Origin of the sequence: Kitasatospora sp. NPDC094028 (assembly GCF_049543595.1) — a bacterium.
In the GTDB taxonomy this organism is placed as follows: domain Bacteria; phylum Actinomycetota; class Actinomycetes; order Streptomycetales; family Streptomycetaceae; genus Kitasatospora.
The window spans coordinates 1-111,653 of sequence record NZ_JBMVFA010000008.1 but is presented as its reverse complement, the minus strand read 5'-3'; the positions used below and the strand labels follow the sequence as shown (position 1 = coordinate 111,653).

Sequence of the window (111,653 nt, the reverse complement as noted above, 5' to 3'; positions counted from 1 at the left end):
TGAACTGGCGCACGCCCTGCCCGGCCACGAACTCGACGGCGCGGCCGAGGAACTGGCGGTTGGTGCGGGCGAGCAGCGGCAGCGCCGGGTAGGCGGCGATGGCGGCCTGGGCGGCGGTGCGGTCGGCCTCGAAGTTGTCCTTGCCCCCGAGGTAGTAGTCGTACATCCGGGCGGTGTGCGGGGTGCCGGTGTCGAGTTCGCTGGGCGGCTGCCAGTCGTCGGCTCTCGCCCATTCCCAGTCGGTGCCGGTGTCCTGGTCGACGGCCGCGGTGTCCTCGTACATCTCGTTCCGCCCCCTGTGCTCAACGCCGGAAGTGTCGGCACCGCCGCTCTACGCGCGGTGCGCCGCGATCGTATCCAAGGACTTTCCTTGGAAACAGCGGGAGTTCAGGTTCCTGCAACCCTCACAGCACCGAATGTGTGCACGTCAAAGATGGTGCGCGGACGCCGCCACGCCCACCTCGCCCCGGATCGCTCCACCCGCCGGCCGTCTCTATGCTGGCTGCCGATGACTGCCGACCGACGCACCGTACTGCGCACCGCCGCCAAGCTCGCCGCCCTGTCCGCCGCCGGCGGCCTCCTCACCTCCTGCGGCAGCGGCGACCGCCGCCGCTCCGACACCGGGGCGCTCGCCGCGCACCCCGGCAGCGTCGATCCGACGCACACCACCGACCCGGCCTGGGGCGGCGGCGAGGGCCCGGCCTCCGCCGCGCCGGCCGCCTCGCCCGAGGCACAGTCCACGGAGGCGGCCGCGTCCGCCCAGCCGTCCGGGCCGCCGACCCCGCCGGTGCTGCCGCCGCTCGCCGCCGGCACGCCGTTCGAGGTGGTGTCCGGCCCGCGCACCGGCAAGAACGTGGCACTCACCTTCCACGGCGCCGGCGACCCGAAGCTGGCCACCGCCCTGCTGGAGGCCGCGGAGCAGCGCGGCGCCAAGGTGACCGTGATGGTCGTCGGCAGCTGGCTGGACCAGCAGCCACAGATGGCCCGCCGGATCCTGGACGGCGGCCACGAGCTGGGCAACCACACCCAGAACCACCTCAACATCTCCGCGATGACCCCGGACCAGGCGCGGGCCGAGATCGCCCAGTGCGCGGACCGGCTGAAGCGGCTCACCGGCTCGATCGGCCGCTGGTTCCGGCCGTCCGCCGCCCAGTACGCCACCGCGACGGTGCGCGACCAGGCCAAGGCGGTGGGCTACGAGCACGTGCTGTCCTTCGACGTCGACCCGCGCGACTACAACGACCCGACCGCCGCCGAGCTGCAGCGCCGGGTGCTGGACTCGGTGCGCGGCGGCTCGGTGGTGGCGCTGCACATGGGGCACCAGTGCACGATCGACGCGCTGCCGGGCATCCTGGACGGGCTCGGCAAGGCGGGGCTGAAGCCGGTGACCGCGAGCCAGCTCTGCATGTAGCGCCGGGCCGTCGCGCGCTGGACGGCGCGGCGCCGGGCCGGCCGGTCAGACCATCGGGTCGTCGTCCTTGTACGGCCGCAGCCGCAGCGTCCGGGCGTCGGCCTCGCGGATCTCGTCGGCCCGGGCGACCAGCTCCGCCAGGTCGTCCCGCCCGGCGTGGATGAACCGCCCGTGCAGGCCGTCGAAGCGGCCGCGGGCGGCGTCCACCGTGACGGCGACCATGTACGGGATGGACCCCCAGGTCTTCATGCCCTCGAACATCGGCATCCCGGCGGTCATGTCGGTGGCCACCGCGCCGGGGCTGATGTCGAGGACGACGACGCCGTGCCCGGCCAGCGAGTCCGCCATGTTGTCGGACAGCTGCAGCAGCGCGCCCTTGGAGGTGGCGTACGCGGTGTAGTGGCCGTCCGGGCGCAGCGCGAAGCCGGAATTGAGGTTGACCACCCGGCCGCGCCCCCGTTCCACCATGCCGGGCAGCACGCAGCGCAGCAGGTTGTAGGGGCCGCGCAGGTTGGTCTCGACGACCTGCCACCACTGGTTGGCGTCGGTCTCCCAGATCGGCACCTCGGCGCGGTCGACCTGGCCGGCGTTGTTGACCAGCAGGTCGATCGGGCCGAGGTCGCGCTCGACGACGCGGACGGCCTCGCGCACCGCGCCGGGGCGGGTGACGTCGGCGGTGACGGCGACACCGCGGGCGCCGTGCTTGACGCACTCCTTGAGCGTCTCGGTCAGCGTCCCGTGGGTGCGGCCGACCAGGCCGACCGCCATGCCCTCGGCCGCCAGGCCGATGGCGATCTCCCGGCCGATGCCCCGGCCCGCGCCGGTGACCACGGCGACCTGTCCTGTCAGCGATCCCGTCGGCACCGCGTGCTCCCTTCCCGTCCCCGGCCCCCGTCTGCGGCATTCTGGCGGCCGCCGGGCGGCCGCGGCCCCGGGCACACCCGCCGGGCTGCCCGCCTCACTCCTTCGGGGGATACCCGCGACCTGGCACTCCTCCGGGGAGGGGGTGACCTACTGGCCGGTACGGAGTAGTAACGTCGTCGGGGCGGTGACCGGTGCACCCATACCGGTACACCGGCCCGGAGACCAGCGAGCCTGCTGGGCCACGAGTCGCTGGGCGACCCCCAGCACCATCGAAGGGCAACTGAGTGAGTGACATCGCGCGCGTGGGAGTAGTGGGCTGCGGCCTCATGGGGTCGGGCATCGCCGAGGTGTTCGCCCGGGCGGGGCTGGACGTCCTGGTGTCGGAGGCCAGCGGCGAGGCCCTGGAGCTCGGCCGGACCCGGCTGACCAACTCGCTGGACACGGCCGTCAAGCGCGGCAAGCTGACCCCCGAGGCGCGGGACGAGGCGCTGTCCCGGCTGTCCTTCACCGTCGACCTGTCCGACTTCGCCGACCGCGACCTGGTGGTCGAGGCGGTCGCCGAGCGCGAGGACATCAAGGTCCGGATCTTCCAGACCCTGGACCAGGTGATCGAGCGCCGCGACGCGATCCTGGCGTCCAACACCTCCTCGATCCCGATCGTGAAGCTGGCCGCCGCCACCTCCCGCCCGGAGCAGGTCATCGGCCTGCACTTCTTCAACCCGGCGCCGGTGCAGAAGCTGGTCGAGGTCATCCCGACCCTGACCACCTCCGCCACCACCACCGAGCGGGTCGAGGCCTTCGCCTCCGAGGTGCTCGCCAAGGAGCCGATCCGCGCCCGCGACCGGGCCGGCTTCGTGGTCAACGCGCTACTCGTGCCCTACCTGCTGTCCGCGGTGCGGATGTTCGAGTCGGGCGTGGCCACCGCCTCCGACATCGACAAGGGCATGGAGGCCGGCTGCGCCCACCCGATGGGCCCGCTGCGGCTGTGCGACCTGATCGGCCTGGACACCATCGTCTCGATCGCCGAGTCGATGTACGACGAGTACAAGGAGCCGCTGTACGCCGCTCCCCCGCTGCTGTCCCGGATGGTCGACGCCGGCCTGCTGGGCCGCAAGTCCGGCCGCGGCTTCTACGACTACACCGCGACGGTCTGACGGAGGCCGGAGGAACGTGACGGGGCCCGGGAGCGGTATCCAGCTACCCGGGCCCCTGAGGTGCCACCCAATTGCTCTGCACCGGCACGTTTAAGGGTGTGGGTCAGTTTCACAGCGTCGCGCTTTGCCATTGAAGCTACCGTGCCGCGGAGAGGCACAGGCGGGAGTCGAACCCGCATCCGACGCTTTCAGCACACACCCGGTCGATCCGGCGCTCGGCGGCGAATGCTGAGACTAGAGCGAGAGTCTGAGATTCACAGGGCGCCTCTGCCATTTGGGCTACCCCGGCGGGAGTTGGTGCCGGGGGGAGGAATCGAACCTCCACTGTCTCCCTGATGTCAGCTTCAACTTCAGTGTCAGCTTTTGCGCTCTTCGCGCCGCCCCCGCGCTCAAACGGGGGCGATCATGGGGCTACCCGAACAGGTAGCCGAACACCGCGTCGCCGACCCTGCGGTCGTCGACCTCGGCGCTGTTGGCCTCCTCGCGGGCGAACTGGACGGCCTGCTGGAGCTTCTCGACCCGCTCCAGCAGCTCGTTCACCCGCCGCGCCGGGAGGGCGCCGGAGAACTTGACGGTCGTCCAGTAGCCGACGGCGATGTCCTCGTAGTACACCTCGACCTGCGCCGGGTGCTTCTCCGTGGCCTCGGCCTTCACGTGGTTGCGCGGGACCTTCTTGGTGCGGATGGTGCGCACCGCCTCGGTCTTCCAGGAGTCCGTGGAGGCGTCGTGGCTCCAGGACTCGGCGGCGTCCAGGACGGGCAGCTTGCGCACGAACGTCCGCAGGTCCGTCAACTGCTTCTCCAGGAAGAGCAGGTAGGAGACCGGCACGTCGGCGACCAGCGTCCGCCCGTCGACCACGACGTCCGCCCGGGCGGAGGTGTTCGCCCAGTCCTTGGTCGCGGTGACGTCGAACAGCCTGGTCAGGGTGGCCGCGGTGGTGCGGAGCACGTCCTCCGCCTTGACCTGGACCCGGGTGGACTCGGGCGGGAGCTGCTCGCCCTCCTCGTCCTTGGGCTGGTACGTCCGGGAGATGCCGGCCAGCAGGGCGGGCTTCTGCAAGTCCTGGTGGGACTGGGTGAGCTCCTGGAAGGACTTGGACTTGACGCCCTTCTCGACCGCGATGATCTGATTCAGCTTTGCCACGTCCGGGACGCTACCAGCGCGCACGTTCGAACGTCACGCGAAATAGCCGGGGCGCCGGGCGGCCGCCCGGCGCCCCCATGGCCCGACGTCAGCTGTTGATGCTGTAACTGTCGCCGTAGACCTTCCACTTGAGCGGCGGATTGAGGTCGAAGTTCCCGGCGTTGAGGAAGACCAGCTGCTCGGTGTCCACCCGGCTGGTGTCGGAGTGCGCCTCCTCCTTCTTCATGACGACCTTGCGGGCCTCCAGGAAGGCCTTGAGGTAGGTGGCCTCGTCGCCGCCCTGGGCGGGCGTCCTGGCCTTCTTCATGGCGGCGGCGCGGATGCCGCCGAAGCTGTCGGAGCTGTTGCCCGGGCCGTGCATGACGATGGCGTCGTAGTAGGCGAACTGGCCGAGCGCGCGCAGGCCGTCGGCCTTGGCCTGGCTGACGGCGGGGTTGAAGTAGACCCGGTCGCGCTCGTCGTTCTGGGCCTGCTGGAAGACCGGGTCCTTGGCGGCGGTGGCCCAGTCCTTGACGAACGGGGTGCCGAGGCCGGCGTGCGAGGCGCTGCCGTTGACCTTCGTCAGCGCCGGCAGGTACTTGGCGAGGACGTTGCCGGGCTTGAGGTCGGTGTAGTGCCGGACCAGGTCCAGCATGTCCCCGGTACCGGAGCAGAAGCCGATGATGCCGGCGGTGTAGCCGCGGCCGTCGCCGATGTCCTCGATGTACTTGTACTGGGCCTTCCAGTCCAGCGAGGAGTTCTCCGCGCTGGACACCAGCTGCATCGCGATGTCCTTCTTGTGCGGGTCGTCGAGGCCGACTCCCTTGAGCTGCACGGACGTTGCGGCGGCGGGCGCGGACTGGGCGGCGGCCGCGGTGGCCGCGGCCGTGAGGGGCGCGGCCACCAGGGCGGCGGCGAGGGCTATGCGGAGGGCACGGCGGGACTGAGAGCGCATGGGTGCTCCGGTTCCTCGGTGGGTTAGGAAACCTTCCTAACGAGAAGGAAAACGCCCATCACCCGGCCCCCGCAAGGGTTTTGACAGAACTGCTTCAAGTCGGTCGGATCCGCGCAGGTCAGGCCGCCCGGCGCCGCACCCACCAGACCGCCGCCGCGCACAGCGCCGCGGCGAGCAGCAGCATCCAGCCGGCCTCGATGAACTGGAACGGCCAGAACCGGTCGGCCGGCTGGTACACCTGGTGCGCCGTGTAGCCGCCGTCGCGCAGCATCGACTGCCAGTGGGCGCCCGAATCGCCGAGGCGATAGAAGTCGTCCGTGGGGATCCGCTTCCCGGCCGGGTCGGAGAACCACACGTTGATCACCCAACGGTCGTCCAGCGCCAGGGAGTTCAGCGTGTGCATGGACTCCTCCAGGGGAGCCATGTAGTGCGGGCGCACGGCCTGGGCGAGGAAGGGCAGCGCGACCGAGGCCGCCATCCCGAGGCCCACCGCGATCACCGTGCGGCGCAGCACCGCGCCGGCCAGCGCCGCGGCCCCGAAGGCGACCAGCACCCGGCCGGCCAGCACCGGCGGCGCCAGCACGAAGAGGTCCGGGTTGAACGCCCCGCCCTTGAGGGCCAGCGGTTCGCTCCACCAGAGCAGCAGCCAGCCGAACAGCGCCGCGAGGACGACCAACGCCCCGCCGGCCACCAGCAGGCCGCCCGCCGTCCAGCGGGTCCGCCCGGCGCCCTGGGTCCAGGCGAAGCGCACCGTGCCGTGCTCGAACTCCCGGGCCAGCAGCGGGCCGCCGAGGAACGCGCCGAATGCGCCGCCGAGGACGTAGAACACCATGTCCAGCTCCAGCAGCCCGTCCGCGTACTGGCGGGTGAACTGCTTGTACTTGGCCAGGCAGGCGTCGGTGGCCGGATCGCAGGAGGCCGCGCCGGTGGCGTCCAGGCCCTGGTGCAGGTACCAGCCGTGCAGCAGCAGGGCGAGCGAGAGCGCGGCCATCACCGTGAGCAGGGTCAGCAGCGCCGGCCGGTGGCGCAGCCCGGCGGCCCGCAGGACGGCGGAGTGCGGCGGGGCGAGGGTGGTGGAGCTCACGGCAGCAGGACCTTCTCGTTCTCGTTCGGACGGACGGCCCCGCGCGGGCCGGGCAGGGCGGAGGCGGCCGGCTCGCGCAGGTAGGCGAGCACCAACTCCTCCAGGCCGATGCGCTGTTGGCGCCACTCGCCGGAGACCGGCGCGTCCAGGCCGCCGGTGCGGACCAGCAGGTGGGACTGCGTTCCGGCCCGGCGGTCGCGGACCACCGGCAGGCGCTCGGCGACCGCCTGCGCCTCGGCGGTCGGGCCGGTGAGCATCCGGTGGCCGCCCAGCAGGTCGTCCACCTCGCCGGCGACCTGGACCCGGCCGCCGGTGAGCACGACCAGGTAGTCGCAGGTCTGCTCCAGCTCGTTGACGGCGTGCGAGGAGAACACCACCGAGAGGCCGTCCTCGGCCACCGCGGTGAGCAGCACGGCCATGAAGTCGTGCCGGGCAAGCGGGTCGAGTGCGGCCAACGGCTCGTCGAGCAGCAGGAGTTCGGGCCGCTTGGCGAGGGCCAGGGCGAGCGAGACCTGGGCCTGCTGGCCGCCGGAGAGCCGGCCGTACTTGCGGTCCAGCGGGATGCCGAGGCCCTCCAGGTGGGTGCGCGCCCGGCCGGCGTCCCAGCGCCGGTTGAGGTGGCGGCCGATCGCGAGCAGGTCCCGCACCCGCAGGCCCGGGTAGAGCGCCGCGTTCTGGGCGACGAAGCCGATCCGGTCCAGGGCCCCGGGCGAGCCGGGGGCCTGGTCGCCGAGGACGGTCATCGCGCCCTCGCTGGGCAGGGTCAGGCCGGCGGCCAGGCTGAGCAGCGTGGTCTTGCCGGCGCCGTTCGGGCCGACCAGGGCCACCACGTGCCCGGCCGGGACGGCGAGGTGGCAGTCCCGCAGCGCCCAGGAGCGGCGGTAGCGCTTGCCGATCCCGCCGCAGTCGATCACCGTGTCCGCCGCCATCACGCCACCACCCCGGTCCGGCCCTCGCGCAGGTCGCGCAGCGCGTCCTCGAACACCGCGACCATCCCCCCCTCGTCCAGCCCGGCGGCCCGCGCCGAACGCATCCAGTCCAGCAACCCCCGCCGCAGCGCGGCCCGTTCGCGCAGCGGCACCACCCCGGCGGGCAGCCCGCGCACGAAGGTCCCCTGGCCCCGGCGGCCGGCCGCCAGGCCGCGGTGCTCCAGCTCCCGGTAGGCCTTCAGCACGGTGTTGGGGTTGATCGCCAGGCCGGCGACCACCTCGCGCACCCGGGGCAGCCGGTCCCCCTCGCTCAACCAGCCCATCCGCAAAGCCTGTTCGACCTGCTGCACGAGCTGCAGGTAGGTCGGGACACCGGAGGCCGGGTCCAGGCGGAACTCGATCGGGGAGGGCTGGTCGGCGCCTTTATCTAGTTCCATAGTTAATGAGTTAAGTGGTGATGATGACGCGCCGTCAAGCCAAGAAAAGGCAAAGGGCCCCGCCCGGACCGGGGAACGGTCCGGGCGGGGCCCTCGGGCCCTGCGGGATCAGGCGCCGCGCAGCACCGCGCCGGTGCGGGCGACGGCTTCGGCGACGGCCGCCTCGCGGGCGGCGCTGGCCTCGTCGGCGGTCAGCGTGCGGTCCGCGGCACGGAAGCGCAGCGCGTACGCGAGCGACTTCTTGCCCTCGCCGACCTGCTCACCGGTGAACACGTCGAACAGCCGGATGGCCTCCAGCAGTTCGCCCGCGCCGGAACGCAGCGCGGCCTCGACCTCGGCGGCCGGGACGGCGGTGTCGACGATCAGCGCGACGTCCTGGGTGGCGACCGGGAAGCCGGACACGGCCGGGCCGTTGACCTTCTTCGGGCCGTCCGCCGTCAGCAGGTCGACGTCGATCTCCATCGCCGCCGAACGGGCCGGCAGGCCGAGCGCCTTGACCACGCGCGGGTGCAGCTCGCCTGCGTGGCCGACCACCCGGTCGGTGCCGGCGACGACCAGCTCGGCGCAGCGGCCCGGGTGCCAGGGCGCGAGCTGCCCCTGGCGGACGGTCAGCTCCACGCCGGCCGCGCGGGCGACCGTACGGGCCGCCTCGACGGCGTCCGCCCAGGAGGCCTGGTCGCCCTTGCCCCACCAGCCGGACGGCAGCCGCTCGCCCGCGAGGGCGACGGCGATCCGGCGCGGCTGGTCCGGCAGCGCGGCGTCCAGCTCGGCCAGCTCGGCGTCGCTGGGCCGGTGGTCGACGGACGGGCGCGGCGCCACCGACAGCTCGTCCTTGGGCAGGAAGACGGTGCCGGCCTCGAAGACCGCCAGGTCGGTGTTGCCCCGGCCGACGTTGCGGCGCAGCGCGCCGAGCAGGCCCGGCAGCAGCGTGGTGCGCAGCGCCGGCTCCTCGTCGTTCAGCGGGTTGACCAGCTTGACGGTCCGGCGGCGGCGGTCCTCCGGCTCCAGGCCGAGCGCCTCGAAGGCGGGCTCGCCGAGGAACGGGTAGTTGTTGACCTCGACGTAGCCGGCCCCGGCCAGCGCCACGCCGATCCGGCGGTGGATGCGCTGGGCCTCGGTCAGGCCCTTGCCCGGGGGGACGTTCGGCATCCGGGCGGGGACGTTGTCGTAGCCCTCCAGCCGGATGACCTCCTCGGCGAGGTCGTACGGGTCGGTGAGGTCGGGCCGCCAGGTCGGCGGGGTGACCTCCAGGACGTCGGCGCCCGCGACCGAGCAGCCGATCTCCTGCAGGCGCCGGGTGACGGTCTCGCGGCCGTACTCGGTGCCGGCGACCCGGTCGGGCAGGTCGGCGGCGATGGTGATGGTGCGCACCGGGTGCGGGGCGGCGATGTCGGTGACACCGGCCTCGGCGGTGCCGCCGGCGATCAGCACCAGCAGGTCGACGGCGCGCTGTGCGGCGGCGCGGGCGGCCTCCGGGTCGACGCCGCGCTCGAAGCGCTTGGACGCCTCGGAGGGCAGCTTGTGCCGCTTGGCGGAGCGGGCGATCGCGACCGGGTCGAAGTGCGCCGCCTCGATGATCACCTCGGTGGTGCCCGGGCCGGCGGCCGGGTCGAGGATCTCGGTGGAGGCGCCGCCCATGACGCCGGCCAGCCCGATCGGGCCGCTGTTGTCGCAGATCAGCAGGTCCTCGGCGGCCAGCTTGCGCTCGACGCCGTCCAGGGTGGTCAGGGTCTCGCCCTGCTCCGCCCGGCGGACCGTGATCGGGCCGTCCACGCGCTGCTTGTCGTAGGCGTGCAGCGGCTGGCCGACCTCCAGCATCACGTAGTTGGTGATGTCGACGGTCAGCGAGATCGGGCGGATGCCCGACTTCTGCAGGCGGCGCTGCAGCCAGATCGGGGACTTGGCGTTCGGGTCGACGCCGACGACGGTGCGGGCGACGAAGCGGTCGCAGCCGGCCGGGTCGTTGACCTTCACCAGGTAGCCGAAGGAGTTCGCCGGCGGCACGTCGAGCAGCGCCGGGTCGGCCAGCGGCAGCCCGTACGCGGCGGCGGCCTCGCGGGCCACGCCGCGCATGGACAGGCAGTAGCCGCGGTCCGGGGTGACGGCGATGTCCAGCACGTCGTCGACCAGCTGCAGCAGCTCGATGGCGTCGGTGCCGGGCTCGAACTCCGGCGGCAGCACGATGATGCCGTTGTGGTCGTCGCCCATGCCCAGCTCGCGGGCGGAGCAGATCATGCCGGCCGAGGTCTGGCCGTAGGTCTTGCGGGCCGCGATCGGGAACGGGCCGGGCAGCACGGCGCCGGGGAGCACGACCACGACCTTGTCGCCGACCGCGAAGTTGGTCGCGCCGCAGACGATCTCCTGCGGCTCGCCGGTGCCGTTGGCGTCGCCGACGTTGACGAAGCAGTGCCGGATCGGCTTCTTGAAGCCGGACAGCTCCTCGATGGACAGCACCTCGCCGACCACCAGCGGGCCCTTGAGGTCGGCGCCGAGCTGCTCGACGGTCTCGACCTCCAGCCCGGCCCGGACCAGGCGCTCCGCCACGTCACGGCCGGTCTCGCCGGCCGGCAGGTCGACGTACTCGCGCAGCCAGGAAAGCGGGACGCGCATCAGATCTCCATCCCGAACGGAAGGGTGAAGCGCACGTCACCCTCGACCATGTCGCGCATGTCGGCGACGTTGTGACGATTCATCAGGATCCGCTCCAGGCCCAGGCCGAAGGCGAACCCGCTGTAGCGGTTCGGGTCGACACCGCAGGCGACCAGCACCCGCGGGTTGACGACGCCGCAGCCGCCCAGCTCGATCCAGCCCTCGGAGGAGCAGGTCCGGCACGGCCGGTCCGGGTTGCCGACGCTCTCGCCGCGGCACACGAAGCACTGCAGGTCGATCTCGGCGCTCGGCTCGGTGAACGGGAAGTACGACGGGCGCCAGCGCAGCTCCAGGCCGCCGCCGATCAGCTTCTCGACCAGCACCTCGATGGTGCCCTTGAGGTCGGCGAAGGTGATGCCCTCGTCGACGGCGAGGCCCTCGACCTGGCGGAACACCGGGGTGTGGGTGGCGTCCAGCTCGTCCGTCCGGTAGACCCGGCCGGGGCAGACCACGTACACGGGGGGCTCGCGGTCGAGCAGGGTGCGGGCCTGGACCGGGGAGGTCTGGGTGCGCAGCACCACCCCGGAGTCGGCGGAGCCGTCCGGGGCCTGGACGAAGAAGGTGTCCTGCATCGAGCGGGCCGGGTGGTCCGGGCCCAGGTTGAGGGCGTCGAAGTTCAGCCACTCCGCCTCGACCTCGGGGCCCTCGGCGACCTGGTAGCCCATCGCGACGAAGGTGTCCTCGATGCGCTCGGCCAGCGTGGTCAGCGGGTGCCGGGCGCCGCGCGGGGCGCGGTCGTACGGCAGGGTGACGTCCACCGCCTCCTCGACCAGCACGCGGGCGTCCCGCTCCGCCTCCAGCTCGGCCTGGCGCTTGGCCAGGGCCTGGTTGACGGCGCCGCGGGCCTGGCCGATCAGCTTGCCCGCCGCGGCCTTGGCGTGCGGGGGAAGGGCGCCGATCTCGCGGTTGGCGAGGGAGAGCGCCGAGCGGTCGCCGATGTGGGCGACCTTGGCCTGCTTCAGCTCGTCCAGGGTGCCGGCGGCGGCGAAGGCGGCGATCGCCTCGTCCCGCGCCTGCTCCACCACCTCGGGCTTGAGGGCCTCGACCTCGACCGGGTCGTACGACTTGTTGGGTGCCGACATCTCTATCTTCCCGTGCTCCTGCTCGTCCGTGCTCAGGTGTGTGGGGCTCGCCTTCACGCCACGCCCGGCGGGGCCGGGGCACGGGCAGCCCGGTCTCCGTTCACCGGAGGCTCACGGGAGTGGGTGTCCGCGGCTCAGCCGCGCAGGGCGTTGCGCAACGCCAAAGGTCGAGTGTAGTCGCAGCGCGTAGCGCAGCTGCCGTGAAGCCCGTCCGGCGGGACCTCGAAGCCCGGTCGGAGCATGCTCTGCTTGTCGTTCAGCATGCTCTGCTTGTCGTTCATGCTCCTTCAGAGCATGCTCTGCTTGTCGTTCATGCTCTTTCAGAGCATGCTCTGCTTGTCGTTCATGCTCCTTCAGAGCATGAAGTCGGGGATGCCGGCGGGCAGGATAAATCGGAACCGGGCGCCGCCGCCGGGGGCACGGTCGACCCGGATCGAACCGCCGTGGGCCTCCACGATGCCCTTGACGATATAGAGGCCGAGGCCGGTGCCGCCGCGCTTGGATCCGCGCCAGAAGCGGGTGAAGACGCGCGGCATCGACTCCTCGGGGATCCCGCTGCCTTCGTCGCTCACGGTGACCGCTGTGCCTTCCACGATGCGGGGAGGGGTGCCGGAGCGCTCCCAGACGGGCGCCTCGACGACCTCCTTGGCCGGTGCCACCTCGATGGTGACAGTTCCCTCGCCGTGCCGCACCGCGTTTTCCAGCAGGTTGGCCAGCACCTGGTCCAGCTTGTCCGGGTCGGCCCACAGCACCGTCAGCGGCTCGGTGATCCGGACGTCGAAGCGCTCCTCGGGGATGCCGGTGGCGACCGTCCGCTCGACGTGCCGGCGCACCGCCGCCGCCGGATCGACCACCTGCTTGCGCAGTTCCAGCCGGCCGGCGTCGATCCGGGAGATGTCCAGCAGCTCGGCGATCAGCCGGGTGACCCGGTCGGCGTCCGCGTCGACGGTCTCCAGCATCAGCCGCTTCTGCCCATCGGTGAACCGCTCCCACTTGGCCAGCAGCGTCTTGGTGAAGCCCTTGACGCTGGTCAGCGGGGAGCGCAGCTCGTGCGCGACGGTGGCGATCAGCTCGGCGTGGCTGCGCTCGGTGCGGCGCCGGGCCTCGGTGCCGCGCAGCGCGATCACCAGCCGCTCCAGCGGCCCCCGGGGCGCCACCCGGACGTACCGGGCGGAGACCAGCACCTCGCGGCCCCCGGGCAGCAGCAGGTTGCGCTCCGGCTGCCCGGTGCGGATCGCCAGCCCGCCGTACGGGTCGGTCAGCTGCCACCAGCGGCGGCCGTCCAGGTCCTCCAGCGGGAGGACGTCCTCCAGCCGCTGCCCGAGCGCGGCCGCCGGTCGCACGCCGGTCAGCCGGGCCGCGGCCCGGTTGAAGCCGACCACCCGGCCCAGCGCGTCGGCGACCACCAGGCCGTCCGGCAGGTCGTCCGGGTCCAGCTCAGGCCCGCTGCCGACCATGGGTGTCCTCCCCGATTACCCACCGTGCAGTTCCCCCCACTCAGGCAGACCCTAGCGCCTCGCAGGCCCCGGCAGTAGGGCCTGCGACGGGGTGATCCCGGCGCGTCGTGGGGCGTACTGGTCGCGCGCGCCCGCCCCGGCCTCCCGCGCGGCCGGACCGGGCCTCAGCCCTGGGCCCGGCAGCCGCCGGGCGAACGCTGCGCCCGCGCCGAGGCGTACAGGCAGACGGCCGCGGCGGTGGCCAGGTTGAGGCTCTCGGCGTGGCCGTGGATGGGCACCCGCACGACCTCGTCGGTGAGCGCGCGGGTCTCCTCCGGGAGCCCCCACGCCTCGTTGCCGAACACCCACGCGCCGGGCGCGCCCAGGGTGCCCTCGTCGAGCTCCTGGTCCAGGTCGCGCTCCCCCGCGCCGTCCGCGGCGAGCACCCGCACGCCCGCCTCGCGCAGCTTGCCGACCGCCTCCTCGACCGGCACGCCGACCGCCACCGGCAGGTGGAACAGGCTGCCCACGGAGGCCCGGACGGCCTTCGGGTTGTAGAGGTCCACCGAGGCGTCGGTGAGCACCACGGCGTCCGCGCCGGCCGCGTCGGCGGTGCGCAGCACGGTGCCCGCGTTCCCGGGGTCGCGCACGTGGGCGAGGATCGCCACCAGCTTGGGCCGGGCCTTCAGCACCTCGGCGAACGGGGTGTCGATGAAGCGGCAGAGCGCCACGATGCCCTGCGGGGTCACCGTGTCGCAGATGTCGGCGATCACCTCGTCGGTGGCGGTCAGCACCGGCAGGCCCTCGGCGAGCGCGGCCTCGACGATGTCGGCGTGCCGCTCGGCGGCCTCCTGGCCCACGTACACCTCGACCACGGCGTGCTCCGCCGTCCCCGGCAGCCGGCCGAAGGCGACGGCCTCCCGGACGGCCTGCGGGCCCTCGGCCAGGAAGCGGCGCTCCTTGGTCCGCTGGTTCCGCTTGGCGAGCCGGCGCGCGGCGACGACGCGCGGCGAGCGCAGGGAGGTCAGCAGGGGGGTGTCGGTGCTCGGCATGGTCTCGTTCTCTGGAGGCGCTGAAGCTGGAGGAGGGGAACGCAGAACCGGACCCGCAGGCGAGCCTGCGGGTCCGGTCGGAAGCTCAACCGATCTCGGAAGATCAGGCGGCGTCGGCGGCGGCCTTCGGGGCGTTCACGTCGGCCGGCAGCGCCTTCTGGGCGACCTCGACCAGGGAGGCGAACGCACCCGGGTCGTTGACGGCCAGGTCGGCCAGCATCTTGCGGTCGATCTCGACGCTGGCGGCCTTCAGGCCCTGCACGAAGCGGTTGTAGGTGATGCCGTTGGCACGGGCCGCAGCGTTGATGCGCTGGATCCACAGCTGACGGAAGTCGCCCTTGCGCTTCTTGCGGTCGTTGAAGTTGTAGACCAGCGAGTGGGTGACCTGCTCCTTGGCCTTGCGGTACAGGCGCGAGCGCTGGCCGCGGTAGCCGCTGGCGCGCTCCAGGATGACCCGGCGCTTCTTGTGGGCGTTGACTGCCCGCTTGACGCGTGCCACTTGATTACTCCTTGGGTTGGACCACGGACTACTTCACGTGGTCCGTCATTCGAATGGGTCGGGAAGGATCAGCTGCCCCGCACGCGGCTCGCGCCGGGCGGGAGGGCGATCACTTGCCGAGAAGCTTCTTGATCTTCTTGGCGTCAGCGGGGGCCAGCTCGACGGTCCCGGCCAGCTTGCGGGTCAGCGTCGAGGGCTTGTGCTCCAGGAGGTGGCGGCGGCCGGCGCGCTCGCGCAGCACCTTGCCAGAGCCACTGATCTTGAAGCGCTTGCTGGCGCCACTGTGCGTCTTCTGCTTCGGCATTTCGCCGTATCTCCTCGTCGGTCCCGTCCGCGCCCGCGCGGCCTGCGCCGCGCGGGCGTGAACTGGATGGATCTGCGGTGGCGGGCGGGACGCCCGTCACCAGGGGGCCGACCCCGTTCGTCCGAGCCTTGCGGCTCAGGCGCCCTGGGGGGCGGCCGGCTGCTCGACCGGAGCGTCGGCCTCGGGGGCCTCGACCTCGGCCGGCGCGTCCTGCGCCTCGACCTCGGCGTCGTCCTCAAGCGCGACGTCGTCCACGAGGACGTCGTCGTCGTCCGCGGCGGCGTCGGAGCCGGGGGTCCGGCCCAGTCGCTCGGCCTTGCGGGCGTCCGCGAGGGCGCGGGCCTCGGCCATCGCCTCGGTCTTCTTCTTGTGCGGGCCAAGAACCATGATCATGTTCCGGCCGTCCTGCTTCGGCGAGGACTCGACGAAGCCCAGGTCCTGGACGTCGTCGGCGAGCCGCTGCAGCAGACGGAAGCCCAGCTCGGGGCGGGACTGCTCACGACCACGGAACATGATCGTGATCTTGACCTTGTCACCCTGCTTGAGGAACCGGACGACGTGACCCTTCTTGGTGTCGTAGTCGTGCGGGTCGATCTTCGGCCGGAGCTTCATCTCCTTGATGACCGTGTGCGCCTGGTTCTTGCGCGCCTCACGGGCCTTCATGGCCGACTCGTACTTGAACTTGCCGTAGTCCATGAGCTTGCACACCGGCGGCCGGGCGGTCGCCGCGACCTCGACCAGGTCGAGGTCGTACTCCTGCGCGAGCTCCAGCGCCTTGGCAAGCGGCACGATGCCGACCTGCTCGCCGCTGGGACCGACGAGTCGCACCTCCGGGACGCGAATCCGGTCGTTGATGCGGGGCTCGGTGCTGATGGGGCCTCCTCGGTTGCACCTTCTGCGATGCGGCCGTCGGACGGCGGTCGCACGTAGTGGACTCGACCACTGGGCGGGGCTTCATTCGTGCTGCGCTGCCCGGTGTCCCTCGACACCGTGTGCACCGCGACACGAAAAAAGCCCCGCTCGGTACAAGCGGGGCTCCACACAACCGGGGGCGGCGCCCGGTGAGGGACGCTGCGGGCGACTCGGCGCCGTGGCGCCCGTCGCGGACCGGACCCGTCGACCCTGAGGTCGATCAGGTGGGAGACTTTCGCGGTTGCCCTCTCGGGCCTCCTCGCAGTGGAGCCTCCACTTGCTGGCCGGATTCCCCTGAGGGATCCCGGCCGGTCAGTCTCGAAGCCTACAGCGTCGGGCGTCCGAACGCTATTCCGCCCCCGCGGGACGGCCCGGCCCCCGCGCTCCGGGCCCCTTGTACGCTCCACGTGTACCCATCACGGCACGACGGAACGAGCCCCCCTTGAGCAGCGAGCCCACCCAGACCCCCGGCGCGGACGACGACGCGATCGGCTTCGACGACCTCACCCGGGACATCGCCGAGGTCCCGGCGGTCGAGGTGATCACCACCGTCGCGGTGCACCTGATGAGCGCCGCCGCCGTCAAGTGCGGCCTCGCCGAGGGCGGCGAGAAGGACAAGGACCTGGACGAGGCCCGCAAGCTGATCACCGCCCTCGCCGGGCTGGTCACCGCCGGCGCCCCCGAGATCAGCAACTTCCACGCCGCCCCGCTGCGCGACGGGCTGCGCTCGCTGCAGCTCGCCTTCCGCGAGGCCTCGCTCGTCCCGGACGCGCCGGGCGCCGGGCCGGGCGAGAAGTTCACCGGGCCCGTCTACTCCTGACACCCCCGCGGAGCCGCCGCCCCACGTGAGGCGGCGGCTCCACGTCGCGCTAGCGCCGGTACAGCGGCTCGGCCGGCAGCTGCGCGCTCGCCGGGAGCACCGCGAGGTCCAGCCCCCGGTCCAGCCGCACCCGCAGCAGCGGGTCCGCCGCCACGGCCTGCCCGACCCGCTGCGCGGCCGCCTGCAGGCCCGGCTGGTCCAGCGCCGGGTCGAACACCACCGCGAGCACCCCGTCCGCGTCCTCGGACGGCGCCAGCAGCCCGCTGACCACCTGCGGCTCGGCCGCCAGCAGCGCCCGCACCGCCGCGCGCACCTCCGGGTCCGCCACCGGCGGCAGGTACGGCCGGTTCTCCGCGAGCGCCCGCAGCCGCGCGCCGCCCAGCAGGAAGGGCACCGGCCCGGCCGGGTCGACCAGCAGGGTGTCGGCCCGCTCGGAGAAGGCCACCATCGCCGCCTGCGGGGCGATCACCGGCGCCGGGCGGGCGTCCGCGCGCCAGCGGGTCATCGTCTCCAGCGAGGTGAAGGCCGGCAGCGCGCGGCGGCCGTCCGGGGCCTCCAGGACCGGCACGGCCATGTCGCTGGTCTTGTCGTGCTTGTGTCCGTGCTCGTCCACCTCGACCTCGCCGAGGATGGCGACGATCGGCACCATCAGCCGGGTCGGGGCCAGCGCCGCCAGCACCTCGGGCTCGGCCGCGCGGTCCTGCGCCCAGCGGGCGAGGGCGGCGGTCAGCGCCGGGTCTGCCGTGCCGTCGTCGTCGGAGAAACCGGGATTCGGGATGCTCTTGCCGACGAACGCCGGGTTGGAGAAGTCTTTGCGGTCCACCCGGCCGACCCTATGCCACCGCCCGTCCCACCCGGCATTTGCCTGCACGCGCCCCGGGGGCCTGGCTCCCGGATCCTTGCCGGCCCCCTACCCACGAGTAGTCCGCTGTGGCACCCTGCGCGCATGGTCCTGCTCGACGCGCCCGCCCCCGCCTCCGACCGCCGCCGGTACGACCGGGCCACCGCCCACCTGGACGGGCCGGTGGCCGTCGTCGACCTCGCCGCCTTCGACGCCAACGCCGCCGACCTGGTCCGCCGCGCGGGCGGCAAACCGATCCGGGTGGCCAGCAAGTCGCTGCGCTGCCGGGCCCTGCTCGAACGGGCGCTGGCCGCGGACGGCTTCGCCGGGGTCATGAGCTTCACCCTGGACGAGTCGCTCTGGCTCGCCCGTACGGGCCTGCGCGACGTGCTGCTCGCCTACCCGTCCACCGACCGGGCCGGCTACGCCGAACTGACCGCCGATCCGGACCTCGCCCGGGAGATCACCCTCGTCCTGGACGACCCGGCCCAGCTCGACCTGATCGACGCGGCCCGGGCCGGCGACGCCGAGGTGCGGGTCTGCCTGGAGCTGGACACCGCGCTGCACCTGCTCGGCGGCCGGGTCCGGGTGGGCGCCCGGCGCTCGCCGCTGCGCACCCCGGAGGAGCTCGGCGCCTTCGCCGAACTCGTCCAGCGCAGAAGGGGGTTCCGGGTGGTCGGCCTGATGGCGTACGAGGGCCACGTGGCCGGGGTGGGCGACCGGGCGCCCGGCCGGCCGGTGCGCTCGCAACTGATCCGGCTGATGCAGGCCAAGGCCCGGGCCGAACTCGCCGAGCGGCGTGCGGCGGCCGTGCGGCGGCTGCGCCGGGTGGCCGAGCTGGAGTTCGTCAACGGCGGCGGCACCGGCAGCGTGGAGTCCACCGCGGCCGAGCGGGCCGTCACCGAGGTGGCCGCCGGCTCCGGGCTGTACGTGCCGCGACTCTTCGACCACTACCGCGCGTTCCGGGGCCGCCCGGCCGCGCTGTTCGGACAGCCGGTGGTGCGCCGCCCCGGCGTGGGCGTGGTGACGGTGCTCGGCGGCGGCTACCCGGCCTCCGGCGCGGCCGGGCCGGACCGCTCGCCGGTGCCGTACCTGCCGCCGGGGCTGCGCTACGACCCGATGGAGGGCGCGGGCGAGGTGCAGACCCCGCTGCTCGGCGCGGCGGCGGACGACCTGCTGATCGGCGACCGGGTCTGGTTCCGGCACGCCAAGGCGGGTGAACTGTGCGAGCGCTTCGCCGAGTTGCACCTGATCGAGGGCGAGCGGATCGTCCGGACCGTACCGACCTACCGCGGCGAGGGCCGGACCTTCCTCTAGACTTCCCCGCACCTTTCCGGAGCCTTAAGCGGGCCCGATGGAACTCCTAACCCTGGTGTCCCATCGGGCCTTTGCGCTGCTCGGGAGCCCATGATGCGTCAACAGGCATGGTGGTCAAGGCTATTGCCTTATGGTCCAGACCAATCCTACGCTTCGGCCCAGGGGTCCCGCGGTCCGGGCAGCGGCCCTCCGGACGGGCAGGCGTGCCCGCTCCCCCACACCCGCCCGGAACGACGGTCAAGGAGTCCCCACCCCATGTCCATCAAGCGAACCGCCCTGTCCGTCGGCGTGGTCGGCGCCGCGGCCCTCTCGGTGGCCCTCACCACCGCCGGGACAGCCAGCGCCCACGGCACGATGACCAACCCCGTCAGCCGGGTCGCCGCCTGCTACGCCGAGGGCCCGGAGCACCCCGTCTCCCAGGTCTGCAAGGACCTCGTCGCCACCAGCGGCACCCAGCCGCTGTACGACTGGAACGAGGTCAACATCGCCAACGCCAACGGCAACCACCAGGCGCTGATCCCGGACGGCCGGCTCTGCTCGGCCAACCGCGACAAGTACGCGGCCCTCGACTGGCCGCGCACCGACTGGCCGGCCACCGCCGTCAAGGCGGGCGCCTACACCTTCCAGTTCCGGACCACCGCGCCGCACCTCGGCACCCAGACCGTCTACATCACCAAGCCGGGCTTCGACCCGACCCAGCCGCTCAAGTGGTCCGACCTCGACCCGACCCCGGTCGCCCAGGTCCAGGTCGACCGCAACGCCGTCAACGGCTCCTACAGCTACTCGGGCACCCTGCCGCAGCGCACCGGCCGTCAGATCCTCTACACCATCTGGCAGCGCAGCGACAGCCCGGAGGCCTTCTACGCCTGCTCGGACGTCGACTTCGGCGCCGGGGGCGGCAGCGCCCCGGCGGCCGCCTCCCTCGCCGCCCCGGCCGCGCCCAGCGACGCGCAGATCGCCGCCGACGCCCCCAGGTCCACCGTCGCCCACCACGGGCACGGCGGGGACCCGAACTCCCCGGCCGGCCGGACCGTGCCGACCGCCTCCGCCGCGGTCGGCACCTCGGCCACCGGCCCGCTGCTGCTGGCCGGCGCCGCCGCGACCGGCGTCGGCTGGGCCGCCATGGTGCTCCGGCGCCGCCGCGTCGAGGCTGTTCGACGCGACGCCTGACGCCGGACACGGAGGCCGGACCGGCCAACACCCCCGTCGGGTCCGGCTCCGTGACACCGGCTCACCCCGACGACGCGCGGCGGCCCGCCCGGAGGACTTCCTCCGGGCGGGCCGCCGTGGTGCGGTGAGGAGCGCGCGGCCCGTCAGGTGCTGGTACCGCCGACGTTGCCCTGGTCGGGGGTGGCGGAGCCGCCGCCGGGCAGCGAGGGGAGCTTGCCCTTGTAGTCGGCGATGCCCTTGACGATCGTGTCCATCAGGGAGACGTCCGGCGCCTTGTCGGCGATGTCGAAGCCGAAGTGCACCGAGATCAGCGACTTGCCGTCGCTCGACGGGAAGACCACGGTCTGCACGTAACCGTCGTTGCCCTTGGCCGCGTTGACCTTCCAGCGGACCAGCCAGCCGTCCTGGCCGTTCACCTTCACGGCCTCGTTCTTCAGCTCCTGGTGGCCGGTGACGTCGGCGTAGGAGTCCTTGGCCGCCTTGTCGATGTCCGCCTTGGCCGCCGCCGCGACGTCGGAGCCGCCGCCGTCGATCCGGCCGGTGTTCACTCCGCCGAGGGTGCACTCGCTCTTGCCGTCCGCGCAGGTGTAGGAGCCGACGTACATCGCGGCGTAGCCCTCGGCCGTGAGGCTGCCCTTCCAGCCCGACGGCACGGGCAGCGAGAGCCGGTTCACCACGTCGACGGCGGTGCCGGAGCCGGGCCTGGACTTGCCGCTGCCGTTTCCGCCATTGCCCTTGCCGTTGCCGTTGCCGCCGCCGTTGCCGCCCTTGCCGTCCGCGCCGGGGCCGTCGCCGAGCCCGGGGAAACCGCCCCACGGCCCGTCCTGGCCGTCCGGCACCGCCGCCCGGGCGCTGCGCGGCGCGCGGTCGCCGTCATGCCCGTCCATGGCCAGGTAGGTGATCCCCGAACCGGCGCCCAGGCCCAGCAGGGCGGCGGCGACGGTCGCGATCACCAGCTTGGACGGCTTGCGCCGGGGCTTGCGGGGCGCGGCGCCCGGGGCGCCCCAGGCGGCGCCGAACGGCGGCGGCTCCGGGTAGCGGACGGTCGGGCCGCTCTCCAGGACCTCGCCCTCCAGCACCCGGGGCTGCTCGGCCGTGCCGGACTCCGGGGCGCCGAACACCCCGGACGGGGCGGACGTGCCGGGTGCCTCGGGTGCGGCGACGGCCTCGGGCTCCGGGGCCTCCGGGGCCGACTGGGCCGGCGGGGTCGGCGGGGTCGGCGCGTCCGAGGGGGCGGGCCGGGTGCTGGCCGTCCAGCCCCGGCCGTCCCACCAGCGCTGCGGTCTCGGGTCGCTCGCGGTGTCCTTCGGGTCCGGGTACCACCCGGCGGGAATCTGCTCACTCACACCAGAGAATCTAAAGGGCACCGGATAAACGCGAAATCAGGGCAGCCGCGAATTCCGCCGGTTTTCGATGAGATTCCGGTGAGAAGCCCCGGCCCCGCCGCGACGGGGCCCCCTACTGGGGCGTGACGTACGCCCCGGAGATGCCGCCGTCCACCAGGAACTCGCTCGCCGTGATGAACGAGGAGTCGTCGCTGGCCAGGAAGGCCACCGCGGCGGCGATCTCCTCGGCCCTGGCGAACCGGCCGAGCGGAATGTGCACCAGCCGTCGGGCCGCCCGCTCCGGGTCCGCGGCGAACAGCTCGCGCAGCAGCGGGGTGTCCACCGGCCCGGGCGAGAGCGCGTTGACCCGGATGCCCTCCCGGGCGAACTGCACGCCCAGCTCGCGGGACATCGCCAGCACCCCGCCCTTGGAGGCGGTGTACGAGATCTGCGAGGTGGCCGCGCCCATCCGGGCCACGAAGCTCGCGGTGTTGACGATCGAGCCGCGGCCGTGCCGGCGCATGTACGGCAGCGCGGCCTTGCAGCACAGGTAGACCGAGGTCAGGTTGACCTCCTGCACCCTGCGCCAGGCGTCCAGGCCGGTGGTGAGGATCGAGTCGTCCTCGGGCGGGGAGATGCCGGCGTTGTTGAAGGCGACGTCCACGCTGCCGTAGGTCTCGTAGGCCTCGTCGAACAGTGCCTCGACCATGTACGGGTCGGTGACGTCGGTGTGCACGAACAGCCCGCCGACCTCCTTGGCGGCGGCCCGACCGGTCTCCTCGTCGAGATCCGCGCAGACCACCTTCGCCCCCTCCGAGGCGAGCCGCCGGGCGGCCGCCAGGCCGATCCCGCTGCCCGCGCCGGTGACCACGGCGGTGCGGCCGACCAGCCGGCGGCAGACGATGTCGGTGTCGCTCATCGGGCTCCTACTCATCACTGTGGGCGGGGACGGTCCCGGCCCCGGTCGCGGACTCCGCCGGGCCTCCCGTTCGGCCCGGGCGTGCGTCACATCCGTTCGAAGGACCGGTAGCGCTCCCAGTCGGTCACCGCGCCGTCGTACGCGGCCTGTTCCACCCGGGCCATGTTCAGGTAGTGCTCGACCACGTCGTCGCCGAAGGCGTCCCGGGCGAGTTCGCTCTCCGCCCAAAGTTCGGCCGCCTCGCGCAGCGAGCCGGGCACCCGGCCGTACTCGTCCACCGCGTAGGCGTTGCCCAGGCAGGGCGCGGGCAGGTCCAGCTTGCGCTGCAGCCCGTACAGGCCGGCCGCGAGCATTCCGGACACCGCGAGGTACGGGTTGACGTCGCCGCCGGGCACCCGGTTCTCCATCCGCAGGGACTGGCCGTGGCCGACCACCCGGTAGGCGCAGGTCCGGTTGTCCCGGCCCCAGGCGACGGCGGTCGGGGCGAACGAGCCGGGGCGGTAGCGCTTGTAGGAGTTGATGTTGGGCGCGTACAGCAGGCTGAACTCGCGCAGCGCGACCAGTTGCCCGGCCAGGAAGTGCCGCATGGTGTCGGTCATCCGGCCGTCCCGGTCGGCGAAGGCGGGCGCGCCGACCGCGTCGCGCAGTGACAGGTGGATGTGGCAGCTGTTGCCCTCGCGCTCGTCGTACTTGGCCATGAAGGTGAGCGCGCAGCCGAGTTGGGCGGCGATCTCCTTGGCGCCGGTCTTGTACACGCTGTGCTGGTCGCAGGTGGTCAGCGCGTCCGCGTAGCGGAAGGCGATCTCGTGCTGGCCCAGGTTGCACTCGCCCTTGGCGGACTCCACGGTCAGCCCGGCGCCGGCCATCTCCAGGCGGATCCGGGACAGCAGCGGCTCCACCCGGGCGGTGCCGAGCATCGAGTAGTCGACGTTGTAGAGGTTCGCCGGGGTCAGGCCGCGGTAGCCGCCCAGCCAGGCGGACTCGTAGGTGTCGCGGAACACCAGGAACTCCAACTCGGTGCCGATGTCGGCCGCCAGGCCGTACTCGGCGAGCCGGGCGATCTGGCGGCGCAGCATCTGGCGCGGGGCGGCGTCCACCGGGTGGCCGCCGTGCCGGGCCAGGTCGGCGGTCACCTGCGCGGTGCCCGGCTGCCAGGGGGTGAGCCGCAGGGTGGCGAGGTCGGGGCGCATCGCGAAGTCGCCGTAGCCGGTGGCCCAGGAGGAGAAGGCGTAGCCGTCCACCGTGTTGAGGTCGACGTCCACCGCGAGCAGGTAGTCGCAGGCCTCGGCGCCGTGTTCGACGACCTCGTCGAGGAAGAACCGGGCGGCGAAGCGCTTGCCCTGAAGGCGGCCCTGCATGTCGGTGAAGGCCAGGGCGACCGTGTGCACCTCACCGGCGTCCACCAGCGCGCGCAACCCCTGCAGGGACAGCGGCGCGCGCGGCCGGGCGCCCTCGGCGGCGAGCTCGGACATGACGGAACCATCCTCATCGATCACTCTTCGAGATCAACCGGTCACAGCGAACGGTACGGCCTGGGGCTCGCGGGGCGGAAGAGGGCGGACGACGGCGGCGCGCCGAGCCGCGTGGCTGACGGTGGATCAGGTGCCGCGGGTGCAGAATGCGCGCCATGGATCGCAGGCCTTTCATCGGCGTCAGCACCTACCTGGTGGACGCGAGTTGGAGCAGCTGGCGGAACCGCCGGGCCGCTCTCGTCCCCGAGCGGTACACCGCGCACGTACGGGACTCGGGCGGGATCGCGGTACTGCTGCCGCCCGACGCCCCGGAGCGGGCACCCGAAGTCCTGGCCCGGCTCGACGCGCTGGTGATCGCGGGCGGGCCCGACATCGACCCGGTCTACTACGGGGAGCCCGCACACCCGTTGACGGAGGCCGACTCCCCGGAACGCGACCGGTGGGAGGTCGCACTGCTGCGGTCGGCACTGGCCGCCGGGATGCCGCTGCTCGGCATCTGCCGGGGGATGCAGGTCCTCAACGTGGTGTGCGGCGGCACCCTGGTGCAGCACCTGCCGGACGTCGTCGCGGTGGACGTGCACTGCGGATCCCCGGGGAGGTACGGGACGCACGCGGTACGGCCGGTGCCCGGAACGCTGCTCGGCGGGCTGCTGCCGGAGAGCGAACTCTCCGTCCCCACCTACCACCACCAGGCGGTCGACCGACTCGGCGAGGGGCTGCGGGTCAGCGCACACGCGCCGGACGGAACGGTGGAGGCGATCGAGGGCCCGGGCTTCACCCTCGGCGTGCAGTGGCACCCCGAACAGGGCGACGACCTCCGGGTCATGCGGGCGCTGGTGCGGGCCGCCACCGCGGCGGTGCTGGAGGCCGTACCGCTGGGCTAGGGGACCGGCCGAGGGCCGGCTGAACGGCAACGACAACGGTCACCAGTACAGCCTTTGGATCTTTGTCGATTCTGCGGTTCACTTCGAGTGCGGGCGATCGCACCGCGTCACCTCCCACCCGTGCGTCCAGAGAGGGCTTCGATGGCCGGCCACGAGCATTCCCACGATGATCATGCGCATGACCACCAGCACTCGCACGGTCACGGGCACGGTCACGGTCACGACGGCCATGGGCACGGCGGGCACTCGCACACCGTCGCCGCCGACGCCGACCGCCGCTGGCTGCTCAGCGCCCTCACCCTGATCGTCGTCTTCATGGCCGGCGAGGTCGCGGTCGGCTTCGCCGCCAAGTCGCTCGCCCTGATCTCCGACGCGGCGCACATGCTCACCGACGCCGCCTCGATCGTCCTCGCCCTGGTCGCCATGCGGCTCGCCGCCCGCCCCGCCCGCGGCGGCTACACGTACGGGCTCAAGCGCGCCGAGATCCTGTCCGCGCAGGCCAACGGCGTCACCCTGCTGGTCCTGTCCGCCTGGCTGGGCTACGAGGCGATCACCCGGCTGTTCGAGCCGCCCGCGGTCACCGGCTCGCTGGTGCTGGTCACCGCCCTGGTCGGCATCGTCGTCAACATCGCCGCCGCCTGGTGCATGTCCAAGGCCAACCGCAGCTCGCTGAACGTCGAGGGCGCCTTCCAGCACGTCCTCACCGACCTGTACGCCTTCATCGCCACCGCCGTCGCCGGCCTCGTCGTGGTCATCACCGGCTTCGCCCGGGCCGACGCCATCGCCTCGCTGATCGTCGTCGCGCTGATGCTCAAGGCGGGCATCGGACTGGTCCGCGACTCCGGACGGATCTTCCTGGAAGCCGCCCCCGCCGGCATCGACCCGGACGCCGTCGCCGACCGGCTGGTCACCGAACCGCTCGTCGAGGAGATCCACGACCTGCACATCTGGGAGATCACCTCCAACCAGCCGGCCCTGTCCGCGCACATCCTGGTCACCCCCGGCGGCGACTGCCACGCCGTCCGGCGCTCGCTGCAGCGCCGGCTCTCCGCCGAGTACGGCATCACCCACGCCACCCTCCAGGTCGACCACGTCGGCGAGGACGAGGCGGGCGCGCTCCTCCAGATCGCCGGCCCGGGCGACCAGGCCGCCGAACACTGCGCCGACGCCCACGGCCCGGTCCACCGCGCCGGCCCGCACGAGCACTGAGAAGCCCGTACCAGTCAGCGCGGTGCGGCATGATCTGACTCGTGACCGCACCGCGACTGATGCTCCTCGACTCCGCCAGCCTGTACTTCCGGGCCTACTACGGCGTACCGGACTCCCTGCGCTCCCCGCAGGGCGAGCCCGTCAACGCCGTCCGCGGCCTGCTGGACTTCATCGCCCGGCTCGTCCACGACCACCGGCCCGACCAGCTCGTCGCCTGCATGGACGCCGACTGGCGCCCCCAGTGGCGGGTCGACCTCATCCCCTCCTACAAGACCCACCGGGTCGCCGAGGCCGCCGTCGACGGCGAGGAGGAGGTGCCCGACACCCTCGCCCCGCAGGTCCCCGTCATCGAACACGTCCTGGACGCCCTCGGCATCGCCCGGATCGGCTCCCCCGGCTACGAGGCCGACGACGTCATCGGCACCCTCACCGCCCGCGCCAAGGGCCCGGTCCAGATCGTCACCGGCGACCGCGACCTCTTCCAACTCGTCGACGACGCCCGGCAGATCACCGTCCTCTACCCGGTCAAGGGCATGGGCAACCTGCAGGTCACCGACGACGGGCTGCTGATGGAGAAGTACGGCGTCCACGGCGCCCAGTACGCCGACATGGCCGCCCTGCGCGGCGACCCGTCCGACGGCCTGCCCGGCGTCAAGGGCATCGGCGAGAAGACCGCCGCCCAGCTCATCACCGAGTACGGCGACCTCGCCGCCATCCGCGCGGCAGCGCTGGACGTGCGCTCCAAGCTCACCCCGGCCCGCCGCCGCAACATCGTCGAAGGCGCCGCCTACCTCGACGTCGCCCCCACCGTCGTCCGCGTCGCCACCGACGCCCCGCTCCCGGACTTCGACGCCACCCTGCCCCGCGAACCCCTCGACCCGATGACCCTCGAATACCTCTCCGCCCGCTGGAACCTCGGCACCTCCCTGGAACGCGTCCTGGAGGCCCTGGCCACCCGCTGAGCTCCCGCCCCCGCCTCAGGAGCGGACGAGGCTCCTCAGCCACCCGGACAGCGCCGCCCAGCGGCTCCGGCGCTGCGGGGCCCCGGGCTGCCGGGGAGCCTCGGGGTGCTGCGGAGCCTCGGGGCGCTGGGCCCGGGGGCCGACCCCGCCCGCCGGGAGCGGGGGCACCAGGCCCTGGGCACGGGCGGCGGCCAGCCAGACGGGGAACTCGGAGAGCATCAGGTCGTACAACCTGGCGTCGGAGATCTTCTTCGGGTCCCGGCCCAGGTGGAAGAAGCCCGCGTTGTCGATGGGCCGCTTGTCCGGAACCGCCAGCCGGTCGAGCTTGCGCAGGAAGTCGAACTGCCTGCTGTCCGGCTCTCCGAAGCCGATGAACTGCCAGAAGATCGGCAGCCGCGCCGCCTCGCACAGGCTCCGCTCCGCCGCGCCCTTGCTGATCGGCCCGCCGTCCGTCTGGAACAGCACCAACGCCGGCGCCGTGGTGCGGCTCTCCCGGTAGTGCCGGATGACCGCGTCCATCGCCAGGTGGTAGCTGGTCTTCCCCATGTGGCCCAGACCCGCGACGATCCGGTCGATCCGGCCCACGTGGTCCTGCAGGGCGATCTCGGTCTGGGCGTCGACCTCGGTGGAGAAGAACACCACCGGCACGCTCCCGTCGTCGTCCAGGTTCGCCGACAGCCCCAACACCCGGTCGGCGAGCGCCTGGACACTGCCGTCCTTGTAGTACGGCCGCATCGAGCCCGAGTAGTCGACCACCAGGTACACGGCGACGGGCTGACCGTCCAACCCGCGCTTCCCCACCGCGGCCCCGGCCGTCTTGTACAGACTCACCAGCGCCGGCGCACTGTCCTCGACCTTGCTCAGACTCACGGCCATCGTCCGCTCCCCTCCCTCACACCGGCAGCCACCCTGCCCCAACCGCGGCCACTCTGCGACCTGACCCCCCACCCTGGCAAGCGCCCTCAGCCGGCCTGCCTCTCACCCCACTGCGGACGTCGTGGTCGGCGGCCTCGCTCAGGTCGAGCGAGGCCGCCAAGTCCAAGCGCGGCCGACGAGTTCGTCACCCCGATCCTGCGGCGCACAGGAAGTCGGCCCAGCCGACTTCCTGTGCGCCGGAGCAAGTGAGTCCCCGAGGGGCAAGGCAGGTGGGGTGGAGGGTGGGGGCCTGGCTCGCCGCGCCCTGGTCGTCATCGGTGCGCCATGCGGCAGGGGCCCGCACGAGTGGTCTCGTGCGGGCCCCTGCCGGGTGGTCGCTAGCCCACCGAGGAGTAGGCGATGATGCCGCGGCGGAGGCCGTCGACGGCCTTGCGGGCGGTCTTGCGGAGTTCCGCGTCCTCGCCGGCGGCGTCCTGGATCTGGCCGAGGACGTCGATGAGCTGCTTGGTCCAGCGGACGAAGTCGCCGGCCGGCATCTCGGCGTCGCGCAGGACCTGGTCGAGGCTGTGGCCGAGGGCCCAGCGGTGGGCGGCCCAGGCGAAGCCGAGGTCGGGTTCGCGCTGGCCGACTCCTTCGGCGGTGTTGATCCGGTGCTGCTCCTCCAGGGCGTCGAGGTGGCCCCAGATGCGGACCATCTTGCCGAGCGCCTCCTTGGCCGCGCCTTCCGGCACGCGCGGGGCGCCGGCGTCGTCGGACTGCCGGGACTCGTACACCAACGCCGAGGCGCAGGCGGCGAGTTCGGCGGCGGCGAGGCCGCTCCAGACGCCTTCGCGGATGCATTCGGAGGCGAGCAGGTCGAGTTCGCCGTAGAGCCGGCCGAGCCGCTTGCCGTCGTCGGTGACGGTGTCGCCGCTGAGGTAGCCGAGGTCGGTGAGGAGGCCGCAGACCCGGTCGAAGGTGCGGGCGATGGTGTGGGTGCGCGAGCGCATCCGGCGTTCCAGCAGCTCGGTGTCGCGGTGCAGCCGGTGGTAGCGCTCGGCCCAGCGGGCGTGGTCCTCGCGGTCGGAGCAGCCGTGGCAGGGGTGCTGGCGCAGTTCGGTGCGCAGCCGGGTGATCTCGGGGTCGTCGGCGGCGGCGGCGCGGCCGCGCCGGAACCGCTCGGGTTCGAGGTGGCCGGCCTTGGTGCGCAGGGCGGAGGCGAGGTCGCGGCGCGACTGCGGGCTGCGCGGGTTGAAGGACTTGGGGATGCGGACCCGCTCGATCGCCTCCACCGGGTGCGGGAAGTCGATCATCGCGAGCCGCTTGACCTGCCGCTCGGCGGTGAGCACGACCGGCCGCGGCCCGTCCTGGAAGTCGGGGTGGCGCGGGCCGCCGCGGCCGGAGCGGTTGACCGGCGGCAGGCCCGGGTCGAGGACGAGGGCGAGGCCGGCGAACTTGCCGGTGGGGACGTGGATGACGTCGCCGGGCTTGAGCTGCTCGATGGACTCGACGGCGGCGGCGCGGCGCTGGCTGGTGCCCTCGCGGGCGAGTTCGTTCTCGCGGTCCTTGAGCCGCCGGCGCAGCTCCATGTACTCGTCGAAGTCGCCGAGGTGGCAGGTCATGGACTCGCGGTAGCCGTCCAGGCCCTCCTCGTTGCGCTGCACCTGGCGGGCGAGGCCGACGACCGAGCGGTCGGCCTGGAACTGCGCGAAGGAGGTCTCCAGGAGTTCGCGCGAGCGGTGCCGGCCGAACTGGGAGACCAGGTTGACGGCCATGTTGTAGGACGGCCGGAACGAGGACTTCAGCGGGTACGTCCGGGTGCCCGCGAGCCCGGCCAGCGCCTCGGGGTCGAGGCCGCGCTGCCAGAGCACCACGGCGTGGCCCTCGACGTCGATGCCGCGCCGCCCGGCGCGGCCGGTGAGCTGGGTGTACTCGCCGGGGGTGATGTCGGCGTGGGTCTCGCCGTTCCACTTGACGAGCTTCTCCATGACCACCGAGCGGGCGGGCATGTTGATGCCGAGCGCCAGGGTCTCGGTCGCGAAGACGGCCTTGACCAGGCCCTTCACGAACAGTTCCTCGACGACCTCCTTGAACCGGGGCAGCATCCCGGCGTGGTGGGCGGCGATGCCGCGCTCCAGGCCGTCCAGCCACTCGAAGTAGCCGAGGACGTGCAGGTCCTCGTCGGGGATGTCGGCGCAGCGCTCCTCGACGATGGCGCGGACCAGGGCGCGGTCGGCGTCCTTGTTGAGCCGCAGGCCGGAACTGAGGCACTGCTGGACGGCGGCCTCGCAGCCGGCCCGGCTGAAGATGAAGGTGATCGCGGGCAGCAGGCCCTCGGCGTCGAGCCGGTCGATGACGTCGACGCGGCCCGGCGTCCAGACCTTGCCGGGACGGCCGTTGGGCATGGAGCGGCCCCGGCCGCGGCCGAAGCGGTCGCGCGGGTTGCGGTCGAGTTCGGAGCGGGCGAGCCGGACGAGCTCGGGGTTGACGGCCTTGCCGGGGTTCTTGAGGCTGTTCTTGGGCCGGCCGTCCCGGTCGGGGTTCGCGAACAGGTCGTACATCCGGTTGCCGGCCATCACGTGCTGCCAGAGCGGCACCGGGCGGGTCTCGGAGACGATCACCTTGGTGCCGCCGCGGACGGTGTCCAGCCAGTCGCCGAACTCCTCGGCGTTGGAGACGGTCGCGGAGAGCGAGACGAGGGTGACCGACTCGGGGAGGTGGATGATGACCTCCTCCCAGACGGCGCCGCGGAAGCGGTCGGCGAGGTAGTGCACCTCGTCCATGACGACGTAGCCGAGGCCGTCGAGGGTGCTGGAGCCCGCGTAGAGCATGTTGCGCAGCACTTCGGTGGTCATGACCACCACGGGGGCGTCGCCGTTGACGGTGTTGTCACCGGTGAGCAGGCCGACCTTGGCGGCGCCGTAGCGCTTGACCAGGTCGCCGTACTTCTGGTTGGAGAGCGCCTTGATGGGCGTCGTGTAGAAGCACTTGCGGCCGGACTGCAGGGCCAGGTGCACGGCGAACTCGCCGACGATGGTCTTCCCGGAGCCGGTGGGGGCGGCGACCAGCACGCCCGAGCCGGCCTCCAGCGTCTCGCACGCCTCCAGCTGGAAGTCGTCCAGCGGGAAGTCGTACAGCTGCTGGAAGCCGTACAGGGCGGAGGCCTGCTCCTTGGCCCGGCGACGGCTGGCCGCGTACGCCTCGGCGGGGCTGAGCTCCCGGTCTTCCTGGGGCTCGGGGTCAGGGGTGTTCATCGCCGTCCGGGTGTGGTTGGTGTGATCTCGCATCTCAGCGAGAGGTTACCCGGGAGGAGTGACATCGATAGCACCGTTTTTCCGGTCGGCGGGACCGCAAGGCGACGCCGTGAGATCACTCCTCTCCCAAATCCATAGTTGCAAATGTCTTCAAGTGATCGGGATCCGATCAGCTTCGGACGTCTCCGGTCATTCCCTGTGAAATCCCCCGCTCGCTCCCTACCTTCGGGTCCCACAGCCACCAACTCACGGGAGGACAGCCACGATGGCGGACCTGGAGACGTCCCTCAAGCAGGCCATGACGATCGACGGCGCGATCGGCGTCGCCCTGGTCGACTACGGCAGCGGCATGGCCCTCGGCAGCCTCGGCGACGGCAACGAGCTGGACCTCAACGTCGCCGCGGCCGGGAACACCGACGTGGTCCGCGCCAAGATGCGGGCGATGGAGCTGCTCAACCTGCACGACAACGAGATCGAGGACATCCTGATCAGCCTCACCAGCCAGTACCACATGGTCCGGCCGATCACGACGCCCGGCGGGCGCGGCCTGTTCCTGTTCCTGGCGCTCAACCGCAGCCGCTCCAACCTGGCGATGGCCCGCCACCGGCTCAAGCTGATCGAGTCCGCGCTGGAGATCTGAGCGGTCCGGCCTCGCACGCCAGGACCTGGCATACCAGGGAAGGAGGGCACCGTGACGGTGGCGCTGTACCAGGCCAAGGCCGAGTTCTTCCGGATGCTCGGCCATCCCGTCCGGATCCGGGTACTGGAGCTGCTGCAGGCCGGGCCGACGCCCGTGCGCGGCCTGCTCGCCGAGCTGGACGTGGAGCCGTCCAGCCTGTCCCAGCAGCTCGCGGTGCTGCGCCGGTCGGGCATCGTCACCGCGACCCGGGAGGGCAGCACCGTGGTGTACGCGCTGGCCGGCGGGGAGGTCGCCGACCTGCTGCGCTCGGCCCGGCGCATCCTCACCGGGCTGCTCACCGACCGGACGGTGCTGCTCGCCGAGCTGCGCGCGTCCCCAGGGCCGGGCCGGGCGCCGGCCCCGGGGCCGGGCCAGGGACAGGGACAGGCCCCGGGGCCGGCCTAGCCGTTGAGCAGCAGCGCCAGCCCGTCCGCCAGCCGCTCGTACTCGTGGGCCCGGTTGTACAGCTGGGCACTGACCCGCAGCACCCCGCCGCCCTCCCACGGGCGGACGGCGACCCGGGCGCCGAGCCGCTCCCACACCTCGGCCATCAGCGCCCGCGCCTGCGGCTCGGTCTCGGCGCACCCGGCGGGCAGCCGCACCGCGCTCATCCACACCCCGGGCGAAGCGGGCAGCGGCCGCAGGCCGCCCCGCTCGACCAGCACCCGCCCGCCGTACCGGGCGAGCCCGCCGTTGTGCGCGGCCACCGCCGGGCCGAGCCCGCGCAGCAGCGTGAGGCCGGCCGGGGCGGCCAGCCACGGCGTGTAGTCGCAGGTGCCGCGCCACTCGACGGCCGCCGGGTAGCCCCGGTCGTGCTCCCAGGAGAGGGCGAGCGGGCGGATCCGGCCGGTCCACTCGGGGCGGACGGCGAGCAGGCCGGTGGCGCGCGGGGCGAAGGCCCACTTGTGCAGGTTGCCGAACCAGAAGTCGGCGCCCGGGTCGACCGGGTCGGGCAGCATGCCGGGCGCGTGGGCGCCGTCCACGACGGTGGTCACGCCGCGGTCGCGCAGGTCGGCGAGGAGCGCGGGGGTGGCGATCAGCCGGGCGGTGGGCGAGGTGATCTGGTCGAGGACGGCGACGGCGGTCCGCTCGTCCACGGCGTCGAGCACCGCCGCGTGCACGGCCGCCTCGTCCGGCGCGTCCACCGGGAGCGTCACGACGTTCAGCTCGGCGCCGGCCTCGGCGGCCCGGCGGGCGACGGCCCGGGTGACGGCGCCGTAGCCGTGGTCGGTGACCAGGATCCGGTGGCCGGGCGCGAGCGGGATGCTGTCCAGGGCGACGGCGGTGGCCTCGGTGACGTTGTCGACCAGGGCCAGCAGGTCGGGCGCGACGGCGAGCTCGGCGGCGATCCGGGTCCGGGCCGCGGCGACCCGCTCCGGCAGGCTCCAGAAGAAGCCGTCCGGGTCCAGTTCCTGTTCGGCCCGCAGCCGCTCGCACTCCTGCTGCACCGGGACGGGCACGGCGCCGAAGGAGCCGTGGTTGAGGTGCGCCGCACCGGGCGCGAGGGTGAACATGCCCTCGGCGGCGGGCAGCGGGGCCGGGGGTTCGGCGGTCCCCAGGTCGTCCGTCACGGCTTCCTCCTTGAATCCCTGAACACTTGAATCCCTGCACACACCACACCTGCGATGTGTGACATTTCACATGACACAACCCTGGTCGGTCAACGTCCCCGGCAACCACGATCGGCCCATGACCATTGCCGACCCCTTCCTGGCCCTCGGTGCCCGCACCGGCCGGTTCACCTTCGGCGCGCCGCGCGCGTACACGCTCGCCGAGGACGGTACCCGGCTGCTGTTGCTCCGCTCGACCGGTTCGAACGATCCGATCGACCGTCTGCACCTCCTCGACGTCGAGACCGGCGAGGAGCGGATGGTCGCCGACCCGGCCGCACTGCTGCCCGGCCGCAGCGGCGACCGCGACGAACTCCCCCCGCTCGAACGCCGGTTGCGCGAACGCGTCCGGCTGACCGCCGCCGGCATCGGCGGCTACGCGGCCACCGCCGACCTCGCCGTCGCCGTCTTCACCCTGGACGGCCGCCTGTTCCGCACCGACACCGCCAGCGGCACCAGCGACGAACTCCCCGTCGCCGGGCCGGCGTTCGACCCCCGGCCGGACGCCACCGGCCAGCGGATCGCCTACGTCGCCGAGGACGCCCTCTACGTGACCCCCGGCCTCGAACCGCTCTCCCCCGCGGACGGCGCCCGCTGGGGGGTCGCCGAATTCGCCGCCGCCGAGGAGCTGTCCCGCTCCCGGGGCCACTGGTGGCGGCCGGACGGCGGCGCGCTGCTCGCCGCCCGGGTGGACGAATCCGCCCTCCCCCGCTGGCACTTCACCGATCCCACCCGCCCCGCCGAACCCGCCGACGAGCACGCCTACCCACACTCCGGCGGCCCCCACGCGGACGTCCAGCTCTGGGTCCTGGGCCTCGACCGCTCCCGCGTCCGACTGCGCTGGGACGCCGCCGAGTTCCCGTACCTCATGGACGCCTCGTGGGCCGGCCGGGACGAACTGCTGCTCACCGTCACCGACCGGCTCCAGCAGCGCGTGCTCCTGCTCAGCGCCGACCCGGCCACCGGCGCGACCGTCGAACTCTCCCGCACCACCGACGAGTTCTGGGTCGACGCCCTGCCCGGCACCCCGGCCCGGCTGGACGACGGCCGGCTGCTCACCGCCCACGACACCCCCGGGGCCCGCGGCCTCGCCCTGGACGGCAAGCCGCTGGACACCGACGGCCTCCAGGTCCGCCGGGTGGCCGGGCGGCTGCACGGCAAGCTGCTCTGTGAGACCGGTCAGGGCGACCCGGCCCACCAGTACCTCCACCTGATCGACCCGGACGGCGGCGCCCCCGAACCCCTCACCCCGCGGCCCGGTGTGCACACCGCACTCGCCGCCGGCGACACCCTGCTGCTCACCTCCGCCGATCCCACCGGCTACCGGCGCGTCCTGCACCGGGCCGGCCGGGAACTGTCGATCACCGACCTCGGCCCCGAACTCCCCTACGTCGTCCACCCGCTGCTCGCCCGGGTGACCGACCGCGGACTCCCCACCTCGGTGGTGTACCCGCGCGAGCACACCCCCGGCCGCCGGCTGCCGGTCCTGCTGGACGTCTACGGCGGGCCCACCCACCAGTCCGTGGCCCTCGACCCGCGCCGCTGGCAGCTGCGCCAGTGGTGGGCCGACCAGGGCTTCGCCGTGGTCACCACCGACAACCGCGGCACCTCGAACATCTCCCCCGCCTTCACCCGGGCCGTGTTCCGCGGCTTCTCCCGGGTCGTCCTGGACGACCAGGTGGACGCCCTGCACGCGCTCGCCGCCGACCACCCCGACCTCGACCTCGGCCGGGTCGGCGTGCGCGGCTGGTCCTTCGGCGGCTGGCTCGCCGCACTCTGCGTGCTGCGCCGCCCGGACGTCTTCCACGCCGCCTGCGCGGGCGCCCCGCCCACCGACTGGCGCCTGGCCAGCGGCGCGTACACGGAGCGCTACCTCGGCCTGCCGCAGGACGACCCCGCGGGCTACGAGGCGGACGACCTGATCCCCGACGCGCCCGGCCTGGCCCGGCCGCTGCTGCTGACCCAGGGACTGTTCGACGACAACGTCCACCCCGCGCACACCATGCTGCTCTCCCAGGCCCTCACCCGGGCGGGCCGCCCGCACACCGTGCTGCCGCTGCCGCGGGTCACCCACATGACCCCGGGGGCCGTGGAGGCGCAGGTCGTCACGGCCGAACTCGCCTTCCTGCGGAGCAGTCTGGGCTGATCCGTTGAGCTCGCCCGGGCCGGACTGGCACACTCCGCAGGAGCGCCGTCCGGCCCGGGCGGATCGACACCACGGGGGCTCGCACGTATGGAGATCAAGCGACCGGACGCGGCCGGGGGGACACACTTCACCCTGCTGACGGGCACCAACGCGGCACTCGCGTTCACCCTGGAGCTAGCGATGCTCGCGGCGCTCTGCTACTGGGGGTTCAAGACCGGCCCCAACCCGGGCGTGCGGCTGCTGCTGGGCCTCGGCGCGCCCGCGCTGGCCATCGCGCTCTGGAGCCTGTTCCTGGCCGCGGGCGGGCCGAGGTTCCCGCAGCCGCTCGCCGTGACGATCGTGCTCAAGCTGCTGGTCCTCGGCTCGGCCGGGCTCGCCCTGTACGCGGCCGGCCGGCCCGCCCTGGCGCTGGTGTACGGCGTGCTGGTGGTGCTCAGCGTGACCGTGGAGTACGGCACCAGGTGACGGCCCCCCGGAAAACGTGGAACCCGGTCGGACGCGGCCCTCGTGAGGTTCCCCGCCGCGCCCGACCGGGCGTCTGATGTCCCGCTACTCCGGGAAGTGGCACGCCGCCTGGCGCCCGCCCGCGGCGGGGGCGCCCGAACCAGCACCGCCCGACCCCGCCTCGCCCGACCCCGCCCCGACGATCCGCAGCAGTGGCCGCTCCGTGCGGCACACCTCCTGCGCCTTCGGGCAGCGCGGGTGGAAGCCGCAGCCGGCCGGCGGGTTCGCCGGGCTCGGCGGGTCGCCGAGCAGCACGATCCGCTCCCGGGCCCGCTCCGCCGCCGGGTCGGGCAGCGGCACGGCGGACAGCAGCGCCTTGGTGTACGGGTGCGCGGGCCGCCCGTACACCTCGGCCTTGTCGCCGATCTCGACGATCCGGCCCAGGTACATCACCGCGACTCGGTCGCAGACCCGCTTGACCACCGAGAGGTCGTGCGCGATGAACACGTACGCCAGGCCCAGTTCGCGCTGCAACTGCTCCATCAGGTTGACCACTTGGGCCTGGATGGAGACGTCCAGCGCGGACACCGGCTCGTCCGCGATGACCAGCCGGGGCGAGGTGGCCAGCGACCGGGCGATGCCGATGCGCTGCGCCTGGCCGCCGGAGAACTCGTGCGGGTAGCGGTCGAGGTGCTCGGGGATCAGCCCGACCAGCTCCATCAGCTCCGCCGCCCGCTTGCGCGCGTCGGCCGCGCCCGTGCCCTGCACCAGCAACGGCTCGGAGATGATCCTGGCCACCGTCTGCCGGGGGTTGAGCGAGGAGTACGGGTCCTGGAAGACCATCTGCAAGTGCCGCCGGTGCGGGCGCAGTTGCGCCTGTGAGAGGCCGCCGATCTCGGTGCCGTCGAAGGTGACGGTGCCCGAGGTCGGGTCGAGCAGCCGGACGATCATCCGCCCGGTGGTGGACTTGCCGCAGCCGGACTCGCCCACCAGCCCCAGGGTCTCGCCCGCGCCGAGGTCGAAGCTGACCCCGTCGACGGCCCGGATCGGCGCCCCGGCCTTCCCGGAACGGCTCCGTCGCCCCGGGAAGGTCTTCACCAAGTCCCGTACGGACAGCAGTGGTTCACCCATCAGAGCGCCTTTCCCGAGGACGGCACCATGGGCAGGTGGCAGGCGGCCCAGTGGCCGGTGCCGAGCGGGTCGAGCGCCGGGCGTTCGGCCAGGCAGCGGGCGTGCTCCTCGGCGGGCGCCGCGATGGTGCGGGCGCAGCGCGGCGCGAAGGAGCAGCCGGGGGCGGGGGCGATCAGCGAGGGCGGGCTGCCGGGGATGGCCCGCAGCGGCGCGTCGTCGGTGTCGTCCAGGCGGGGCAGCGAGTCCAGCAGGCCGCGGGTGTACGGGTGCGCGGGCTGCGCGAACAGCCGCTCCACCGGGGCCTGTTCGGCGGCCCGGCCGCCGTACATGACCAGGACCTCGTGGGCGACCCGGGCGACCACGCCGAGGTCGTGGGTGATCATCACGACGCCGAGGCCGCGCTCCTGCTGGATGCGGGCGATCAGGTCGAGGATCTGCGCCTGGACGGTGACGTCGAGGGCCGTGGTGGGCTCGTCGGCGATCAGCAGCTCCGGTTCGCAGGCGAGCGCCATGGCGATCATGACGCGCTGGCGCATGCCGCCGGAGAACTGGTGCGGGTACTCGTCGACCCGCCGGGCCGGCTCCGGGATGCCGACCTCGGCCAGCATCTCGACGGCCCTGGCCCGGCCGGCCTTGCGGCCCGCCCTGAAGTGCACCCGGTAGTGTTCGGCGATCTGCTCGCCGACGGTGTAGAAGGGGTGCAGGCTGGACAGCGGGTCCTGGAAGATCATCGCGACCCGCCGGCCCCGGATGACCCCCATCTCCCGCTCGCCGAGCCCGGTCAGCTCCTGCCCGTCCAGCTTGATCGAGCCGGTGACGGCGGCGCCACGGTGCAGGCCCATGACGGCCAGCGAGGTGACGGACTTGCCGCTGCCGGACTCGCCGACCAGGCCGAGGGTGCGCCCGGCCTCGACGGCGAAGGAGATGCCGTCCACGGCCCGGACGGTGCCGCGCGGGGTGTCGAAGGCGACCTTGAGGTCCTCGACGTCCAACAACGGAACAGCCATCAGTACCTCACTCTCGGGTCGACGAACGCGTACAGCAGGTCGACCAGCAGGTTCGCCACGACGATGAAGAACGCCGCGAGCAGGGTGACGCCGAGGATGACGGGCTGGTCCGAGCGGGCCAGGCCGTCGTAGAAGAGCCGGCCGACGCCGGGCAGGCCGAAGATCGACTCGGTGATGACGGCCCCGGCCAGCAGCCCGCCGAGGTCCATGCCGAAGATGGTGAGGATCGGCGTCATCGCGGAGCGCAGCCCGTGCTTGACGGTGACGGTGCGCGGCGGCAGGCCCTTCGCCCGGGCCGTGCGGATGTACGGCTCGGCCATCGCCTCGATCATCGAGTTGCGGCTCTGCCGCGCGTACATGGCCGCGTACAGCAGGGCCAGCGCGATCCAGGGCAGCAGCAGGTTGGAGGCCCACTCGACGGGGTTCTCGGTGAACTCGTGGTACGAGGGGTAGGGCAGCCACCCGGCCGTCCTGACGACGCCCCAGATCAGCATGATCGAGGTGAAGTAGACCGGCAGCGAGGCGGCACCGACCGAGAGCACCATCAGGGTCCGGTCGGCGAAGCCGCCCTTGCACAGCGCCGAGGTGACGCCCGCGCCGAGGCCGAGGAGCAGCCAGAGCACGGCCGCGCCGAGGGCCAGCGAGATCGAGACCGGCAGGCGGTCGGTGAGCAGGTCCCAGACCGGCAGCGAGTACTCGTAGGAGTAGCCGAGGCAGGGGAAGCCGCAGTGCACCGCGCTGGGGCCGGTGCCGTAGTCGCGGCCGGCGAAGATGCCCGTCAGGTAGTCGGCGAACTGCTGCCAGACCGACTTGTCCAGGCCCATCGCGGCCTTCACGTCGGCGAGCCGTTCGGGGCTGCAGGTCTTCCCGCAGGCCGCGGCGGCCGGGTCGTTGGGCAGCAGGTAGAAGATGGTGAAGGTGATGGCGCAGATGGCGAGCAGGATGCCCGCCACGCCCAGCAGGCGGCGGCCGAGGTAGAGGATCACGACCGGCCTCCCCAGGCGTCGGGACAGTGGATCACGACCGGCCTCCCCGGGGGTCGAGGATGTCCCGCAGCGCGTCGCCGAGCAGGGTGAAGGCGAGCACGGCGAGGAAGAGGAAGACCGTCGGGATGAGGAAGTACGTCGGGTCGGTCTCGTAGTACTTGATGCTCTCGGCGATCATCTGCCCCCAGGAGGAGGTCGGCGGCCGCACGCCCACGCCGAGGTAGCTGAGCGCGGCCTCGGTGGCGATCATGCCGGGGATCAGCAGCGTGGTGTACGCGATGACCGGCCCGGAGACGTTCGGCAGGATCTCCCGGGTGAGGATGCGCCAGGAGCGGGCGCCGCCGACCTTGGCGGCCTCGACGTACTCGCGGTGCTTGAGCGACAGGGTCTGGCCGCGGACGACGCGGGCGATGCCCGGCCAGGTGAACAGGCCGATGACCAGGGTGATCAGCAGGATCCGGTTGACGTCCTCGGCCACCGACATCATCGCGATCATGAAGATCAGCGAGGGGAAGGACATCGTGAGGTCCATCAGCCGGGACAGCACGGCGTCGGTGCGGCCGCCGAAGTAGCCCGCGGCGATGCCGGCCAGGGTGCCGGTGACGACGACCACGACGGTGGCGGTGAAGGCGATCAGCAGCGAGACCTGGCCGCCGTGCAGCACCCGGGCGAACAGGTCGCGGCCGGTGGTCGGTTCGACGCCCAGCCAGTGCCGGGCGCTGATGCCGCCGAAGTCGCCCTTGGGCGTGCCGCCCAGGTACGCGTCGACGGAGCGCTTGTCGAACTCCTCGGGGGACCAGCCGCCGAGCGAGCTCAGCGGGCCGGCCAGGGCGGCGGCCAGGACCAGCACGGCGACCGTGATCAGGCCGAACCGGGCCGAGCCCTTGGCCCACAGCTGGTCCCAGACCAGCCGCCACGGCCCGCGCCCGGCGGCCTTCGCGGGGGCCGCCGCCGCGGCGTCGGCCACGGCGGCGGGCTCAGAAGCGGTACTCATCGGTGCCGGCCCCTCAGCCCTGGCCCTTGGCGGGGTCCTTGAGGCCGACGGTGGCCAGGTCGATCATCCCGGCGAAGCCGGAGTTGCCGAACGCGCCGGCCACGTTGGTGCCGACCATCAGCGGGCGCCGCTGCCACATCAGCGGGACGGCGGGGGCCTTCTTCATCAGGTCCTCGTCGAGCTGGCGCCAGGCCTTGTTGGCCTCGTTCACGTCCGTCATGGCCGCGATCTGGTCCATCCGGTCCATCGTGGCCTGGTCGCGGAACTGGCTGTAGTTGCCCTGGTTGCCCTTCTCCTTGATGGTCCGTCCGTCGAAGAGGAACGGGAGGAAGGTCGCGGCGGACGGGTAGTCCGGACACCAGCCGTTGATGGTCAGCTCGGGGGCGTTCTTGGTGTCGCCGAGGGTGTCGGTGAAGGCGGACGGGTCCACGGTGTTGACGGTGACCTGCACGCCGACCTTGGACAGCGACTGCTGGATCGCCTCGGCGCGAGTCTTGTCGCCGAGCGCGACGGTGAGCCCGACCTTGAGGTCGGTCTTGCCGGCGTCCTTGAGCAGCTGCTTGGCCTTCTCCGGGTCACCGGCGACCGGGACCTTCAGCGGGTCGGCCTTGTCGCCGCCGGTCAGCGACGGCGGGAGGAAGGAGGTCGCCACATCGGTCACCGCCGGGCCGCCGAAGGCGGTCACCTGGGCCTCGCGGTCGACCGCCCACATCATCGCCTCGCGCACCTTCGGGTCGTCGAAGGGCGCCTTGGCGGTGTTCATGTACAGCATGTCGGTGCAGCCGGTCCGCTCGGCCGTCATCCGCGAGCGCAGGTCCTCCTTGGGCAGCACCTTGGCGATGGACTCGTGCTGCATCCAGGGCATGTTGATGGCGTTGGCGTCGGCGCCGTCGCTCGCGATGATCCGGTCGTCGGCCTGGCCGCCCTTGATGCCCTGGGTGACCACGATCTTGTCCGGGTACGCCTTGCGGACGGTGTCGCTGCCCTGGTCCCAGTTGGTGTTGCGGACCAGCACCAGCTGCTTGCCGCGGTCGTAGCTCTCGATCTTGTACGGACCGGAGGAGAACGGCCGGGAGTCGTACTGGGTGCCCTTCTCCTGGGACTGCGGCACCGGGGAGAAGGTCGGCAGCGTGACGGTGTCGGAGAACTCGGCGACCGGGCGCTTCAGGTGGAAGACGATGGTCTTGTCGTCCGGGGTCTCGATGCTCGCCAGGTGCTGGCCGGTGAGCGGACCCTTGTAGCCGTCGCCGTCGGCCAGGTACTGGATCGCGTAGTCGGGGCCGCCGGTGAGGTCCGGGGAGAACGAGCGCTCGACGTTGTACTTGATGTCGGCGGACTTGATCGGGCTGCCGTCCTCGTACTTGAGGCCGTCCTTCAGGGTGAAGGTCCACACCTTGCCGCCGTCCGCGGACTTGCCCAGGTCGGTGGCGAGGTCAGGGACGATCTCGCTGCCCGCGGCGCCCGGCTCGGACTTGAAGGTGGTCAGGGTCCGGTAGAGCAGCCGGGTGCCGAAGTCCATGTGCGGAACGGTCCAGTTGCGGGCCGGGTCCAGGTGGGCGAAGTCCTGGTTGGTCAGGATGTCGAGGGTCCCGCCCTTGGCCGGGGTGCCGCCGATGATCGAGCCGCTCTCCGCGCCTGGCCCCTTGGTGCTGGAGGGCGCCGCGTCGCCGCCGGTGTCGCTCTTGTCGTTCTTGCAGGCCCCGAGGCCGAGGGTGAGGGTCGCCGCGAGGGCCGCCGCGAGGGCGGCGTGGGTGCGCCTGGTCATGTAGCAACTCCGCTGTGGGTGGCCGGATCTGGCCGCTGCGCTGTGTGACCCGTAACATAGTAATGTGAAATTGCACTGCACAAGAGGTGGCGGCCGCCGTTACCGAGATGTGTCCGTGCACCCCATCTCCCCCGCCCCGCTCAGGAGTTCACCGTGACCCTCGCCCCGGCCGGCCTCAACACCGGCAGTCACGACCTGCCGGTCTCCCGCGCCCTCGACGCCTTCATGGGGCAGCACTGGGCTCCCAGCCCGCTCCCCGCCGACCAGCGGGTCCCCGGCTACGACCGTTTCCCCGGCCGCCGCGAACGGCTCTCCGCCACCTTCCCCGGCGAGCGCCTGATCGTCCCCGCCGGGCGCCTCAAGGTCCGCTGCAACGACCTCGACTACCGCTTCCGCCCGCACAGCGCGTACGCCTGGCTCACCGGCCTCACCGGTGAGGACCAGGCCGACAACGTCCTCGTCCTCGAACCCGCCGGGCCGGCCGGCCACGAAGCCGTCCTCTACCTGCGCCCGCGGTCCCCGCGCGACGGCGGCGAGTTCTACCGCGACCGCCGCTACGGCGAGTTCTGGGTCGGCCGCCGGCCCGACCTCGCCGAGGCGGCGCAGCTCACCGGCGTCCGCACCCGCCACCTCGACGAACTGCCCGCCCTGCTCGGCGGCCCGCAGCCGCCCACCCGCGTCCTGGCCGGCACCGACCCGCTGGTCGACGAGGCCACCGAGCGCCCCCGCCCCGACCTGCGCGACGCCGAACTCGCGGCCGTGCTCTCCGAGTTGCGCCTGGTCAAGGACAGCTGGGAGATCGGGCAGCTGCAGCTCGCCGTCGACCACACCACCACCGGCTTCCAGGACGTCGTCCGCGCCCTGCCCGCCGCCCTGCGCCACCCCCGCGGCGAACGCTGGATCGAGGGCGTCTTCGACCTGCGCGCCCGCGCCGAGGGCAACGGCACCAGCTACACCACCATCGCCGCCTCCGGCGCCCACGCCTGCGTCCTGCACTGGATCCGCAACGACGGCGCCCTCGACCCGAATTCACTCCTGCTGCTGGACGCCGGCGTCGAGACCGACACCCTCTACGCCGCCGACATCACCCGCACCCTCCCGCTCAGCGGCACCTTCAGCCCCGTCCAGCGCCAGGCCTACGAACTCGTCCTCGCCGCCCAGAGCGCCGGCATCGCCGCACTGCGCCCCGGCGCCCGCTTCCGCGACTTCCACCGCGCCGCCATGCGGGTGATCGCCGAAGGCCTCGCCGACTGGGGCGTCCTGCGCGTCCCCGCCGAGCAGGCCCTCGACGACGACAACGGCCTCCACCGCCGCTACACCCTCTGCGGCAGCGGCCACATGCTCGGCCTCGACTACCACGACTGCTCCCAGGCCCGGGCCGACCGCTACCTCGACGCCACCCTCGAAGAGGGCATGGTCCTCACCGTCGAACCCGGCCTGTACCTGCAGCCCGACGACGAGACCCTCCCGCTCGAACTCCGCGGCCTCGGCATCCGCGTCGAGGACGACCTGGTGATCACCCAGGACGGCGCCCACCTGATGTCCGGTGCGCTCCCCCGCACCGTCCCGGACATCGAGTCCTGGATGGCGGACCTGCTGGGCTGAACACCGCTACGCGTGCGCCGCCCGCCACAGCTCCGCGACCACCCGCTCCGCCGGGCCGTTGCGGGCCAGGCGGTGGGCGGTGCCGGCCCAGAGGTGCATCGCGGCGGTGTCCGCCCGGCGGGTCGCGGCGGCCCGCAGCGGCGCGGTGAGGTGGTGGACCTCCGGGTAGGCGGGCGGGGCGTACGGGCCGTGGCGGTCGATGAAGGCGTTGCGCAGGCCGCGGGCCGGGCGGCCGGTGAAGGCGCGGGTGACGACCGTCTCCGGGAGCTCGCCGAGCGCGGCCCGGTGCGCGGCCGAGGCGCCGGACTCGTCCGTCCGCAGCAGCGCGGTGCCGAGCTGCACCGCCGCCGCGCCCGCCCGCAGCGCCGCCGCGATGGCCGGGCCGTCGCCGAGCCCGCCGGCGGCGATCAGCGGCAGCGCCGTCACCGCCCGTACGGCGGGCAGCAGTCGGAGCAGCGGGAGTTCGCCCGGCCGGTCCGCCACCCGGTGGGTGGCGCGGTGGCCGCCGGCCTCCGGGCCCTGCACGCACAGCGCGTCCATCCCGGCGGCCTCGGCCGCCCGGGCCTCCTCCGGGGTGGTGACGGTGCCGATCTGCAGCGTCCCGGCCGCGCGCAGCGCCGCCGCCTCCGCCGGGGCCGGCAGCCCGAAGGTGTAGGAGACGACGGGCACCGGGTCGGCGAGCAGCGCCGCGAGCTTGGCCTCCCAGTCGTCCCGGTCCGGCCCGATCCGTTCGGGCAGCACCACCCCCCACCGCTCGGCCTCGGGCCGTAGCCGCTCCCGGTAGGCGGCGACGGCGGCCGCGTCCCCGGGCGGGGCGGGGACGAAGAGGTTCACCCCGTACGGCCGGTCGGTGGCCCCGCGCAGCCGCATGATCTGCTCGGCCATCGCCGCGGCGCTCTTGTACCCGGCGGCCAGGAACCCCAGCCCGCCGGCCCGGTTCACCGCCGCCGCCAGCTCCGGGGTGGAGGCCCCGCCGGCCATCGGCGCCCCGATCACGGGCAGCGCGAGTTCGGACAGCGCGAATTCGGCGGGGCGGACGGCCATCGGGGGGCTCCTCACACGGCTGCGGGTACCGGCGTCCTCACCCTACGCCTCAGCGGATCAGCCCCCGGCGGCGCGCCTCCCGGATCGCCGCCGTCCGCGAGTCGACGCCCAACTTGGTGTAGACGTGCACCAGATGGGACTTCACGGTGGCCTGGCTCAGGTGCAGCCGCTGGCTGACCTGCTGGTTGGTGAGCCCCTCCGCGACCAGGCCGAGCACCTCCGTCTCGCGGGCGCTGAGCGCCGCCGCGGGCGTGCGCATCCGCTCCAGCAGCCGGTCGGCGACGGACGGGGCGAGCGCGGAGCGGCCCGCTGCGGCGGCCCGGACGGCCTGGGCGAGCTCCTCCGGCGGCGCGTCCTTGAGCAGGTACCCGGTGGCACCGGCCTCCAGCGCGGGCAGGGTGTCGGCGTCACTGTCGTAGGTGGTGACGACGAGGACCCGCGGCGCCCCGGTACGGGCGGTGATCGCGGCGGTGGCCTGGGCCCCGTTCATCACCGAGCCGGGCCCGAACTGAAGGTCCATCAGCACCACGTCCACCCCGCCCGCGGCGGCGAGTTCGACGGCCCGCTCGGCGGTGGCGGCCTCCGCGACGATCGCGAAGTCCGGCTCGCCCTCCAGCACGGCCCGCAGCCCGGCCCGCACCACCGGGTGGTCGTCGGCGATCAGCAGCCGGATCACGGCGCCACCTCCGGGGCCCGGCCGGCCGGGGCCGCACCGACCGGCAGCTGCACGGCGACGGCCGTGCCCGCGCCGGGCGCCGACTCGACGGTGAGCGTGCCGCCGAGCGCCCGGGCCCGGGCCCGCATCGAGGGCAGCCCGAAGCCGCCACCGTCGCCGCCCGGGCGGCCCGCGACCGCCGCCGGGTCGAACCCGGCCCCGTCGTCGAACACGTCCAACGCCACCTCGCCCTCCATGTAGCTGAGCGTCACCTCGGCGTGCGAGGCCTGCGCGTGCCGGACGGTGTTGCCGAGCGCCGACTGCGCGATCCGCAGCAGCGCGACCTCCTGCGGCACGGGCAGCCGCAGCGGGTCCCCGGAGACGTGCAGGTGGACGGGCAGTCCGCTGTGCGCCGTCGTGGTGGCGCACAGCCGTTCCAGCGCGACGGGCAGCGGGTCGCCGTCCAGCGCCGGCGGGGTGAGCGCCCGGACGAACCGCCGGGCCTCGTCCAGGTTGTCCTGCGCGGCCTGCCGCGCCTGCTCGACGTACCCGGCGGCGGCCTCGGTGCGCTCGGGCAGGGCCCGCTGGGCGGCGCGCAGCAGCAGCTGGATGGAGCTGAGGCTCTGCGCCAGGGTGTCGTGGATCTCCCGGGCGAGGCGTTCGCGCTCGGCCAGCACCCCGGCGGTGTGGTGGGCGGCGGCGAGGTCGGCGCGGGCGGCGGTGAGTTCGTCGATGAGCCGGCGCCGCTCCTCGCTCTCGCGGTACAGCGCCTGGTAGCCGAGCACGGTGGCGGTGGCGACGGCGGCACCGAGCGCGGGCCCGATCGCGGCGGCCAGGCTGAAGCCGTGCTGGTGCCAGGCCCAGGCGGCGATCGCCCCCATCGCCGTCAGCCCGACCGCGACGGGCCCGCCGCGGCGCCCGAGCAGGTGCAGTTCCAGGAAGTACAGCGGGAACGCCAGCCACACGCCGTCCTGGGTGGCGACCAGCACCCCGGCCCAGGTGAGGCCGAGCAGCGCCAGCCACAGCGCGGCGGCCCGGCGCGAGCGGCGCACCGCGGCGAGGCGGGGCCCGGCCGCGTACACCACGGCCATCGCGGAGGCCGCGGCGCCGACCGCCGCCGGGTCGCCGTCCCGGCCGACCACGGCGCGGGCGACGGCGAGGACGAGCAGGCCCGCCACGAGCAGGTGCAGGCAGACCTGGAGGACGCGGGCGACGGGAGTGATACGGGGTCGTTCGGTCGCCATCCGTCCAGCCTAGGTTCCCGAGCGGGGTGCGGCATCAATCAAAAGGTTGAACTCCGCCTCTGCCCTTCGATGCCACGGATGCAATCCCCCGCGCGATGCCGAGCGGCCCCCTTCTCCGCGACGGTGGAAGCGTCGAAAGCAGCTGTGCAGAGAAAGGCTCACCGTGTTCGTCGCCTGGAGGGATCTGGGGTTCGCCAAGGGGCGGTTCGCCCTGATGGGAACCGTCATCGTGCTGATCACCGTGCTGGTCGGCATGCTGTCCGGCCTGACCGCCGGGCTCGGCCGGCAGAACATCTCCGCGATCAGCGGCCTGCCCGCCGACCACCTGGTCTTCGGCAAGCCCGCCGAGGGCCAGGAGCTCAACTTCACCGACTCCCAGGTCACCCCCGACCAGTGGCAGTCCTGGGCCCGCGAGCCCGGCGTGGCCGCCGCCCAGCCGCTCGGCATCACCACCACCAAGGCCGCCGCCGGGCAGCGCACCGCCGCGCTCTCCGCCTTCGGCGTCCCGGACGGCTCCGACCTCGCCCCGCAGGGCGGCCTGATCGCCCCGGGGAAGGCCGTCCTGTCCAGGACCGCCGCCGAGAAGCTGGGCGGCCTCGCCCCCGGCGCCGACTTCACCCTCGCCGGTCACCGGCTGCTGGTCGCCGCCGTCGACGGCGACGCCGCGTACAGCCACACCCCGGTGATCTGGACCAGCTTCACCGACTGGCAGCAGTTCGCCCCCGGCGGCGCCGGGCACGCCACCGTCATCGCCCTCACCACCACCGGCGGCACCGACCTCGCCGCCGCCGACGCCCGCCACGGCACCGAGACCCGCAGCCGCGACGGCGCCCTCGCCGCGATCGGCTCCTACACCTCCGAGAACGGCTCGCTGCAGCTGATGCGCGGTTTCCTGTTCGCCATCTCGGCCCTGGTCATCGGCGCGTTCTTCACCGTCTGGACGATCCAGCGCAGCGGCGACATCGCCGTCCTGAAGGCCCTCGGCGCCTCCACCCGCTACCTGCTGCGCGACGCGCTCGGCCAGGCCGTCCTGCTGCTGGTCCTCGGCACGGCCGCCGGCACCGCGATCGCGCTCGGCGCCGGCTCGCTGATCGGCTCCGCCGTCCCGTTCGTCCTGGACGCCCCGACCCTGTTGCTGCCCGCCGCCGTCATGATCGCCCTCGGCGCGGTCGGCGCGGCCCTGTCCATCCGCCGGATCACCTCCGTCGACCCGCTGACCGCCCTCGGGAGCGCCCGATGACCCTCGAACTCGACCGCATCACCCTGACCTACCCGGACGGCGACGGCCGGCTCACCGCCCTCGACCAGGTCTCGCTGACCGTCCCCAAGGGCTCGCTCACCGCCGTGGTCGGCCCCTCCGGCTCCGGCAAGTCCAGCCTGCTCGCCGTCGCCGCCACCCTGATCACCCCGGACTCCGGCCGGGTCGTCGTCGACGGCACCGACACCGCGGGCCTGCGCCCGGCCGAGCTCACCGCGCTGCGCCGCACCCGGATCGGGATCGTCTTCCAGCAGGCCAACCTGCTGCCCTCGCTCACCGCCGTCGAACAGCTCCAGGTGATGGCCCACCTCGACGGCCGTTCCCCGCGCAGCGCCCTCCCCCGGGCGCTGGAGCTGCTGGACGCGGTCGGCCTGCGCGACCAGGCGGCCCGGCGTCCGCACCAGCTCTCCGGCGGGCAGCGCCAGCGCGTCAACATCGCCCGGGCCCTGATGAACGACCCGACCGTCCTGCTCGTCGACGAGCCCACCAGCGCCCTCGACCACGAACGCGGCGCCGCCGTCCTGGACCTGATCACCGAACTCACCCACCGCCGGGCGACGGCGACGGTCCTGGTCACCCACGACCGCACGCACCTCACGGCCGTCGACCAGATCGCCGAGGTCCACGACGGCCGCCTGACCATTCCGGAGATGGTTTGAGCTACTTCTTGATGGCCAGCACGTCGTCCACCTTGAGCGTCACCGAAGCGCCGATCGACTCGGGCAGCGTGAACGACTGCCCGGGATGGTGGACGGCGTGAACCCGGTACTCGCTGCCCTTCGGATCAGTCAGTACCATCACGCGCTGGTTCGTCCGGTCCACGATGACGTAGACCGGCACCGCTGCTTGGGCATACAGCGGTGGCTTGGCCTTCAGATCATTCGTGAAATTCGACGACGTCACTTCCAGCACGAGGCGGAAGACCGCCGGGTCATAGCAATTGTGTTCGATCAGGTGTTCTCGGTAGTCGGCATCGACAATCGACAGATCCGGAATCGCATAGTCGGACGGTCCGCCCGGCAACCACAGACCCATCCCTTGAACCACTCGGGACTTGTCACCATGGAGCCCCGCCGCCCACAACGGGATCATAAGGTCCGTGAGCGTCTCTCCATGTGGCCCATCCGGAGGTGGCGTCACTGTGATCTGGCCTCCAAGGATCTCGACCCGGTGCCCCATGAGTCGATCGGAGATCAGCTCTGCGGCTTCGAGCAGTGTCATCTGCTCGAAGGGTTCTTCCACTGCGGCGGCGGACATGGAGTTCCTCCTGACTGCCGATGTCGAGAGCATCATCGTAGAACGCAGGCGCCTTCCGACGCCCGATCCCCACGCTCCACCCGAACGGGTGGTCTATCGCCCCTACCGGGCGCGCAGGCGCAGGCTCGGGCGGTCGCCCTCCGCCGCGTCCTGGCCGGCCCAGAGGGAGCGGACGTGGCTCAGGTGGCGGGTCATGCAGGCCTCGGCCGCGTCCGCGTCGCCGGCGATCATCAGGTCCAGCAGCTCGAGGTGCTCCTCCGCCGAGGAGACCAGCTCGCCGCGCTCGTCGAGCCGGGTGAGGCCGTACAGCCGGGAGCGCTTGCGCAGGTCGCCGACGACGTCCACCAGCCGCGCGTTGCCCGCGAGGCCCAGCAGGTCGAGGTGGAACTGCCGGTCGGCCTCCAGGTAGCCGATGAGGTCGTGCTTGCGGGCGGCCGCGACGATCGCCTCGGCCTGCGGGCGCAGCCGCTCCAGCTGCTCCTTGCTCGCCGTCCGCGCCACCCGGCCCACGGTGGGGACCTCGATCAGTGCGCGGATCTCGGTGTAGTCGTCGAGGTCACGCTCGGTGAGTTCGGTGACCCGGAAGCCCTTGTTGCGGACGGCCTCGACCAGCCCCTCCCGGGCGAGGTCGAGCATGGCCTCCCGCACGGGGGTGGCCGAGACGCCGAAGTCGGCGGCGAGGGCCGGTGCGGAGTAGACGACGCCGGGGCGCAGTTCGCCGGAGATGAGGGCCGCCCGGAGCGCGTGGGCGACCTGGTCGCGAAGCCGCTCCTGAACGGAGATCAGGGTGCGAGGTTTGAGGTCGGCCATGGTGTTCCTCCGGGTGGGTGCAGAACACCAGTGTACAATGTCACGTTACGGTGCGTGCGCGACGGCCCGCGACCCGGCCCCCCGCCCACCGCACCGCCGTCCCGTCCGTCCGTCCGCCAGTCCGTCCGTCCGTCCGTCCGCCAGTCCGTCCGTCCGTCCGTCCGCCAGTCATCGTGGCAGCGGCCGGCCGCTGCGCACAACGGCCGGCCGCACACGATCTGCTCAGCGACGCCCGGCAGTCGGCCCGTCCTCGGCGGAAACCGACGACCGGTACACCTCCGCCGCCACCGCCAGGTCCTCCCAGGCCATCCCGACGCTCTTGAAGAACCGCGGCCGCCCCTCCGGCACGGCGGCGTCGCCGCGCACCAGCTCGGCGAGGTTCCACAACTGCCGGCCGCCGACGCCCGCCATCAGCAGGTCCCCGGCCTCCCGGACCGCCACCGCCCGCGCCTCCACGTACAGTTCGGCCCGCCGGACCAACTCCTCGTCCACCTCCCGCGCCGCCGGCTCGTGCGAGCCGACCGCCGCCACCGCCGCGTGCCCGGGCACGGCCGCGCCGTCGAACAGCGGCGTGCGCGCGGTGGTGCAGCACACCACCAGGTCCGCCGAGGCGACGGCCGCCGGCGTGCCCGCCGACGCCGCCAGCCCGAGCCGCCGCCCGTACGCGGCCAGCGCCTCGGCCCGGGCGGCGTCGCGCCCGACCACGGTGAGCCGCCGCAGCGGCCGGACGGCGAGCAGCGCGTCCAGGTGCCCGTACGCCTGCGGCCCGGAGCCGAACAGCACCAGGTGTTCGGCCTGCGGCACCGCGAGCCGCGCCAGCGCAGCCGCCGTCACGGCGGGCGTGCGCAGCGCCGTGAGCGCCGCGCCGTCGAGCAGCGCGAGCGGCTGCAGCGTCGGCCCGTCGAGCAGCAGGTAGCTGCCGGTGATCCGGGGCAGGCCGTGCGCGGGGTTGGCGGGCGCGACCCCGGCGATCTTGACGCCGGCGTACGGCCCGGCGGCGGCCGGCATCATCAGCAGCTCCCCGGCCGGCACCGGTACGGCCGATCGGGCGGGCGCCGTCTCCGGGTCGAACCCGTCGCGCAGCACCCGCTCGATCGCCCCCACCGCCTCGGCGGGCCCGACCCCGCCGGTGCCCGGTACGGCGTACTGGAGCGGCGCAACCGCCGTACCGGGCGGCTTGGTTGTGGCCTCCACCGAAAGGTTCACAGCAGGAACCCCGCCCCCAGCTCGTCGCCCGCCTCCAGGACGAACCCGTGCTCGCCCGTCCGATACGCCGTGCCGGTGACCTCGGTGACGACGCCCGCGCTGGGGGCACCTCCCGGCCGCCAGGCTGGGGGAGGGTCGCCGCCGGCGAGCACCCGCCCGTCGAACACCGTCCCGATGATCGACTCGTGCCGCAGCCGGTCCCCCGGCCCGAGCCGCCCCTCGGCGGCGAGCACCGCGAGCCGGGCGGAGGTGCCGGAGCCGCAGGGCGAGCGGTCGATCTGCCCGTCCGCGAAGACGGTGACGTTGCGCTGGTTCACCTCGCCGTCCGAACCGCCCTCCGAGGGCGGTTCGTCGTGGAGGATCACCCCGTACACCCCGGACAGCCGCGGGTCGTCGGCGTTCGCCACCGCCGCCGAGCCGGCCAGCGCCGCCCTGATCTCCCGCCCCACAGCGGTGAGTTCGGGCAGCAGCGCCGGCTCGACGGCGAGCCCGAGAGCGGCCGCCGGCACCGAGGCGTAGCACGCCCCGGAGTGCGCCACGGCGACCTCCACCACGCCCCGGGAGGTCTCCACCGGCAGCTTCAGCTCGGCCACCCGGGTGGGGACGTTGCGGAAGGTCACGCCCGTGGTCCGGCCGCCCGCCCGGTGCACCAGCGCGGTGACCCGCCCGGACGGCACGTCGATCCGCACCGGCGCGACGCCGTCCGCCGGGGCCGCGACCAGCCCGGAGTCGACGGCCCAGGCGCCGAGCGCGATGGTGCCGTGGCCGCAGGCCGTCGAGTAGCCGTCCTTGTGCCAGAACAGCACGCCCAGGTGCGCCCCGTCGTCGTCCGGCGGCACCAGGAACCCGCCGTACATCCCGGCGTGCCCGCGCGGCTCCTGCACCAGCAGCCGCCGCACGGCGTCGAGTTCGCCGGGCCGGGGCGCGGTGGCGGTGCCGCCCGCGCCGAGCGCGATGGCCCGGCGTTCGGCGACGGTGTCGCCGGGGATCGGCGGCGTGCCGTCCAGCACGATCCGGAACGGCTCACCGGCCGTGTGGTAGTCGACGGTCCGCACGTACATCAGGCACCCCCGCCGGGGAGCACGCTGATCGTCCGGCTCGCGGTGTAGAACTCCAGGGCCGCGCGGCCCTGTTCGCGCTCGCCGTGGCTCGCGCCCTTGGCGCCGCCGAAGGGCAGGTGGAAGTCGACCCCGCTGGAGGGGGCGTTGACCCGGATCATGCCCGCGTCCAGCCGGTCCGCGGCGGCCAGGGCCGCGTCCAGGCCGCGGGTGTGCACGGAGGTGGCGAGGCTGTGCGGGGTGTCGTTGGCGAGCGCGATGGCCTCGTCCAGGTCGGCGGCCGCGTGCAGGACGGCGATCGGGCCGAAGAACTCCTCGCTGGCCAGCGGGTGTTCGGCCGGCACGTCGGTCAGCAGGGTCGGCTCGACGAACCAGCCGGGCCGCTCGGGCGCCCCGCCGCCGGTGAGCACGCTCGCCCCGGCCGCCACGGCGGTGGAGACGGCGCCGGTCAGCCGGTCCCGCGCGGCGGCGTTGATCACCGGTCCGCACACCGCGTCGTCGACCGCCGCCAGCGCCTTGACCAGCGCCTCCCGCAGCGGCTCGTACGCGGCGCCGACCGCGATCACCCGGCTGGTGGCGGTGCACTTCTGCCCGGCGTACCCGGCGATGGCGGCGGCGATGTGCGCGGCCGCCAGCGCCACGTCCGCGTCCGGCAGCACCAACGCGGCGTTCAGCCCGCCGAGTTCGGCCTGCACCGGCACGCCGCGACCGGTGGCGGCGGCCACCACGGCCCGGCCCACGCCGGTCGAGCCGGTGAAGGAGACCACGTCGGCGGCCGCCACCAGCGCCTCGCCCTCCTCCGCGCCGCCGGGCACCACGGTGAGCACCTCCGCCGGCAGCCCGGCCTGCGCGGCCAGCTCCGCGAGCCGCAGCGCGCAGGCCGTCGCCTCGGGCGCCGGCTTGAGGACGACCGTGTTGCCCACCGCGAGGGCCGGGGCCGCCTTCCAGCTCGGGATCGCCAGCGGGAAGTTCCACGGCGTGATCAGCCCGGCCACGCCGTACGGGCGGCGCCGGGTGAGCAGCAGCCCGGGCCCGCCGGCGGTCTCGTGCACCTCCCCACCGGGCGCGTACGGCGCCTGCGCGTAGTAGCGCCAGATCGCGGCCGTGCGGGCGACCTCGCCGCGCGCCTCGGCCGGCGGCTTGCCGACCTCGCGCACGATCAGCGCGGCCAGCTCGTCGGCGTGCGCGTCGACGGCGTCGGCGATCCGGCCGAGCGCCGCGGAGCGGACGCCCGCGCCGGCCGCGAGCCAGTCGCGCTGCGCGGTCCGGGCCCGCGCGACGGACGCCCGCACGGCCTCGGCGCCGAGCCCTTCGACGGCGATCACGAGGTCGCTCGGATCGGCGGGGTTGTACGAGGCGATGATCACAACTGCCAGCCCTTCAAAGGTCGTTCAGCGCACTTCTAGGCGGTTCGGGGTGACTCAGAGCAGGAACCCGGCCGGGAACGGGTCGCTCGGGTCGAGGAAGTACTGGGCCGTCCCGGTGACCCAGGCCCGGCCGGTGACGGTGGGCACCACGGCGGGCCGCCCGGCCACCTCGGTCTCCTCGACGAGCCGCCCGGTGAAGGTCGTCCCGATGAAGGAGTCGTTGCGGAAGTCCCGGCCGAGCGGGAGTTCACCGCGGGCGTGCAGCTGCGCCATCCGCGCCGAGGTGCCGGTGCCGCACGGCGAGCGGTCGAACCACCCGGGGTGGATGGCCATCGCGTGCCGGGAGTGCTCGGCGGTGGAGCCGGGGGCGAGCAGCTGGACGTGGTGGCAGCCGTGGATGGACGGGTCCTCCGGGTGCACGGGTCGGTCCGGGCCGGCGTTGATCGCGGCCATCAGCGCGAGGCCGGCGTCCAGGATCTCCTGCTTGCGCTCGCGCTCGAACGGCAGGCCGAACTCGGCGAGCGGCAGGATGGCGTAGAAGTTGCCGCCGTACGCGAGGTCGTAGCCGACCGTGCCGTAGCCCGGCACCTCGATCTTGCGGTCCAGCGCGACGGAGTAGGAGGCCACGTTGCGGATGGTCACGGCCTTGGCCGCGCCGTCCTCGACCAGCACCTCGGCGATCACCAGCCCGGCCGGGGTGTCCAGCCGCACGGTGGTGACCGGCTCGACGACCGGCACCATCCCGGTCTCGACCAGCACCGTCGCCACCCCGATGGTGCCGTGCCCGCACATCGGCAGCAGCCCGGAGACCTCGATGTAGAGCACGCCGAAGTCGGCGTCCGGCCGGGTGGGCGGCTGCAGGACGGCCCCGCTCATCGCGGCGTGGCCGCGCGGCTCGTACATCAGCAGCGTACGGAAGTGGTCCAGGTGCTGCTGGAAGTGCACCCGGCGCTCGGCCATGGTGGCACCGGGGATGACACCGAACCCGCCGGTGATGACCCGGGTCGGCATGCCCTCGGTGTGCGAGTCGACGGCGTGGAACACATGACGGCTGCGCATGACGCACAACTCCCGTGGGGTGATGATCGGTTGGGTCAGGACGGGCCGCCCCCGCGGTCGGCCGTCCGGGTCCGGTCCGGCCGCCCCGGCGGCCGGTCGGTGGGGCCCGACCCGGCTGCCCCCGCAGCCGGTCGGAGCGTACCTGGGATCAGGCCAGGCCCTCGGCGAGCGCCTTCTCGGTCGCGGCGCGGACGGCCGCCTCGGTCGCGGCGTCCAGCGGCACGCGCGGCGGGCGGACCGGACCGCCGGGGCGCCCGGCGATGTCCATGGAGAGCTTGATGGCCTGGACGAACTCGGTCTTGGAGTCCCAGCGCAGCAGCGAGTGCAGCGACTTGTAGAGCGGCAGCGCCGTCTCCAGGTCCTTCGCGACGGCGGCGCGGTACAGCTCGACGGAGGCCTCCGGCAGCGCGTTCGGGTACCCGGCGATCCAGCCGACCGCACCGGCCAGCGCGAGCTCCAGCAGCACGTCGTCGGCGCCGATCAGCAGGTCCAGGCCCGGCGCCAGCTCGGCGATCTCGTACGCCCGCCGGACGTCCCCGCTGAACTCCTTGACCGCGACGATCGAGCCCTCGCCGTGCAGCTCGGCGAGCAGCGCGGGCACCAGGTCGACCTTGGTGTCGATCGGGTTGTTGTACGCGACGATCGGCACTCCGGCCTTCGCGACCTCGGCGTAGTGCGCCCGGACGGCGGCGTGGTCGGCCCGGTAGGCGTTGGGCGGCAGCAGCAGGACGGAGCCCGCTCCGGCCTCGGCGGCCTGCTCCGCCCAGCGACGGGACTCGGCGCTGCCGTACGCGGCGACACCGGGCATGACCCGGGAGCCGTCGCCGGCGGCCTCGACCGCCACCTCGACGATCCGGGCGCGCTCCTCGGCGGTGAGGGTCTGGTACTCGCCGAGCGAGCCGTTGGGGACGACGCCGTCGCAGCCCGAGTCGATCAGCCAGCGGACGTGCTCGGCGTAGGCGTCGTAGTCGACGGAGAGGTCCGGGCGCAGCGGGATCGCGGTGGCGACCATGACGCCGCGCCAGGGCCGGGTGGTGTCGTGGGGGGTGTTGGACACAGTGGACTCCTTGGTGAGGTGTGACATTTTATTAGTGGGGAAGGGTCGGAGACAAGAGCCCCCGACCCGGAGGATTTCGGGCGCGCCCGTGGATCACGCCGCGGACCCGGTGAGGCCCCGGCGAGGACCCCACGGGACGCGCCCTACGCGTCGGGCTCCCCCGCCGCCAGTTGCGCGAGCGGCACCGGGCAGCCCAGCGGCCGCCGGTCCGCGCCCGCGTCACCGACCCCGGACTCGGCGGAGGCCGCGGACAGGCAGGCCACGGCCGGCCCGCACATCCGCCCCTGGCACCAGCCCATCCCGGCCCGGGTGAGCAGCTTCACCGTGCGCGGATCGCCCGCGCCCAGCTCCTCCACCGCCTCCCGCACCTTCGCGACCGGCACCTCCTCGCACCGGCACACGTCGGTGTCGTCGCGCAGCCAGCCGGTCCAGCCCGGTCCGGGCCGGTGGGCGGCGGCCATCAGATCGGCGAAGGCGCGCAGCCGCGCCCGCCGCCGCCGCAGCGACCGCTTCGGCTCGACCTCGGCGAGGGCGTGGGCGGCCAGCTCGCCCTCGGCGATCGCGAGGTCCGCGCCGCCGACCCCGTTGGTCTCGCCCGCCGACCACAGGCCGGGCACGCTGGTGCGCATGCCGTCGTCGACGGCCAGCGCGACGGCGCCGTCCGGCCCGGTCAGGGTGTCCGCGCCGAGTTCGGTGGCCAGGTCGATCTGCGGCAGCAGGCCGTGGCCGACCGCGATCGCGTCGCAGTCGATCCGCCGCTCGGTGCCGGGCTTCGGCCGCCACTCGGCGTCCAGCCGGGCCACCGTGACGCCGGTGACCCGGTCGGTCCCGTGCGCCTCGACGACGGCGCTGCGCAGCCGCGGCCGGACCCGGTGGCGCATCAGCGCGGTGCCGTGCCCGGCGCCCTCCACGAGCTTGGCGGGGACGGCCGCCACCACGTGCGGGCGCCGGGCGTACGCCAGGTAGCCGGTGGCCTCGACCACGGCCGGCACCCGGGCCCCGGCGGTGACCAGCGAGGACGCCGCCGCGAGCAGCAGCGGGCCGCTGCCGGCCACCACGATCCGCTGCCCGGGCAGCACCAGCCCGGACTTCAGCATGGCCTGCACCCCGCCCGCGGTGACCACCCCGGGCAGGGTCCAGCCGGGGAACGGCAGCTGCCGCTCGTACGCGCCGGTGGCGAGCAGCACCGCCCGCGCCCGGACGGCGACGCGGTCCCCGGCCTCCGGCCCGCGGGTGCCGTGCACGGTGAAGCCTACGTCGGTGCGCTCCAGCGCCCAGACGTGGTGGCCGCCCCGGAACTCGACCCGTTCGGCCTGCTCGTGCTCGGCCAGCCGCGCGGCCAGCCCGGTGTAGACGGACCAGCCGTGGTGCAGCCGGTCCGGCCGGGCGGCGCCGAGGCCGGGCGCGGGGTGCCGGTAGTACTGGCCGCCCGTGCTGCTCCCGCCCTCCAGCAGGAGGCAGCGCTTGCCGAGGTCGGCGGCGGTGACGGCACCGGCCAGCCCGCCCGGCCCGGCACCGATGACCACCAGGTCGAAGACGTCAGACGGCGAGGTCGGCACGGCCGTGGCCCTCCTGGGTGGTGACGACGGTGCCCGGCTCGGCGGGCACCAGGCAGGTGCGCTGGTTGGGCCGGCCGTCGACGGTGGCCAGGCAGTCGAAGCAGGCGCCGATGCCGCAGAACACCCCGCGCGGCCGCCCGCCGAAACGGGTGGTGCGCCAGGCGAGCACGCCGTCCGCCCAGAGCGCGGCGGCGATCGACTGCCCGGACAGCGCGGGCACGGCCCGGCCGTCGAACACGATGTGGTGGGCGGGCCCGGGCTCGGCCCCGACCAGCCCGGCGGGGGTGCGGCGACGCATCGGCGGCTTCTCCAATCTGACGGCTCTGACGGCTCTGACGGCTCTGAATGCACTGACGGCTGTAACGGCTCTGACGCGTCCGGCACGGATCCGGCACGGATCCGCGACGTGCCCGGGGGCGGCCCCACGACGCCCCCGGGCCGTGCCCCGGACGCATCCGCGACGCCGGGGAACAGCCCCGGGAACAACCCCGGTACGGCCCCGGTACGACTCCGGGAGCCACGGGACCACGGGGTCTCTCAGGCGGCCTCGCGGAACCGGTCCGGCCGGAACGGCGCGAGGTCCAGCTCGGGCAGCTTCCCGGCCAGCTGCTCGCTGATCAGCAGCCCGGTGGCCGGGGCCAGCCCGATGCCGGCCCCCTCGTGCCCGCAGGCGTGGTACAGCCCGGGAACCCGGGGGTCCGCCCCGATGGCCGGCAGGTGGTCCGGCAGGTACGGGCGGAAGCCCCGGTAGAACCGCATCACGGTGACGTCCTCCAGCACCGGGAACAGCGCCGCGGCCTGGCCGGCCAGCCGCCGCAGCACCTCCTGGGAGAGCGTGCGGTCGAAGCCGACGCGCTCCCGGCTGGCGCCGATCAGCACCGGCCCGCCGGGGGTGCCCTCGACCACGGCGGAGGTCTGCAGCTCGGCCGAGCCGCTGGCGACGTCGGCCACGTAGTCGGCGGCGTAGACCTTGCGCCGGACGATCCGCGGCAGCGGCTCGGTGACCAGCACGAAGCCGCGCCGGGGCAGCACCGGCAGGTGGACTCCGGCCAGCGCGGCCAGCTCGCCGCCCCACGTCCCCGCCGCGTTGACCACGGCGGGCGCGAGCAGCTCGCGGTGCGCGGTGCGCACGCCGCGCACCGCGCCGTCCGGCCCCCGCTCCACGGAGGTGACGGCCTCGCCGGTGATCAGCTCGGCACCGAGCGCGCGGGCCGCGCGCAGCAGGTGGGCGGCGGCGAGGGCGGGCTGGACCTGGGCGTCCTGCGGGTAGAGGAAGCCTCCGGCGAGCCCGGGGGCGAGGTGCGGCTCCAGCTCGCGCAGCCGCTCGGCGGGGACCTCCTCGGCCGTCACCCCGGCGTCGCGCTGCCCGGCGGCGAAGGCGCGCAGCGCGTCCTGCCCGGCCGGGGTGGAGGCGACGACGAGGCCGCCCTTGGGCTCGTACTCGATCTCGGGGCCGAGCTGCTCGGCGAGGTCGAGCCAGAGCCGGGTGCTCAGCAGGGCGAGGTCGAGTTCGGGCCCGGGCTCCTTGTCGGAGACCAGCAGGTTGCCCTCGCCGGCGCCCGTGGTCCCGCCGGACACCGGTCCGCGGTCGACGACGGCGACGGCGAGGCCGGCGCGGGCGGCGTAGTAGGCGCAGGCCGCGCCGACGACGCCGGCGCCGACCACGACGGCGTCCAAGGGGGGTCTCTGGCTCTTCAGCACCTCAGTAATATGTCACATGCCATCGACCGTGCCAAGAGCGCCCCGCACGCGAAGAACCCCGGCCCGCCGCATCGAGCGGCGGACCGGGGCCCACGATCAGGAACGGCTACCCGCTCAGGTGATGTCGTCCATCTGCTCCCGGCGCGCGGCCGGCACCGGCGCCGAGCTCGCCACCGGAGCACCGGAGGCGTGGATCTCCTCCGCCCCCGCGACCTCCTCCACGGTGAGGTCCACGTGCGAGGCCTCCTCGTCGTCCAGGTCCGCGTCCGGGTTGCGGCGCCGCTTGCGCCGGTCGTTGAGCAGCGCGATGCCCACCGCGATGAAGTACAGCGCCCAGATCGGCGCGGCCAGCGCCAGCATGCTCACCGGGTCGGCGCTCGGCGTCGCGACGGCCGAGAACACGGTGATCGCCATGACCATCCCGCGCCACCAGCTCAGCAGCCGCTTGCCGCTCACCATGCCGACCATGTTCATCATCACGAGCAGCAGCGGGAACTCGAAGGCCAGGCCGAAGACCAGCACCATCCGCGTCGCGAGGTCGAAGTAGTCGTTCGGCGGCAGGATCGGTGTGGTGCCGGTCGGGGTGAATTCGACCAGCACCTGGACGGTCGTCGGCAGCACCAGGAAGGCGAGGCCCACACCCGCCAGGAACAGCGGCGCCCCGAAGGCCATGAAGACGACGGTGTACTTCTTCTCGTGCTTGTGCAGACCGGGCGCCACGAACGCCCACACCTGCCACAGCCACACCGGCACCGCACCCACCACACCGGCCGTCAGCGCCACCTGGAGCATGAAGGTGAAACCGGAGGTCAGACCGATGTTGGAGACCTGCGCGCACTTGCCGTGGAAGTGGTCGATCTCCTCCTTGGTGTTGCACTGCGGCAGCGGTTTCAGCAGGAAGTGCTCGATCTGCCTGTGGAAGATCAGGGCGACGATCGTGATCGCCACGATCGCCAGCGCCGACTTCACCACCCGGTTGCGCAGCTCCCGGAGGTGGTCGGCGAGGGCCATCCGCCCGTCGGGATTCTTGGGCGCCTTCGACGCCTTGGACACCTTGCTCAACCCCGGTCCTCAGAAGATCGTGCGTAGAGGCCCGCCGGTCGACGGGCCTCCGTGGTCGCGTACGTCACGCGGGTACGGGCGACGCGGCTCAACTCCGCCCTTCGCGCTCGGCCACCGGACGGGCCGTGGAGGTGGCCCCCGGCGCGGACTGGACGGTCCTGACCGAGCTCGATCCGGCCCCGCCCTCGACGGGCGCGGCGGGCGCGTCCGGCTCTCCGTCCGTACGCATCGCCTTGGCCTCGCTCTTCAGGATGCGCAGCGACTGCCCGAGCGAGCGCGCCACCTCGGGCAGCCGCTTGGCTCCGAACAGCACGATGGCGAAGATCACGACCACCACGATCGCGGTCATCGAGATGCGCATGCGCGACCACCTTCAGTCATGGCGGCCCGGCGGGCCGTCCGCGCGGATGGTAACCGCTGCGAATGACGCCCCGACGACGGCCGCCCGAACGGGACGGCGGCCCCCGACCGGCGTTCCGGGGGCCAGCTGAGAGCGTAACCCGCCCTCACACCCGCGCAGCAGTCCCCGTACCGCGGATGCCTCGGCCGTGCTAACGGGCGCCGGCCGCCGAAGCCGCGTCGGCCAGGTCGCCGGCCGCCACGGTCAGCGCCCGGGAGGCCTCGTCCACGCCCTTCGCCAGCGCCCGCACGTCCAGCCACAGCCGGATCGCGAGGACCCCGAGGACCAGCAGGCCCGCGGTGGCGAGCAGGACGGCGGCGACGAGCATCCAGGACATGCGCCCCACCCTATACGGGCCGCAAAGCCGCCGGCCGGGCGGCCGCTACCCCTCCGCCGGGACGAGCCGCATGGTGCGCACCCCCGCCTCGGTCAGCGCCTCGACGATCTTCTCCCCGGCCGGTTTGCGCACCGCCGCCCCGCAGCGCGGGCAGCCGAAGCTGTAGTGCGCCTGAGCCGGGGTGCGGCCGAGGGTCAGCCGGAACTCCTCGGCCGGGAGCTCCACCTTCTCCCGGCACTCGGAGCAGTACACCTTGAATCTCGTCCCGGCTTCCACCGCTCAGACCCGCCCCTCCCCGTACGCCGCCAGCGCGTCCCGCGCCGCCGAGCGCGCCTGCTCGGCCAGCTCGGGCGGCGACACGATCCGCCCGTCCCGGCCCAGCCGCAGCGCCAGCGGGCGCAGCTGGGAGGGGTCGGCGCTGCGCAGGGTGATCCGCAGCCCGCCGTCCGGGAGCTCCTCGGCCTTGTCGTGGGTGTAGTACTCGGCCACCCAGCGCCCGCCGGAGGAGACCTCGACGACGACCTCCGGGTCGTCCGCGGCCGGGTTGACCAGCCCGCCGCTCAGGTCGCGCGGCTCACGCCGGGGCGGGTCCGCCGGGACGTCCAGCACGCGGATCTCGGCGACCCGGTCGAGCCGGAACATCCGGTGGTCCTCCGAGGTGCGGCACCAGGCCTCCAGGTAGGTGTGCCCCTCGGTGAGCAGCCGGATCGGGTCGACCTCCCGCTCGGTCATCCCGCCGCGCCCGTGCGAGTAGTAGCGCAGCCAGAGCCGCCGGCCCTCGCTGAGCGCGCGGTCGATGTCGGCGAAGACGTGGCTCTCCGCCTCGAAGGTCACACCGACCCGGGCGCTGCTCTCGGCGCTCTCCCCGGCCGCGTTCTCGATCTTGGCGACGGCCCGGGTGAGCGCCTCGCGGTCGCCGGCCCGCAGCCCGGGCAGCCCGGCCACCGCGCGGGCGGCCACCAGCAGCGCGGTGGCCTCGTCGGCGGCCAGCCGCAGCGGCTGGGCGACGTCGTCCACGTTGTGCCACCAGATCCGCTCGCCGTCGGTGTCGATGTCGAGCAGGTCGCCGCCGCGGAAGCTGGTGCCGCACATCGGCAGCACGTTGAGGTCCCCGATCAGCTCGCGCTCGGAGATCCCGAACGCGCGGGCCACCTCGGCCACCTCGGCCCCGGGCCGCTCCCGCAGGTAGGTGACCAACGACAGCATCCGCCGCGTCTGGTCGATCGCATTGCTCACGCTCGTACGTCCTCCGACTCCAGCCCCGCGACCGCCCGAAGCCGGTCGACCACATCCGCCCGCAGCTCCTCCGGCCCGAGCACCAGCACGTCCGGCCCGAACTCCGCCAGGTCGGCGCCCAGCCCGTTGCCGTACGGGATCTCCAGCTCGTCCCAGGTCTCGTCGACCCGCTCGCTGCTCAGCGCCTTGGTGCGCAGCGGGAAGCCCGCGCCCCGGCGGACCCGCACGATCGCGGTCGCGGTGGCGCCCTCCCCGGCGAACTTGGCCACGGTGGCGCGCACGTCGACGTGCTCGGGCACCGCCTGGACGAAGGCGCCGCCCTTCGCCCGCACCTTGCCGGTGATCCGGCTGAGCCGGAACACCCGGGCGTCGCCGCGGTCCCGGTCGTACCCGGCGAGGTACCAGTGCCCGCGCCAGCACTCCAGCGCCCACGGCTCGACGGTGCGCTGCTCGACGGCGGCCGCACCGGCCTTGCGGTACTCGAAGGTGACCGGGCGGCGGTCCCGGGCGGCGGTGAGCAGCGGCTCGAACGCGGCCTCCCGGGCGGGGATCCGCGGCTCCAGCGCGGTGCGGCCGCCGGCCTCGGCGAACGGGACTCCCGCCGCGCGCAGCTTCTGCAGCGCGCCGCTGGCCGCGCCGGACATCTTGGCCTGCTGCCAGACCCGGGCGGCCAGGGTGAGCGCGGCGGCCTCCTCGGCGTCCAGCGCGATCTCGGGCAGCCGGTTGCGGTCCGCGCGGGCGAGGTAGCCCAGCTCGCCGTCCAGCGCGTTCTCGTCGACGTCGATCACCAGGCCGAGCTCGCGCAGGTCGTCCTTGTCCCGCTCGAACATCCGGTTGAAGGCGTCCTCGCTGCTGTGCTGCCAGGCCTCGCGGTACGCCTCGATGGATTCCCGCAGCTCCTTCTTGGAGAGCGGACGTCTGGTGTTCATCAGGCACAGGGCGAGATTCATCAGCCGCTCTGCCTTGGCGATCGCCATCGCTGACCCTTCCGGTGTGCCGCGCCGCGCGCGGGGTGCGCCAACCGGGCGATCCACACCCGGCGGGACCGACCGTACCGGTAGCGGTACGCACTGCAAAAGCCGCGTCCCGCCCCCGGTCCCCCACGCGCCCCGCACCCGGTCCCGGCAGGCCCCGGACACGCCCGTGGGCCGGGCCCCCGAAGGGGTCCGGCCCACGGCTGGAGCGGGGCTCAGACGGCCAGCAGGTCGACCACGAAGATCAGGGTCGAGTGCGGCGGGATGAGCGGCGACGGCGACTGGGCGCCGTACGCCATCGTCGACGGGATGGTCAGCTCGCGGCGGCCGCCGACCTTCATGCCGACGACGCCCTTGTCCCAGCCCTGGATGACCCGGCCGGCGCCGAGCGGGAAGCGGAACTCGTTCGGGCTCCGGTTCCAGCTCGCGTCGAACTCCTCGCCGGTCTCGAAGGTCACGCCGACGTAGCGGACGCTGACGACCTGGCCCTCCTTGGCCTCCTCGCCGTCACCCACGACGATGTCGCGGATCTGCAGCTTGGTCGGAGCGTCACCGATCGGGAAGTCGATCTCGGGCTTCTCGTTGAGGTTCACGGCCATAGTCCCTCTTCTCACGTTCGCAATTCCATACACGACCAAGCGGCGGGCGCCCGCACCCGGTCCGCCCCGACCGTGCCGGGGCGGACCACGATACGGGCGCCCGCCGCCCGTCCGGGTCCGGCCACGCGGCCGGACCCGAAGGTCACACGCACACCATTGTCACCCGAAAGTGGATCAGCCCTGACCCGCGTCCAGGATGTCCACCACGAAGACCAGCGTCGAGCCGGGCGGGATGTCGCCCTGGCCCTTGTCCCCGTAGGCCAGCGCGGCCGGGATGACCAGCTCGACCCGGCTGCCCACGGTCTGGCCGGCCAGCCCCTGGTCCCAGCCCTGGATGACCTGGCCGCCGCCGACCGGGAAGGAGAACGCCTGGCCCTTGCTCAGCGAGGAGTCGAAGACCTTGCCGTCCTTGAACAGCGCGCCGGTGTACTGGACGACGACCTTCTCGCCCTTCTCCACCTTCGGGCCCTCGCCCTTGATCAGGACGTGCGTCTTCAGCTCGGTCGGGTCCTTGGCGCCGGCCACCGGGGTGATCTCGGCCGGCTTCTTGCCGTTGTCCTTGACCTGCGGGAAGTCCGCCGGCGGCGGGGTCACGGTGCCGCTGACCACCGCGTCGGGCGCGTTGCTGTTGCGGATGTCGATCACGAAGATCAGGTCGTCCTTGGCACCGATCGACATGTCGGCCTTGCCCTGGGAGCCGAAGGCGGCGGCCGGCGGGGCCACCACGAGCAGCCGGGAGCCGGCCTTCTTCCCGACCACGGCCTGGTCCAGCGCCGGGATCAGCGCGTCGGCGCCGGCCTGGAAGATCTGCGGCTTGCCGCTGTTGTCGTACGAGCTCGGGATGTCCTTGCCGGTGGTCCAGTCCTTGGCGGTGTAGTCCACCGAGGTCCAGTTGCCCTTCTCCACCTTGGCGCCGCTGCCCTCGGAGAGGACCTTGACCACGAAGGAGCCGTCCGACTTGTCGCCGGGCACCTGGATCTCGGCCTTCTTGCCGAAGTCGCCGGTGATCGTCGGCAGCACCTTGGCGTCGTCCTTGATCGGCGGCACCGGGTCGGCGGTCGGGGTCGGCGGCGCGGTCTTCACCGCGTCCGGCTTGGCGGCCGAGGGGCTGTCCTTGGACCCGCCGTCCTTGTTCACCAGGTAGAGCGTCACGGCGCTGCCGGCCAGCAGCACGGCCAGCACCGTGCCGAGGATCACACCGAGCCGGCCCACCCCGGGCGGGTTCTCGTCGTACCCGGCCTCGGAGACGTCGGACCGGCGCACCGTGGAGGCGAAGATCTGCGGGGTCTCGTCATCGGTCCTGGTCCCGCCGCCGGCGGCGGTCGGCTGCTCGCCGGGCTGCGCCCAGCCGGCCTGCTGCGCCAGGATCGACGGCGGAACGACGATCGACTCGCGATCGCCCCCGACCGCGCCGCCGGGACGCGAGGCGGTCGGGTCACCCGCAGAGCTGTCGGCGGTGCCGGCCCCGCCCGGGCTCGGCGTCTTCTCAGTCATGACTCCCCATCCATCTCGCCACGAGGTCTTCCAGGTCTGGCCCCGGCGTGGTGAGTGCCGGGTCGGCGTCGCACCACCCGCCCGCCGGACCTTCGCGCCGGGCGGCGCCTGCCACAGTGCGAGGGGCAGTATGACAGCTAAGGATGAGGGCGGACGCGTCGTTGTCGTACGAGCGTCCGCCCAAGCCTACGGAATCCCCGGGCCGAGTTCCTAGACCGCTTCCAGAATGTCGATCACGAAGACCAGCGTGGAGTTCGCCGGCACCGCCCCCTGCGCCTGGTCCTTGTACCCCTGTGCCGGGGGCACCACCAGCAGCACCCGGCTGCCCACGGTCTGCCCGACCAGCCCCTTGTCCCAGCCCTCGATCACGCTGCCGGTGCCGATCTGGACGGCCTGCGCGCCGCCGTGCGTCCAGGAGGCGTCGAACTGCTGGCCGTTGCTCCACAGCACCCCGGTGTACTGCACCACCAGGGTCTGCCCGCTCTTGACCTGCTTCCCCTCGCCCTTGATCAGCAACGCCTGCTGGAGGTCGGCCGGCGCGGCCTGCCCGGCCGGGACCGTGATCGTCATCGCGGCCTTGCCGTTGTCCTTGACCTGCGGCAGGGTCGCGGCCGCCTGGGTCATGTTCCCGGTCAGGGTGGAGTCCTGCGGCAGGCTCTCCACGATGTCCAGCACGAACACCACGGTGTCGCCCTTGGCCACCCCGAGCTGTTCGGAGCCGGAGTCGCCGAAGGCGGCGGCCGGCGGGGCCACCACCAGCAGCCGGCTGCCGGTCTTCTTGCCGATCACGCTCTGGTCGAGCGCGGGCACCAGCTGCCCGCTGCCCGCCTGGTAGAGCTGCGGCTTGCCGCTCGGGTCGTACGAGCTGGGCAGGTCCTTGCCGGTGGTCCAGTCCTTCGCCGTGTAGTTGACCGTCACCCAGTCGCCCTTGCCGACCGCCGCGCGCTCGCCCTCGCTCACCGTGTTCACCACGAACTGCCCGCTGGGCTGGGCGCCCTCGGGGATCGTGATGGTCGCCTTGCTCCCGAACCCGCCGCCCGAGAGGGTCGGCATCGGCGACGCCTCGTTGACCGGAGCGGGCACGGTCGGGGGCGCGCTCGCCGCGGACGGCGTCGCCGGGGAAGCCGCCTTGGGCGAACTGCTGCAGGCGACCGCGAGCAGCAGCGGCAGGGTGAGAAGCAAACCGGCGGTGCGGCGCACGGTGGTCCTAACTGTCGATCGAAGTCGGCTCTCCAGACTCGACGGACAGCGTATGCCCGGCATGCGTCCGGCCCCGGTAGACACCACCGGGGCCGGCACACACCTTGATCACGAACGCGCGGGCTACATCCCGGCGATCAGCTTCTCCACCCGCTCGTCCACCGAACGGAACGGGTCCTTGCAGAGCACCGTCCGCTGCGCCTGGTCGTTCAGCTTCAGGTGCACCCAGTCCACCGTGAAGTCCCGCCGCTGCTCCTGCGCCCGGCGGATGAAGTCCCCGCGCAGCCGGGCCCGGGTGGTCTGCGGCGGCAGCGACTTCGCCTCGAAGGTCTTCAGGTCGGTGGTGACCCGCTGCGCCTGCCCCTTGCCCTGGAGCAGGTAGAACAGGCCGCGGCGGCGGTGGATGTCGTGGTACGCGAGGTCGATCTGTGCCACCCGCGGGTTGGACATGCTCATCTGGTGCTTCTCGCGGTAGCGCTCGATGAGCTTGTACTTCATGATCCAGTCGATCTCGGTGGCCACCCCGTCCAGCCGCTCGGTGCGGACGGCCTCCAGGGTGCGGCCCCACAGGTCGAGGACCCGGGCGATGGTGCCGGTGTTGATGCCCTTGCGGTCGGCGAACTCCAGGGCCTTGCTGTAGTACTCCTCCTGGATGTCCAGCGCGCTGGCCTCGCGGCCGTTCGCGAGCCGGACCTGGTGGGTGCCGGTGAGGTCGTGGCTGACCTCGCGGATCGCCCGGATCGGGTTCTCCAGGGTGAGGTCGCGCATCACCACACCGGCCTCGATCAGCCGCAGCACCAGGTCGGTGGCGCCGACCTTGAGCAGCGTGGTGGTCTCGGACATGTTGGAGTCGCCGACGATCACGTGCAGCCGGCGGTAGCGCTCGGCGTCCGCGTGCGGCTCGTCCCTGGTGTTGATGATCGGGCGGGAGCGGGTGGTGGCGGAGCTGACGCCCTCCCAGATGTGCTCGGCCCGCTGGCTGACGCAGTACACCGCGCCGCGCGGGGTCTGCAGCACCTTGCCGGCGCCGCAGATCAGCTGCCGGGTGACCAGGAACGGGATCAGCACGTCCGCGAGCCGGGAGAACTCGCCGTGCCGGGCCACCAGGTAGTTCTCGTGGCAGCCGTAGGAGTTGCCGGCCGAGTCGGTGTTGTTCTTGAAGAGGTAGACGTCGCCGGCGATGCCCTCCTCGTGCAGCCGCCGCTCGGCGTCCACCAGGAGGCCTTCGAGGATCCGCTCGCCGGCCTTGTCGTGGGTCACGAGCTCGACCACGTCGTCGCACTCGGGGGTGGCGTACTCGGGGTGCGAGCCGACGTCGAGGTACAGCCGGGCGCCGTTGCGCAGGAAGACGTTGCTGCTGCGGCCCCAGGAGACGACCCGGCGGAACAGGTACCGCGCCACCTCGTCCGGCGACAGCCGTCGCTGCCCGCGGAACGTGCAGGTCACGCCGTACTCGTTCTCCAGCCCGAAAATCCGGCGGTCCATGAGCACTCCATTCTCTGTCGGAGCTGTCCGAAACCGCCTCCACGACGGCCGGGCCGCCGCAGGGGCACCGGAGTCCCGGACGGCGGTCGGGCCGCCGTCCGGGACTCCGCAGGCACTACTCGCCGGTCGGCGGGGCCGCCGACTCGTCGTCGTCCGCCTCGGCGGACTGGTCCCCGTCGAGCAACCGGCCCAGCTGGTTGCCCAGGATCCGCTTGAACTTGCGCTGCTGGAACCGCTGGCGGTCGAGGACGGCCACCTCCAGCTGCTCCGGCGTGAGGGTGCGCGGGCTGCCGCCGTTGGGGTCGCGGGCGAGCGAGTCCACGGCGACCCTGACCGCGTCGGTCAGGCTCAGCCCCGCGCGGTGGCGCTGGCCCAGGTAGTTGCCGATGGAGTCGGCGTTGCCGCCGACCACCACGTAGTTCTTCTCGTCGACGACCGAGCCGTCCGGCGTGAGCCGGTAGATCTGGTCCTGGTCGGCGCCGCGGCCGACCTCGGCGACGATCAGCTCGACCTCGTACGGCTTCTCGCCGACCGAGGAGAAGATGGTGCCCAGGGTCTGGGCGTAGACGTTGGCGAGCCCGCGGGCCGTGACGTCGGCCCGGTCGTAGGAGTAGCCGCGCAGGTCGGCGTAGCGGACGCCGCCGATGCGCAGGTTCTCGAACTCGTTGTAGCGGCCGACCGCCGCGAAGGCGATCTTGTCGTAGATCTCGGAGACCTTGTGCAGCGCCCGCGAGGTGTTCTCGGCGACGAAGACGATGCCGTCGGCGTAGGTGAGCACGACCACGCTGCGGCCGCGCGCGATGCCCTTGCGGGCGTACTCCGCGCGGTCCGCCATGGCCTGCTGGGGCGAGACGTAGAACGGTGTCGACACCGGCGGTCGTCCCTTTCCTGTAGGTGTGGCTAGATCAGCGGGGCCTGCGGGCCGTTCGGACGGGCCAGGCGCTCGTCCGTGATGGCGACGGCGATCTCGGCGACCTCCGCCTCGGTGAGCCGGCGGAAGCCGTCCTCGGTGATCAGCGAGACGATCGGGTAGATCTTGCGGGCGAGGTCGGGGCCGCCGGTGGCGGAGTCGTCGTCGGCCGCGTCGTAGAGCGCCTGGACGACCAGGGTGGCGGCCTGCTCGGCCGTCAGGTCCTCGCGGTAGAGCTTCTTCAGGGAGCCACGGGCGAAGACCGAGCCGGAGCCGGTGGCCGCGAAGCCGCGCTCCTCCGAACGCCCGCCGGTGACGTCGTAGTTGAAGATCCGGCCGCGGCCCCGGTCGAGGTCGTAGCCGGCGAACATCGGGACGACGGCCAGGCCCTGCATCGCCATGCCGAGGTTGCCCCGGATCATGGTGGTGAGGCGGTTGGCCTTGCCCTCCAGGGAGAGCGTGGTGCCCTCGATCTTCTCGTAGTGCTCCAGCTCCAGCTGGAACAGCCGGACCATCTCGACCGCGAGGCCGGCGGTGCCGGCGATGCCGACCGCGCTGTACTCGTCGGCCGGGAAGACCTTCTCGATGTCACGCTGGGCGATCACGTTGCCCATGGTCGCCCGGCGGTCACCGGCGATCACCACGCCGCCGTCGAAGACCGCGGCGACGATCGTGGTCCCGTGCGGGGCCTCGACCACGGTGCCCACGGGGAGCCCGGCGCGGCCCGGCAGGAGCTCCGGCTTGTGCTCGGCGAGGAAGTCCAGGAACGAGGACGACCCCGGAGTCAGGAAGGCAGCCGGTAGACGCCCGGTGCCACGAGTGTTGGCTTCCACACGATTCCTTCCAGGTAGCTTGAAGCGCGCGCTGCCCGCACCCTACCCGCCCGACGATCATCGTCCACGGGTGGAGGGCCGGTGCCGGACGGCCGGGCGGCCGGGCCGCCCGGCCGCGTTTCGACGGTCGCGACCGTGAATTCCCGAATACCGGGGCCGAGGGCTACTGCCCACCCTTTTGCACAAAGCCACGCACGAAATCTTCGGCGTTCGACTCCAAGACCTCGTCGATTTCGTCGAGTACCGCGTCGACGTCGTCGCTCAGCTTTTCCTGGCGCTCCTTGAGGTCGTCGGAATTCTGGGTTTCCGCGGCCTGCTCCTCGACCTCCTCGGAGGAGCGGTTCGCCCGCTGCTGGCCGCCGCCGGTGTCCTTGCTCGCCATTTCCCTCACCCCGCTCGATTCGTCTGGCACGGTCGGGTCGGTGCTGCTGCACCGACCCTATACACAAGGTGCGACTGCTGCTCCCGGTTCACCGGTGGCACTTCCTGTCCAACACCCGCTGCCACCCCGGATGATTCCCATTCGGCGGACGTTCACCCGTGGTGATCGAAAAGTTACCCGCCGGACAGCACGCGGAGCAGGTCCTCCGCCGTGCGGCAGCGGTCCAGCAGCTCCTTGACGTGGTTGCGGGTGCCGCGCAGCGGCTCCAGCGTGGGCACCCGCTGCAGCGAGTCCCGGCCCGGCAGGTCGAAGATCACCGAGTCCCAGGAGGCCGCCGCGACGTGCTCGGCGTACTGGTCGAGGCAGCGCCCGCGGAAGTACGCCCGGGTGTCCTCCGGGGGCTGCGTGACGGCCCGCTCGACCTCCTCCTCGGTCACCAGCCGCTCGAACCGGCCGCGGGCCACCAGGCGGTTGTAGAGGCCCTTCTCGGCCCGTACGTCGCTGTACTGGAGGTCGACCAGGTGCAGCCGCGGGTTGTCCCACTCCAGGGCGTCCCGGCTGCGGTAGCCCTCCAGGATCTCCCGCTTGGCGATCCAGTCCAGCTGCCGGGAGAGCGACATCGGGTCGCGCTCCAGCCTCCCGAGGACGTCCTCCCAGCGGGTCAGCACGTCCACGGTCTGCTCGTCGGCGTCGGTGCCGAAGCGGTCCTCGACGTACTTGCGGGCCAGCTCGAAGTACTCCAGCTGGAGCTGGACGGCGGTGAGCTTGCGCCCGTTGCGCAGGGTGATCAGGTGCTTGAGGTCCGGGTCGTGGGAGACCCGGTGCAGGGTGCGCACCGGCTGGTCGACGGCGAGGTCGGAGGCGATGAAGGAGTCCTCGATCATCGACAGGACCAGCGAGGTGGTGCCCAGCTTGAGGTAGGTGGAGATCTCGGAGAGGTTGGCGTCCCCGATGATCACGTGCAGCCGGCGGTACTTCTCGGCGTCGGCGTGCGGCTCGTCCCGGGTGTTGATGATCGGCCGCTTGAGGGTGGTCTCCAGGCCGACCTCGACCTCGAAGTAGTCCGCCCGCTGGCTGATCTGGAAGCCGTGCGCCGAGCCGTCCTGGCCGAGGCCGACCCGGCCGGCACCGGTCACGACCTGGCGGGAGACGAAGAACGGGGTCAGGTGGCGGACGATGTCGGCGAACGGCGTCGCCCGCTTCATCAGGTAGTTCTCGTGGGTGCCGTAGGAGGCGCCCTTGTTGTCGGTGTTGTTCTTGTACAGGTGGATGTTCTGCCCGTTGGGCAGCTCCAGCGCGCGCCGCGCCGCGGCCGCCATGATCCGTTCGCCGGCCTTGTCCCACAGCACGGCGTCGCGCGGGTTGGTCACCTCGGGCGAGCTGTACTCGGGGTGCGCGTGGTCCACGTAGAACCGGGCCCCGTTGGTCAGGATGACGTTGGCGAGGCCGATGTCCTCGTCGGTCAGCTGGCTGGCGTCCGCCACCTCCCGCGCGAGGTCGAAGCCCCGCGCGTCGCGCAGCGGGTTCTCCTCCTCGAAGTCCCAGCGGGCCCGCCGTGCCCGGTGCATCGCCGCCGCGTACGCGTTGACGATCTGGGACGAGGTGAGCATGGCGTTGGCGTTGGGGTGCCCGGGCACGGAGATCCCGTACTCGGTCTCGATGCCCATCACGCGCCGTACGGTCATGCGGCCCTCCTTGCCTTGTGCGCCGCCCCCTCGGGCGGAACACGCCGACGTACCGCGGACAACACCGGCGCCGGCGCTCCTCTGCCCGCGAACGGTGGGTCGAGCCTAGAACCCGGCGCCGGACGGCGGGCCCCGAGACGCGCCGTCCGGCTGCGGGGCCGCGAGGCGCCACAGCCGGACGGTGTGCGTACTGCTCCGGGGGCCGCTGCCGGCCCGGGTCACCGCGTGCCTTACAGGTACTGGCCCGTGTTGGCGACGGTGTCGATCGAACGGCCGGACTCGGCGCCCTGCTTGCCGGTGACGAGCGTGCGGATGAAGACGATCCGCTCGCCCTTCTTGCCGGAGATGCGGGCCCAGTCGTCCGGGTTGGTGGTGTTGGGCAGGTCCTCGTTCTCCTTGAACTCGTCCACGCAGGCGGCGAGCAGGTGGGAGACGCGCAGGCCGCGCTGACCGTGGTCGAGGAAGTCCTTGATGGCCATCTTCTTCGCGCGGTCGACGATGTTCTGGATCATCGCGCCGGAGTTGAAGTCCTTGAAGTACAGGACCTCCTTGTCACCGTTGGCGTAGGTGACCTCCAGGAAGCGGTTCTCCTCCGTCTCGGAGTACATCCGCTCCACGACCGACTGGATCATCGCGGCGACCGTGGTGTCGACGGAGCCGTCGTGCTCCTTGAGGTCGTCCGGGTGGAACGGCAGCGAGTCCTTGAGGTACTTGGAGAAGATGTCCTTCGCGGCCTCGGCGTCCGGGCGCTCGATCTTGATCTTGACGTCCAGGCGGCCGGGCCGCAGGATCGCCGGGTCGATCATGTCCTCGCGGTTCGAGGCGCCGATGACGATGACGTTCTCCAGGCCCTCCACGCCGTCGATCTCGGCGAGCAGCTGGGGGACGATGGTGTTCTCCACGTCCGAGCTGACGCCGGAGCCGCGGGTGCGGAACAGCGACTCCATCTCGTCGAAGAAGACGATGACGGGCGTGCCCTCGCTCGCCTTCTCCCGGGCCCGCTGGAAGACCAGCCGGATCTGCCGCTCGGTCTCGCCGACGTACTTGTTGAGCAGCTCGGGGCCCTTGATGTTGAGGAAGTAGCTCTTCCCCTGCGGGCGGCCGGTCACCTCGGCGACCTTCTTGGCCAGCGAGTTGGCGACCGCCTTGGCGATCAGCGTCTTGCCGCAGCCGGGCGGGCCGTAGAGCAGCACGCCCTTGGGCGGGCGCAGCTCGTACTCCTTGAAGAGGTCGGCGTGCAGGTACGGCAGCTCGACCGCGTCGCGGATCAGCTCGATCTGGTTGCTCAGGCCGCCGATCTGCCGGTAGTCGATGTCCGGGACCTCTTCGAGGACCAGTTCCTCGACCTCGGACTTCGGCACGACCTCGTACACGTAGCCGGAGCGGGGCTCCAGCAGCAGGGCGTCCCCCGCCCGGACGGTGGCCTCGCGCAGCGGTTCGGCGAGGCGCACCACCCGCTCCTCGTCGGTGTGGCCGATGACCAGGGCTCGCTCGCCGTCCTCCAGGACCTCCTTGAGGGTGACGATCTCGCCGATGCGCTCGAAGGCCATCGCGTCCACGATGTTGAGGGCCTCGTTGAGCATCACTTCCTGGCCGCGCCGCAGCTCGTCGAGGGCGACGGTCGGGCTGACGTTGACGCGGAGCTTGCGCCCGCCGGTGAAGATGTCGGCCGTGCCGTCCTCGTTCGCTTCGAGGAAGGTGCCGAACCCGGCCGGGGGCTGGGCCAGCCGGTCCACTTCCTCCTTGAGGGCCACGATCTGGTCGCGGGCCTCGCGCAGGGTGGAGGCGAGCCGTTCGTTCTGGGCGGTCACGCCGGCCAGGTTGGTCTGGAGCTCGACGATCCGCTCTTCGAGGATTCTCGAATTGCGCGGCGAGTCGGCGAGCTTGCGGCGCAGCACGGCGATTTCCTGCTCAAGGAACGAGACCTGAGCGGCCTCGTCGGAACCACGAGCGGGCCTGCCGGTGCTGCGGTTGTAGTCGTCATCGTGGGCTGCCACGGTCCTCACCTCCTCCGGGGAGCTGGACGCTTCCAGACCCTACCTGGGACCAGGGGTCCGTAAACCCCTAGATCAAGAAAGATGGAACGGGCGTGTCCGATCTTCGCCCCAGCGTGCTTCCCCTCTGCTAAGGGGATACCCACCGCGCACCGGCCAAAGCGGGCCAGATGTATCGTCGAGCGAAGTGATATCCGATCGCGACCGCAGTGCCGGCTCCGATCGTTGTACGAATGGCGGGATTGCCCCAGGAATGCGGGCGACCCGGGACAGAAACGGCAGGTAACGATGTCGGTGACCGAGCAGACCGCGGTGGCGACCGAGCCCCTGGAGGTGTGGATCGACCAGGACCTGTGCACCGGCGACGGCATCTGCGTGCAGTACGCCCCCGAGGTCTTCGAACTGGACATCGACGGCCTGGCCTACGTGAAGGGCCCGGACGACGAGCTGCGCCAGCAGCCCGGGGACACCGCCCCGGTGCCGCTGACGCTCCTTCAGGACGTGGTGGATTCGGCCAAGGAGTGCCCCGGCGACTGCATCCACGTGCGCCGGGTCGCCGATCGGGTCGAGGTGTACGGGCCGGACGCGGAGTAGCCCGCCCCGAGCGGGCGGACCGGGCGGCGGGCCGTCAGCTGGCGGTGACCGGGGCGGCGGACTGGGAGCGTTCCCAGCCGCCGCCCTTCCGCTTCCAGGTGAGGTCGAGTGAGATGTCCGGGCTGAAGCGCGGCACGTCCTCGCTCGAATACCCCCGCGCGTGCCCGGTGATCGCGCCGTCCGAGCGCAGCGCGAGCCGGCCGACGGTGAGGTTCTCGCGCTCGGAGAGCAGGGTGGCCAGCACCACCGGTCGGCGGTCGGCGCCGAAGCCGAGCAGGTAGACGGCGTCCGGCGGGGTGCCGTTGACGGCGTCGCAGCGCGCGGCGACGACCGCGGCGGGCCGTCCGTCGGCCAGCGCGGCGGGCACGTTCAGTACCGTCTTCACCGGGAACGGGCCGCAGTCGAGCGGGAGTTGGGCCTTCGCCGGGTCGGGTGCGGCGCTCACGGGCAGGGCCGCCGCGGTGGGGTGGGCGGGCACCGGGGTGCCGGTCGCCGGGGCGGCGGCGAGGGCGGCGGTGACCACCGCGCCGCAGCCGGCCAGGGCGAGCGCCCAGTGCCAGGGGGAAGTCCGCGCGTGCCCGGGCCGGTTCCGGCCCCGCGGGGTCTGCTGTCCAGCCGTCGCCTTGACCGCGGTCTCCACCAGGCGTCCCCTCCAGTGGTGTGGGTGAGCGAGCATCGTCCCACACCCGGGTGGCGCGAACTGCGAAGGGGTGGCACGAGCTTGCTCGTGCCACCCCTTCGTCCGCGCGGCGGTGTCTCAGCCCAGATCGGGCTGCTCGGCCGCGCCGTCGCGGGCGGCCTTGCGGGCCGCGGCCCGCTCCTGCAGGGTGGGCTCGGGCGCCCCGTTGTCGTAGTCCTCGCCGTACGCGCCCTTGGCCGGGCGGCGGCGGCGCAGCGGCGGCTCGACGCCGTCCGCCAGGCGGCGGGCGGTGAGCAGGAAGCCGGTGTGGCCGATCATCCGGTGGTCCGGGCGGACGGCCAGGCCCTCCAGGTGCCAGGTGCGGACCATGGTCTCCCAGGCCTGCGGCTCGGTGAAGCTGCCGTGCTCGCGCAGCGCCTCGACGGTCCGCGACATCTGCGTGGTGGTGGCCACGTAGCAGCAGATCAGGCCGCCGGGGACGAGCGCCTTGGCGGCGACGTCCAGGCACTCCCAGGGGGCCAGCATGTCGAGGATCACGCGGTCGACGTCGGTCTCGACCAGGTTGTCCTGGAGGTCGCCCACGGTGAGCTTCCAGGCCGGGTGCGGGCCGCCGAAGTAGCGCTCGACGTTCCCCTGCGCGATGTCGGCGAAGTCCTGCCGGCGCTCGTAGGAGGCGAGCATGCCCTGCTCTCCCACGGCGCGCAGCAGGTACGTGCTGAGCGCGCCGGAGCCGACGCCGGCCTCGACCACGCGGGCACCCGCGAAGATGTCGGCCATCGCCAGGATCTGACCCGCGTCCTTGGGGTAGATCACGGCGGCGCCGCGCGGCATGGACAGGACGTAGTCGGGGAGCAGGGGGCGCAGCGCGAGGTACGGGACGTTCCCCGTGGTGCGCACGACCGTGCCCTCGGGAGCGCCGATCAGCTCGTCGTGGGGGAACGCACCCTTGTGGGTGTGGAACTGGTTCCCGGCCTGGAGCGTGAACGTGTAGTGGCGACCCTTGGGGTCGGTCAGCTGGACCTGGTCCCCGACCTGGAAGGGCCCGCGTCGGCGGGCGGCACCGGTCGGTTCGGACATGCGGGCAATCCTACGGGAAGTGCGTCACCCCTCCCCACCGGGGCCGATCAGCGCCCGGCGACGGCCGCGGTCAGGCGCTGCTCGATGTCGGTGAGCGCGGCGACGCCGTACATCCGGCCGTCCGGCTCGACCACCAGGTACTCCCCCGCCGGGGTCGCCTGGACGGCGCGCAGCAGGGCCTCGCCGCTGAGCTCGGCGTCCAGCCGCATCCCGGGTTCGAGGTCGCGGGCGAGCGCGCCGACCGCGACCCACGGACGGCGGTGCTCCGGTACGGCCCGGACCGCCGACTCGCGGACGATGGCGGTTGGCTCGCCCCGGCCGTCCACCACGACGACCGCGCCGGCCTGGGCCTCGCGGGCGCGCCGCAGCGCCTCGCCGAGCGGGGTGTCGGCGGTGACCTCGACGGCCCGGCGGGCGAGGTCGCGCAGCCGCAGGCCGGGCAGCACCTCCTTGAGCCGGGCGTTGCGCAGGCTGCCGGTGGCGCCGTTCCAGATGATCGCGGCGAGTACGGCGGCCAGCACCGCGTCCACCAGGGTGTCGGTGGTGGTGCGCTCGACGTTGCGCGAGGCGCTGACCAGCGGCAGGCCGATCAGCACGCCGATCGCCAGCGCCCGGCCGGCCCAGGCGGCGGCGACGGTGCCGGCCATCGGCCGGCCGGTGGCCGCCCAGACCACCGCACGCAGCATCCGGCCGCCGTCCAGCGGCAGGCCGGGCAGCAGGTTGAAGGCGGCGACCACCAGGTTGGAGACCATCAGCCCGGTCAGCAGCACCCCGGGGACGGTGGACAGCTCCACGGCCCGCACCCCGAGGTAGAACACCCCGCCGAGCAGCAGCGAGAGCAGCGGGCCGACGAAGGCCAGCCAGAACTCGCGCCACGGCGAGGTGGCCTCGTTCTCGATCTCCGACACCCCGCCGAAGAACTGCAGCTGGATGCGCCTGACCCCGAGCCGGTAGCGCAGCGCGACGAGGGTGTGGGCGAGCTCGTGGACCAGGACGGACGCGTAGAAGGCGACGGCGAAGAAGAACGCGACCAGGTAGCGGGCCGCACCCAGGTCGGGCAGGACGTCGCCGAGCTGGCCGCCGAAGACCCAGGTGATCAGGGCGGCGATGACGAACCAGGAGGGGGTGACGTAGACGGGCACGCCGAAGGGGCGGCCCATCAGGATGCCGCCGCCGCGCTCGGGCCGCTCGGGCGGGCCGCCCGCCGGGCGCCCGCGGTCGTCCCGCGGTGGCTGGTCGGAGGTCTGCTGCCCCCTGCTGTCGCTCACCGTGATCCCTTCGGTCGTCATCCCCCGTCGTGCCCCGGTGCGCCCACGCTACGTGATCGCGGCCCGGCGCCGCCCCACGCCCCACGCTCCCTTCATACCCACTGCGCGGCCGCCGTGGCAGCCGGGTGGCAGCGGGATGGCAGCGAAGGGCAATAGGGTCGTAGGCATGCAGCAGACCGACACCCCCGCCGCCGGGGCCGCGCCCCGCCCGGCGGCGCCGCCGACCGGCCTGTCCCCGTCCCGTGCGGGGGACTTCCTCACCTGCCCCCTGCTGTACCGGCTGCGGGTGATCGACCGGCTGCCGGAGCCGCCGAGCGCCGCCGCGACCAGGGGCACCCTGGTGCACGCGGTGCTGGAGCGGCTGTTCGACAGCCCGGCCGCCGAGCGGACGCCGGAGCGGGCGCTGGGCCTGCTGCGCCCCCAGTGGGAGCGGCTGCTCGGTGAACGGCCGGAGCTGGGCGGGTTGTTCCCGGAGGACCCGGACGGCGCGGCGCTGACCCGCTGGCTGGCGGACGCCGAGAAGCTGGTCGGCCAGTGGTTCGCGCTGGAGGACCCGACCCGGCTGCACCCGGTGGAGCGCGAGCTGTACGTGGAGACGGCGCTGGAGTCGGGGCTGCTGCTGCGCGGCTACATCGACCGGGTCGACGTCGCCCCGACCGGCGAGGTCCGGCTGGTGGACTACAAGACCGGCCGGGCGCCCTCGCGGGACTTCGAGGGCAAGGCGATGTTCCAGATGAAGTTCTACGCGCTGGTCGTGTGGCGCTGGAAGGGCGTGATCCCCAAGCGGCTGCAGCTGGTCTACCTCGGCGGGGGCGGGAACGTGGTGAGCTACGACCCGGACGAGGCCGACCTGCTCGCGGTGGAGCGCAAGCTGCAGGCGCTCTGGGAGCGGATCAGCCACGCGGTGGCCACCGGGGACTTCCCGGCGACCCGCAACCGGCTCTGCGACTGGTGCGACCACCAGGCCAGCTGCCCGGAGTTCGGCGGCACGCCGCCGCCGTACCCGCTGCCGCTGGCGCTGGCGTCGCAATCGCGTACGTCGGAATCACGTACGTCGGAATCACGTACGTCGGAATGAGGACGATCCCACGGGGGATCCGATGAGCAAGGAGTCCGAGTGACGATCCGAGTGCTGCTGGTCGACGACCAGCCACTGCTGCGCACCGGTTTCCGGATGATCCTGGAGGCCGAGTCCGACCTGGTGGTGGTCGGCGAGGCCGGCGACGGCCAGCAGGCGCTGGACCAGGTGCGGGCGCTGCAGCCCGACGTGGTGCTGATGGACATCCGGATGCCGCGGATGGACGGCGTCGAGGCGACCCGCCGGATCGCCGGGCCGGGGCGCGACGGCCCGGCCAAGGTGCTGGTGCTGACCACCTTCGACCTGGACGAGTACGTGGTGGAGGCGCTGCGCGCGGGCGCCAGCGGCTTCCTGCTGAAGGACGTCCCGGCGGAGGAGCTGGTGCAGGCGATCCGGGTGGTCGCGGACGGCGCGGCGATGCTGGCGCCGAGCATCACCCGCCGGCTGCTGGACATGTACGCCACCAAGCTGCCCTCCGGCGAGGAGGCCCCGCCGCAGGCCCTCGGGGCCCTGACCGAGCGGGAGTTGGAGGTGCTGAAGCTGGTCGCGCGCGGGCTGTCGAACGCCGAGATCGCGGCCGAGCTGTTCGTCAGCGAGACCACGGTGAAGACCCACGTGGGCCACGTGCTGACCAAGCTCCAGCTGCGCGACCGGGTGCAGGCCGCGGTGTACGCGTACGAGAGCGGGCTGGTGCGCCCGGGCACCCTGTAGGACGCCGAGCGGCCCGCCGCCTCGCCCCGGTCCGGGGGAGGCGGCGGGCCGCCGTGCGCGGGGGCGCTACTTCTTGTTGCGGCCGATCTCCCAGAAGCGGAAGACGCCGGTGGTGTCGATGGTCGACTCGACGCCGGTGACGTACGGCTTGGCCGCGAAGAAGGCCTTGGTCTGGAACATCGGGATCAGCGGCACGTTCTCCGCGACGATGCCCTGGACCTGGTTGTAGATCCCGTTCGCGGCGCCGCGGTCGGCCTGCTTGAGACCTTCCGGCAGCAGCTTCTGACTGATCCGCTCGTCCTCCCACCCGGTGCGGTAGACGCTGTCCTCGGTGACCAGCGGCCCGATGTAGTTGTCGGGGTCCGGGTAGTCCGCGGTCCATCCGACCAGGTACGCCTGGTACTTGCCCTCGCTGCGGCCCTTCTGGTAGGCGGCCGGGTCGTTCTCCACCTGGGTGGTGACCTGGAACAGGCCGCCGTTCTCCAACTGGCGCTTCAGCGTGTCGGTCTCGTTGGTGCCGGTGCGCGAGCGCCCCGAGGCGAGGTTGAGCTTGACCGGGACGGCGACCTTGGCCGCTGCGAGGATCGCCTTGGCCTTGGCGACGTCGGGGTCGCCGTACTTGTCGTAGAAGGCGGTGTTGTGGCCGGTGATGCCGGTCGGGACCATCGAGTACAGCGGCTGGACGGTGCGCGCGAAGACGTCGCGGGCGAGGGCCTTCCGGTCGACCAGCTGCGCCACGGCCTGACGGACGGCAAGGTTCCCGGTGGTGGCGTCCTTGGTGTTGAAGGCGATCGAGTTGGTGTCGGAACTCTCGCCCTCGACAACGGTCAGGTCGCCCTTGCCGCTCTGCTGGTCGTCGAGGATCCGGGCGGCGGTGTTCGGCTCCAGGCTGTTGTCGGTGAGGTCGACACCGCCCTTGTCCAACTCGTCCTTCAGCGCGGTGGGGCTGTCGAAGTACCGCACGATGAACTTGTCGTTCTGCAGCTTCGCGTCGCCGGTGTACTTGCCGTTGGGAGTCAGCACGACCTTGGCGAGGACCTTGGCGCTACCGCCCTGGGGGGTCATGGTCTCGACCGAGTCGAACTTGTACGGGCCGGAGCCGACGACCTTGTCGTTGTCGAGCAGCTTGTCGGCCGGGTAGACCTCGTGGTCGACGATGGCGCCGGCCGGGGTGGCCAGCTTGGCCGGCAGGGTGGCGTCGGGTGCGGAGAGGTGGAAGACCACCTCGCTGTCGCCCTTCGCCTCGACCGACTTGATCGTGTCCAGCAGGCCGCCCGGACCGTTCGGATCCTTGATCTTCTTGGTCCGCTGGATCGAGAACACGACGTCGGCGGCGGTGAGGGCGTGGCCGTTGGCGAACTTCTGACCGGGGCGGAGCACGCAGTGGTACTGGGTGGTGTCCCCACTGACGAACTCGCAGGACTGGGCGGCGTCCGGGGTCGGGGAACTGGCGGCGGGCGGGAAGGCGAGCAGCGACTGGAAGGTGTTGGCGAGCACCAGCCACGAGCCGGTGTCGTAGGCGCCCGCCGGGTCCAGGACGCTGGTGAGGCCGCGGGTGCCCATGGTGATCGACTTGCTGCCGCCGTCACCGTTGACGGCGTCGTTGACCGATCCGCAGCCGGCCGCCGTCACGGCGACCAGACCGGCGCAGCCGAGTACTGTCAGGCGTCTGGCGGGAATCTTCACGGGCACGTGTTCCTTCTGGGTGCGGTCCGGGCGGGGCCGGCGGCGAACCCGAGTAGCGTGCCATATCGAACATGTACGACCGATACGCGCGAAGATGACGTTTGAGACACGGCCCTTATGGGCAGAACGCCCGTCCCGACGACTTGTCAGGCAATGACCGTTTTCTCCCCGAGCCGCCGTACGTGACGGCGGGGCGGTCCCCCTTTACCGGCGAGTAGCACGCACCCGCAATGAGATGACAATCACACTCGCGCGGCGACCAGCGACCGCAGCAGGTCGAGGTCCACCTGCTCCAGCGAGGAGACCACCAGCCGCCACGGCGCCGGCTCGATCGGCGCGATCGAGGGCACCGCGATCACCTGGCAACCGGCCGCCTCGCCCGCGCGCACCCCGGTCGGGGTGTCCTCGACCACCACGCAGCGGGCCGGCTCGGCGCCCAGCCGGCGGGCCGCCTCCAGGTACGGGTCCGGGAAGGGCTTGGTGCGCGCCACCTCGTCCCCGCCGATGCTGAAGGCGAAGTGTTCGGCACCCAGCGAGCGCAGCACGATGTCGATCACGTGCCGGTGCGAGGCGGACACCAGGGCGGCCGGGATCCCGTGCGCGTCGAGGGTGTTGAGCAGTCGCTCGGCGCCCGGCATGAGCGGCACGCCGCCGGCCAGCAGCTCCACGAAGCGCTGGTTCACCAGCACCCCGAGGTCGGCCGGGGAGATGTCCGCCCCGGTGCGGCCGACCAGGTACTCCATCACCCGGGACATCGGGCCGCCGACCACGTGGGCGCGGTCCGCCTCGTCCAGCGTGTGGCCCAGCTCGGCGAACAGCGAGGCCTCGGCCTGCCACCAGAAGTCCTCGGTGTCCACCAGCGTCCCGTCCATGTCCAGCAGCACCGCCTGCAGGCCCCGGTCACCGTGGTCGAGCACGCGCGTGGCGGTGGAGATGGTCGTCATGGCGGGCGTCCTTCCGGCAGTGCCCCGCGGCGCGCCAGGGCGCACCTCGGAGATGGCACAGGCCGGCCCGCTGGTGAGCGGACCGGCCCGTTCAGGATCATCAAGGATACGCCCGCCGCCCCCGGAAAGAGCTAACGGAACGGGGCGCCAGGGTTACCGGGCGTTGAAGTACTTCGCCTCCGGGTGGTGGATCACGATCGCGTCGGTGGACTGCTCCGGGTGCAGCTGGAACTCCTCGGACAGCACCACGCCGATCCGCTCCGGCTTCAGCAGCTCGGTGATCTTGGCGCGGTCCTCCAGCTCGGGGCAGGCCCCGTAGCCGAGCGAGAAGCGGGCGCCGCGGTACTTGAGCGCGAACATGTCCTTGACGTCCTGCGGGTCCTCGCCCGAGAAGCCCAGCTCGAAGCGGACCCGGGCGTGCCAGAACTCGGCCAGCGCCTCGGCCAGTTGGACGGACAGGCCGTGCAGCTCCAGGTAGTCGCGGTAGGAGTTCCCGGCGAACAGCTCGTTGGCCGCCTCGGAGATCCGGTTGCCCATGGTGACCACCTGCAGGCCGAGCACGTCCCGCTCGCCGGACTCCTCCGGGCGGAAGAAGTCGGCCAGGCAGAGCCGGCGGCCGCGCCGCTGGCGGGGGAAGGTGAAGCGGGTACGCTCGGTGCCGTCCTCGTGGAAGACGATCAGGTCGTCGCCCTTGGAGTTCGCCGGGTAGTAGCCGTACACGACGGCCGGCTCCAGCCAGCCCTCGGTCTGCAGCCGGTCCAGCCAGGCGCGCAGCCGCGGCCGGCCCTCCGTCTCCACCAGCTCCTCGTAGGACGGTCCCTCGCCGGTGCGGGCGGCCTTCAGGCCCCACTGGCCCTTGAACAGCGCGTCCTCGTCCAGCCAGGAGGCGTAGTCGGCGAACGGGATGCCCTTGACGATCCGGTCGCCCCAGAACGGCGGGGTCGGCACCCGGTTGTCGACCGTGACGTCCGAGCGGATCTGGCCGAGGTTGACCTCGGGCTCCGGCTCCTCGACCTCCAGCCGGGCGTGCCGGCGCTGCTTCAGCTCCGGCAGGGTCGCGCCGGGCACGCCGCGCTTGACCGCGATCAGCGCGTCCATCAGGCGCAGGCCCTCGAAGGCGTCCCGGGCGTAGCGGACCTCGCCCTCGTAGATGTCGTGCAGGTCCTGCTCGACGTAGGCGCGGGTGAGCGCGGCGCCGCCGAGGATCACCGGGTAGCTGGCCGCCAGCTTGCGCTGGTTCAGCTCCTCCAGGTTCTCCTTCATGATCACGGTGGACTTCACCAGCAGGCCGGACATGCCGATCACGTCCGCCTTGTGCTCCTGCGCGGCGTCCAGGATCGCCGAGACCGGCTGCTTGATGCCCAGGTTGACCACGTTGTAGCCGTTGTTGGACAGGATGATGTCGACCAGGTTCTTGCCGATGTCGTGGACGTCGCCCTTGACGGTGGCCAGCACGATGGTGCCCTTGCCCTCGCTGTCGGACTTCTCCATGTGCGGCTCCAGGTGGGCCACCGCGGTCTTCATCACCTCCGCGGACTGGAGCACGAACGGCAGCTGCATCTGGCCGGAGCCGAAGAGCTCGCCGACCACCTTCATGCCGGCCAGCAGGGTCTCGTTGATGATCTCCAGCGCGGGGCGCTCGGCCAGCGCCTCGTCCAGGTCGGCCTCCAGGCCGTTGCGCTCGCCGTCGATGATCCGGCGCTGCAGCCGCTCGTCCAGCGGGAGCGCGGCCAGTTCCTCGGCCTTGGAGGCCTTGACGTCGGCGCTGGAGACGTTGGCGAACAGCTCCAGCAGGCGCTGCAGCGGGTCGTAGCCGTCCCGGCGGCGGTCGTAGACCAGGTCGAGGGCGACCTCGCGCTGGTCCTCGGGGATCCGCGAGATCGGCAGGATCTTGGAGGCGTGCACGATCGCCGAGTCGAGGCCGGCCTCCACGCACTCGTGCAGGAAGACCGAGTTGAGCACCACGCGGGCGGCCGGCTTGAGGCCGAAGGAGATGTTCGACAGGCCGAGGGTGGTCTGCACCTTCGGGTGGCGGCGCTTGAGTTCGCGGATCGCCTCGATGGTCTCGATGCCGTCCCGGCGGGACTCCTCCTGGCCGGTGGCCAGGGTGAAGGTGAGGCAGTCGACCAGGATCGAGCCCTCGTCGATGCCGTAGTCGGCGGTGAGTTCGGCGATCAGCCGCTCGGCGATCTCCACCTTGGCGGCGGCGGTGCGGGCCTGGCCCTGCTCGTCGATGGTCAGCGCGATCAGGCCGGCGCCGTGCTCGCGGGCCAGCGAGGCGATCCTGCCGAAACGGGAGTCCGGGGCGTTGCCGTCCTCGTAGTTGACCGAGTTGAGCACCGCGCGGCCGCCCAGGGCCTCCAGGCCGGCCTGCAGTACGGGCGGCTCGGTGGAGTCCAGCACGATCGGCAGGGTGGAGGCGGTGGCCAGCCGGCCCGCGATCTCCTTCATGTCGGCGACACCGTCGCGGCCGACGTAGTCGACGCACAGGTCCAGCAGGTGGGAGCCGTCCCGGATCTGGTCGCGGGCGATCTCCACGCAGGCCTGCCAGTCGCCGGCCAGCATCGACTCGCGGAACTTCTTCGAGCCGTTGGCGTTGGTGCGCTCGCCGATCGCCAGGTACGAGGTGTCCTGGCGGAACGGCACCGCCTGGTACAGCGAGGCGGCCGAGGGCTCGGGCTGCGGGTCGCGCGGGGAGACCGGGCGGCCCTGGACGCGCTCGACCACCTGGCGCAGGTGCTCGGGGGTGGTGCCGCAGCAGCCGCCGACCAGCGAGAGCCCGTACTCGCGGGTGAACACGTCGTGCGCGTCGGCCAGTTCGGCCGGGGACAGCGGGTAGTGGGCGCCGTCCTTGCCGAGCACCGGCAGGCCCGCGTTCGGCATGCAGGACAGGCCGATCCGGGCGTTCTTGGCCAGGTAGCGCAGGTGCTCGCTCATCTCGGCCGGGCCGGTGGCGCAGTTCAGGCCGATGTAGTCGACGCCCAGCGGCTCCAGCGCGGTCAGCGCGGCGCCGATCTCCGAGCCGAGCAGCATGGTGCCGGTGGTCTCGACCGTCACCTGCACCAGCACCGGCAGGTCCAGCCCGGCCTCGGCGAGGGCGCGCTTGGAGCCGAGGATGGCGGCCTTGGTCTGCAGCAGGTCCTGGCTGGTCTCGACCAGCAGCGCGTCGGCGCCGCCCGCGATCAGGCCGGCCGCGTTCCGCTGGAAGCCGTCCCGCAGCACCTCGTACGGGGCGTGGCCGAGGGTGGGCAGCTTGGTGCCGGGGCCGATCGAGCCGAGCACCCAGCGGGTGCGGCCGTCCGCGGCGGTGTGCCCGTCGGCGACCTCGCGGGCGATCCGGGCGCCGGCCTCGGACAGCTCGAAGATCCGCTCCGCGATCTCGTACTCGCCGAGCGCCGAGAAGTTGGCGCCGAAGGTGTTGGTCTCCACGCAGTCCACGCCGACGCCGAAGTAGGCCTCGTGGACGGAACGGACGATGTCGGGCCGGGTGACGTTCAGGACCTCGTTGCAGCCTTCGAGGTTCTGGAAGTCCTCCATGGTCGGGTCCTGCGCCTGGAGCATGGTGCCCATCGCACCATCGGCCACCACCACCCGGGTGGCGAGTGCTTCGCGCAACGCGTTCGCGCGGCTCTGCTGAGTGATGGACGGGTCGGCTGCAGTGGCCATGGGGCTTCTCCCTGGTGCGACGGCTGTCGGCTTTGCGGCCCGCTTGATCGGGCGCGCACGTCGCCAGCGTATCGGGCTTGTCCAGCCTCGCGCCGCCGCATTCCGTATGCTGAACGTTCGACTCCGAGGGGGGAGTATCCGCGTGGCCCGATTCCGGACCGTTCCGCGGCAGGTCGGCCGGGGTCTGACGGCTCCGCTGCGAGCATGCCGATGGGGCGCGCTGCGCGCCCGCTGGCGCGCCTGGTCGTGGTGGCGCCGCACCCTGCTGGTGCTCGCCGTCGCGGTGGCCGTCCCGGTCGCCACGGTGGGCGCCGCGTTCGCCGCGATCCGGTTGCACTACACGGGTGAACCGTCCGCCGACGCCCACACCCGGGGCAAGGACGCGGTCTGGCTGGGCCACGCCTGGGTGGACGGCCGCAAGACCGAGGCCGACGTCGCGGCGCTCGCCCGGCAGCTGGCCGGCACCGGCGTGCGCGACCTGTACGTGCACACCGGCCCGCTGGAGCACGACGGCTCGCTGCCGCCCGCCGTCCACCCCAGGGCCCGCTGGTTCACCGAGGCCGCGCACCGGGCGCTGCCCGGCGTGCGGGTGCAGGGCTGGCTGGGCGACGAGGTCAAGCCGGAGAAGGACGCCCTGGACCTCGACGACGCCCCCACCAGGGAGCGGGTCACCGCCTCCGCCCGGCAGGTGCTGGACCAGGGCTTCGACGGCGTGCACTTCGACATGGAGCCGATCCGCCCCGGCACGGCCGGCTGGCTCTCGCTGCTGGAGCAGGTCCGCCCGGTGACGGCCGCGCGCGGCGCCGTGCTGTCGGTGGCCGTCCCGCAGCTCGACCCGGTGCCCGGCCTGCACACCGCCGGCATCCTGCTCACCGACCACGGCAAGTGGTGGGACCAGGACTACTTCCGCGCGACCGCCCTCCGGGTCGACCAGATCGCGGTGATGAGCTACGACACCTCGATGCCCACCGAGCCGCTGTACGGCGGCTACGTCGCGCTGCAGACCGAGCTGGCCCTGGAGGCCACGCCGCCGGGCGTCGACCTGCTGATGGGCCTGCCGTTCTTCTGGGACGACAAGTGGGGGCACCGGGGCGCCGCCGAGACGGTGCCCGCGGCGGTGCGCGGCGTGCGGCTGGGCCTCGGCCGGCAGGACCCGGGGCGGCGCAACTTCGGCGTCGCGCTGTACGTGGACTTCGCCGCGACGCCCGAGAACTGGGCGGACTACCGGCGCGGCTGGGTGGACGCGGGCTGAGGGGCGGCGGCTGCGGCCCGGGGCCCGGGCTCGGGCGGCCTCGGACCGGGCGGCTGGGGCCCGGGCGGCCCGGGCTCAGGCGGCCCGGGCCGGCGCGGCCATCCGGTGGGCCAGCGCGTCCAGGAACCGGTGCACCCCGGCGTCCTCACCGGTCAGGTAGTGCGCGACGGCCCGGTACATCGGCTTGCGGACCTCACCGCGCTCGGTGACGGTCAGCGAGCAGCCCTCCCCCGCCGGGGCCAGCAGGAACGTCCAGGTGCCGCCGTACGGCAGGTCCGGATCCGCGATGCCGGTCACCAGCCGGTGCGGCGCCTCGTCCGCCACCACCTCGAAGGTGGTGTGGCCGTGCCGGTCGTACTCGCGCCAGCGCGGTCGGCCGCCGGCCGCGGCGGGCAGCCGCTCCACGTGCGTGAGCCCGGGGCGCCAGGCCGGGTACAGGTCGATGTCGGTCAGCACCGCCCAGACCGCGCCGGGCGGCTGGGCCAGCTCCAGGCCGCCCTCCGTGACGTGTTCGACGGGCAGCCGCCGGCCGGCCCGATCCGCCAGCAGCAGCACGGCGCCGACCGCCGTCGCCGTTCCCGCGCCGATCCACAGCCATCGCCTCATCGCTCCGGCCCCTTCCGCCCGGCCCCCGCCCGTTCATCATCGCGCTGCCGCGCCGCGGCGGCACGCCCGTCGCACCGGGTCACCGGCCGGCCACCGTGCGCGGGCCGACGGCCCGTCAGGCCGACCCGTCCCGATATCCGTTGGATCGGGGCGGCCCGCTCCCCCAGACTGTCCCGGTGCCCGGCCGCTACGCGCATCAAAGCGCGTAGGCTGGGCAGGTAGGGACCGTGGAGCTAGGCGTTCCACGGGAGACGAGAGGTTCGACCGTCGGCGGCCGATCCGTCGCGGCCCGGCAGGTCAGCCGGGGCGACGCCGGTGGGTCCACCGACCGGAGGGAGACGCTGGGTGATCGAGCTGGAAGATGTTCCCGAGTTGATCGACCCGGTGATGGTCTGCGCCTTCGAGGGCTGGAACGACGCGGGCGACGCCGCCTCCGCCGCACTCGCCCACCTGGACGAGACCTGGGGCGGCAAGGTGATCGCCGCCCTGGACGCGGAGGACTACTACGACTTCCAGGTCAACCGGCCGACGATCTGGCTGGACGGCGGCATCCGCCGGATCACCTGGCCCACCACCAGGCTCTCGGTGATCCGGGTGACCGAGCCGACCACCCGCGACGTCGTCCTGGTGCGCGGGATCGAGCCGAGCATGCGCTGGCGCTCGTTCTGCAACGAGCTGCTGGGCTTCGCGCACGAGCTGGGCATCGAGCTGGTGGTGATCCTGGGCGCGCTGCTCGGGGACACCCCGCACAGCCGCCCGGTGCCGGTCAGCGGCGTCACCTCCGACCCGGAGCTGGCCCGCCGGCTCGACCTGGAGGAGAGCCGCTACGAGGGCCCGACCGGGATCGTCGGGGTGCTGCAGGAGGCCTGCACGCACGCCGGGGTGCCGGCCGTGACGCTCTGGGCGGCGGTGCCGCACTACGTGTCGCAGCCGCCGAACCCGAAGGCCACCCTGGCGCTGGTCAACAAGCTGGAGGACCTGCTGGACCTGCGGATCCCGCCGGGCGAGCTCGGCGAGGACGCCCGCGCCTGGCAGCTCGGCGTGGACCAGCTGGCCGCCGAGGACAGCGAGGTGGCCGAGTACGTCCACCAGCTGGAGGAGGCGCAGGACACCGCCGAGCTGCCGGAGGCCTCGGGCGACGCCATCGCGCGCGAGTTCGAGCGCTACCTGCGCCGCCGGGAGAACGTCGGGCCGACTGGCGAGAAGCCGGTGGCCGGGCACGCGACGGTGGAGCGGCCGGCCGAGCCGGAGGCGCCGGGCCCGGCCCGGGAGAGCCCGGACGGGGCCGAGGAGGAGTAGGCGCAAACGCCGAGGGGGCGTCGGGACGGATCGTCCTGACGCCCCCTCGGCGTACTGCCGTGGTGCTACAGCGCGACGCCGAGCAGGGCGTCCACGGTGCGGGAGACCAGGCCGGGGGCGCCGGCGTCGGTGCCGCCCGCGGTCTCCTGCTGCGCGGCCCAGCGGTCGACGGCGGCCAGCGCGGCGGGCGCGTCCAGGTCGTTCGCCAGCGCCGAGCGGACCTCGGCGAGCAGCTGCTCGGCGGCCGGGCCGTCCGGCCGGGAGACCGCGGCGCGCCAGCGGGCGAGGCGCTCGACGGCCTCGTCCAGGACGCCCTTGGTCCACTCCCAGTCCTCGCGGTAGTGGTGCGAGAGCAGCGCCAGGCGGATCGCCGCCGGGTCGACGCCCTCGCGGCGCAGGGTGGAGACGAAGACCAGGTTGCCGCGGGACTTGGACATCTTCTTGCCGTCCAGGCCGACCATGCCGGCGTGCACGTACGCCTTGGCGTACGGGTGGCCGCCGGTGGCGACCTGGGCGTGCGAGGCGCCCATCTCGTGGTGCGGGAAGGACAGGTCGCTGCCGCCGCCCTGGAGGTCGAAGGACATGCCCAGGTACTGCAGCGCGATGGCCACGCACTCGATGTGCCAGCCGGGGCGGCCGTGGCCGAGCTCGGTGTCCCAGGCGGGCTCGCCCGGGCGGGCGGCCAGCCAGAGCAGCGCGTCCAGCGGGTTGCGCTTGCCGGGGCGGTCCGGGTCACCGCCGCGCTCGGCGAAGACCGGGCGCATGGCCTCCCGGCTGAGGCCGGAGACCGCGCCGAAGTGCGGGTCGGCGTCGACCGAGAAGTAGATGTCCTCGTCGACCTTGTAGGCGGCGCCGGAGGCCAGCAGCTTCTGGACCAGCGGGACGATCCACGGGATCGACTCGACGGCGCCGACGTAGTGCGCCGGGGGGAGCAGCCGCAGGGCGGTCATGTCCTCGCGGAACAGGGCCGTCTCGCGCTCGGCCAGGGCCACCCAGTCCTGGCCGGTCTCGACCGCGCGCTGCAGCAGGGGGTCGTCGACGTCGGTGACGTTCTGGATGTACAGGACGTCGTGGCCGGCGTCCTTCCAGACGCGCTGCACCAGGTCGAACGCGTTGTAGGTGGCGGCGTGGCCCATGTGGGTCGCGTCGTAGGGCGTGATGCCGCAGACGTAGATCCGGGCGGTGCCGTCCTGCGGCACCACCTCGCGGACCGTGCCCGCGGCGGTGTCGAAGATACGAAGGGGGAGCCCCTGACCAGGCAGGGCGGGAACCTCGGAGGCGGGCCAGGCATGCATGGGATCGACTTTAACCTCGAGAACATTTGAAAGCCTAACCAGTAACAAAGATCGACTGGAATCGCTTCCTGTCGTTGCCTGACCGGTTCTCGACTGGTAGTGAGCGGTTCTCGCGCTGCTGGTACGGGTCCCGGTGCGGGCTCCTCGTGCGGGCTCCTCGTGCGGGTTCCGGGGCGCGCGGGTGAGCGCCCGGCCGGCCCTGCCGCCGACCGGGCGCCCGGCTCCCCCGGGTGGACGGGCGGAGCCGCTACACCCGCTGCCAGAGGGCCGGCACGTTCGGCGGCTCCCAGCCCACCATGGCGGTGTGCGCCTGGATGCAGACGTAGGAGGCGCCGGCGTAGGTGACGCGGTCGCCCGCGTTGTACGGCCGGCCGGCGGCCCAGCTGCCGCCCGGCGGCGTGGTGGGCCCGCCGGTCGGGGTGGCGGTGGGCGTCGGGGTGGGCGTGGGCGTCGGGCCCGGGGACTGCGGCACGTCCAGGACGAAGTCGAAGGTCGCCTCCCGGCCGGGACCGTTCTGCCGGACGTTCATCAGCAGCCGGGCGTCGTAGATGGTGTCGGTGCTGTTGCGCGGCTCGCCCGGGAAGTAGAGCTGGGTGGTGAGGACCGGGCGGCCGGGGGCCTGCAGCTTGACGTGGATGTGCCGGGTGCGGCCCGGATAGAGGCCGGGGACGATGGTGTCCAGCCGATACGCGCCGTTCGCGTCGCTGAACTGGTGCCCGCGGAAGGTGTAGCCGGAGTTGTCGTAGTTGCCGCCGTCGTCGGCCTGCCAGAAGTCCAGCAGCACGCCGGAGATCGGTCGGCAGGCGCGGCCGAAGACGTAGCCGCTGACGGTCAGCCGGGTGCCCGGGCCGTCGTCGACCATGGAGCTGCGCAGCGGGGAGTCGGGCTTGAAGTACGGGCCCTCGATCTGCTCGACGGTGGGGTCGTCGCCGTCGTGGCACTCCGGGGTGAAGCCCGGGGTGCCGCCGGCGCCGGCCTGGTCGCGGGCGAGTGCGACCCCGCCGCCGATCAGCAGCGGCGCGGCCCCGAGCGCCGCGGCGGCCTTCAGGACGGTCTTGCGGCTGATCATGCCGTCGGACATGCGCCCTCTCCTCTTCGGGGGTGTCGGGACAGGTGGGGTGTCGGGCCCGGCGGTGCCCGCGAGACGGGTGCCGGGAGCACGGGTGCCTGGGCCGGGGGCGGCCCTTGTCATGGTGGGGGCATGACAAGGGCCGAACCGACCGACCCGACCGCGCGCGTCGGGGATCGGCCGGTGGCCGACTACGAACCTACGGCCCGTCCGGGGCGACCGCGATGGACATGATCCGGGGATCGTGGTGATTTCCGTCGACCCGCGAACGGAACTCCCCCGGCGTCATCCCGGTCTCCCGGCGGAAGAAGCGGCAGAAGTACGCCGGATCGGCGAATCCCGCCTCCCGGGCGATCTGACGAATCGTCAAGTCCGTACAGGCCAGGAGTCGTTTGGCCTCCAGAGTCTGCTGCCGGCGGATCAGCCCGCCCGGGGTGCGGCCGGTGGCCTGCTTCACCAGGCTCTGCAAGTGGCCCGGGGACACACCGAGTTCGTGCGCCGTGGAGGCCACCGAGTGCCGCACCCCACCCGGCCGGGCGATCAACCGGGTGAAGGCGGCGGCCAGTTCGGCCGGCCGGCTGGGCACCGCGGGCGGCTCGTCCGGCGCGCAGGCGCGCAGCGCCCGGACGATCAGGATGTGCAGGCTGGCCCGCAGCACGCCCTGGTAGCCGGGCGCCCGCATCCGGTACTCGTGCTCCATGTCGGCGAGCAACGCGCCGACCGCCTCGGCGTGTTCGCCGAGGCCGATGGCCGGGCGGGAGGCCAGGGCGCGCAGGGTGGCCAGATCCTGCGGGTCGCCGAGCAGGAAGTCCTCGTTGAACAGGACCACCTGGCCGGTGAGTTCGTCACCGTCCGCCCAGTAGTGCACCTGGCCGGGGGTGATCACGCACAACTGCGGTGGCGCCAGCGGCCGGTGGACCAGGTCCAGGACGTGGGCGCCGCGCCCGCCGGTGACGTGCACGATCTCGTAGAAGGAGTGCCGGTGGGGAAAGCCCGCGCGGGAGAGCGGGCCGATCGCGTCGAAGCTGCCGATGGCGAAAGGGAGCAAGTGGGGCAACGGGACCTGCAGTCGGTGCAGCGGCAGGTCCGGCGCGGCCCGGGGCGTGGAGGTGGGTGGGGTGGGGGTGGAAGGGGTGGGGGTGGTCCGTCGCGCATCCATCGGAGCAGTGTGCGACCTATTCCGGCGACAGGTCCAGACCACGAACGCCGATCGCGGATCAGACCGGCGGCCAGGGGATCGCCGGCCAGTCGCGGGAGGGCAGCGGGTGCCGGCCCGAGCCGCGCAGGGCGGCCACCCGGGTGCGGGTGGCGTCCAGTTCGGCCGCCGTCAGGTGCGGGGCCAGCCGCTCGGCCAGTTCGCCGTCCAACTGCCCGGCCAGCCGGGCCAGCACCTCCAGCGCCTCGGCCGGCAACGGATCGCCCGCCCAACCCCACAGCAGGGTGCGCAACTTGTCCTCGGTGTTGAAGGTGACGCCGTGGTCGATGCCGTACACCCGGCCGTCCGCCGCCGGGATCAGGTGGCCGCCCTTGCGGTCCGCGTTGTTCAGCACCGCGTCCAGCACGGCGAGCCGGCGCAGCCGCCCGTCGTCGTGGTGCACCAGCAGCGCGGTGCGGCCGTCCTCCACCTCGGCCCGGACGATCGGCAGCCAGCCCTCCTCGGGGCCGCGCGGGTCCTGCAGCGCGAGCAGCGGCTCGGCGCCCGGATCCGGCTCGACCCACAGCTGCACCATGCCCGGCCCGTGCGGGCCCCCGCGCAGCACGGTCGGCGGGATCAGCGCCCAGCCGGTCGCGGCCGACACCTCGTACGCGGCGACCTCGCGGCCGGCCAGCGTGCCGTCCGGGAAGTCCCACAGCGGGCGCTCGCCGGCCACCGGCTTGTAGACCGCCTGCGCGCGCAGCGGCCCGTGCTCGACGGTGCAGTACAGCGCGGCGTTGGAGGCCTCGGTGAGGCGGCCGTGGACGGTCAGTTCGCCCCGGCGCAGCAGGTCGAGCGCGGCGGGCACGTCGGCGGCCAGGGCGGCGGCGGCCGCCGGGTCGGCCTGCGGCGGGGTGTCGGTGCTCAGCGCCGGTAGCCGTTCGCGCGCGGGCACAGGTGGCCCTCCGGGTCGAGCGGCAGGTTGCAGAACGGGCAGGGCTTGCGGCCCGCCGCGACCAGGTCCAGCGCGCGCTTGGCGAACACCCGGGCCATCGCGCCGGTCAGCCGCACCCGCAGCATGTCCGGGCCGGTGTCGTCGTCCCGGAAGATCGCCTCGGTGCCCTCCTCCTCCTCGTCCTCGATCAGCGCCTGCGCCTCGACCACCAGGCAGCCCTCCGCGCTGTCCCAGGCCAGCGCCATCGTGCCGACCCGGAACTCCTGCTCCAGCGGCAGGTCCAGCGGGGCGGTGTCGAGCAGGTCCTGCGGGGCGGCGGCCGGGATGGCGGCGTCGCCGCCGCTGCGCCGCAGCGCCTCGTCCAGGACCTCCTCGATCCGCTCGGCGAGCGCGGCGACCTGGGTCTTCTCCAGCAGCACGCTGGTGATCCGGCCGCGGGCACTGGCCTGCAGGTAGAACGCCCGGGCGCCGGGCTGGCCGACGGTGCCGGCCACGAACCGTTCGGGCTGGTCGTAGAAGAACACCTGACGGGGCACGCTCTCGCTCCGGATCGTGTCGGTCGCGGGGATCTCGCGGATCACCCGGGTCGTTCGGATGTCTGGGTCGGGCTCGTACGGGCGGCGGTTGGGGCGGGCCCGGTCGCACGGCGGCCCCGGTCGGGGCGCGCACCGCCGGAGGTGCCCCTGACTCACCCTACGACCTCCGGGCCTTCGCCGGGGAGCCGAAGGGCCCCGGGGCCCGGTTGGCACCGGTCGGGTCAGGCGGTGCCGCCGACCACGGCGTCACCGGCCGGGGCGGCGTGCGGCTTCGGCGCGAGCGAGGCGAGGTCGCCGGTGTCGCCCATCCGCAACACGAAGGGCCGCCGCGGGGTGTAGCGGATCGCGGTGACCGAGCACGGCTCGACGCTGATCCGCTGGAAGTGGTCCAGGTGCAGGCCGAGCGCGTCGGCCACCACCGCCTTGATCACGTCGCCGTGCGAGCAGGCGATCCAGACCGCGTCCTCGCCGTGCTCGGCGGCGACCTCGGCGTTCCACTCGCGGACGGCGCTCACCGTACGGTGGCTCAGCTCGCGCAGCGACTCGCCGCCGGGGAAGGCCGCGGCGGCGGCGTGGTCCTGCACCGTGCGCCAGAGCGGCTCCTTCGCCAGCTCGGCCAGCGGACGGCCGGTCCACTCGCCGTAGTGGCACTCCCCCAGCCGCTCGTCCTCGGCCGGCGGTCCCAGCTCCGGCCGGGCGGCCAGCAGGGGCTCCAGGGTCTGCCGGCAGCGCTCCAGCGGGCTGCTCACCGCCCGGACCAGCGGGATGCCGGCGAGCCGGCCGGCCAGCGCGGCGGCCTGCCCGCGCCCGGTGTCGTCGAGGTCCACACCGGGCGTCCAACCGGCCAGGATCCCGGCGGTGTTCGCGGTCGAGCGGCCGTGACGGACGAGCAGCAAGGTGGGCATGGGGCTCAGCCTACGGCCTCCGCGGACGCGACGGGGAGCCCGCGGCGCCGGCCCCCGCCACCCCGGCGCGGCGGTCGCCGCGACGACCGCCGGACGGCTCCGCCCGGACCGGCCCGCACGAGCCCGCCGGCCGGCAAACCGGCCGCACGGGCCGGGAGTTCGCGCCGCGCGGCCGACCGGAGCGCCCGGACTACGCGAGGCCGGCCCGCTCCAGGGCCTCGACGCCGGTGCGCAGCGCCCGGACCCGCTCCTCCAAAGTGAGCCCGGACGGGGCCAGGGTGAGCGTGGTGACGCCCGCGTCGGCGTAGGCCTGCATCCGGTCGGCGATCCGGGCGGCGTCGCCGATCAGCGAGGTGGCGTCGATCAGGTCGTGCGGGACGGCGGCCGCGGCGCCCGCGTAGTCCTTGGCCAGGTACTTCTCCTGGATCTCGTCGGCGGCCTGCTCGTAACCCATGCGCCGGGTGAGCTGGTTGTAGAAGTTCTTCTCCTTGCTGCCCATGCCGCCGATGTAGAGCGCGGCGTAGGAGCGCAGGCCGTCGACCCCGGCCTTGATGTCCTCGCCGACCGCGAGGTTGACGGTCGGGCACAGGTCGAAGCCGTCCAGCGTCGCGCCGGCCTTGGCCCGGCCGGCCGCCAGCGGGTCGAGCGAGAGCGCGGCGTGCTCGGGCGAGAAGAAGATGCCGAGCCAGCCGTCCGCGATCTCGCCGGTCAGCTCCAGGTTCTTCGGGCCGATCGCGGCGATGTACAGCGGGATGCGTTCGCGTACCGGGTGCACGGTCAGCTTGATCGGCTTGCCGGGGCCGCCGGGCAGCGGCAGCGTCCAGTGCGCGCCCTCGTGGACCAGGCGCTCGCGGGTCATCGCCTTGCGGACGATCTCCACGTACTCGCGGGTGCGGGCCAGCGGCTTGTCGAACTTCACGCCGTACCAGCCCTCGGAGACCTGCGGGCCGGAGACGCCGAGGCCGAGGCGGAACCGGCCGCCGGAGAGGGTGTCCAGGGTCGCGGCGGTCATCGCGGTCATGGCCGGGGTGCGGGCCGGGATCTGGAAGATGGCCGAGCCGACGTCGATCCGCTCGGTCTTCGCGGCGACGAAGCTGAGCACCGTCGCGGCGTCCGAGCCGTACGCCTCCGCGGCCCAGCAGACCGCGTAGCCGAGCCGGTCCGCCTCCTGGGCGACGGCGATGTTGTCCGAGTCCGTGCCGAGTCCCCAGTAGCCGAGGTTGATACCGAGTCGCATCTGCCGAACCTTCCAGTCGGGGGCTTGGGGTGAGGGTAGCCGCGCCCTCGCCGGTCGGGCTACCGACGGGTAGAGGTGGGCTGGGTCACACCCCCCGCGTCACCCTTCTGCGGGTCTCCGCTCCTGCCCGCGCACCGGCCGCTACGCTCAGCCGACGTGGGGAGCGCTCTCCCCACCTGCGCGTTTACAGGGCCACCGGGCCACCGGGGCCACCGGCCAGTGGAGGGCCCGTCCGATGGAAAAGCGTCACCTCGGCCGTACCGGCCTGCAGGTCTCCCGGTTCGGCCTCGGCACCATGGCCTGGGGCCGCGACACGGACGAGCACGCGGCCGCCGAGCAGCTCAAGGAGTTCGTCGACGCCGGCGGCGACCTGGTCGACACCGCCGACGTGTACGCGGACGGCGGCGCCGAGTACCTGCTCTCCCGCCTCACCGACAACCTGATCCCGCGCTCCGAGCTGGTCATCGCCACCAAGGCCGGCAGCGCCCCCGAGTCCGCCCGCCGCTTCGACGGCTCGCGCGGCCACCTGCTGGCCGCCCTGGACGCCTCGCTGCGCCGGCTCGGCACCGACTACGTCGACCTGTGGCAGGTGCACGCCTTCGACCCGGCGACCCCGGTCGAGGAGACGCTGAGCGCCCTCGACATCGCCGTCACCTCCGGGCGCGCCCGCTACGTCGGGGTCTGCGACTTCAGCGGCTGGCAGCTCGCCAGGGCCGCCACCTGGCAGCGCGCCCACCACGGCCGGGTGCCGCTCGCCGGCGCGCAGCTGGAGTACTCGCTGCTGCAGCGCGGCATCGAGCGCGAGGCGCTGCCCGCCGCGCTGGACGCCGGGGTCGGGGTCCTGGCCGGCTCGCCGCTCGGGCGCGGGGTGCTGACCGGCAAGTACCGGCACGGCGTCCCGCAGGACTCGCGCGGCGCCTCGCCGTACCTGGCCGGGTTCGTCCAGCCGTACCTCGGGGAGCGGTCGCGGCGGATCGTGGACGCCGTCGCCACCGCCGCGGACGGGCTCGCCAGCAGCCCGCTGGCCGTCGCGCTGGCCTGGGTGCGGGACCGGCCCGGGGTGGCGAGCACGCTGGTCGGGGCCAGGACGGTGGCGCAGCTGCAGGCGGCGCTGTCGGTGGAGGCGCTTACGCTTCCGGAGGAGATCCGTGGTGCGCTGGACGACATCTCGTCGCCGGTGCACCGCTACCCGGACCAGGGCTGGACCGAGCTGTAGCCCGGGGCGGGTCGTCGAGCAGAACGCGCAGTGGAGTGACTTTGGAGCGGACGACGATGAGTGAGACGGGCGGCGGCGCTTCGGAGGGAGCGATGACCCCGGCCGAGAAGGCGGCGGAGTTCGCGCGGCTGGCGGAGCGGATCCGGCAGACGGCGCCGTTCAAGTCGCCTGGAGCGCCCCCACCGGTCACGCTCCCCGAGCCGACGGACCCGGAGGCCGCCGAGGGCCCCCAAACCCCCGAGGCCCCGAAGGCGGCCGAGGCTCCGGAGTCCCCGGAGGCGGCCGGGCCGAAGGTGCCCGCCCCGACCACGCCGACCACGCCGGCCCCCCGGCGGCCCGCGCCCGCCCAGCCGGACGGCGACGTGCTGCGGGCCACCGCCGAGGTGCTGACCAGCGGCGGTGCCCCCGCCGACCTGGCGGCCGCGGCCGTGGCCGCGCTCGGGGACGGCGCCGCCGCGCTCCTGCGGGCGGACCCGTGGGCGGTGCTCGGCCTGCCCGGCGTCCGCCCCGAGCACGCGGACGGCTTCGCCCGCGGCCTGCTCGGCGCCGAAGCCCGGCCCGACGACCCGCGCCGGGCCCGGGCGCTGGTGCTGTGGCTGCTGGCCCAGGCGTCGGTGCGCGGGCACTCGGCGCTGGAACTGTCCGAGGTGACGGCCGGGCTCGACCGGCTCCGCGTCCCCGACCCGGCCGCCGCGGTCCAGGCCGCCCTGGAGGACGGGCAGGTGCTGCCGTTCCAGGAGGAGCTGACCGGCGCCGAGGCGCGCACCTCCGGCGGTGACGACGAGGACGAGGTGCCGACCCGCACCCTGCTCGCGCTGGAGGGGCTGGCGATGGCGGAGGACAGCCTCGCCGAGAAGCTGCTCCAGCTGATGGCCACCTTCGTGCCGGCCGAGGACACCGACGCGGGCGTCGACGGCCACACCCCGGAGGAGACCGGGGACGAGCCGGCCGGTGCGCCCGCCGCGCCCGGCCCGGCCGCCTGGGCGGCGGCCGCCGAGGCCGCCGGCTCCTCCTCCGCGACCGCGCTGATCCGGGCCGTCGCCGACAGCCCCCTGGTGCTGCACACCGGCGGCGAGGCCGCCCGCGCCGAACCGGCCGCGCTGGTCGCCGCCGCGACCGGCCTCGGCCTGCGGGCCTGGGCCGCCGCCTGGACCGACCAGGGCCGGGACTCCTTCGCCGCGCTCGGCGAGGGCGACACCCCGGTCGTCACCCTCGCCGAGCTGCTGTCCGGCGCCGCCGGCCCCGGCCGCGCCCCGGACGGCACGCTGGCGCTCGACCTGCTGGTCGTCCTGGACGCGCCGCTGCTGGACGTCGAACTGGCCGCCACCGTGCTGGAGTCGATCGCCGACGGCACCCGGCTGGTGCTCAGCGGCGACCCGGGCCAGCTCTGGTCGCCCGGCCCCGGCCGGTTCTTCGCCGACCTGCTGGCCGCCAAGGCCTGCCCGGCGGTCGCCTCCCGCACCCCGGACTTCGGCCCGATCGGCGAGCTGGTCTCCGCGGTCGGCATCGGCGAGCTGCAGCCGGTCGAGGCGCCGGACAAGGAGGTGGTCATCCTGACCGCCAAGGACGGCGCCGAAGCCGTCCACCGGGCGATCCAGCTGCTCACCGACTCCATCCCGCGCGCGCTCGGCATCCCGGCCGAGCAGGTGGTGCTGCTCACCCCGGGCCACGGCGGCCCGGGCGGCACGCGGGCGCTGAACGCCGCCGCCAAGGCCCGGCTGAACCCCGGCCCCGGCCGCTTCGGCGGCTTCGACCCGGGCGACCGGGTGGTCGACTCGCCCGGGCCCGGCGTCACCCGCGCGGCGCGGGTGCTGGACGGCGACGCGAGCGGCCTGCACCTGGAGTACGCGGACGGCTCGCGCCGGACCGTCCCGCCGGCCGAGGCCGGCCGGCTGCGGCACGGCTGGGCGCTGACCGTCCACCAGGCGCTCGGCCGCCGCTGGCCCGGCGCCGTCGTCGTGCTTCCGGAGGACGCCGGCCCGGCGCTCACCCGGCAGTGGGTGTACACCGCCTTCGGCCGGGGCGAGCGGCACCTGTCCGTGGTGCACGCGGCCGGCCCGGCGCTCGCCCAGGCCGTCGCCGAGCGCCCGGCGCAGCCGCGCACCACCCGGCTCCGGGCGATCCTGGCCGAGAACGCGGACCCGGATTCCTGATCCGGACGTGCGCGACGGGCGGGCCCGCCTCCTCGGGGGCCCGCCCGTCGCGTCCGGACCGGGTCGTCCGGGCTCAGCCGCCCGGACTCAGTCCTCCGGCTCCTCGTCGTCGTAGACCTCGCTCACGTCGAACCGGCAGATCAGCAGCTGCGGATCGGCGTGCTCGAAGGGCTCGGGCAGCCACTCCCCCGGCTCGGTCGGCTCGGCCGCCGCGACCCACAGCGTCGAGTCCGCCTCCTCCAGGCCGAACTCCTCGCTGCGGGCGGCGATCTCGTCCGGCTCGTACTCGCCGAACAGCACGCCGAGCGCGGCGTTGACCCCGCCGGCCCCGCCCGGGGTGAGCGTCTCGTCGAGCCGCTCGGCCTGGGCGCGCAGCCGCTTGGGATCGACCACGTGGTAGTCGCGGCGGATCAACACGCTGATCGCCTCGGGCTGTTCGGGGCCGTGGTAGCCACCCGGCCCCTCGTCCCCGGGGATCTCGAAGGGGGTGACCTCGTCGTAGACCTCGTAGAGGAGTTGGTCGTAGGCGATGGCCGCCGTCGCGAGCTGCTCGTAGGCGGCGGACACAGCGGGATCATCCGCTGCGCTGGGGCTTGACACCGCTTCCAGATGACGGTCGATGGCGGCCTTGACCGCCTCGGCGGCGGCGCGTACCTCGGCAATGGTGGGCTGCGCGGCATCAGACATGGTGCAGACGCTATCTCCCCACGACGCGAGTACGCACAGCGGTTGTCACCTACACCCGCGATTTCACCGCAACTTCCCCCCTGATGTCCGATCCGGTCCGTTCTGTCCCCGCCCCCGGAGGGCGCCGGGGCGGCGCGAGGGGGCGCGCGACGGGCCGTGCGGGGCCGTCCGGATGTCGCTTCGCGCGCCGGGATCGGGGTATCCACTCCCCAGACGCAACAGAACTGATGCACTGTCAGCCAGGTGGTCGGGCCCGGACCGCCCGGCCGCTCCCCGCCCCGCCGGAGGACGGCCGGAAATACCCGGACCGGCTGTCGGGGGCAGGCCGTAGGCTTGCGTGCAGTTGATCCTCAGGAGGAGCGTTTTGACCCCACCGAAGACGGTCCGGCAGCCGGAGTACGAGTACCAGTCGCTGCGCATGCCGCGCGGCACCACGCGCAACGCGGCACGCCAACTCCTCACCGAGCACGCCGAGTACGGGCACTGGGAGCTGGACCGGCTGCGACTGTTCCCGGACGGCAGTCGAACGGTCCGGCTGAAGCGCAGGATCATCCGGCAGGTCCGCAGCTGGTGACGGTGGGGGCACCGAGCCCGCACGCGCCCGCGGCCACCCGTTCACCGGGTGACCGCGGGCGCGTCGCCGTTGCGGGCGGAGGTCCTGCCCCGGGTCAGCGGGCGCCGGCGCGGGCGCGGCGGTAGAGCACGCCGCCGCCGAGCAGCAGGGCGAGGCCGGCGGCGCCGAGCAGTTCCACGCCACCGGCGCCGGTGGAGGCCAGCTGGCTGCCGACCGCGGTGTTCGGCCCGGCGGTGCGGGCGGCGGCCGGGATGGCCTGGGTGCCGGGGGTGTTGGCACCGCCGTTGGCGGTCACCTGCGCGGGGGCGCTGGGCGCGGCGCTGCCGGACGGTCCGCCGCCCCGCCCGCTGCCCGGGGGGGTCGGGGTGTTCGACGGCGGGGCGGCGGGGGGCGGGGTGCGGCCCTCGGGGCAGTCGTCGGTCGGCGTCGGGGACGGCGCGGACCGGGCGACGTTGTCGCAGGTGTTGCCGAAGGCCGGGTTGGCGGCGCCGACCACGTCCACGGAGTTGCCGCAGGCGTTGACCGGGACGTGCACCGGGGCCTGGACGCTGTTGCCGGAGAGCACGCCGGGCGATCCCGCGGCGGTGCCGGAGGCCGAGGAGCCGGCGCTGGTGTCCCGGCTGCCGCCGGCGCTGGAGCCCTGGCCGGAGCCGCCGCCCGACTGGCCGCCCTGGGCGGGTGCCGGTGCGGCGTGGCGACCGCCGCCGCTCGCGTTGGCGCAGCGGTTGGCGAAGGCCGGGTTGAGCGCGCCGATCACGTCGACGGTGTTGCCGCAGGCGTTGACCGGTACCTCGACGGGCACCTGGACCGAGTTCCCCGAGGCGACGCCTGGCGAGCCCGTCGCCGTGCCTTGCGCCTCGGCGCCCGCGTAGGCGTAGCCGGCGGTCGAGGCCAGCACGCTGCCGGTGGCCACGGCCGTGAGGAGCCCCTTCTTGGCTACATTCCTCATGTTTTCCCCTGACGTTTTTCGAGACGACGTGGCGACCTTGGCCTGTCCACTTCGCGCACTGTCCTGTCGGTTGACATGACCTGTCGGAAAGTCGGAATTTCCATATATCCGGAAATCACGCAAGGTCTTCGACTGCACAGGAGTTAACGAGAGGCGAACGGGGAGGTTGGGCCGAATGAAGCGGCTTCACCCGATCGAGCGAACAGCGCGTTCGCACGGAACCGGGCGGCCCCGGACACGCGAACGCCCCCGGTGCGGCGCGTCCGCCGCCCGGGGGCCGGGTGAGTCCGCTCAACAGGCCTCAGCGGCCCGGAGGTCGGCTCAGAAGTTGGCGCAGTGGTCGCCGAACGCCGGGTTCAGCACGCCGATCACGCTGACGGTGTTGCCGCAGAGGTTCAGCGGGACGTGGACCGGAACCTGGATCTGGTTGCCGGAGACGACGCCCGGGGAGCCAGCGGCCGCACCCTCGGCACCGGCACCGCCGGTGGCGGAGGCCGCACCGGCGGCGGCGAGCACCAGGCCACCGGTGGCGGCGGCGACAGCGGCGATCTTCTTGACCTTCATCATTCCTCCTGTATGGACAACGCAACCCGTTCGGCGGGCTGCACAGGAATGAACGACGCTGCGGCAAACGGGGTACGGAACAGATTTGCCATTCACCCGCAACGGTGAGGCTTCGCACGAATGATCGGCCCGAAATTTCGGGAAGAATCGTTTCTGTTGATCTCCCTCACCCCGTCCCACCATCATGCACTCCGACAATGCGCCCGGCCCGCCCCCGGCACTCCGGAAGCGGGCCGACCAGGTCGCGTGATCAGCAGGCGTCGAGGAAGCGGTCCAGCACCCGGACGCCGAACTTCAGCCCGTCCACCGGCACCCGCTCGTCCACGCCGTGGAACATCCCGGCGAAGTCCAGCTCCGGCGGCAGCTGCAGCGGCGCGAAGCCGAAGCAGCGGATGCCCAGGTCCTGGAAGGACTTGGCGTCCGTCCCGCCGGACAGGCAGTACGGCACCGCACGGGCGATCGGGTCCTCCGCGCGCAGCGCGGTCTGCATCGCGTCGACCAGCGCGCCGTCGAAGGACGTCTCGATCGCGCGGTCCGAGTGCAGGCTCTCCCGCTTGACGCGCGGTCCGAGCACGCTGTCCAGCTCGGCCAGAAACTCCTCCTCGTAGCCGGGCAGGAAGCGCCCGTCCACGTGCGCGGTGGCCTGACCGGGGATCACGTTCACCTTGTAGCCGGCACCGAGCATGGTCGGCTGGGCGGTGTTGCGGAAGGTGGTGCCGATCATCTTGGCGATGCCGCCGAGGACGCGGACCACCTCGTCCATGTCGTTCGGGTCCAGGCGGTACCCGAGCACGTCCGACAGCTCGTCCAGGAAGGCCCGGACGCTGTCGGTGATCCGCAGCGGGAAGGTGTGGCGGCCGAGCCGGGCCACCGCCTCGCACAGCTCGGTGATCGCGTTGTCGTCGTTGGCCATCGAGCCGTGCCCGGCCCGGCCCTCGACCGTCAGGCGCATCCAGTGCATGCCCTTCTCGGCCGTCTCCACCAGGTAGAACCGGGCCTGGTCGTTGACGGTGAAGGAGAAGCCGCCGACCTCGCCGATGCCCTCGGTCACGCCCTCGAACAGCTCCGGGTGCTTGTCCACCAGGAACCGCGCACCGTAGGTGCCGCCGGCCTCCTCGTCGGCGAGGAAGGCCAGCACCAGGTCGCGCGGGGGCTTGCGCCCGGTGCGCAGCCGGTCGCGGACCACGGCCAGGGTCATCGCGTCCATGTCCTTCATGTCGACCGCGCCGCGCCCCCAGACGCAGCCGTCCGCGATCTCGCCGCCGAAGGGGTCGTACGTCCAGTCCGCGGCGTTGGCCGGCACCACGTCGGTGTGGCCGTGGATCAGCAGGCCGGGGCGGGAGCGGTCCTCGCCCTCGATCCGGACCACCGTCGAGGCCCGCCCCTTGGCCGACTCGAAGATCTGCGGTTCGAGCCCGAACTCGGCCAGCTGGTCGGCCACGTACTCGGCCGCCTTGCGCTCGCCCGGGCCGGAACCGTCACCGTAGTTGCTGGTGTCGATCCGGATCAGATCGCGACAGATCTCGGCGACCTCCGACTCAGCCGTCACCTTCGGCGCCGCCGACTCGCTCCGCTCGCTCACGGTCACTCCTCGTCTTGGGCCCGCACCGACGCACCAGCGCGCCACCCCCAGGACCTCCGCCCGGGCCGTACGAGCACGTCCGCCCATCCTCCCCCAGCCCCCGCCCCGCATCCACCCCCTCCCCCGACCCCGAAACCCCCAGGTCACACTGCCGCCACGGACCCCCGCCCACCCTGCCCCCCTCCCGGCGAGGGGCCCGAGGCCGTTTTGGGAGCTCAAGCCGATCTTTGCTACAGTTACATCTGTCAGCGCGACGGACGAGAGATCGAAAGCCGCGAGGACGACACCCCGTCCGGGTGGCGGAATGGCAGACGCGCTAGCTTGAGGTGCTAGTGCCCTTTATCGGGCGTGGGGGTTCAAGTCCCCCCTCGGACACCGAAGAAGCGGGCCAGGAGATTCTCCTGGCCTGCTTTCGTTTTCCCCCGGCCGGCGTCGCCGAGGAATTCCAGCCAACCGGCGAGCGACGCGGCTTGTTTCCGGTCAGCGCACTCTCCGTATCGCAATCGATCACTGTTCGATCCGCACCGGTTGCGGTTTACTGGGGCCGCATCGCTCGCCGGGCACCGGGCGGGCACAGGAGTCCGCGGCGTCGGGAAACCCGATTCCGCAGCTCAGTGCCGGTGCCTGGCGGGCATCTATTCATTCCGGGGGGAGAGGACGGATGGTGTTCCCGTGGGAGATTTCCTGAGCAGCCCGTACGGCACTGACGCTCCCGGGACGGCGCCGGTGTGCATCATCGGCGCGGGGCCGTCCGGTCTGGCGACGGCCCACGCCCTGGTGGGCAAGGGAATCCGGTTCGTCTGCCTGGAGCGGGCGCCCGAGGTGGGCGGGCTCTGGCGGCAGCCGGGGGCCGGGGAGCGCGGCCCGGGTTATCGGTCGCTGCACATCAACACCGCGAAGGAGGTGACGGGCTTTGCCGCGTTCCCGATGCCGGATTCCTATCCGGCCTATCCGCGGCACAGCGAGGTCGCCGCATATCTGCGGTCATTCGCCGAATGGGCGGGCCTGCTGCCGCACATGGAATTCGGCACCGAGGTCCTTTCGGTGCGGCAGGACACCGACGGCTCCTGGCTGGTCGACAGCCGGGGCTCCGACGGGAAGACCCTCTGCCGGCGCTTCTCGCGGGTGATCGTCGCTTCCGGGGCGTACGCCGAACCGCTGCTGCCGGACGTGCTGCCGGCCGGGGCCGAGTCGTTCTCGGGCCGCATGCTGCACGCCATCGACTACCACGACGCCCGCGAGTTCGAGGAGCGGCGGGTCGTCGTGGTCGGCCTGGGGCCGTCCGCCGTCGACATCGCCGCGGACCTGTCCCGCTTCGCGGCGCGGACGGTCATCTCGGTGCGCCGCGGGCTCCACGTCATCCCGAAGCAGCTGTACGGCGTTTCCTGCGACATCATCGCCGAGGCCCCCTGGTTCGCCGCGATGTCGATGACCGAGCGGCGCGAGTACATCGAGCAGGCGCTGCTGGTCGCCCGGGGACGGCTGTCGGACTACGGGCTCCCCGAGCCCGACCACCCGCTGTTCTCCTCCGCCGTGACCGTCTCCGACGAGATCTTCAGCCGGATACGCCACGGCGCCGTGACCCCCAAGCCGGCGATCGCCGCCCTGGACGGCGACCTGGTCCGGTTCACCGACGGCTCGACGGTCGAGGCGGACGCGATCGTCTGGTGCACCGGCTACCGGATGGCCCACCCGTTCCTGTCGGAGGGCTGCCCGATCGGCCCGAGCGGGCGGGTGGAGCTGTACCGGCGGATCGTCGCGCCCGAGCGGCCCGGCCTGTACTTCGTCGGGCTGATCCGCCCGGTGGGCGCCCTGACCCGGTCCCTGGAGGCCCAGGCCGACTGGGTCGCGCGGCTGATCGCAGGCGAGGCGGACCTGCCGCCCTACGAGGGCATGCGCCAGGAGATCGACGGTTACCTGGAGTCCATCGCCGCGCGCTACGGCCGCGGGCTCGGCGCCTCGGTCCAGATCGACGTCGTGCCCTACCAGCGGGAGCTCCAGCGGGAGCCCCACACCGTGTGATCCGACGCCGGAGGGGCGCCGCCGACGGCGCCCCTCGGTGTCAGCGGCCGCCGGCGGGCGGACGGACGGCGTACGCCTCCGAGGAGATGTAGGCCGTCACCCTCGGCCGGCTGCCCCGCTGGTGGTTGACCGCCAGGTAGGAGATCAGGCCCGCGCCGTCCTCCAGCCGCCGGTCGGTGACGGCGGACAGGGCCTCGGCGAGCGGCGCCGGGTCGATGCCGTGCTGCCGGCACAGAGCGATGCCCCGGGCCAGGGCCTCGCCGTCGTGCGGCGCGTAGTCGCGGACCGGGATGTACAGCGTGAACCCGGTCGGCCGGTCGTCGTCCGCGTGCGTGAAGGCGTGGTGGGACTGCGCCGGCAGCCCGGCGAGCCGGGTGTCGTCGCCCTCCTCCCGTCCGAAGCCGGAGACGGTGGCGAAGAACTCGCGGACCATCTCCGGCGTCGGCCCGGCGTGCATCCGGGCCAGGCCGGTCGCCTCGTCGGCCGAGAGGTCGGTGTGCAGCACGTACACCTTGAGCCGGGGCGCCTCCCAGGCGCCGAGGTCCATGGCGAGGAACGGGTAGCCGTCACCCGGCGGCAGCGAGGCGAACGCCTGCCGGTGGCCGAGCCGCTCCAGCGCCTCCCGGAGCGTCTCGGTGGCACGGTCCGCGCCGCGCGCGGAGGGGTTCAGGTACACCTTGACCTTGGGGACGCCGCCGGCGCACAGCTCCAGGGCGCACCACAGGGCCAGCGGCCCCTGGGGCTCGGAGGGGAAGAACAGGTCCTCCACCTCGTCCAGGCAGCGGGTGGTGAAGTCCCAGCGCCGGGCCAGCTCGCGGACGAAGGCGAGCCCGATCTTGCCGTTCTCCGACCAGCCGGCCGCACCGCAGCCCGGCTCCAGCAGCACCCGCAGGGCGGGTGGCGCGTCCGCCTGGAAGGACAGCGAGTACTCCACCGGCGTGTGGTCGTCGGACAGGAACGTCCGGTACGGCGGGGGCAGGTCCAGCGGCCGGTCGGCCACGAGGCCGAGCGACTCGCGCAGGACCTGCCCGTAGTCCTCCGCGTCGCGCGCCCCGAGGCCCGCGACCCGGCACAGCCGCCGCAACTGTCCCGCCGTGAGGCCGCCCAGCGTCGCGGCCTCGCAGGAGACCTGTCTGCCGCTCGTCATTTCGCCAGCCAGGACAGGAAGGAGCTCCACAGCCCCCCGCGCTCCGCCTTGCGGGGCGGGGCCACGAACTCCTCGCGGGCGGTGGCCTCCTTCCGGGACGGCTGCGCCGCCGGCCGCTGCACGGCCTGGACCGAGGTGAACCGGGTGGGCAGCGCCGTCAGCGACCGGCTGAACGGGCCGGGGCGCCAGGTCAGGCTGTCCGACGGGACGGCGAGCTCGATGTCCGGAAGCTGGTTGAGCAGGTTCTCGACCGCGGTCACGATGATGTGCCGGGCGATCTCCTTGGACGGGCAGGCGTGCGGGCCCGCACCGAAGGACAGGTGCGCCCGGTTGCTGCCGGACTGCCGCGCGGCGGCGAGCACCCGGTCGTTGTTGGCGGCCGCGATGCTGACCATCACCAGGTCGCCGGTCCGGAGCTTCGTCCCGGCGAACTCCATGTCCCCGGCGGGGTAGTGCCAGAGGAAGTTCGTCAGCGGCGGGTTGTCCCACAGCGTGTCGTCGAGGGCGTCCGAGATCAGGCCGCCCCGGTGGGCGTACTGGTCGTGGGTGAGCAGCCGGTGCAGGGTGTTGCCGAGCAGGTTGCGCAGCGGCTCGGCGCCCGCGCCCAGCAGCAGCGCCAGCTGGTGGGCCATCTCCTCGTCGCTGAGGCCGGCCTCGTGCTGCATCAGCCAGGAGGTGACGTCGTCGCCGGGCTTGGTCCGCTTGAGGGTCACCAGGTCGGCGGTGGCCTGCACCAGGACCTCGGCCGCCTTGCCCGCGTTGACGCCGTCGAACATGCCGGACATGCCGAACAGCACCCGGTCGCCGATGTCCGCGGGGCAGCCGAAGAGTTCGGTGAAGACGAACAGCGGGAGCTGCTTGGCGTACTCGCCGACCAGGTCGGCGGCGCCGCGTGCACTGAACTGGGCGATCAGGTAGTCGGAGATCTGCTGGGTGCGCTGGGTGAGGCGGCGGGAGTCCACCTTGGCGAGGCTGTCGGTGACGGCCTGGCGCAGCCGCAGGTGCTCGACGCCGTCGCTGAACATGCAGCTGGGCCGGTAGGCCAGCAGCGGCAGGACGGAGCTGTCGGCGGGGACGCGACCCTCCTTCAGGTCCCGCCAGCGGCGGGAGTCCTTCCGGAAGGAGGCCGGGTCCTGCAGCATCTGCAGCGCCGCGGTGTAGTCCGTGACGAGGGTCGCCTCGACGCCCGGCGCGAGCTCGACGGGCGTGGTCGCGCCGAACTGCCGCATGTAGTCGTAGTAGGCGTGCGGGTCGGCCGCGAACTCCGGGCCGTACAGCGGTATTCGGGCGCCGGTGCCGTGGGCGGGGCACCCGGGCGGGGGCACGAGTGCGGTGGACTCAGCGTCCATGTCTGCTCCTAGTTGGCACGGTCCAGCAGATGGCGGACCAGTGTGATCAATGCGTCGGCCGAGGACTTCTCGTCCCGGGCGTCGCAGGTGACGACGGGGGTGTCGTCCAGGAGGTCCAGGGCGTCGCGCAGCGCCGCTTCCTCGTAGACCGGGGTGCCGTCGAAACGGTTGACGGCGATCGCGTAGTCGAGGCCGTACTGCTCGATCAGGTCGATCACGGCGAAGGAGTCCGCCAGCCGGTCGGGGTCGACCAGCACCAGGGCGCCGAGGGCGCCGCGCGCCATGTCCTCCCACATCTGCACGAAACGCAGCTGCCCGGGCGTTCCGAACAGGTAGAGGACGACCCGGTCGCTGAGGGTCAGCCGCCCGAAGTCCATGGCGACGGTCGTGGTGGTCTTGCCCTTGACGCCCTTGAGGTCGTCGACCGCCTCGCCGGCCCGGGTCATCCGCTCCTCGGTGGAGAGCGGCGTGATCTCGGAGATCGACCCGATGAAGGTCGTCTTGCCCACCGCGAAGTGCCCGACCACCAGAATCTTGACGGCAGTCTGGGTCGCCCCGCCGCGGACGTAGGCCCGCTCATCCAAACTTGGCCTGGAGTCCATTCAGCACCTCCTCAAGGATTCGCGCATCCACCAGGGAGGCACGCTCGACCGGCGGCCGGACGATGACGAAGCCGCCCTCCGTCAGGCCCGAGAGCAGGATCCGCACCACCCCCAGGGGCAGCCGGGTGTGTCCCGCGAGTTCGGCCACCGTCAGGTAGCCCGCGGCACATAACTCCAGCAGCCCCTGCTCCTCGGGGGTCAGCCGGCGGGTGGGGCGCCGCTGCTCGTCGTCCGCCGCCGTCACCAGGGTGATCAGCGACAGTTGCTCGTCATCGGGCAGACCGCGCCCCTTCGTGATGACGTACGGCCGCACCAACGGCGGCGCCTCGGACGGCTGTTCGTCCGGGGTGGTCATCGGTGCGCGCCGATATTCTCGCGCGGGGGCGTCATCAGCGCCTTGCCCAGCTGGCCGACGAGCTGCTGCATCCGGAAGGTGATGTCCGCCATGTCGACGTCCGGGGAGGCGGAGACGCCGAGGTAGGCGCCCTCGCCCGCGGAGATCAGGAAGACCCAGCCGCCGTCGAACTCGACCAGGGTCTGCCGCCACTGCTGGTTGGAGCCGTTGCAGAAGAAGGCGAGCGAGCGGCTGAGGGACTGCACGCCGCTCATGCCGGCGGCGACCCTGTCCGCGTCGTCCTTGTCGAAGTCCTTCGTCCGGGCCATCAGCAGGCCGTCCGCGGAGATCAGGACGGCGTGCAGGGCACCGGGGATCTCCAAGGCACTGTCAAGCATCCATGACAGATCGTTGTTCACGGAACCTCATGTCCTTCACTGCTTGCAGCGGGTGTGCTGCTCGTCGTTTCCGCGGCGTTCGGATTCGTCGCCCGACCCGACTGCGTGCCTCGCTGGAAGGCACCCATGATCGCCGCCGTCTCCGCGCCGGAACGGGCGCCGGAGCGGGTCTGCGCCCCGGAGCCCGGAGCGCCGAGCCCCTGGGTGTCGTAGCCCTGCGCGGCGAACTCCTGCCGCTCGGCGGACACCTGGGCCGCGCCGGCGGCCGGACCGCTCGGCACCACGGCCATCGGGCGCTTGCGGCGGCGCTTCGGCAGGCCGTCCGCGCTGGTCGCGGGCGCGGCCGAGCTGGTGTCGAAGGCGTTCCAGGCCGACTCGGCGGTGCCGCCGACGGTGGCCGCCGGGGCCGCCGCCGCGGGCTTCAGCTCCGGCATCCCGGTGAGGAGTTCGTGCGGCAGGAGGAGCACCGCGCGGACCCCGCCGTAGGGCGAGGAGGAGTCCACGGACACCTCGAAGCCGAACCGCTCGCAGAGGACGCCGACCACCGCGAAACCGAATTGCGGCGGATTTCCGAGCGCGGAGACACCGGAAACCCGATCGCTCGTCAGAAGCTTTTCCGCCCGGGCGCGCTCCTCGTCGTTCATGCCGATTCCGGCGTCGTCGACGACGATGCAAATGCCCTTCGGCACGGTGCGGATGTTGATTTCCACGACCGTGTCGGGGCTGGAGTAACTGGTAGCATTGTCAAGCAGTTCGGCGAGTGCCAGCGCCACCGGTTCGACGGCGCGGCTGGTGATGCCGAAGTCGACCTGGGAGAGGATCTCCACCCGCCGGAAGTGCCGGACGCGGCCCTGCGCACTGCGGACCACGTCGTAGATCGAGGCCACCTCGCGCTGGCGTCCGAGCCAACCGTCGCAGAGCACCGCGATGGACTGGGCCCGTCGGCCGAACTGCGAGTTCGTGTGGTCGATTTCCAGGAGGTCCTCCAGGATGATCGAGTCACCGTACTTGCTCTGCAGCCGGGAGACGACCAACTGCTGCTCCGCGGCGAGGCCCTGGAGGGTGCGCATCGCGGACTTGAGGACCGTCTTGGTCTCCTCGTCGGCGCGCACGTGGGCCGCCTCGACGGATTGCGAGAAGTCGCTCTCCAACGCGGCGTAATGGGCTCTCAGCCCGTCGAACTCCTGCCGGGTCGACGCTGCCGCCCTGCGCTGGAGGACAATGACGGCGATCGCGCCGAGGAGGACGACGAGGAGAGCCCAGAGGACTGGGTTCTGTAGGGAATGCGTCATAGGACTCACTTCAGGAGACTGGCGGCCAGCTGCTGAATTACCGTCAATACTGGGGTGACCGGCGGACCGTCCGCGCCGGGTTCACCGCCCGGACCGTCCCTGCGATCTCGTTGTCTCGCACCCGCCCCACCCCCCGGCAAGCGCCGTGATCATATCATCGGATGAGGCACCCCTCTCGGCCCGCCGAGCCCCGGCGGATCGTTGCCGTGCACTCTGTTCGTCCGTCAACAACCGGCTCACACCAGCCGTTTCGTCACCATCCGACCAGAACATGACAGGTAGGGCAAACCCGCTGCCCAGGCCCCCTTGACGCAACGTCGGGCGGGCCCCCGCGGTTCAGCCGAGGGGCCCGGTGACGACCTCCGGGGTCAGCGGGTGTGGGCGGGGGCCGGTGGGCAGCGGGGCGCCGGTCGGCCGGGGCGGCCCGACCGGGCGGGGGATCCCTCCGTTTATCGCGCACCGAGGTCGGCCGGCACGGCCGAATCGGGAGATGTTCACCTGCCGTCCCCCCGAAGAGGTTTACCGACACAGGAGGTTGACACGGGCGCAACGCGCCCGTGTCGAGGAGCCGTTCGAGGGCCGGACCCGCCGCGGGCCGCCGGGGTCGCCGGAGCGCCGGGAGCCGCTAGAGGCGCCGGGGGTCGTCGAGGGCGCTCTCGATGCCCTGGACCATCCGCCACAGCGGGGCGCGGCGGCTGGCGACCAGCACCACCACGTCGTCGTCCGGCTCCCCGCCGTCCGGGCCGGCCGGCTCGGCGGGGCGGTCGCTCCAGGTCTGGGTGACGAAGGCCATCGCCGCGTCCACCTCGGCCACCCAGTCGCTCTCGCCGCCCGAGCGCAGCCAGGTGCGCAGGGCGTGGTTGTGCGCGGAGACCACGGCGGCGGCGATCACGTCGGCGCGCAGCGGGCCGTCCGGGCGGTCGGCGAAGCGGCCGCGCAGGTAGGCGGCGAGGGTGTGCTCGTAGCGCCAGACCACCGACAGCTCGTAGGCCCGCAGGCCGGGCACCTTGCGGGTGAGGCGGTAGCGCTGGACGGAGAAGGACGGCTGCTCGGCGTACATCCGCAGGACCAGGCGGGCGGCGTCGCAGGCGTGCTTGACCGGGTCCTCCTCGCCGGTGCCGGATTCGAGGAACTCCGTCATCTCGGCGAGGCTGCGCTCGTGGTCGGGGAAGACCACGTCCTCCTTCGCCGGGAAGTAGCGGAAGAAGGAGCGCCGGCCGACGCCGGCGAGCGAGACGATGTCGTCGACGGTCGTCTGCTCGAAGCCGCGCTCCAGGAAGAGCTCGAAGGCCGCGGCCACCAGCGCCTCGCGCATCGCCGGCTTCGAGGGCCCGTCGTTCATGGGCTGGTCCTGCTCTTCCTTCTCGCTCATTCCCGGCAACTTAACACCGCTGCGCGGCATCGGCCCGCGGCAGCGGCCGGCGGGATCGGCCCCGGCGGCCGGGCCGTTGTCCGGTCCGGCCGCCGGGGCGTCAGCCCGTGGGCTCGTTACGGCAGGTTGCGGGCCATCACGATGCGCTGGACCTGGTTGGTGCCCTCGTAGATCTGCGTGATCTTCGCGTCCCGCATCATCCGCTCCAGCGGATAGTCCCGGGTGTACCCGTACCCACCCAGCAACTGCACCGCGTCCGTGGTCACCTCCATCGCCACGTCCGACGCGAAACACTTCGCCGCCGCACC

Annotated in this window: 104 protein-coding genes, 1 tRNA gene and 2 pseudogenes (1 of these 107 running past the window's edge); 25 read left to right on the top strand and 82 right to left on the bottom strand. The window is 73.0% G+C overall.

The features are described from left to right. A protein-coding gene (locus ACPC54_RS15245; RefSeq protein WP_498965139.1) for an SAM-dependent methyltransferase crosses the window boundary here: on the bottom strand, positions 1–283 show its 5' end (the start). 602 nt of this gene lie to the left of the window's left edge; the window shows 283 of its 885 coding nt (coding positions 1–283); the start codon lies at positions 281–283; its stop codon lies off the left edge, out of view. Between the two features lie 225 nt (positions 284–508). Between ACPC54_RS15245 and ACPC54_RS15240 the strand changes: the two genes are divergently transcribed. Then, entirely contained in the window at positions 509–1,411 is a 903-nt protein-coding gene (locus ACPC54_RS15240) for a polysaccharide deacetylase family protein (RefSeq protein WP_498965137.1), read from the top strand. 45 nt (positions 1,412–1,456) lie between these two features. On the opposite strand, the gene ACPC54_RS15235 is transcribed toward ACPC54_RS15240, so the two are convergent. Beyond that, entirely contained in the window at positions 1,457–2,275 is an 819-nt protein-coding gene (locus tag ACPC54_RS15235; RefSeq protein ID WP_498965135.1) for an SDR family NAD(P)-dependent oxidoreductase, read from the bottom strand. Positions 2,276–2,559: 284 nt separating this feature from the next. Between ACPC54_RS15235 and ACPC54_RS15230 the strand changes: the two genes are divergently transcribed. Further along, positions 2,560–3,429, top strand: a complete 870-nt coding sequence (locus ACPC54_RS15230) for a 3-hydroxybutyryl-CoA dehydrogenase (RefSeq protein WP_498965133.1) — start codon at positions 2,560–2,562, stop codon at positions 3,427–3,429. A gap of 411 nt (positions 3,430–3,840) precedes the next feature. Here ACPC54_RS15230 and ACPC54_RS15225 read toward each other — a convergent pair whose 3' ends face one another. The 13 genes from ACPC54_RS15225 to infC all read right to left on the bottom strand — a co-directional run bounded on the left by ACPC54_RS15225 (position 3,841) and on the right by infC (position 15,851). Continuing rightward, positions 3,841–4,572: a DUF7873 family protein gene (locus ACPC54_RS15225; RefSeq protein WP_498965131.1), complete on the bottom strand. Its 732-nt coding sequence runs from the start codon at positions 4,570–4,572 to the stop codon at positions 3,841–3,843. 88 nt (positions 4,573–4,660) lie between these two features. Continuing rightward, entirely contained in the window at positions 4,661–5,506 is an 846-nt protein-coding gene (locus ACPC54_RS15220) for a chitosanase (RefSeq protein ID WP_498965129.1), read from the bottom strand. A gap of 118 nt (positions 5,507–5,624) precedes the next feature. Further along, positions 5,625–6,590, bottom strand: coding sequence for an ABC-2 membrane transporter-related protein (locus ACPC54_RS15215; protein WP_498965128.1), 966 nt, complete (start codon positions 6,588–6,590; stop codon positions 5,625–5,627). Beyond that, positions 6,587–7,519 (bottom strand): ATP-binding cassette domain-containing protein, encoded by a 933-nt coding sequence (locus tag ACPC54_RS15210; RefSeq protein ID WP_498965126.1) that lies wholly within the window; start codon positions 7,517–7,519, stop codon positions 6,587–6,589. The genes ACPC54_RS15215 and ACPC54_RS15210 overlap by 4 nt, the downstream gene beginning before the upstream one ends. Continuing rightward, on the bottom strand, positions 7,519–7,956 hold the full coding sequence (locus ACPC54_RS15205) for a GntR family transcriptional regulator (RefSeq protein ID WP_498965124.1): 438 nt from the start codon (positions 7,954–7,956) through the stop codon (positions 7,519–7,521). Before ACPC54_RS15205 ends, ACPC54_RS15210 begins: the two co-directional genes overlap by 1 nt. A 108-nt stretch (positions 7,957–8,064) precedes the next feature. Further along, on the bottom strand, positions 8,065–10,566 hold the full coding sequence (gene pheT / locus ACPC54_RS15200) for a phenylalanine--tRNA ligase subunit beta (RefSeq protein WP_498965122.1): 2,502 nt from the start codon (positions 10,564–10,566) through the stop codon (positions 8,065–8,067). After that, entirely contained in the window at positions 10,566–11,687 is a 1,122-nt protein-coding gene (gene pheS, locus ACPC54_RS15195) for a phenylalanine--tRNA ligase subunit alpha (protein WP_498965120.1), read from the bottom strand. Before pheS ends, pheT begins: the two co-directional genes overlap by 1 nt. Positions 11,688–11,821: 134 nt before the next feature. Further along, the gene (locus ACPC54_RS15190; protein ID WP_498965118.1) at positions 11,822–11,968 is read right to left on the bottom strand and encodes a hypothetical protein; all 147 of its coding nucleotides are present in this window, start codon (positions 11,966–11,968) and stop codon (positions 11,822–11,824) included. Between the two features lie 72 nt (positions 11,969–12,040). Further along, on the bottom strand, positions 12,041–13,144 hold the full coding sequence (locus ACPC54_RS15185; RefSeq protein WP_498965116.1) for a sensor histidine kinase: 1,104 nt from the start codon (positions 13,142–13,144) through the stop codon (positions 12,041–12,043). 164 nt (positions 13,145–13,308) lie between these two features. Next, positions 13,309–14,175 (bottom strand): TrmH family RNA methyltransferase, encoded by an 867-nt coding sequence (locus ACPC54_RS15180; RefSeq protein ID WP_498965115.1) that lies wholly within the window; start codon positions 14,173–14,175, stop codon positions 13,309–13,311. 103 nt (positions 14,176–14,278) lie between these two features. Further along, complete coding sequence (rplT, locus tag ACPC54_RS15175; protein ID WP_030055649.1) at positions 14,279–14,674, bottom strand: 50S ribosomal protein L20; 396 nt, start codon at positions 14,672–14,674, stop codon at positions 14,279–14,281. A gap of 109 nt (positions 14,675–14,783) precedes the next feature. Beyond that, positions 14,784–14,978 carry a 50S ribosomal protein L35 gene (gene rpmI, locus ACPC54_RS15170; protein WP_030055648.1) on the bottom strand — a complete coding sequence of 65 codons (195 nt, stop codon included), beginning with the start codon at positions 14,976–14,978 and terminating at the stop codon, positions 14,784–14,786. Between the two features lie 135 nt (positions 14,979–15,113). Then, positions 15,114–15,851 (bottom strand): translation initiation factor IF-3, encoded by a 738-nt coding sequence (infC, locus tag ACPC54_RS15165; RefSeq protein WP_498965384.1) that lies wholly within the window; start codon positions 15,849–15,851, stop codon positions 15,114–15,116. 481 nt (positions 15,852–16,332) lie between these two features. On the opposite strand from infC, the gene ACPC54_RS15160 reads away from it, so the two are divergent. Next, complete coding sequence (locus tag ACPC54_RS15160) at positions 16,333–16,710, top strand: DUF1844 domain-containing protein (RefSeq protein ID WP_051829769.1); 378 nt, start codon at positions 16,333–16,335, stop codon at positions 16,708–16,710. Between the two features lie 49 nt (positions 16,711–16,759). Here ACPC54_RS15160 and ACPC54_RS15155 read toward each other — a convergent pair whose 3' ends face one another. Continuing rightward, positions 16,760–17,533, bottom strand: a complete 774-nt coding sequence (locus tag ACPC54_RS15155; RefSeq protein WP_498965109.1) for an SseB family protein — start codon at positions 17,531–17,533, stop codon at positions 16,760–16,762. Positions 17,534–17,656: 123 nt separating this feature from the next. Between ACPC54_RS15155 and ACPC54_RS15150 the strand changes: the two genes are divergently transcribed. Both ACPC54_RS15150 and ACPC54_RS15145 read left to right on the top strand, forming a co-directional pair. Further along, positions 17,657–18,868: an alanine racemase gene (locus ACPC54_RS15150; RefSeq protein ID WP_498965108.1), complete on the top strand. Its 1,212-nt coding sequence runs from the start codon at positions 17,657–17,659 to the stop codon at positions 18,866–18,868. A gap of 255 nt (positions 18,869–19,123) precedes the next feature. Continuing rightward, on the top strand, positions 19,124–20,038 hold the full coding sequence (locus ACPC54_RS15145; protein ID WP_498965106.1) for a lytic polysaccharide monooxygenase auxiliary activity family 9 protein: 915 nt from the start codon (positions 19,124–19,126) through the stop codon (positions 20,036–20,038). 143 nt (positions 20,039–20,181) lie between these two features. On the opposite strand, the gene ACPC54_RS15140 is transcribed toward ACPC54_RS15145, so the two are convergent. From ACPC54_RS15140 to ACPC54_RS15130, 3 genes are all read right to left on the bottom strand, one after another. Next, positions 20,182–21,384 (bottom strand): DUF2510 domain-containing protein, encoded by a 1,203-nt coding sequence (locus ACPC54_RS15140; protein WP_498965104.1) that lies wholly within the window; start codon positions 21,382–21,384, stop codon positions 20,182–20,184. A 112-nt stretch (positions 21,385–21,496) separates the two neighbouring features. Further along, positions 21,497–22,282 carry a 3-oxoacyl-ACP reductase gene (locus ACPC54_RS15135; RefSeq protein ID WP_498965102.1) on the bottom strand — a complete coding sequence of 262 codons (786 nt, stop codon included), beginning with the start codon at positions 22,280–22,282 and terminating at the stop codon, positions 21,497–21,499. A gap of 86 nt (positions 22,283–22,368) precedes the next feature. Beyond that, on the bottom strand, positions 22,369–23,754 hold the full coding sequence (locus tag ACPC54_RS15130) for a glutamine synthetase family protein (RefSeq protein ID WP_498965100.1): 1,386 nt from the start codon (positions 23,752–23,754) through the stop codon (positions 22,369–22,371). Positions 23,755–23,909: 155 nt separating this feature from the next. Here ACPC54_RS15130 and ACPC54_RS15125 point away from each other — a divergent pair, with 155 nt between their 5' ends. The 3 genes from ACPC54_RS15125 to ACPC54_RS15115 all read left to right on the top strand — a co-directional run bounded on the left by ACPC54_RS15125 (position 23,910) and on the right by ACPC54_RS15115 (position 26,809). After that, positions 23,910–24,638 carry a gamma-glutamyl-gamma-aminobutyrate hydrolase family protein gene (locus tag ACPC54_RS15125; protein ID WP_498965098.1) on the top strand — a complete coding sequence of 243 codons (729 nt, stop codon included), beginning with the start codon at positions 23,910–23,912 and terminating at the stop codon, positions 24,636–24,638. Positions 24,639–24,779: 141 nt separating this feature from the next. Further along, entirely contained in the window at positions 24,780–25,847 is a 1,068-nt protein-coding gene (locus ACPC54_RS15120) for a cation diffusion facilitator family transporter (protein ID WP_498965096.1), read from the top strand. 59 nt (positions 25,848–25,906) lie between these two features. Then, the gene (locus ACPC54_RS15115; RefSeq protein ID WP_498965383.1) at positions 25,907–26,809 is read left to right on the top strand and encodes a 5'-3' exonuclease; all 903 of its coding nucleotides are present in this window, start codon (positions 25,907–25,909) and stop codon (positions 26,807–26,809) included. A 159-nt stretch (positions 26,810–26,968) separates the two neighbouring features. Here the strand turns inward: ACPC54_RS15115 and ACPC54_RS15110 are convergent. Continuing rightward, positions 26,969–27,685: pseudogene (locus ACPC54_RS15110) on the bottom strand (VWA domain-containing protein); the annotation flags it as partial. Positions 27,686–28,062: 377 nt separating this feature from the next. Then, positions 28,063–30,918, bottom strand: coding sequence for a DEAD/DEAH box helicase (locus ACPC54_RS15105; RefSeq protein ID WP_498965382.1), 2,856 nt, complete (start codon positions 30,916–30,918; stop codon positions 28,063–28,065). 265 nt (positions 30,919–31,183) lie between these two features. Here ACPC54_RS15105 and ACPC54_RS15100 point away from each other — a divergent pair, with 265 nt between their 5' ends. Then, a complete protein-coding gene (locus tag ACPC54_RS15100) occupies positions 31,184–31,558 on the top strand; it encodes a hypothetical protein (RefSeq protein ID WP_498965094.1) in 375 nt (124 codons plus the stop codon). A 51-nt stretch (positions 31,559–31,609) separates the two neighbouring features. Further along, a complete protein-coding gene (locus ACPC54_RS15095) occupies positions 31,610–32,002 on the top strand; it encodes an ArsR/SmtB family transcription factor (RefSeq protein WP_498965092.1) in 393 nt (130 codons plus the stop codon). Here ACPC54_RS15095 and ACPC54_RS15090 read toward each other — a convergent pair. Further along, positions 31,999–33,168 carry an aminotransferase class V-fold PLP-dependent enzyme gene (locus tag ACPC54_RS15090; protein WP_498965090.1) on the bottom strand — a complete coding sequence of 390 codons (1,170 nt, stop codon included), beginning with the start codon at positions 33,166–33,168 and terminating at the stop codon, positions 31,999–32,001. The two genes, ACPC54_RS15095 and ACPC54_RS15090, sit on opposite strands and share 4 nt — an antisense overlap. A gap of 118 nt (positions 33,169–33,286) precedes the next feature. Between ACPC54_RS15090 and ACPC54_RS15085 the strand changes: the two genes are divergently transcribed. Both ACPC54_RS15085 and ACPC54_RS15080 read left to right on the top strand, forming a co-directional pair. Next, positions 33,287–35,353: a S9 family peptidase gene (locus ACPC54_RS15085; protein ID WP_498965088.1), complete on the top strand. Its 2,067-nt coding sequence runs from the start codon at positions 33,287–33,289 to the stop codon at positions 35,351–35,353. A gap of 87 nt (positions 35,354–35,440) precedes the next feature. Continuing rightward, positions 35,441–35,818 (top strand): YrdB family protein, encoded by a 378-nt coding sequence (locus tag ACPC54_RS15080; RefSeq protein WP_498965086.1) that lies wholly within the window; start codon positions 35,441–35,443, stop codon positions 35,816–35,818. A gap of 84 nt (positions 35,819–35,902) precedes the next feature. On the opposite strand, the gene ACPC54_RS15075 is transcribed toward ACPC54_RS15080, so the two are convergent. From ACPC54_RS15075 to ACPC54_RS15055, 5 genes are read right to left on the bottom strand one after another with little or no spacing between them, the layout of a single operon-like run. Beyond that, positions 35,903–36,928: an ABC transporter ATP-binding protein gene (locus ACPC54_RS15075; RefSeq protein ID WP_498965084.1), complete on the bottom strand. Its 1,026-nt coding sequence runs from the start codon at positions 36,926–36,928 to the stop codon at positions 35,903–35,905. Continuing rightward, on the bottom strand, positions 36,928–37,935 hold the full coding sequence (locus ACPC54_RS15070; protein WP_498965082.1) for an ABC transporter ATP-binding protein: 1,008 nt from the start codon (positions 37,933–37,935) through the stop codon (positions 36,928–36,930). The genes ACPC54_RS15075 and ACPC54_RS15070 overlap by 1 nt, the downstream gene beginning before the upstream one ends. Continuing rightward, positions 37,935–38,921 (bottom strand): ABC transporter permease, encoded by a 987-nt coding sequence (locus tag ACPC54_RS15065; RefSeq protein WP_498965080.1) that lies wholly within the window; start codon positions 38,919–38,921, stop codon positions 37,935–37,937. Before ACPC54_RS15065 ends, ACPC54_RS15070 begins: the two co-directional genes overlap by 1 nt. A gap of 31 nt (positions 38,922–38,952) precedes the next feature. Next, a complete protein-coding gene (locus tag ACPC54_RS15060) occupies positions 38,953–39,915 on the bottom strand; it encodes an ABC transporter permease (RefSeq protein ID WP_498965078.1) in 963 nt (320 codons plus the stop codon). Positions 39,916–39,928: 13 nt separating this feature from the next. Continuing rightward, the gene (locus ACPC54_RS15055) at positions 39,929–41,680 is read right to left on the bottom strand and encodes an ABC transporter substrate-binding protein (RefSeq protein WP_498965076.1); all 1,752 of its coding nucleotides are present in this window, start codon (positions 41,678–41,680) and stop codon (positions 39,929–39,931) included. A gap of 153 nt (positions 41,681–41,833) precedes the next feature. On the opposite strand from ACPC54_RS15055, the gene ACPC54_RS15050 reads away from it, so the two are divergent. After that, entirely contained in the window at positions 41,834–43,285 is a 1,452-nt protein-coding gene (locus tag ACPC54_RS15050; protein WP_498965074.1) for an aminopeptidase P family protein, read from the top strand. 6 nt (positions 43,286–43,291) lie between these two features. Here ACPC54_RS15050 and ACPC54_RS15045 read toward each other — a convergent pair whose 3' ends face one another. The 3 genes from ACPC54_RS15045 to ACPC54_RS15035 are packed head-to-tail and all read right to left on the bottom strand — an operon-like array spanning position 43,292 to position 46,228. Next, positions 43,292–44,329, bottom strand: a complete 1,038-nt coding sequence (locus tag ACPC54_RS15045) for a nitronate monooxygenase (protein ID WP_498965072.1) — start codon at positions 44,327–44,329, stop codon at positions 43,292–43,294. Positions 44,330–44,378: 49 nt separating this feature from the next. After that, complete coding sequence (locus ACPC54_RS15040; protein ID WP_498965070.1) at positions 44,379–45,005, bottom strand: response regulator transcription factor; 627 nt, start codon at positions 45,003–45,005, stop codon at positions 44,379–44,381. Further along, a complete protein-coding gene (locus ACPC54_RS15035; RefSeq protein WP_498965068.1) occupies positions 45,002–46,228 on the bottom strand; it encodes a sensor histidine kinase in 1,227 nt (408 codons plus the stop codon). The genes ACPC54_RS15040 and ACPC54_RS15035 overlap by 4 nt, the downstream gene beginning before the upstream one ends. Before the next feature lie 163 nt (positions 46,229–46,391). Between ACPC54_RS15035 and ACPC54_RS15030 the strand changes: the two genes are divergently transcribed. Both ACPC54_RS15030 and ACPC54_RS15025 read left to right on the top strand, forming a co-directional pair. Next, the gene (locus tag ACPC54_RS15030) at positions 46,392–47,468 is read left to right on the top strand and encodes an ABC transporter permease (protein WP_498965066.1); all 1,077 of its coding nucleotides are present in this window, start codon (positions 46,392–46,394) and stop codon (positions 47,466–47,468) included. Then, complete coding sequence (locus ACPC54_RS15025) at positions 47,465–48,145, top strand: ABC transporter ATP-binding protein (RefSeq protein ID WP_498965064.1); 681 nt, start codon at positions 47,465–47,467, stop codon at positions 48,143–48,145. The genes ACPC54_RS15030 and ACPC54_RS15025 overlap by 4 nt, the downstream gene beginning before the upstream one ends. A gap of 1 nt (position 48,146) precedes the next feature. On the opposite strand, the gene ACPC54_RS15020 is transcribed toward ACPC54_RS15025, so the two are convergent. The 26 genes and pseudogenes from ACPC54_RS15020 to arc form a co-directional block, all read right to left on the bottom strand. Further along, positions 48,147–48,743, bottom strand: coding sequence for a Uma2 family endonuclease (locus tag ACPC54_RS15020; protein ID WP_498965062.1), 597 nt, complete (start codon positions 48,741–48,743; stop codon positions 48,147–48,149). Between the two features lie 102 nt (positions 48,744–48,845). Beyond that, positions 48,846–49,553, bottom strand: coding sequence for a GntR family transcriptional regulator (locus ACPC54_RS15015; RefSeq protein ID WP_498965060.1), 708 nt, complete (start codon positions 49,551–49,553; stop codon positions 48,846–48,848). A gap of 222 nt (positions 49,554–49,775) precedes the next feature. Further along, positions 49,776–50,759, bottom strand: coding sequence for an ornithine cyclodeaminase family protein (locus tag ACPC54_RS15010; protein WP_498965058.1), 984 nt, complete (start codon positions 50,757–50,759; stop codon positions 49,776–49,778). Continuing rightward, on the bottom strand, positions 50,756–51,820 hold the full coding sequence (locus ACPC54_RS15005) for a proline racemase family protein (RefSeq protein WP_498965056.1): 1,065 nt from the start codon (positions 51,818–51,820) through the stop codon (positions 50,756–50,758). Before ACPC54_RS15005 ends, ACPC54_RS15010 begins: the two co-directional genes overlap by 4 nt. After that, a complete protein-coding gene (locus ACPC54_RS15000; protein ID WP_498965054.1) occupies positions 51,820–53,184 on the bottom strand; it encodes an aldehyde dehydrogenase family protein in 1,365 nt (454 codons plus the stop codon). The genes ACPC54_RS15005 and ACPC54_RS15000 overlap by 1 nt, the downstream gene beginning before the upstream one ends. A 54-nt stretch (positions 53,185–53,238) precedes the next feature. Continuing rightward, a complete protein-coding gene (locus ACPC54_RS14995) occupies positions 53,239–54,243 on the bottom strand; it encodes a proline racemase family protein (protein ID WP_498965052.1) in 1,005 nt (334 codons plus the stop codon). 148 nt (positions 54,244–54,391) lie between these two features. After that, positions 54,392–55,327, bottom strand: coding sequence for a dihydrodipicolinate synthase family protein (locus ACPC54_RS14990; protein ID WP_498965050.1), 936 nt, complete (start codon positions 55,325–55,327; stop codon positions 54,392–54,394). 116 nt (positions 55,328–55,443) lie between these two features. Beyond that, entirely contained in the window at positions 55,444–56,859 is a 1,416-nt protein-coding gene (locus ACPC54_RS14985; RefSeq protein ID WP_498965049.1) for an FAD-dependent oxidoreductase, read from the bottom strand. Continuing rightward, positions 56,840–57,157 (bottom strand): (2Fe-2S)-binding protein, encoded by a 318-nt coding sequence (locus tag ACPC54_RS14980; RefSeq protein WP_498965047.1) that lies wholly within the window; start codon positions 57,155–57,157, stop codon positions 56,840–56,842. Before ACPC54_RS14980 ends, ACPC54_RS14985 begins: the two co-directional genes overlap by 20 nt. A 239-nt stretch (positions 57,158–57,396) precedes the next feature. Then, the gene (locus ACPC54_RS14975) at positions 57,397–58,560 is read right to left on the bottom strand and encodes an NAD(P)/FAD-dependent oxidoreductase (protein ID WP_498965045.1); all 1,164 of its coding nucleotides are present in this window, start codon (positions 58,558–58,560) and stop codon (positions 57,397–57,399) included. 114 nt (positions 58,561–58,674) lie between these two features. Beyond that, entirely contained in the window at positions 58,675–59,571 is an 897-nt protein-coding gene (gene tatC / locus ACPC54_RS14970) for a twin-arginine translocase subunit TatC (RefSeq protein ID WP_498965381.1), read from the bottom strand. A gap of 139 nt (positions 59,572–59,710) precedes the next feature. Next, positions 59,711–59,983, bottom strand: coding sequence for a Sec-independent protein translocase subunit TatA (tatA, locus tag ACPC54_RS14965; RefSeq protein ID WP_498965043.1), 273 nt, complete (start codon positions 59,981–59,983; stop codon positions 59,711–59,713). A gap of 190 nt (positions 59,984–60,173) precedes the next feature. Then, positions 60,174–60,359: a hypothetical protein gene (locus ACPC54_RS14960; RefSeq protein WP_498965041.1), complete on the bottom strand. Its 186-nt coding sequence runs from the start codon at positions 60,357–60,359 to the stop codon at positions 60,174–60,176. A 45-nt stretch (positions 60,360–60,404) separates the two neighbouring features. Next, positions 60,405–60,611: a hypothetical protein gene (locus ACPC54_RS14955; protein WP_244178816.1), complete on the bottom strand. Its 207-nt coding sequence runs from the start codon at positions 60,609–60,611 to the stop codon at positions 60,405–60,407. Between the two features lie 27 nt (positions 60,612–60,638). Continuing rightward, positions 60,639–61,565 carry a helix-turn-helix transcriptional regulator gene (locus ACPC54_RS14950; protein WP_498965380.1) on the bottom strand — a complete coding sequence of 309 codons (927 nt, stop codon included), beginning with the start codon at positions 61,563–61,565 and terminating at the stop codon, positions 60,639–60,641. 26 nt (positions 61,566–61,591) lie between these two features. After that, positions 61,592–62,572 carry a helix-turn-helix transcriptional regulator gene (locus tag ACPC54_RS14945; protein WP_498965039.1) on the bottom strand — a complete coding sequence of 327 codons (981 nt, stop codon included), beginning with the start codon at positions 62,570–62,572 and terminating at the stop codon, positions 61,592–61,594. 212 nt (positions 62,573–62,784) lie between these two features. Continuing rightward, entirely contained in the window at positions 62,785–63,168 is a 384-nt protein-coding gene (locus tag ACPC54_RS14940) for an FKBP-type peptidyl-prolyl cis-trans isomerase (protein WP_498965037.1), read from the bottom strand. A gap of 174 nt (positions 63,169–63,342) precedes the next feature. Further along, the gene (locus tag ACPC54_RS14935) at positions 63,343–64,662 is read right to left on the bottom strand and encodes an FKBP-type peptidyl-prolyl cis-trans isomerase (protein WP_498965035.1); all 1,320 of its coding nucleotides are present in this window, start codon (positions 64,660–64,662) and stop codon (positions 63,343–63,345) included. A gap of 210 nt (positions 64,663–64,872) precedes the next feature. Continuing rightward, entirely contained in the window at positions 64,873–65,862 is a 990-nt protein-coding gene (locus tag ACPC54_RS14930; protein ID WP_498965033.1) for an FKBP-type peptidyl-prolyl cis-trans isomerase, read from the bottom strand. A 123-nt stretch (positions 65,863–65,985) separates the two neighbouring features. Further along, positions 65,986–67,347, bottom strand: coding sequence for a Pup--protein ligase (gene pafA / locus ACPC54_RS14925; protein ID WP_498965031.1), 1,362 nt, complete (start codon positions 67,345–67,347; stop codon positions 65,986–65,988). A gap of 115 nt (positions 67,348–67,462) precedes the next feature. Continuing rightward, a complete protein-coding gene (prcA, locus tag ACPC54_RS14920; RefSeq protein ID WP_498965029.1) occupies positions 67,463–68,218 on the bottom strand; it encodes a proteasome subunit alpha in 756 nt (251 codons plus the stop codon). 29 nt (positions 68,219–68,247) lie between these two features. Then, positions 68,248–69,045 carry a proteasome subunit beta gene (prcB, locus tag ACPC54_RS14915; RefSeq protein WP_498965379.1) on the bottom strand — a complete coding sequence of 266 codons (798 nt, stop codon included), beginning with the start codon at positions 69,043–69,045 and terminating at the stop codon, positions 68,248–68,250. Continuing rightward, positions 69,042–69,119: pseudogene (locus ACPC54_RS14910) on the bottom strand (endonuclease VII domain-containing protein); the annotation flags it as partial. The pseudogene ACPC54_RS14910 and the gene prcB, both read right to left, overlap by 4 nt. Positions 69,120–69,253: 134 nt before the next feature. Continuing rightward, entirely contained in the window at positions 69,254–69,472 is a 219-nt protein-coding gene (locus tag ACPC54_RS14905) for a ubiquitin-like protein Pup (RefSeq protein ID WP_031069167.1), read from the bottom strand. Positions 69,473–69,645: 173 nt separating this feature from the next. Continuing rightward, positions 69,646–71,157 carry a depupylase/deamidase Dop gene (dop, locus tag ACPC54_RS14900; protein ID WP_498965026.1) on the bottom strand — a complete coding sequence of 504 codons (1,512 nt, stop codon included), beginning with the start codon at positions 71,155–71,157 and terminating at the stop codon, positions 69,646–69,648. 230 nt (positions 71,158–71,387) lie between these two features. Beyond that, complete coding sequence (arc, locus tag ACPC54_RS14895) at positions 71,388–73,154, bottom strand: proteasome ATPase (protein ID WP_498965024.1); 1,767 nt, start codon at positions 73,152–73,154, stop codon at positions 71,388–71,390. Positions 73,155–73,439: 285 nt separating this feature from the next. Here arc and ACPC54_RS14890 point away from each other — a divergent pair, with 285 nt between their 5' ends. Next, complete coding sequence (locus ACPC54_RS14890) at positions 73,440–73,745, top strand: ferredoxin (protein WP_498965022.1); 306 nt, start codon at positions 73,440–73,442, stop codon at positions 73,743–73,745. A 34-nt stretch (positions 73,746–73,779) separates the two neighbouring features. On the opposite strand, the gene ACPC54_RS14885 is transcribed toward ACPC54_RS14890, so the two are convergent. From ACPC54_RS14885 to ACPC54_RS14875, 3 genes are all read right to left on the bottom strand, one after another. Further along, on the bottom strand, positions 73,780–74,385 hold the full coding sequence (locus ACPC54_RS14885; RefSeq protein ID WP_498965020.1) for a hypothetical protein: 606 nt from the start codon (positions 74,383–74,385) through the stop codon (positions 73,780–73,782). Between the two features lie 117 nt (positions 74,386–74,502). After that, the gene (locus ACPC54_RS14880) at positions 74,503–75,462 is read right to left on the bottom strand and encodes a tRNA (adenine-N1)-methyltransferase (RefSeq protein WP_498965018.1); all 960 of its coding nucleotides are present in this window, start codon (positions 75,460–75,462) and stop codon (positions 74,503–74,505) included. A gap of 47 nt (positions 75,463–75,509) precedes the next feature. Then, positions 75,510–76,751 carry a site-2 protease family protein gene (locus ACPC54_RS14875; RefSeq protein ID WP_498965016.1) on the bottom strand — a complete coding sequence of 414 codons (1,242 nt, stop codon included), beginning with the start codon at positions 76,749–76,751 and terminating at the stop codon, positions 75,510–75,512. Between the two features lie 145 nt (positions 76,752–76,896). Between ACPC54_RS14875 and ACPC54_RS14870 the strand changes: the two genes are divergently transcribed. Together ACPC54_RS14870 and ACPC54_RS14865 are read left to right on the top strand one after the other, a co-directional pair. After that, entirely contained in the window at positions 76,897–77,808 is a 912-nt protein-coding gene (locus tag ACPC54_RS14870; protein WP_498965014.1) for a RecB family exonuclease, read from the top strand. A 39-nt stretch (positions 77,809–77,847) separates the two neighbouring features. Beyond that, positions 77,848–78,519 carry a response regulator gene (locus ACPC54_RS14865; protein ID WP_045697526.1) on the top strand — a complete coding sequence of 224 codons (672 nt, stop codon included), beginning with the start codon at positions 77,848–77,850 and terminating at the stop codon, positions 78,517–78,519. Positions 78,520–78,585: 66 nt separating this feature from the next. Here ACPC54_RS14865 and ACPC54_RS14860 read toward each other — a convergent pair whose 3' ends face one another. From ACPC54_RS14860 to metH, 3 genes are all read right to left on the bottom strand, one after another. Then, the gene (locus ACPC54_RS14860; RefSeq protein ID WP_498965012.1) at positions 78,586–80,205 is read right to left on the bottom strand and encodes an ABC transporter substrate-binding protein; all 1,620 of its coding nucleotides are present in this window, start codon (positions 80,203–80,205) and stop codon (positions 78,586–78,588) included. Positions 80,206–80,447: 242 nt separating this feature from the next. Then, positions 80,448–81,149: an HAD family hydrolase gene (locus ACPC54_RS14855; protein ID WP_498965010.1), complete on the bottom strand. Its 702-nt coding sequence runs from the start codon at positions 81,147–81,149 to the stop codon at positions 80,448–80,450. Positions 81,150–81,302: 153 nt separating this feature from the next. Continuing rightward, on the bottom strand, positions 81,303–84,815 hold the full coding sequence (metH, locus tag ACPC54_RS14850) for a methionine synthase (RefSeq protein WP_498965007.1): 3,513 nt from the start codon (positions 84,813–84,815) through the stop codon (positions 81,303–81,305). A 142-nt stretch (positions 84,816–84,957) separates the two neighbouring features. Between metH and ACPC54_RS14845 the strand changes: the two genes are divergently transcribed. Continuing rightward, complete coding sequence (locus ACPC54_RS14845) at positions 84,958–86,067, top strand: glycoside hydrolase family 18 protein (RefSeq protein WP_498965005.1); 1,110 nt, start codon at positions 84,958–84,960, stop codon at positions 86,065–86,067. Between the two features lie 75 nt (positions 86,068–86,142). On the opposite strand, the gene ACPC54_RS14840 is transcribed toward ACPC54_RS14845, so the two are convergent. Continuing rightward, on the bottom strand, positions 86,143–86,673 hold the full coding sequence (locus ACPC54_RS14840) for an SRPBCC family protein (protein ID WP_498965004.1): 531 nt from the start codon (positions 86,671–86,673) through the stop codon (positions 86,143–86,145). A 345-nt stretch (positions 86,674–87,018) separates the two neighbouring features. Between ACPC54_RS14840 and ACPC54_RS14835 the strand changes: the two genes are divergently transcribed. After that, positions 87,019–87,972 carry a PAC2 family protein gene (locus tag ACPC54_RS14835; RefSeq protein WP_498965002.1) on the top strand — a complete coding sequence of 318 codons (954 nt, stop codon included), beginning with the start codon at positions 87,019–87,021 and terminating at the stop codon, positions 87,970–87,972. A gap of 65 nt (positions 87,973–88,037) precedes the next feature. Here the strand turns inward: ACPC54_RS14835 and mshC are convergent, their stop codons facing one another. The 7 genes from mshC to ACPC54_RS14800 all read right to left on the bottom strand — a co-directional run bounded on the left by mshC (position 88,038) and on the right by ACPC54_RS14800 (position 95,104). After that, on the bottom strand, positions 88,038–89,267 hold the full coding sequence (mshC, locus tag ACPC54_RS14830; protein ID WP_498965000.1) for a cysteine--1-D-myo-inosityl 2-amino-2-deoxy-alpha-D-glucopyranoside ligase: 1,230 nt from the start codon (positions 89,265–89,267) through the stop codon (positions 88,038–88,040). 247 nt (positions 89,268–89,514) lie between these two features. Continuing rightward, positions 89,515–90,348 (bottom strand): dioxygenase family protein, encoded by an 834-nt coding sequence (locus ACPC54_RS14825; RefSeq protein ID WP_498964998.1) that lies wholly within the window; start codon positions 90,346–90,348, stop codon positions 89,515–89,517. A gap of 187 nt (positions 90,349–90,535) precedes the next feature. Then, complete coding sequence (locus ACPC54_RS14820) at positions 90,536–91,495, bottom strand: AraC family transcriptional regulator (protein WP_498964995.1); 960 nt, start codon at positions 91,493–91,495, stop codon at positions 90,536–90,538. A gap of 58 nt (positions 91,496–91,553) precedes the next feature. After that, on the bottom strand, positions 91,554–92,426 hold the full coding sequence (locus ACPC54_RS14815; protein ID WP_498964993.1) for an SCO1664 family protein: 873 nt from the start codon (positions 92,424–92,426) through the stop codon (positions 91,554–91,556). Continuing rightward, positions 92,396–92,962, bottom strand: a complete 567-nt coding sequence (locus ACPC54_RS14810; RefSeq protein ID WP_498964991.1) for a DUF3090 domain-containing protein — start codon at positions 92,960–92,962, stop codon at positions 92,396–92,398. The genes ACPC54_RS14815 and ACPC54_RS14810 overlap by 31 nt, the downstream gene beginning before the upstream one ends. Before the next feature lie 221 nt (positions 92,963–93,183). Further along, positions 93,184–93,867 carry a histidine phosphatase family protein gene (locus tag ACPC54_RS14805; RefSeq protein ID WP_498964989.1) on the bottom strand — a complete coding sequence of 228 codons (684 nt, stop codon included), beginning with the start codon at positions 93,865–93,867 and terminating at the stop codon, positions 93,184–93,186. 190 nt (positions 93,868–94,057) lie between these two features. Continuing rightward, positions 94,058–95,104 (bottom strand): LLM class F420-dependent oxidoreductase, encoded by a 1,047-nt coding sequence (locus ACPC54_RS14800; RefSeq protein ID WP_498964987.1) that lies wholly within the window; start codon positions 95,102–95,104, stop codon positions 94,058–94,060. 235 nt (positions 95,105–95,339) lie between these two features. Between ACPC54_RS14800 and ACPC54_RS14795 the strand changes: the two genes are divergently transcribed. Continuing rightward, on the top strand, positions 95,340–96,320 hold the full coding sequence (locus tag ACPC54_RS14795; protein WP_498964985.1) for an aldo/keto reductase: 981 nt from the start codon (positions 95,340–95,342) through the stop codon (positions 96,318–96,320). Between the two features lie 92 nt (positions 96,321–96,412). Then, entirely contained in the window at positions 96,413–98,473 is a 2,061-nt protein-coding gene (locus tag ACPC54_RS14790; protein ID WP_498964983.1) for a helix-hairpin-helix domain-containing protein, read from the top strand. Between the two features lie 87 nt (positions 98,474–98,560). Here the strand turns inward: ACPC54_RS14790 and ACPC54_RS14785 are convergent, their stop codons facing one another. Further along, positions 98,561–99,160, bottom strand: coding sequence for a hypothetical protein (locus ACPC54_RS14785; RefSeq protein ID WP_498964981.1), 600 nt, complete (start codon positions 99,158–99,160; stop codon positions 98,561–98,563). A 364-nt stretch (positions 99,161–99,524) separates the two neighbouring features. On the opposite strand from ACPC54_RS14785, the gene ACPC54_RS14780 reads away from it, so the two are divergent. Then, entirely contained in the window at positions 99,525–99,734 is a 210-nt protein-coding gene (locus tag ACPC54_RS14780; RefSeq protein ID WP_045697500.1) for a DUF5703 family protein, read from the top strand. A gap of 94 nt (positions 99,735–99,828) precedes the next feature. Here the strand turns inward: ACPC54_RS14780 and ACPC54_RS14775 are convergent, their stop codons facing one another. The 3 genes from ACPC54_RS14775 to ACPC54_RS14765 all read right to left on the bottom strand — a co-directional run bounded on the left by ACPC54_RS14775 (position 99,829) and on the right by ACPC54_RS14765 (position 102,829). Beyond that, on the bottom strand, positions 99,829–100,683 hold the full coding sequence (locus ACPC54_RS14775; RefSeq protein WP_498964979.1) for a chaplin: 855 nt from the start codon (positions 100,681–100,683) through the stop codon (positions 99,829–99,831). Between the two features lie 321 nt (positions 100,684–101,004). Beyond that, positions 101,005–101,247 (bottom strand): chaplin, encoded by a 243-nt coding sequence (locus ACPC54_RS14770; RefSeq protein WP_498964977.1) that lies wholly within the window; start codon positions 101,245–101,247, stop codon positions 101,005–101,007. Positions 101,248–101,497: 250 nt separating this feature from the next. After that, the gene (locus ACPC54_RS14765; RefSeq protein WP_498964975.1) at positions 101,498–102,829 is read right to left on the bottom strand and encodes a M20/M25/M40 family metallo-hydrolase; all 1,332 of its coding nucleotides are present in this window, start codon (positions 102,827–102,829) and stop codon (positions 101,498–101,500) included. A gap of 290 nt (positions 102,830–103,119) precedes the next feature. Between ACPC54_RS14765 and ACPC54_RS14760 the strand changes: the two genes are divergently transcribed. Together ACPC54_RS14760 and ACPC54_RS14755 are read left to right on the top strand one after the other, a co-directional pair. Then, a tRNA-Leu gene (locus ACPC54_RS14760) sits at positions 103,120–103,204 on the top strand. A gap of 297 nt (positions 103,205–103,501) precedes the next feature. Beyond that, positions 103,502–104,851 carry a flavin-containing monooxygenase gene (locus ACPC54_RS14755; RefSeq protein WP_498964973.1) on the top strand — a complete coding sequence of 450 codons (1,350 nt, stop codon included), beginning with the start codon at positions 103,502–103,504 and terminating at the stop codon, positions 104,849–104,851. A gap of 40 nt (positions 104,852–104,891) precedes the next feature. On the opposite strand, the gene ACPC54_RS14750 is transcribed toward ACPC54_RS14755, so the two are convergent. From ACPC54_RS14750 to ACPC54_RS14715, 8 genes are all read right to left on the bottom strand, one after another. After that, the gene (locus ACPC54_RS14750) at positions 104,892–105,998 is read right to left on the bottom strand and encodes a tryptophan dimethylallyltransferase family protein (RefSeq protein ID WP_498964971.1); all 1,107 of its coding nucleotides are present in this window, start codon (positions 105,996–105,998) and stop codon (positions 104,892–104,894) included. Next, on the bottom strand, positions 105,995–107,347 hold the full coding sequence (locus ACPC54_RS14745) for a cytochrome P450 (RefSeq protein WP_498964969.1): 1,353 nt from the start codon (positions 107,345–107,347) through the stop codon (positions 105,995–105,997). The genes ACPC54_RS14750 and ACPC54_RS14745 overlap by 4 nt, the downstream gene beginning before the upstream one ends. 8 nt (positions 107,348–107,355) lie before the next feature. Further along, the gene (locus tag ACPC54_RS14740; RefSeq protein WP_498964967.1) at positions 107,356–107,949 is read right to left on the bottom strand and encodes a GTP-binding protein; all 594 of its coding nucleotides are present in this window, start codon (positions 107,947–107,949) and stop codon (positions 107,356–107,358) included. Continuing rightward, on the bottom strand, positions 107,924–108,304 hold the full coding sequence (locus tag ACPC54_RS14735; RefSeq protein WP_045697489.1) for a DUF742 domain-containing protein: 381 nt from the start codon (positions 108,302–108,304) through the stop codon (positions 107,924–107,926). Before ACPC54_RS14735 ends, ACPC54_RS14740 begins: the two co-directional genes overlap by 26 nt. After that, positions 108,301–108,702 carry a roadblock/LC7 domain-containing protein gene (locus tag ACPC54_RS14730; protein ID WP_498964965.1) on the bottom strand — a complete coding sequence of 134 codons (402 nt, stop codon included), beginning with the start codon at positions 108,700–108,702 and terminating at the stop codon, positions 108,301–108,303. Before ACPC54_RS14730 ends, ACPC54_RS14735 begins: the two co-directional genes overlap by 4 nt. Next, complete coding sequence (locus tag ACPC54_RS14725; RefSeq protein ID WP_498964963.1) at positions 108,699–109,973, bottom strand: sensor histidine kinase; 1,275 nt, start codon at positions 109,971–109,973, stop codon at positions 108,699–108,701. Before ACPC54_RS14725 ends, ACPC54_RS14730 begins: the two co-directional genes overlap by 4 nt. Before the next feature lie 625 nt (positions 109,974–110,598). Continuing rightward, positions 110,599–111,288, bottom strand: a complete 690-nt coding sequence (locus tag ACPC54_RS14720; protein ID WP_498965378.1) for a TetR family transcriptional regulator — start codon at positions 111,286–111,288, stop codon at positions 110,599–110,601. A gap of 173 nt (positions 111,289–111,461) precedes the next feature. Then, the coding region (locus ACPC54_RS14715; protein WP_498964961.1) for an acyl-CoA dehydrogenase family protein at positions 111,462–111,653 on the bottom strand (192 nt) is incomplete at its 5' end.

Excerpts from the sequence above, each read along its gene's own strand:
- ACPC54_RS15240 (WP_498965137.1), top strand. The coding sequence starts at position 509 with ATGACTGCCGACCGACGCACCGTACTGCGCACCGCCGCCAAGCTCGCC.
- ACPC54_RS15220 (WP_498965129.1), bottom strand. The coding sequence starts at position 5,506 with ATGCGCTCTCAGTCCCGCCGTGCCCTCCGCATAGCCCTCGCCGCCGCC.
- ACPC54_RS15210 (WP_498965126.1), bottom strand. The coding sequence starts at position 7,519 with ATGGCGGCGGACACGGTGATCGACTGCGGCGGGATCGGCAAGCGCTAC.
- ACPC54_RS15205 (WP_498965124.1), bottom strand. The coding sequence starts at position 7,956 with ATGGAACTAGATAAAGGCGCCGACCAGCCCTCCCCGATCGAGTTCCGC.
- pheT (WP_498965122.1), bottom strand. The coding sequence starts at position 10,566 with ATGCGCGTCCCGCTTTCCTGGCTGCGCGAGTACGTCGACCTGCCGGCC.
- pheS (WP_498965120.1), bottom strand. The coding sequence starts at position 11,687 with ATGTCGGCACCCAACAAGTCGTACGACCCGGTCGAGGTCGAGGCCCTC.
- ACPC54_RS15190 (WP_498965118.1), bottom strand. The coding sequence starts at position 11,968 with ATGAACGACAAGCAGAGCATGCTGAACGACAAGCAGAGCATGCTCCGA.
- ACPC54_RS15185 (WP_498965116.1), bottom strand. The coding sequence starts at position 13,144 with ATGGTCGGCAGCGGGCCTGAGCTGGACCCGGACGACCTGCCGGACGGC.
- ACPC54_RS15180 (WP_498965115.1), bottom strand. The coding sequence starts at position 14,175 with ATGCCGAGCACCGACACCCCCCTGCTGACCTCCCTGCGCTCGCCGCGC.
- rpmI (WP_030055648.1), bottom strand. The coding sequence starts at position 14,978 with ATGCCGAAGCAGAAGACGCACAGTGGCGCCAGCAAGCGCTTCAAGATC.
- ACPC54_RS15150 (WP_498965108.1), top strand. The coding sequence starts at position 17,657 with ATGGTCCTGCTCGACGCGCCCGCCCCCGCCTCCGACCGCCGCCGGTAC.
- ACPC54_RS15145 (WP_498965106.1), top strand. The coding sequence starts at position 19,124 with ATGTCCATCAAGCGAACCGCCCTGTCCGTCGGCGTGGTCGGCGCCGCG.
- ACPC54_RS15135 (WP_498965102.1), bottom strand. The coding sequence starts at position 22,282 with ATGAGCGACACCGACATCGTCTGCCGCCGGCTGGTCGGCCGCACCGCC.
- ACPC54_RS15130 (WP_498965100.1), bottom strand. The coding sequence starts at position 23,754 with ATGTCCGAGCTCGCCGCCGAGGGCGCCCGGCCGCGCGCGCCGCTGTCC.
- ACPC54_RS15125 (WP_498965098.1), top strand. The coding sequence starts at position 23,910 with ATGGATCGCAGGCCTTTCATCGGCGTCAGCACCTACCTGGTGGACGCG.
- ACPC54_RS15120 (WP_498965096.1), top strand. The coding sequence starts at position 24,780 with ATGGCCGGCCACGAGCATTCCCACGATGATCATGCGCATGACCACCAG.
- ACPC54_RS15115 (WP_498965383.1), top strand. The coding sequence starts at position 25,907 with ATGCTCCTCGACTCCGCCAGCCTGTACTTCCGGGCCTACTACGGCGTA.
- ACPC54_RS15105 (WP_498965382.1), bottom strand. The coding sequence starts at position 30,918 with ATGAACACCCCTGACCCCGAGCCCCAGGAAGACCGGGAGCTCAGCCCC.
- ACPC54_RS15100 (WP_498965094.1), top strand. The coding sequence starts at position 31,184 with ATGGCGGACCTGGAGACGTCCCTCAAGCAGGCCATGACGATCGACGGC.
- ACPC54_RS15085 (WP_498965088.1), top strand. The coding sequence starts at position 33,287 with ATGACCATTGCCGACCCCTTCCTGGCCCTCGGTGCCCGCACCGGCCGG.
- ACPC54_RS15080 (WP_498965086.1), top strand. The coding sequence starts at position 35,441 with ATGGAGATCAAGCGACCGGACGCGGCCGGGGGGACACACTTCACCCTG.
- ACPC54_RS15075 (WP_498965084.1), bottom strand. The coding sequence starts at position 36,928 with ATGGGTGAACCACTGCTGTCCGTACGGGACTTGGTGAAGACCTTCCCG.
- ACPC54_RS15070 (WP_498965082.1), bottom strand. The coding sequence starts at position 37,935 with ATGGCTGTTCCGTTGTTGGACGTCGAGGACCTCAAGGTCGCCTTCGAC.
- ACPC54_RS15060 (WP_498965078.1), bottom strand. The coding sequence starts at position 39,915 with ATGAGTACCGCTTCTGAGCCCGCCGCCGTGGCCGACGCCGCGGCGGCG.
- ACPC54_RS15055 (WP_498965076.1), bottom strand. The coding sequence starts at position 41,680 with ATGACCAGGCGCACCCACGCCGCCCTCGCGGCGGCCCTCGCGGCGACC.
- ACPC54_RS15045 (WP_498965072.1), bottom strand. The coding sequence starts at position 44,329 with ATGGCCGTCCGCCCCGCCGAATTCGCGCTGTCCGAACTCGCGCTGCCC.
- ACPC54_RS15035 (WP_498965068.1), bottom strand. The coding sequence starts at position 46,228 with ATGGCGACCGAACGACCCCGTATCACTCCCGTCGCCCGCGTCCTCCAG.
- ACPC54_RS15025 (WP_498965064.1), top strand. The coding sequence starts at position 47,465 with ATGACCCTCGAACTCGACCGCATCACCCTGACCTACCCGGACGGCGAC.
- ACPC54_RS15020 (WP_498965062.1), bottom strand. The coding sequence starts at position 48,743 with ATGTCCGCCGCCGCAGTGGAAGAACCCTTCGAGCAGATGACACTGCTC.
- ACPC54_RS15015 (WP_498965060.1), bottom strand. The coding sequence starts at position 49,553 with ATGGCCGACCTCAAACCTCGCACCCTGATCTCCGTTCAGGAGCGGCTT.
- ACPC54_RS15005 (WP_498965056.1), bottom strand. The coding sequence starts at position 51,820 with ATGTACGTGCGGACCGTCGACTACCACACGGCCGGTGAGCCGTTCCGG.
- ACPC54_RS14995 (WP_498965052.1), bottom strand. The coding sequence starts at position 54,243 with ATGCGCAGCCGTCATGTGTTCCACGCCGTCGACTCGCACACCGAGGGC.
- ACPC54_RS14990 (WP_498965050.1), bottom strand. The coding sequence starts at position 55,327 with ATGTCACACCTCACCAAGGAGTCCACTGTGTCCAACACCCCCCACGAC.
- ACPC54_RS14980 (WP_498965047.1), bottom strand. The coding sequence starts at position 57,157 with ATGCGTCGCCGCACCCCCGCCGGGCTGGTCGGGGCCGAGCCCGGGCCC.
- tatC (WP_498965381.1), bottom strand. The coding sequence starts at position 59,571 with ATGGCCCTCGCCGACCACCTCCGGGAGCTGCGCAACCGGGTGGTGAAG.
- tatA (WP_498965043.1), bottom strand. The coding sequence starts at position 59,983 with ATGCGCATCTCGATGACCGCGATCGTGGTGGTCGTGATCTTCGCCATC.
- ACPC54_RS14960 (WP_498965041.1), bottom strand. The coding sequence starts at position 60,359 with ATGTCCTGGATGCTCGTCGCCGCCGTCCTGCTCGCCACCGCGGGCCTG.
- ACPC54_RS14950 (WP_498965380.1), bottom strand. The coding sequence starts at position 61,565 with ATGCTGTCGTTGGTCACCTACCTGCGGGAGCGGCCCGGGGCCGAGGTG.
- ACPC54_RS14945 (WP_498965039.1), bottom strand. The coding sequence starts at position 62,572 with ATGGCGATCGCCAAGGCAGAGCGGCTGATGAATCTCGCCCTGTGCCTG.
- ACPC54_RS14940 (WP_498965037.1), bottom strand. The coding sequence starts at position 63,168 with ATGGCCGTGAACCTCAACGAGAAGCCCGAGATCGACTTCCCGATCGGT.
- ACPC54_RS14935 (WP_498965035.1), bottom strand. The coding sequence starts at position 64,662 with ATGACTGAGAAGACGCCGAGCCCGGGCGGGGCCGGCACCGCCGACAGC.
- pafA (WP_498965031.1), bottom strand. The coding sequence starts at position 67,347 with ATGGACCGCCGGATTTTCGGGCTGGAGAACGAGTACGGCGTGACCTGC.
- ACPC54_RS14905 (WP_031069167.1), bottom strand. The coding sequence starts at position 69,472 with ATGGCGAGCAAGGACACCGGCGGCGGCCAGCAGCGGGCGAACCGCTCC.
- dop (WP_498965026.1), bottom strand. The coding sequence starts at position 71,157 with ATGACCGTACGGCGCGTGATGGGCATCGAGACCGAGTACGGGATCTCC.
- ACPC54_RS14890 (WP_498965022.1), top strand. The coding sequence starts at position 73,440 with ATGTCGGTGACCGAGCAGACCGCGGTGGCGACCGAGCCCCTGGAGGTG.
- ACPC54_RS14880 (WP_498965018.1), bottom strand. The coding sequence starts at position 75,462 with ATGTCCGAACCGACCGGTGCCGCCCGCCGACGCGGGCCCTTCCAGGTC.
- ACPC54_RS14875 (WP_498965016.1), bottom strand. The coding sequence starts at position 76,751 with ATGACGACCGAAGGGATCACGGTGAGCGACAGCAGGGGGCAGCAGACC.
- ACPC54_RS14870 (WP_498965014.1), top strand. The coding sequence starts at position 76,897 with ATGCAGCAGACCGACACCCCCGCCGCCGGGGCCGCGCCCCGCCCGGCG.
- ACPC54_RS14855 (WP_498965010.1), bottom strand. The coding sequence starts at position 81,149 with ATGACGACCATCTCCACCGCCACGCGCGTGCTCGACCACGGTGACCGG.
- metH (WP_498965007.1), bottom strand. The coding sequence starts at position 84,815 with ATGGCCACTGCAGCCGACCCGTCCATCACTCAGCAGAGCCGCGCGAAC.
- ACPC54_RS14840 (WP_498965004.1), bottom strand. The coding sequence starts at position 86,673 with ATGAGGCGATGGCTGTGGATCGGCGCGGGAACGGCGACGGCGGTCGGC.
- mshC (WP_498965000.1), bottom strand. The coding sequence starts at position 89,267 with ATGCATGCCTGGCCCGCCTCCGAGGTTCCCGCCCTGCCTGGTCAGGGG.
- ACPC54_RS14825 (WP_498964998.1), bottom strand. The coding sequence starts at position 90,348 with ATGTCCGACGGCATGATCAGCCGCAAGACCGTCCTGAAGGCCGCCGCG.
- ACPC54_RS14820 (WP_498964995.1), bottom strand. The coding sequence starts at position 91,495 with ATGGATGCGCGACGGACCACCCCCACCCCTTCCACCCCCACCCCACCC.
- ACPC54_RS14805 (WP_498964989.1), bottom strand. The coding sequence starts at position 93,867 with ATGCCCACCTTGCTGCTCGTCCGTCACGGCCGCTCGACCGCGAACACC.
- ACPC54_RS14800 (WP_498964987.1), bottom strand. The coding sequence starts at position 95,104 with ATGCGACTCGGTATCAACCTCGGCTACTGGGGACTCGGCACGGACTCG.
- ACPC54_RS14795 (WP_498964985.1), top strand. The coding sequence starts at position 95,340 with ATGGAAAAGCGTCACCTCGGCCGTACCGGCCTGCAGGTCTCCCGGTTC.
- ACPC54_RS14790 (WP_498964983.1), top strand. The coding sequence starts at position 96,413 with ATGACCCCGGCCGAGAAGGCGGCGGAGTTCGCGCGGCTGGCGGAGCGG.
- ACPC54_RS14785 (WP_498964981.1), bottom strand. The coding sequence starts at position 99,160 with ATGTCTGATGCCGCGCAGCCCACCATTGCCGAGGTACGCGCCGCCGCC.
- ACPC54_RS14775 (WP_498964979.1), bottom strand. The coding sequence starts at position 100,683 with ATGAGGAATGTAGCCAAGAAGGGGCTCCTCACGGCCGTGGCCACCGGC.
- ACPC54_RS14770 (WP_498964977.1), bottom strand. The coding sequence starts at position 101,247 with ATGAAGGTCAAGAAGATCGCCGCTGTCGCCGCCGCCACCGGTGGCCTG.
- ACPC54_RS14750 (WP_498964971.1), bottom strand. The coding sequence starts at position 105,998 with ATGACGAGCGGCAGACAGGTCTCCTGCGAGGCCGCGACGCTGGGCGGC.
- ACPC54_RS14745 (WP_498964969.1), bottom strand. The coding sequence starts at position 107,347 with ATGGACGCTGAGTCCACCGCACTCGTGCCCCCGCCCGGGTGCCCCGCC.
- ACPC54_RS14740 (WP_498964967.1), bottom strand. The coding sequence starts at position 107,949 with ATGGACTCCAGGCCAAGTTTGGATGAGCGGGCCTACGTCCGCGGCGGG.
- ACPC54_RS14735 (WP_045697489.1), bottom strand. The coding sequence starts at position 108,304 with ATGACCACCCCGGACGAACAGCCGTCCGAGGCGCCGCCGTTGGTGCGG.
- ACPC54_RS14725 (WP_498964963.1), bottom strand. The coding sequence starts at position 109,973 with ATGACGCATTCCCTACAGAACCCAGTCCTCTGGGCTCTCCTCGTCGTC.
- ACPC54_RS14720 (WP_498965378.1), bottom strand. The coding sequence starts at position 111,288 with ATGCGCGAGGCGCTGGTGGCCGCGGCCTTCGAGCTCTTCCTGGAGCGC.